The organism is Lysinibacillus sp. ACHW1.5 (genome assembly GCF_022014815.1).
GTDB lineage: Bacteria > Bacillota > Bacilli > Bacillales_A > Planococcaceae > Lysinibacillus > Lysinibacillus capsici.
On record NZ_CP091777.1, the window covers coordinates 1,498,448 to 1,613,790 of the forward strand.

Below are 115,343 nucleotides of genomic sequence, written 5' to 3' on the forward strand. Positions count from 1 at the left end.
TAATCAGTGTGGCGACCTGGATTGTTGTGAAAAGGCAAAAAAACATTACGTAATGAACCGTTTTCCTGAGACATCCTTAAAAAAGGACATTTGGATGGACTATGGTTATCATCACTTAAGAAGTACTGCTTCCATTCATAACTATCTTCTTGCCCATACCATTTCAAATCTGGATGTCCTGGGACTGTGTCGTAGTCTGCAATCCGCTGACGAATGAGCTTTTTGATTTTTCGCCCAAAGGCTGTGGTGTCGTTTATATCATCGAATATCCAACGGGGTTGAATGGCCATTAATAAAGTGGAAAAATGACGACTTTTTCGCAATTTATGGGCTGGTGTTGCACAAGAGATAAAATAGGGTTCACCATGAAAGCAAAACTCCCATTCATGCTGAGTAGGCTCCATTGGTATTCCTTCAGGCCAATTCATCTCATCCAAATTGGTTAAATTATTTAATATGGACCAAAATAACTGCTGATAATCTGCTACCTCAAAGCTATCTTGCATATCGTGAGGGGTATGAAAGAACACAGTAAGAGTTGTATACTTCCCGAAAGTTCGTGATGCTTTCGTATAGTCCTTTAAGCATTGTGCTAACATTTTAATCGATTGCTCTTCCCGTGGATCCCCGACAAAACTATAGCGCAAATGGTTTGATAAAAAGCCCATTCTTGCTGGTATACACGGAAACGTATTTGCTTCATCCGCAATCGTGGCAGCAAAATCTGTATAGGCTGACCGTTGCCATAATGGAAGTGTATCAAACTGTTCTTCAATCCACTCCCGATCAAACACTACTACTTCCACTTGAGACTCCTCCTTCTACTCACCTTTATACTATTAAAGAAAAGACAAAGTGGTTACGAATCTGTGGTGCGTGACACTAAAGATTTTTAATGATTCAAGTCAAATTACGGCTAACCTTTTTGCGTGTAAGATGAATCATTCCATAAAGAAGAATGAGCAGTTTTGATTTAGAAGTGATCACTTCGAGCAAGGAGATGAGCAATTTGAAGTAAAAGAGAGCGCTTCGAACCAGGGAAAGAGCGGCTTTGCATGAAAAGAGAGTGCTTCAAGCCAATAAAAGAGCGGCTTTGAATCAGAAGCGAGCACTTTAAACCAAAGAAAGAGCGGTAGCGATTGAAAAGTGATCACTTAGAGCAAAGGAAAGAGCGGTTTTGAACAAAAAATAATCACTTCGAGCAAAGAAAAGATCGGTTTTGAAAAAAATGATCACTTCAAACCAAAGCAAGAGCAATTTCAGTCAAAAAAGATCTCGCCTCCTGCTTCTCCAATAGTAGCGATCACCACACCCGAAAAGCAGCATGGTCTTAGCCGTTTTGCTGTAAAACCTTTTCCTCTAAAATGGTTAGAGCATGTTGGATGTCCTTTAGATCATCCTGGGTTGCGTGTTGAATAAGCTGTAAAAAGCGTTCTTCGATACAGGCAAATGCCTCCTCCATCATTTTTTCACCCTCTTTGGATAAACGGACATACTGTTTTCTGCGGTCGACTGTGTCGTTAAATTTTTCGATTAGCTGCCGTTCCTGCAATTTCCGAAGTTCACGGCTTGTGTTGGGTAAGGACATATGCTGACATTCACTGATTTCGGTTGGTGTGACAGGTTGGCTTACTTTAATATATTCAAGAATTTTATATTGTAGCGGTGTGATATTCGCAGCGGTAACATTTTGTGTGAGATCATGTGTCACTTGATGGATTGTGGCTGTAAAAGCTACAAACTGATGAAATAAAGCGCTTTTATTCAATGGGATCACCTCTTACTGTCAAGATAACAAATAACTTGTCCTAAAACAATTATCATTTGACAACTAAAATGAACTGAACTATTATTTTATTATCAAATGATAAGTAATGAGGAGGCGCACAATGAAAACGTTAATTGTTTATACATATCCCAACCATAAAAGTTTAAATTATGCTTTTTTACAAGAAGTGATAAAGGGGTGTCGAGAGAATCCTACCATCGAGGAGATTCAGATACTAGATTTATATGAAGAAGAGTTCGATCCACGCTTAATTTTCCATGAACATAAACGACGTCGTGATATGTATCGGGATCCGAAAATGGAAAAATACCGCCAACAGCTCTCTTGGGCAGATCAAATTGTATTTGTTTATCCGATCTGGTGGGGGAGACCTCCAGCCATGCTGTTAGGATATATCGACCAATTATTTGCAGCAAATTTTGCTTATCGAGATACAAAGGGGTTATTTCCAGAGGGTCTTTTAAAAGGGAAATCTGTAGTCTGTGTGTCCACGATGAAGGGGCCAACCAATTATCCATTTTTATGGTTGAACAATGCACATAAAATTTTAATGAAAAGGGCGTTGTTTAAATTTGTTGGAATGAAAAAAGTGAAGTTTTTTGAGTTTGGTAATATGGAAAGTAAAAAGGGGAAGCAACAGCAGAAACTAAATAAAGTATATCGATACTTTAGTAAAGTAGCATACTAGAAAAAATAACTCATGCAGACGGGGTTAGTCGTTTGCATGAGTTGGCGTACTGTCGATGGGGACAGTAATCAAAAATCTTGTATATTCTGCTATTTTGCTTTCTACAGCAATGGTTCCATGATGCATCTCAATTATTTTTTTGACAATGGCTAGCCCTAATCCGCTACCGCCATCACCAGCAGTTCGCGATTGATCGGCCTTATAAAATCTTTCAAAAACATGCTTTTGTTGTTCTTCGGTTAAGCCAATACCAGTATCTTGGACCATCACGGTTATCGTGTCGAACTGCTTTTTCATAGATAATGAGATGGTTCCATTGGTAGGTGTAAACTTAATACTGTTTGTCAGTAAATTCATCCAGACTTGATTCATCAAATCCTCATCTGCAGTGATGCTCAGGTTATCAAGATCGAGATCAAAGTCAATCTGTTTGGCTAACCAATTCGGTTCTAGTGCCAGCACAACATTGCGTAGTTGTTTATCGAGTCGATAAGTTATAGGCTCAAATGGATGATGCTGCGATTCTAAGGAAGTTAGCTTGAGTAAATTGTCGCTAATTTTTGATAAACGATTACTTTCTAATTCAATTATAGCTAAATAATGCTGACGTTTTTCTTCAGGTAGGTTAATATTTTTCAAAGCCTTGGCAAAGCCATTAATAGACGTTAAAGGTGATTGAATTTCATGGGAGACATTGGAAATGAACTCCTGACGCATTCTTTCCAGTTCACCTAGCTCAACAGCCATATGATTAATACCATGAATCAATTGCCCAAATTGATCCTCCTCATCTGCTCTCAAATCCAGCTGAACATCAAAATCACCTTTTGCCATGCGGCTTAATGCATCTACAATCGTATCCCAATAGTTACGTTGTCGATTTAGTCCGATTAAAAAGATAATGGCAGCTGAACAGGCAAAAAGTGCAAACACCCCAATCACTGTTGCTAGTTGTAGCCAAAATCCATGAGGCTCAGTTCCTAACCGTCCAAACAGCCATGAAGTTACATGATAGGAGATAAAAGCGAAAACGGTGTTTGCAATCAGAAACAGGCAAAAGACCATCGCTAATCTTAACAAGAATCTTCGTTTTCTCATGTGCCTAGTTCCAAGCGGTAACCAAGGCCCCGAATGGTGCGAATGACAAAGCCACTCGTCTCCTGTGGAAAGCGTTCTCGTATTCTTTTGATATGGACATCAACTGTTCGTTCATCTCCCTCATAGTCGTAGCCCCAGATTTCTTCGATTAATTGTTCACGGGAAAAGGTTTTACCAATATAGCTTGCAAGTGTAAATAATAGCTCGAACTCCTTCAAACGAAGTAGAATCGTCTCGCCGTTCATTTCCACTTCATGTGTATGGCGATTTAATTTGACATGACCAGCCTCTACAACTTGAGAAAGAGAAATACGATATCTTTTTAAAATAGACTTAACTCGTACGATTAGCTCTGCAGGCTCGAATGGCTTCACTAGGTAATCATCTGTCCCTAAATGAAAGCCCTTGATTTTTTGAGAGGTTTCTCCTTTAGCTGTTAGCATAAGGATTGGTAGATCTATATTGAATGAACGTATTTCCTCACATAATGCCCAGCCATCCATGTTGGGCATCATAATATCCATCACGACCATATCGACTTTTTCATTGTCTAATTTAGACAATGCGTCTATTCCATCGATAGCCTCTATCACTTCTAAGCCCTCGTTTTGCAGAAACACTTTTACCAATTCGCGAATATGTGCATCATCATCCACGACTAATAGTTTTGTCATCTCAACAAACCCCTTTATTCAACATCTTTAATGCGTAATTGCTGCATGGCAAACTCACGATACATAGCATGTGTTTCAAAGAGTGTTTCGTGTGTACCACAGCCTGTAATATGCCCTTTCTCCATAAACAATATTTGATCGGCATCTACCACTGTCGATAAACGGTGCGCAATGACTAGTGTTGTGCGTCCTTGCATTAAGTTGTCTAATGCTTTTTGTACATAAATTTCTGATTTACTATCTAAGCTTGATGTTGCCTCATCCAGCATTAATATTTGCGGATTACGTAAGAGCGCTCTTGCGATAGAGATACGCTGACGTTGTCCTCCTGAAAGCTTGATGCCTCGTTCTCCAACTTCAGTATCGAACTTGTCTGGAAGCTCGTTAATAAATTGATCTGCATAGGCCATTTTAGCCACTTTTTCTAGCTCATCATCTTGTACTTCACGATCTATACCATAGCAAATGTTTTCTCGAATTGTGCCTGAGAGCAGGGCACTTTCCTGCGCTACATAGCCGATTTGACTGCGCCAAGAGTGGAGTGAGAAAGTTTCGATTGGTATATCTCCTAGTGTGATACTGCCGTTCGTTGGCTGATAATATCGTTCTAGCAGTGAAAATGTGGTTGTTTTACCACCACCACTTGGTCCAACGATGGCTGTTACTTTGCCTGGCTCAATTGTGAAATTAATATTGGATAAAATGGGCTCCTCACCATAAGAAAAATCAACATTTTTAACATAAATGGGTTGATCTACTTTTTCTACTGTTAAGCCTTCATCAATATGTTCTTCCTCATATTCAAGCAATGCACTAATTCGTTCTGTAGCACCCATGGCTTTTTGGAGCTGGGTAAAGAACATCGTTAATTGCGTCATTGGCATAATGATTTGGATTAAATATAAAATAAATGCCACCATATCGCCAGCCGTCAGCTCTCCAGAGGAAACACGGACACCACCATAGCCGATAATAGCTACAAGCACAGACATCAGAACGAATGAAATCAGCGGGGAGATCAGCGCATGGATTTTTGCTTCTTTTAAGCCGAATGTAAAGAGATTCGTAATGCCCTTTTTTCCACGCTCATATTCAATTTGCTCAGCGTTTGAAGCCTTGACTAGGCGTGTTTCAGGTAATACTTGATTTAATACTGACGTAAATTTCGCTGTTTCATCTTGCATCCCTTTTGAAATCACAAACATGCGTCGCCCTAGCAACATTAAGATCACCATTGCCAGTGGTACGGCGATCAGCATGACTAATGTCATTTTCCAATCTAAAAATAGAAGAATGATAATAGAACCTATTATGGAGATAACGCCAGATAAACAGTTTGCTAAATGCTCTGTTATCAGCTCTTTCACAACCGCCGTGTCATTCGTAACACGGCTCAATGTTTCACCAGTATCATGTTCATCATAATAGGGGATTGGTAAATGCAATAGCTTTCTCCATAGCTGGTCACGTAATTTTGCCACAACATGATGTCCAACTCGATTTAAATAATAGATGGATAATCCACTGGCAATAGCCTGTGCGATAAAGGCAATACCTAGTACAATAATTTGCCAATAATTAAGCGATTCTAACGAAAAGCCATCCACTAATTGTTTTGTAAATAATGGAACAATAAACCCTACACCTGTCGTTGCTAAACTCATCACTAAAGCGATGACAAGTAGCCATATCGGTGGTTCGGCACGTTTTACTAACTGTATAAAACGGCGCCAATCTTTTTGTTTAGACATATCATTTGATGTTTCTTGCAAAGAAATAAGCCTCCTTCATTGTCTGAAAACAATGTATTTCGTTTCTATGGCTTTACTATAGCATGCGTTTATGAACTGAATATGAAATGAATGGTCATCAAAAAAGGTGATGCGATCACCACCTTTTGATACTAGTCTGCAAATTCATCGTGGTATAAAGACTTACCAAGCAAGCGATAGATTCTTAAGGCTAGCTGGATTTGTAACAGCTCCTCATAGCTTTTTAAATCGGTTTTTAAAATTTCTTTAATCTTTTCAATCCGATAAATTAACGTATTGCGATGGATAAACATTTCCTTGGCTGTTTCACTTAGATTCATATGATTAATAAAGTAATTTTCTAATGTAAGTAGATAGCTTGTCCCATGTAATAGATCATGCTCAAAGACAGAACCCAAGCTTTCTAAGAAAAAGTCCTTTAGCTGCACTTCATTAATATTCGAATCTAAAAAATGATAAATGGAGTGATCTGCATAATGAGCCACTGCCCCACGCTCTTCGAAGCGGTGCATAAGACGGAGAGCTTCATGTGCCTCTGCAAAGCTTTTATGGACAAAACGTATATGTTTATATTCTTTGCCAATTCCCATTAAGAAAGAGCTTTGCGTATGTTGCTGTACTAATAATTGGAGAATGTTTTCTGCGTATTGCTTTGTTTCATTGATCGTGAAATCTTGTTTGTTGTCTTGCTGTCCAACTAATATAATGATTTGATTGTTGCGATAAAGGCATGTAATTTCCCCATTAATTGTGCTAGAGTGCTCATAAATTAAATTCATACATTTTTTTGCAATATTATCGGTTTCGTATTTTCTAGAAATTAAATCATGCTGATTTTGCAAATTTTCATGGCTAATAGAGATGACGATGCAATAATATTTATGGTTGATCTTTAAGCCGTGGAGATCGCATAGTGTTTGTAGCGTTTCAAGCGAAGTGATTTTTCCAGTCAATAAATCATCAAAAAACTCTTGTTTAATCTTTAGACGTACACCCTCAATTTCCTTCTGTTTTATCCTTTCTAGTGCCACAATCGTGGAGGCTTGCTCTAAAACGATGAAATCAAACTCATTCAGATCCCGTACAGTTTGCCAAATGACAATATAGCCATAAATATAGTTGGCTACTGCAACAGGAAGAATTCTACATTTTACGGCTAGATCTTCTAATTGATAGATTCGTGTAATGGATTTTTGCATTTCATTGAGATCATTCGGAATGGTATTTATAAAATCCTTTGAAAATGTTGGACGATTCTTCTTTAAATTAATGCCATAGGCAAGGGGTACAGGATTCGTATCAAGATCTGTATAATGCAGTAAATTCCAGTCATTATCTAAAAAAATAATCGGGTTATTAATTGTTTCAGCTAACTTAGAGGAAATAGATTCGATGCCTCCTCCTTCAAGCGCCACCTTAAATAGCGTATTGTGCATGTCCAAAGATTTTCTATTTAATAGATCATAACGGCCAGATGCCTTTTCATTGATAATCGAGATGACCTTGGAAAGGGTGTAATTATAAGGTAACTCTAATAACGGCAATCCATGCTGATTGGCAATATCGATCATGTTTTGAGGCGTCTTTTGTAAATAGCGTCTCATTTTAATAACAAGGCCTGCACAATTGATTTTAGAGATTTCTTGGATAATTTTATTTTGTAAGGCTTCGTCATCTTGGAAGATGTAACCAGTCGTTAACAGTAATTCATTCGGTGTCAGCCAATCAAATGCATCGGGATTTTCGATAATGTTCACAAGTGCAATTTCATTGTGAATTCCTTGCTCTCCAGCAACAATTTTAATTCCTTCAAGTGCCTTTATCTCTAATATATCTTTAATTGTTAGCAAATGATTTCACTCCTTCGCCATAATCTTATCACAAAACATTGTACATATTGCCTAAATGATCTACATTCTTTTTGGTTTTGCTAAACAATGATATCTACGGCATAAGAGAATAAAATAAAGCTTGTAAGACGGAAATGTGAAAGTAGTAACATTCTCGCGGTTTATTTCTTTTTAGTTGAAATGAACAATAGGTCAGAGAAATGGAGGAATGAAATTGGTAGATATGAATGTGGTCTCAGAATTTTTAACTGCAGCTGAAGCAGGTGATAATAACGCTCTGAAAGGTTATTTACAACAAGGTGTGGATATTAATTCTCAAAATAAGCGCAAACGTACAGCAATTTTACTTGCTGCGATGAATGATCAATTAGAAACAGTAAAATTTTTAATTCAGGAAGGGGCAGATATTGACCTTCAAGATCAAATTTGTTTAAACCCATTTTTGTATGGATGTATAAATGGAAAGTTAGAGCTTGTGAAAATAATGCTACAAGCAAACACAGATTTAGAGCGTTTAACACGCTTTGGCGGTGTAGGGATTCATCCAGCAAGTGAGAAGGGCTTTGTTGAGGTAGTTCGTGAACTTGTAACGACTACAGACATCAATGTCAACCATACAAATATTTGTGGATGGACACCATTGATTGAAGCCATTCTTCTCAATGATGGGGGAGAAAAGCAACAAGAAATAGTTCGTCTATTAGTAGAACATGGAGCAGATACACAATTAGTGGATCAATATGGTGTGACACCATTAACAATGGCTAAAGAAAAAGGATTTACTGAAATTGAAAAAATTCTACTAGAAGCAGGAGCGAAATAGTAGTACTCCTACGACATAAAGAGGGTGTACATATGATACATGCCAAATTGGGTGATGATTATTTCCTGCAGCAAATAGTGGAGACGTTTACGGGAACGGTTCACAGCGTGTTTAAACATGCCTTAAATATACGGAGTGATGGTAATGATGAAATTTTTACACTTGCTACGAAGGCAATGGATCGGGCACCCAATACACTTGTCATTGATCTTGATACATTGGATCACCTGGGCATTCAGCAACATGACAGGGTATCGGTTCGCCATAATCAACTATTAATAGAAGAAAAATTAATAATAGCGATCCCTACCGCCTCTCGTTGGCAATGTCAGCTACCTATTTATCCAGCAAATTGTACAAGCTTAAAAATGAATATGATTCGTGTTAAACAATTCATTGATTTACATGGGAAAGGCGGCGGCATAAAACGTAATGATTCTCCCGTCAGTGAATTTGAAGCAGAGACATCTAGATTATTACAGCAGCGCACAACTTTACTTTATGAGGAAATATTGAATCAACGTTTGGATCGTTTTCAGGCATATGCAGCTGATTTAGTAGGCTTGGGGCCAGGGCTAACACCATCAGGGGATGATTTTTTAGTAGGCTTATTTGCTATCATTCACTTACAAAATAGCCCGTGTTCTATGTATAAACCTTTGTGTGAAAGCGTCATCAAAGTGATTCAGCCTTTGACCAATGAGATTAGCTTTACAACATTGAAGAAGGCAGCATATGGACAAGTAAGGGAGTCCATCTGTTCATTCATACACGCCATTTTATATGGCACAGAAGTGGAATCCATTGAGGCTCTGAGAAAGGTGCTTGCTATTGGCTCCTCCTCAGGAACAGATATTGCCTTAGGGCTGATAAGTGGCTTAGAAGCCAATATAAAATTAGGAGGATAATGATGAGTATTAAAGTCGTAATTAAGCGCAACACATATTTTGATTCAGTGTCATTGATGTCACTATCTACAAAAGCGAATCAAATTGAAGGCGTCGAGCAAGCAATTATTGGTATGGGTACGGAGATGAACAAAGGAGTCATTCGTAACGTTGGTTTGATGACGCCAGAAGTGGAGGAGGCAACAGCAGGGGACTTAATGATTATTGTTAAAACTGCTAATGCGGATCAAACAGAAAGCGCTTACCTAGCAGTGGAAGAATTACTAACAAATAAAGATAAAGCACAAGCAAAAAGTGATATTAAATATGCAACGATTGATTCAGCTGCACAAGGAATTCCTGATGCAAACTTTGCGGTCATTTCTGTCAATGGGGCATTTGCCGTTCGCGAAGCACGCAAAGCACTTGAAAATGATCTACACGTGATGCTGTTCAGTGATAATGTAAGCGTTGAAGATGAAGTAGAATTAAAAACTTTAGCACATGAAAAAGGTCTATTAATGATGGGGCCAGACTGTGGTACGGCCATTATTGGTAATACAGGTCTTTGCTTTGCCAACGCTGTGAGAAAAGGCAATATCGGTATCATAGCAGCATCTGGTACAGGTAGCCAAGAGGTAAGTGTTCGTATTCATGACTTCGGTGGTGGAATCACACAACTGATCGGTACTGGCGGAAGAGATTTAAGTAAAGAAGTAGGCGGCATTATGATGCTTGATGGCATTAAAGCACTAGATGCGGATGAAGCGACAAAAGTGATCGTTCTAGTGTCGAAGCCACCTGAAGCAAGTGTTGAGAAAAAGGTGCTCGCACAAATCAAAGAATGCAGCAAACCAGTAGTGGTTTACTTTATCGGTGGTAATGAAGAGGCGGTAGTGGCAGCTGGTGGACAATTTGCTAAAACATCGAAAGAAGCAGCATTAAAGGCAGTCTTACTAGCAGGTATTGATGAAGCAGGCATTAACAAACGTGCACTTAACATTCCATTAGTTGAAGAGGTCCGTGCAAAATTAGCACCAGAACAAAAATACATTCGTGGGTTATTCTGTGGCGGTACGCTTTGTGATGAATCTATGTATCTAGCGATGGAAAAATTCGATAAGGTTTACAGTAACATCCAGAAAAATCCTGATTTCTTATTGAAAGATATCAATGTGAGTCAGGAACATACATTCATTGACTTCGGTGATGATGATTTTACAAATGGTAAACCACATCCAATGATCGATCCGTCTTCTCGCATTGAGCGCTTCTTACAAGAAGCAAAAGATCCGACAGTTGGTGTCATTGTGATGGACTTCGTATTAGGCTTTGGCTCTCATGAAGACCCAGTAGGTGTTATGCTTCCAGCCATCATTGAAGCTAAACAATTTGCTGAAAAAGAAGGTAGACATTTAGAGATCATTGGGTATGTCCTTGGAACAGACTTAGATACGCCAAACATAGATGAGCAAGTGAAAAAATTAATTGATGCAGGTGTTACACATGCAAGCAGTAGTACAAATGCAGGATTACTTGCTAGAGAAATGGTGTTGAAAGGAGAAAATCATGAGTAAGATTAATGAACTTTTTACAAGTAAAATTAACGTCATTAACGTAGGTATTGAACTTTTTAAGGATGATATATTAGCACAAAATGCAAGTGCTACACACCTAGAGTGGTCACCACCAGGTGGAGGTAAGCCAGAAATTATTGCAGCACTAAACAAAATCGATAAAGCAGAACTTGCTGAAAAAATCGAAGCAGCAAATCGTCTTGCAGTGGAAAAAATTGTGAACTCTCAACCCGTGCTGATTGGTTTCGATCAAGCCATCAATGTTGTGCCTGGCATGACGAAAAAAACAATTTTACACGCAGGACCACCCATTACGTGGGAAAACATGAATGGCCCAATGCAAGGCGCTGTTATGGGTGCACTTGTATTCGAAGGATTAGCAAAAGACTTAGAAGAAGCAGCAGTGGTAGCGGCTTCAGGAGAAATCACATTCTCACCTTGTCATGAGCATAATGCCGTTGGTTCAATGGCTGGGGTAACATCTGCTTCGATGTTTATGCACATCGTTGAAAATAAAACGTATGGCAATATCGCCTATACAAATTTAAGTGAGCAAATGGCAAAAATCTTGCGTATGGGTGCCAACGATGACAGCGTTGTCGAGCGATTAATATGGATGCGTGATGTGTTAGGACCAATTTTACGTGATGCAATGAAATTAAATAAAGACGGCATCGATCTACGATTAATGCTTGCACAAGCGCTCCACATGGGTGACGAATGTCATAACCGTAATAATGCAGGTACAAGCTTATTAATTCAAGCATTGACACCATATATCTTAGAAACAGATTATCCTGTTGAACAGAAGCGAGCAGTATTTGATTTCGTGGCAAGTAGTGATTATTTTTCAGGTCCTACATGGATGGCATGCTGTAAATGTGCATTAGATGCTGCACATGGAATCGAATATAGTACTGTCGTGACAACAATGGCACGTAACGGTGTAGAATTTGGTGTTCGTATTAGTGGCATGCCAGGTAATACATGGTTTACTGGCCCAGCACAAAAAGTAATCGGACCGATGTTTGCTGGCTACAAACCAGAGGATTCAGGTCTTGATATAGGGGATAGTGCTATTACAGAAACTTACGGTATTGGTGGTTTCGCAATGGCTACTGCACCAGCAATCGTTGCTTTAGTAGGTGGAACAGTGGATGAAGCAATTGGTTATTCTCGTAAAATGAAAGAAATTACGACGACAGAAAACCAAAATATTACCATTCCATTATTAAACTTCATGGGAATTCCTACTGGTATTGATATTCGCAAAGTCATCCAATCAGGTATTCTTCCAATTATTAATACAGCTATCGCACATAAAGAGGCTGGAATCGGTATGATTGGTGCTGGTATCACAAATCCTCCAATGGAAGCTTTTGAAAAAGCATTAATTACAATTAGTGAGAAGTGGGCTTAAGCCCACTTCCTATAAGTAGGAGGAGCTTTCTATGGAACACGCAAAAATTGAACAGTCCAATCAAGATTATAGAGCACTTGGCTATTCGGAAGAACTTTTACCAAAAGGTCCTCAGGAAAGAGACTGGGGAATCTTTAACTACATTACCGTGTGGATGGGCGCAGTTCACAATATTATGTCTTATATGACGGTTGCAGGGTTTTTTGTCTTAGGATTATCAGTTAATCAAGTTTTCTTAGCCATTATGCTTTCAGCAGTAATCGTCTCAGCAGGCTATTGCTTAAATGGATATTCCGCCTCTAAATATGGCATTCCGTTTGCCATATTACTAAGAGATTCATTTGGAGTAAAAGGCTCTATTATTCCAGCGTTATGTCGAGGGTTGATTGCTGGGGTTGTATTCTTTGGTACGACGACCGTTGTGGGCGCTCAATCCCTTAATGTATTATTTGCAAGATTCATTCCGAACTATATGTCTATTGGTGGAGACTTCACTATTTTTGGCTTAGATGTTCCGACTATGATTTCTTATATTATTTTATGGGTAATTACAGTTTTACTTTTTTTAGGTGGCATGGATATGCTAACGGTCTTCGGTAAATACTCATCACCGATTGTTTATATTTTCATTATTGGCGCAGCGATTTGGGCAATTAATATTGCTGGAGGAATTGGACCAATTTTAGCATATAAGCCTTCTACAACGATGGAAAGTCCATTGGTCTTTATTGCATGTGTTAGCGCATTGGTGTCTAACTGGGCTGGTCCAATTGTAAATATAGCAGATTTTACGCATAGAGCTAAATCGCCAAAAGCAATGATCTATGGCTTATCCATCGGTATGATCGGCTCATATCTATTATTTGCGATTACTTGTATTAGTTTAATAGCAGGGACAGAAATTGCTTTTGGGCAACCAATTTTTAATATTGTAGATGCTATTGATAAAATTCAAAATCCCTTTTCAGTAATTGTATTAATTTTAGCTTTAAATGTAGGCGCAACAGCTTTTGTAGTTTTTGGTAATTTATTACCATCTGGATTACAAATGACAACTTTATTCCCTAAAGTATTTACGGTCAAAACAGCAGGTATTTTAACAGCGATTATTGGCACAGTCATTTTGCCTTGGAAATTAGTATCGAGTACAGAAACGTTATTTTTCTTTTATAGTTTTATAGGCTCTATGTTTGGACCGATTGCAGGTATTATGTTGTCTAGCTTCTTTATCGAGCGTAAAAGACGTTTAGATTTATCTATGATGTATGTGGAAGAAGGTCATAATGGAGCTTATAAATCTGGCTATAACATCGTAGCATGTATCGTTCTATTAATAAGCTTCCTCTTACCAATGTCAGGTGCTTTCCTGAAAAGTGTGCCGTTTTTAGTACAGCTAAATAACTTTGCTTTCTTTAGCGGACTGATCGTGTCATTCATTTTATATACGCTGTTATATAAATTTAATCAGCAAAATGTTCAAAATAGTGTAGAAAAAGAAGTAGGGGTGTAGTTGTGAATAAATTAGTAATTGTAGCAATCGGCGGTAACTCGTTGGTAAAAGATAGTGGAAGTGAATCTATTCAAAGTCAGCAAGAGGCAGTTGCTCAAACTGTCGAGCATATCGCGGATATGATTCAGGAAGGTTATAAAGTGGTTGTCACACACGGCAATGGTCCACAAGTTGGTTTCACTTTACAAAGAAGTGAAATTGCTAATGAAGTATCAGGCATGCCAGCAATTCCGTTAGTAAACTGTGTGGCTGACACACAAGGTGGAATTGGCTATTTAATTCAACAAGCATTAATTAACGAACTGACTAAACGTCAAATTAATAAAAAGGTAGTCAGTGTGATTACACAAGTTGAAATCAATGAACATGATCCCAACTTTATTAACCCTACAAAGCCAGTTGGTTCATTCTTTACAAAGGAGCAAGCGGAGGCGATGCTAGTAGAGCATCCAGATTGGAAAATGGTAGAGGATTCTGGCCGTGGCTACCGTCGCGTTGTGCCTTCACCAAAACCAATCGATATCGTTGAAAAAGAGGCGATTAAATCATTAATTGATAATGATTATGTCGTGATCGCTGTAGGCGGTGGTGGAATTCCAGTCGTGAAAAAAGAAAACAATGTCTATGAGGGTGTAGATGCAGTCATTGACAAAGACTTTGCAACAAGTCTATTAGCGGCACAAGTAAATGCGGATTCATTAATTATTACAACGGGTGTTCCGCGTGTGTTTATTAACTTTGGAAAACCTGAACAACAAGCACTTGAAGAAATTACTGTTGAGGAAACAAAGCAGCATGTTCAAGATAATCAGTTCCCGCCAGGAAGTATGCTACCAAAAATCGAAGCAAGCTTAAGCTTCTTAGAAAATGGTGGTCATCGAGTAATTATTACAAACCCTGAAAGTCTGAAAGAAGCGATCAATAATCAGGCTGGTACTCATATTATTAACTAGGAGGAAACACGGTATGGATTATATTCAACTAGCTGTTGACAAAACAAAAGAAGGCATCGATCAAAATATTGGTGGACCATTTGGTGCAACCATTGTAAGAGGTGATGAAATCATCGCTGTTGTTGGCAATACAATGATGCGTGATACAGACATCACTGCACATGCAGAAATAGTAGCCATTCGTGAAGCCTCTAAAAAGCTTGGCACAATGGATTTATCCGATTGTGTCATCTACGCTACTTGCGAACCATGTCCAATGTGTGTGGGCGCTATTATTTGGTCGGGTATTAAAGAAGTTCATTATTGTAATACAGCAGAAGATGCTCATGTACATGGCTTCTCTGATATGCATCTACGTGATTACTTAACGGGTAAAGATAAGAGTGTCCTGAACATGCAAAAAATTGAAACGACTGAAGAATGTGATGCATTGTTCCATCATTTCAATGACAAAATGGCTAATAGTAAATAGATTAGAGCAGTCATATACTGCTTAAGTCTTTCCAGTGAATTAGAGTAGGGATCTCGTTATGGAGAATCCCTTTTCTAATTTTCAACCAAAAAGGTGTAAAATAGATACTATGACAAGCGTACATTTGGTCTGATTTTCATCTTCGTAATTCTTCAAAAGGAGCTGTTTACATGATCTATAAAGAACGTTATCAACAATTACTAGATAAAATGAATCAATATAATTCAGGCGAAAAAGGGATTACGAGAGTTGCCTATACGAATGAAGAACAGGCTTGTTTACATGCCTTTATTCGTTTATGTAAAGATGAAAATCTTCAAATTCATATTGACCATTGTGGAAATCTTATTGCTCGAAGAGAAGGCAGTGTGCCAGGATTGCAGCCTGTTGTCATGGGATCTCATTTAGATACTGTCTATCAAGGCGGTAAATATGATGGCGTTGTAGGGGTAACCGCTGCCCTTGAGGTCATCAAGCGATTAAACGAGCGATCTATTGTGACAGAGCATCCAATTGAAATTATCGCCTTTGCCTGTGAGGAGTCTTCAAGATTTGGTGTGTCAACAGTAGGCAGTAAAGCAATGGCAGGATTAATTGATAAAGAAAAATATCGCCATTTAGTCGATCGAGATGGTATGACGATGGAGCAGGCTTTTGCTCATTGTGGACTTGATTTTAGTAGTGTTGATCAAGCGACAAGAGTAGAGGAAGGATTCCATGCCTTTTTCGAATTGCATATTGAACAGGGACCACTGCTAATTAACTATGAAAAGAAAATTGGTATTGTCACAGGGGTAGCAGCACCAGTTCGCTTATTAATGAAGTTAAATGGAAAAGCGTCCCATTCAGGCACGACTCCAATGAATATGAGAAAGGACGCTCTTTTAGGAGCATCCGAATTGGCATTAGAATTAGAAAAAGCGGCAATAGCAGAGCAGGAGTTTGGCACTGTGGCAACTGTTGGAATACTAGAGGTTGTGGCAGGCTCGATGAACGTAGTTCCAGGTGAAGTGGAGTTAACTGTAGATATCCGATCATCCTCTGTGGAATCGAGAGAACGTGTGCTTCAGCATTTTTATACGGTTATTGCAAACGTTCAACAAAAGAGGCAGCTTGCGATTGCATACAATGTCATTAGCTCAGAGGATCCTGTCCTGCTTTCTCCAAAGCTAATGCAAGATTTAGAAACAATTTGTGTAGAGAAGAAACTATCCTATCAATATATGCAAAGTGGAGCAGGTCACGATTCTATGAATATGACAAGGCTCGGACCAGTTGGCCTTATTTTTATTCCTTCGGTGGATGGTTTAAGTCACCATCCAGATGAACATACGGAGCTTGAAGATATATTAATAGGAATCGATGTTTTAGAGGCAGTTGTGCTAAGATATGCTTCAGTCAGCTAATTAGCAATCATCAGTTGAAGACGCTACATGTATGGCCAGTGTCATCCCGTGAAGGCAATACAACAAATGCACAAAATCGATTCCATCATTAAAAGACGACCTTCCTTGTTAGAAAGTCGTCTTTTTCATGTGAATATGATGCATTTGCGGTTGCTTTTGGTTTCCAATTTTTAGTTGAATCAGAATCATCACAAGGACGATGATGATCATGCCAATAATAGCAGTTGTAAAATTGCCTGTGAAATCTCGAACAAGACCGACAAAGAAGGGGCCCAATGCAGCAAATACAAAGCCAACTGATTGTGTCATAGCAGCTAAGAAGCTAGCCTCGTGAATATCTTTGGCCTCATCAATTGGTAATGTTAGCCCTAATGAGAAAAGCCCACCTGCACCAAGGCCAATCAGAATACTGCTCAGCCAAGGATTATAAGAAAACAGTAGCATCAATAAACCAATTAATTCTAATGATGAACTACCTACTAGCCATACGGCTCGATGCTGAAAACGGTTATTTAATATAGGCACTAAAAATGTAGCTGGCATTTGGGCAATTGTTAATAGTGTCAGCATCATTCCAGCGTCGTGTTTGCTATAGCCTAAATTTTCTGCGATGGGAGGTAACCAAGCCATGATGGTATAAAACATGAAGGCCATTAACCCAAAAAAGCCTGTTAAAAGCCAAGCCTTTTGATTCATTAACATTTGCTTCACACTGTTGCTCTTACTAGGTAAATCTGTGACTGAAGCAGTAACTGCTTTTTGTTCGATTGGCTTCCACCAAAAGAATAAAGCGAGTAAAGCAAGAATAGCCCAGGAGGCAGAAGAAACTTGCCATGAATGAAAAAAATTGCTTAATGGAATAGAAAGCCCAGAGCCAAGTGCAGCTCCTACTACAAGTGCTAGCGAGTAAATCCCAACTACACGGGAAGGGTTCGCAAATTTCTCCTTAATATAGCCCGATAACAGTGGTCCTACGATGGCAATGCCAATGCCTGATAACAAGGCTGTTACTAGCATGATCCAGGCAGTATTAGCAAAATATCTGGTAGCTGTTGCTAATCCAATAAGAATAAGAGCGTAAGCGATAGTTCGCTCGATGCTCCAACGATTAGCTAGTTTGATTGCGAAAGGTGCAAATAAGCCCATACATAGCACAGCTAAAGAAGTTAGCAAACTAGCAGTAGCTGCGCTCATATGTAAAGTCTGGCGAATAGTTCCTAATAAGGGGGACACCGAAGTAATGACAGGCCGTAAATTAAAAGAAGCTAAAATAATGGCAATAATTGGTACAATTTTGTGTTTTATATTCATTGTCTTTCCTCTCCGTCCTATCAAATAAATAGTAAGCCTAAATTGAAGTCTATCTGAATTAGAATGATTGAACAATACTATTATTACTATTACAATGATAGTTAGAAACTATGATAGGGCGTGATCTATGTGGAAATACGGCATCTGCATTATTTTATGGCAGTCTATGAGGAGCTACATTTTACAAAAGCTGCTGAGAAACTTGGCATCTCTCAGCCAACGTTAAGCCAGCAAATACGTGTGCTGGAGGATGAGCTAGGAATGCCATTGTTCGATCGTATTGGCAAAAAAATTGTTGTGACTGAGGCAGGCTCTCTTTTGTTTAGCTATACAACAGAGGTATTTAATACATTACAAAATGTCAAAGATTCGATTAAAGATTTACAGGGGCTACAAGGGGGACAAATAAGTATTGGCATCATGCCATCTGATCTTGATTATCGGATTACACAGCTTGTTATTGATTTCCATCAAAAATTTCCAAAGGTAAAATTAAAGATACTTGCTTCCATCGATATTATGCGGCAGGTTCTCGAAAATGAAGTGGATATCGGTATTGGGACGAATGTAGAATCAGATGATCGATTGGTCATTATTCCTTTATGTAGAGAGGAATATGTACTGACCGTTTCAAAGGAGCATCCATTGGCACAGCAAACAGTGATCCCAATTGCTGAATTAGAGGGCCTTCCTATGGTGATGTATCCTGGAGGTTTTCTTGGTAGAGAGATAGTAGAAGAGGCTGTAAAAAAGCATGGTTTTCACATTCATTCTATTCTTGAAACAAGCTCTGTCACGTCCATTATGAATCTCGTTCGAGCCAATATTGGTGTAACGGTGCAACCCTATCCTTTGCTCCAACAAATGAATGATCCTAGTTTGTGTAGTATACGAATTTCAAATGGTGCTCCAAGCCGAAGCCTATCCATTATTTTCCGTGTAGATCGCTATGTTAGTCAGGCAACTACTGCTATGATTGAGCAAATTAAACATTACTTTAAAAGTAAATAGGGTTAACAAAAAGGAAGATATAAAAATATGTTCCTTTTTTTGGGGAGTTCACATATACTATTTATAAACCGACAGTCAGTCTAAATTGTAGGGCAAGTCCTAGAAGCTTGTAAAGCCTCAACTTGTGCCTACAATTTTTTACCATATTAAATGACCGACTGTCGGTCTAAGAATAGTGAGGGGTGTTTTTTATATGAAAATGCTAGTCAAAGAAAAAGGCTTTTCGAAAGATTTTATCATTATGGTAGCTGGGCAGATTATTTCTATTTTAGGCTCTGCACTATTAAGATTTGCTCTTTCACTTTTTGTTTTAGATGTAACAGGACGGGCAGATCTTTTTGCTGTACTTTTTGCTATTTCAAGCCTACCTGTTTTACTTACACCATTTGGTGGCGCAATAGCAGATCGTTTTAATCGGCGAAATTTAATGGTCCTATTTGATTTTGTCAATAGTGGCATTGTATTGATGTTTTTTATTGTATTACTAACAGATAATCATTCTGTGCTATGGATTGGGTTGGTTATGGTGCTTCTTTCATTCATTAGTGCCATGTACACGCCAGCTGTAATGGCTAGTATTCCGCTATTGGTTAGCGAACAAAAGCTTGAGCAGGCTAATGGGGTCGTCAATGGGGTCCAGGCATTAGCGGGGGTGACAGCACCTGTGCTAGGGGGGATACTATATGGAATGCTCGGCCTCAAACTTCTCGTCATAGTAAGTGGCTTATTATTTTTCTTTACGGCTATTATAGAAATGTTTATGACAATCCCATTTGTAAAACGTAGCTATGATGGTCATTTGATGCCGACCTTAATCAAAGACATGAAAGAAGGTTTTACTTATGTGGTGAAGCAAACTTTTATTTTAAAATGTACGCTACTTGCTGCTTTATTGAATTTACTATTGACTCCACTTTTTATCGTTGGTGTGCCTATTATTCTTCGTGTCACGATGAACAGTAGTGATACATGGTATGGAATAGGAATGGGGATTATTGATTTTGCGACGATTTTAGGCGCGTTAACGATGGGGTACTTTGCAAAAAAGCTGCGTATTCACACACTCTATATTTGGGTATTGATGTCAGCCTTTTTGGTAATTCCCATGGCTATGTCTGTGCTCCCTCGCGCCCTTCAAATTGGCTATTATCCCTCGTATAGCTTATTTATTGGTTGTGCTCTTATCATTGCGATGATGATGACGATCATCTCCATTTACGTAATGACCCTTGTGCAAAAAGAAACACCAAATGAACAATTAGGGAAGGTTATGGCAATTATGATGGCAGTATCACAGTGTATGGCACCACTTGGGCAGATGGGGTATGGGTTGCTATTTGAGTTCTTTCAAGCCAACATCTATATACCAGTCTTTATAATCTCTGTATGTGTATTATTATTAGCTTTCGTAACGAAAAGAATATGGCAATTGGAGGTCAAATAAATTGCTAGAACAAAGAAAACCACCTTTTCATTGGTAGTTTTCTTTGTAAAGCGATACTTAGCTAAAATCTTCGGATTCTTTGACGAGGCCTATGCCTGCTCGTAGGAGTATTGGTAGGAAGGGGTGGAAACAGTAGCGTTGGCATATGTTGTGTATTATCTCCTATATGAATAGTAATGGATTCTTCTTCTTGAGGTGAGACTACCTTTTCTTCCTCAAGTTGTGAGTGTTCTACCTCATTGAATAGTGGTGCTGAAGATTCACTATGATGGGTAGTACTTGTAGGATTTGTAGGATTTGTGGGAGCTGTTGATTCTTGATGTGTTCCAGGATGTTCTACTGCTGCATGAGGCTGCTGAACAGCATGGACGTCTTTCATAACGAGAATGGGTCGCATCATATCATGATCCTCATGCTCAAGGAAATGACAATGCCACATATAATTCCCGACATGATCTTTCCAATGCATAATAATTTTTGTTACCTTTCCAGCGTCAGCCTTCACCGTGTCTTTCCAACCTCGCTCATAGTCTCTTGGTTCTTCAGGCGGCCCTGTAAATTGTACGATGCCTTCATTTTGATAGATTTCTAAATCAAACGGCCTTCGTTCCAGAATTTTAAATTGAATGAGGTGCAGGTGAATAGGATGGATAAAGGGTGTAGCATTAATAAAGCTCCAGATTTCCACACTATCTAAAGAAGGTTTTTCAGTTGCTGGATCATGGTACATACGATCATTTAACAGCAACATAGGTCGACCAAACTCATCTGTAGTCGCCGTCAATGGTAGTTGTCTTTCAATATGTGCATGGTGTGGATGTAAATCCATAGAAACGGCAAGTCTTTCTGGAATCTCACTTGTATCTTCACATTTCAAAGGTAAAGTTACTCGAAACTGCATAATCACGTTTGTGTGTTCATCACTGAAATCGGTATCAGTATTAAGTAAGGTAATCTCCTGTCCAGCACAGCTTGAAAAATCGATAATGACATCCGTGCGTTCAGCTGGCAGCAACTCGACAGATTGGATAAGTTGTGGTGCTGATAAGAAACCGCCATCTGTACCAATTTGAAACATTGGTTGATCATTGGAAAGACTGATGACATAGCCTCGTCGATTAGAGCCATTTAGTAAACGAAATCTATATTTACGTGGCTCAACATCTAAAAAAGGCCATAGTTTTCCGTTAACCACTATCGTATTGCCAACAAAGCCTGGTGTGATAGAGGGATGAACAGGCACGGGAAAGGGTGGTTCGTCAGGATAAAACAATGAGCCATCCTCATTAAACGTTTTATCTTGAATTAAAATCGGATATTCATAGTCTCCACAGGGTAAATTAGAGCGTTCCTCAAGGGCATCCCTCAGTAAATAAAAGCCTGCTAATCCTGCATATACATTTAAACGCGTTAAAGCCATGGCATGGTCATGATACCACATGGTAGTGCCAGGTTGATGATTCGTATATTCATGTATTTCCTTATTAAATTTTGGACCAGTATGCCGATAGTCTCTTGTGTACCATGCTTCAGGATGGCCATCACTCTGCCAATCCACATTGGCACCATGTAAGTGCGTAACTGTTCTTACTTCTTGTGAATCGTTTGCAGCATGAAGCGTAAAATCTACTGGTAAAAAGTGCTGTAAGGGCAGCTGGTTTTTGTATTTCACATAGATAGTTTTATCTTTAGAAGCTTCTATGGTTGGCCCTGGGTAAAGCCCATTGTAGCCCCAAATTAATGAGTTTGGAAAATGCTTATGAAAACGATGCTGGCCCTCCATCATGACCAATTCGTAATAATCATTCTTCTGTTGCCCTCTGCTGTATTTTGGTTTAGCAATCATTGGTTTTGGAAGTTCATCTACAAATTTTGGAATCGTTGCTGGATCAGAAGGGTTAATTTGCATACTCACAACATCACGTCCCTTTTCAATACTAAAAAAGCTAATTAACTCATCATATGGGTAAAAACAACAGGTAACGAGGACAAAAATGGAGAAAAATGTGTAAAGACATAAAAAATTACCTACATATTATGATGGGATAAGATGATTCACTTTCAAGCAAACAGATGTAAGATTTTAAAACAATCATCACAAAAGATTTTTGCGTTGTAGGTAATAGTTGGTATCATACGAAAAAGGCGGACGAAGTGAATACATATGTCTTATAATTGAGAAAGCACAAAGTAAACTGGATGATATGGGGTATGGAGAAGTGGTGAAACGGTGGAATTAACATTAGAAGAATTAAATAAAACGATAATGGAGATGCGCACAAAGGGGTATTTAACGAAAGCACTAAAGCTTGCTGATCAAGGTCTTTTAGTCGCATTAGAGAGCAATAACTATCCATATGTCATGGATTTGTACTATCAAAAAATATTAGTTCATCATTCTTTAGGTGACACATTAAGCATGGTTAATCTTATTCATGATTATGAGGCCATTTGTCAAAATTATGGTACGACAAAAGATTTAATGCATTATCATTTAGTAATGTCATTAATCTATGATTTAGTTGGCATCCGTGAAAAAACGGTGGAGATGACGAAAAAATCTATCGCCTATGCACAGGAGCTACAAGATCCTGTCATGCTTGTTCGCTGTCATAATAATCTGTGCTATTTAGAGGTAGAGAAGGGCTGTACAAAGGAAGCACTTCAAGCAGGGCTATTAGCTAGGGAATATAATAAATCTCTTGCTAGAACAATGCCTGATCTAGCAAAATTACATGATATTCGTATTAATAATAATTTAGCAGATGTATATATTTTAGAAGGGGATTTTAAAGAGGGGAAGGCATTGCTGGACAGTACGTTATCCTCTACTATTATTCATCATCATAAACGAGAAAAAGTAGCGGCATTGTTTGGCTACGGTTTTTTATTTGAAAAACAGCAAAAGCTTGAAGAAGCTGTATTTTATTATAAACAAGCCATAGATCTTGCCCGATCTTATGGAGATAAGCCAATTACAAAAAAAGTGATGCGCTTACTGTTAAATGTATTGTATCAATTGGATTGGCGAGATGAAATTTTTGATGTACAGCGTGAATATATTGATCTCTCGGAAAAAATGAGTGTTGCAAATTTATTACAACAAGTAATGAACTTGGAATTTAAGCGTCAAAAGGAAAAGCTTGAGAAAAAAGCACATTATGATCCATTAACAGGCGTTTTAAATCGACATTTTTTAGACTATGAGCTACAGGAATGGCTCAATGCAGCCGAAATAACGCAATCCTATGTATGTATTACGGTTTTGGATGTCGATTATTTTAAACTATTTAACGACACGCATGGTCATTTATTTGGAGATATGATTTTACAGCTTTTAGCTAACAGCTTGAAGGATTTTTTACAGGATGAAGATGTAGAAATTATTCGTTATGGCGGAGATGAATTCATCCTTTGTTTTAGGCATTCTCAGAAGGACTATATCAAAACATTGGTCCATAACACACATGCCTATTTGCTCTCACTAAAGCTCGAACAGGAACAGCAAAGTTATCCCTTAAGGGTCAGTATGGGTGCTTGTGTGAATAATCAGAAAAACTATCAATACAAGGAGCTATTTGAGCAAGCAGATAGCTGTTTATACCAAGCAAAGGCGAATGGCCGTGCGAGCTGTGTGCTATACGAATTATCATAATGACAGGTTCCTATTTACATAGTTAAATAGGAATTTTTCTTGTGATAGGACCATGTTTTTTATGCCCAAAACGAGGCTTCTATGAGGTGAAATGAAATTTACTGTAGTCATCATTTGAAAACGTTGTTCTAGCAACGTACAATATATGAAATTAAGAAACACGACAGCACAAAATTGTTGTATAATGTTGTGGTATGAGGAAAGAAAGCAGGTTGACAAAATGGAAAGCAAAATGAATGGTTACACAGTTGTAGACACACACATGCATCAGCTATGTGTTATGCCAAAACAGCTCGATGTGAAACATAAGGTGAATAGATGAAAAACTGGTTAATTTTCATTTCTGTCTTTATTGTTTCGTTGTCACTTGTCATTAGTATTTTAGTACTCTGGAAAGCCGAGGCTCCGTTCCGTTCAATTGAAGAGCAGGCTGAACAGTTGGCACTCGATGCCAAAGCCCTCGCAATTGTATCGGAGTCCTACACATATAATGGCAAACATTCGTATGTTACTGTGTTCGGGGTAGACGAATACGGTGATAAAAAAGCTGTCTTTGTTCCGACGAATCTAGACGAGGATTCCATTCAGGAAGTGATATTAGAAGATGGTATTACGGAAAAGCAAGCATTATCGGTTTTTAAAAATGAAGGAAATGTACAAAAAGTCCTCCACATGAAATTAGGCTATGAGGAGCCTGGCGCAGTTTGGGAAATTACATATCTGAACGACCACGACCAGCTCAACTATGTCTATATTCTGTTTAAGGATGGCGACTGGTGGAAGCGCATTACGAATTTATAAGAGGAGTAGATCCCGAATGAAAAATTTATTAGCAACACGTGTAAAAACTTTAACACCATCTTCAACATTAGCGATTACTGCAAAAGCAAAAGCATTGAAAGAGCAAGGTATTGATGTGATTGGTCTTGGAGCTGGTGAACCAGACTTTAATACACCTCAAAATATTTTAAATGCTGCCATTGACTCAATGGAAAAAGGGTATACAAAATATACACCCGCTGGCGGACTTCCAGTTCTGAAAAAAGCCATTATTGATAAGCTTCAACGCGACAATAACCTTACCTATCAGCCAAATGAAATCATTGTTGGTGTAGGGGCAAAGCATATTTTATACACGCTATTCCAAGTGATTTTAAATGAAGGCGACGAGGTTATTATTCCAATCCCTTATTGGGTGTCTTATCCAGAACAAGTGAAATTAGCTGGCGGCGTACCAGTTTATGTTGAAGGTACACGTGAACAAAGCTATAAAATTACAGCGGATCAACTGAGAGCAGCTGTGACAGACAAGACAAAAGCAGTGATTATCAATTCTCCTAGTAACCCATCAGGCATGATTTATTCTCGTGAAGAGCTAGCAGAACTTGCTGCTGTTGCAGAAGAAAAAGATATTTTAATCGTGTCAGATGAAATTTATGAGAAGCTTGTATACAATGGTATTGAGCATTTTTCAATTGCACAACTTTCTGATGCAGTGAAAGCACGTACAATCGTTGTTAATGGTGTGGCAAAATCTCACTCTATGACAGGCTGGCGTATTGGATATGCTGCAGGTGACACAGACATTATTAAAGCAATGACTGACCTTGCATCACACTCAACATCTAATGCGACAACAACAGCACAATATGCAACTGTGGAGGCGTATAATGGCTCTCAGGATGCGGTAGAGGAAATGCGTCAGGCATTTGAATCTCGTCTTGAAAAAATTTACCCACAGTTAAGTGCTATTCCTGGCTTCCATGTATTAAAGCCACAGGGTGCATTCTACCTATTACCAGACGTAGCAGAAGCTATGGCTCACACTGGCTATGATTCAGTAGATGCATTTGCTGCGGATATTTTAACAGAAGCAAACGTAGCAGTGATTCCAGGCTCTGGCTTCGGTACACCAACTACTATGCGATTATCTTATGCTACATCTTTAGACTTATTAGAAGAGGCAGTCCGTCGTATTGATACATTCGTAAAATCAAAATGGCAAGACTAATCCTTCTAGTCAACTTTGGAGGATTTCTATGAAAAAAATTATGATTAAAGATATGCCACAGCATATCGGTGAAACAGTCAAAATTGGCGCTTGGTTAGCCAATAAACGTTCAAGCGGAAAAATCGCGTTCTTACAGCTACGTGATGGCTCTGGCTTTGTACAGGGCGTTGTAGTGAAAGAAGAAGTAGGCGAAGAAATTTTTGCTACGGCAAAAGGGATGACGCAAGAAACTTCTATGTATGTGATTGGTGAGGTGAAAGCTGACGAACGCTCAAGCTTTGGCTGTGAGCTTGCTATAACTGGTATCGAGGTACTACATGCAGCAACAGATTTCCCAATCACACCAAAAGAACATGGTCCAGAATTTTTAATGGATAACCGTCATTTATGGCTGCGCTCTCGTAAACAACATGCCATTATGAAAATTCGTAATGAAATTATTCGCGCTACATACGAATTTTTCAATAACAACGGTTTTACAAAAATGGACCCACCAATTTTAACAGGTTCTGCGCCTGAAGGTACTTCAGAGCTGTTCCATACAAAATATTTCGATGAAGATGCTTATCTATCTCAATCTGGTCAGCTTTACATGGAAGCTGCTGCGATGGCTTTAGGAAAAGTATTCTCATTCGGTCCAACTTTCCGTGCTGAAAAATCTAAGACTCGTCGTCATTTAATCGAGTTTTGGATGATTGAGCCTGAAATGGCATTCGTAGAATTTGAAGAAAATTTAGAAGTACAAGAGCAATATGTAGCGCACATCGTACAATCTGTACTTGCAAACTGCAAATTAGATCTTGAGCGACTTGGCCGTGATACATCAACACTTGAAAACATTAAAGCGCCATTCCCTCGAATTTCTTATGATGATGCGATTAAGCTTTTACACGAACAAGGCTTCGACGATATTGAGTGGGGCGATGATTTTGGTGCGCCTCATGAAACAGCGATTGCGAATTCATTTGACAAACCAGTATTTATTACTTGTTACCCAGTAGGCATTAAACCGTTCTATATGCAACCACACCCAGAACGTGATGATGTTGTATTATGTGCTGATTTAATTGCACCAGAGGGTTACGGAGAAATTATTGGTGGTTCAGAGCGAATCCATGACTACGATTTATTAAAATCACGTCTGGAAGAGCATAACCTATCATTAGATGCCTATGCTTGGTATTTAGAGCTTCGCAAACATGGCTCTGTCCCACATTCAGGTTTTGGTCTAGGGTTAGAGCGAACTGTAGCATGGATTTCAGGCACAGAACATATCCGTGAAACAATTCCATTCCCACGTTTACTAAACCGCTTATATCCATAAGCTAATCAATTTAAAAGTCGCGTAGTGAACTATCTACGCGGCTTTTCTACTTACTTAAAGAAGGAGTCTGGAGAATAATGAACGTAAATAATCATCGACTCCGTACATGGACTGAGCAGAGAATGATTCCCATTCCACAGCTTTTTTTTCAGTTTTATAAGGAGTTAAACATGGAGGATGAAGAAGCACTGATTGTCATGCACTTATTGGCCTTTCATATGGAGGAGAATGACTTCCCAACACCTAATGATCTAAAAAATCGTCTCACAATGTCTGATAATGACATCACATCCCGTTTACAGCGATTAATGCAGAAGGGTTTTCTTGAAATAACACGAGATGTCGACGCGGGTGGCAAGCTATATGAAAAGTATTCCGTATACCCGCTATGGGAGCGCATTTTACAGATGATTGATATGAAAGAGCAGCAACAAACGGCAGTGACACTTCAGCAAGAAGAAGGGGAGATATTCCGTCTTTTTGAAGAGGAAATGGGGCGTCTTTTATCTCCTTTAGAACTTGAAAAAATTGGATGCTGGCTTGATGAGGACAAGCATAGTCCCGCACTCATCAAAGAGGCGCTAAAGGAGGCTGTCTTTGCTGGGAAATTGAGTATTCGCTATATTGATCGCATTTTATTAGAATGGAAAAAGAAAAATATTACGACACCACAAGCCGCACAAAAGCAAAGTGAACAGTTCCGTGAGAAACAGACATTTAACAGAGCACCAGCTCGAACAATTCAACAAGAAACGCAGTCAACGGGTAGAGTTCCTTTTTATAATTGGTTGGAAGAAAGAGAATAGGGGGCATCCAGTTTGTTAACGAAAAAACAGTGGGAGCATTGTCTAGAAGAAATGGATCGAATGTTTCCCGACGCACATTGTGAGCTCGTCCATGATAATGCTTTTGAGCTAACGATTGCCACATTATTATCTGCACAATGTACAGATGTACTAGTCAATAAAGTAACGAAAACCTTATTTCAAAAATATAAAACACCAGAAGATTATTTAGCTGTTTCTATAGAGGAATTGCAACAGGATATTCGCTCTATTGGCCTTTATCGCAATAAGGCGAAGAATATTCAGGCTCTATGTCAACGTTTACTAGATGAGTACGGTGGCGAAATCCCTGCAACACGTGAAGCATTGGTGACATTACCAGGTGTAGGACGAAAAACGGCCAATGTTGTGCTTTCAGTAGCCTTCGATATTCCAGCACTTGCAGTGGATACCCATGTGGAGCGAGTATCCAAACGCCTAGGGCTCTGTCGATGGAAAGATTCGGTGCTTGAAGTGGAAGAAACGATTATGAAGAAAACGCCAATGGACAAATGGTCAAAAACGCATCACCAATTAATTTTCTTTGGACGTTATCATTGTAAGGCCCAAAATCCTGGATGCCGTACCTGTCCTTTACTCGACGATTGTCGTGAAGGGCAAAAGCGTTTAAAGAAAGGCATGGTGAAGGAAGCATGAATAGTGAAGCCATTGCAAAAGAAAAAGTAGATGCATGGTTTGCCCAATGGACTTCACTACAAGCCGCTATCCATACAGCACATGATGCAAGAAATGGACTGGCAAAAGGGCTAATGGAAGATGCCATCGAGCTATTTGAACAACTTGTGCAAGCTGCAGGAGATGAAGTGCTACCGATTAATGGGATTGAGCGATTAGCCTTTATTAAAGCTAAGCCAGGTCAATATGCATGCTATCGTCAACTAGATGAGCTATTTAAAGAAACGAAAAAGCGCACAGCACGACTGCGGATTCAAGCTAGTAAAAGTTAGAGTGGATGGCTAGAGTATAAAAAGTGGATAGGACATGTAAAGTGAAGGATAGAACGCGAAAAGTGGCGGATAGACCTTGTAGAGTGAAGGATAGACCGTCAAAACTGACGGATAGCCTCCTCAAAGCCCTTCATCAATAAAAAAACCGAGAAGCAGTGAATGAACTGCTTCTCGGTTTTTTCTTTATTCTGAGCTTTGGTCTTCTTCATTTGGGTTGGTAGGCTCGGTAGGAGGTGTTGGCTGCTGATTTCCATCATTATTGCCATTGTTTCCACCATTGCCATTGCCATGCCCGTTATTACCATTATTATTATTGTTATTACCGTTGTCACCATTGCCATTATTGTTATTACCTTGATCATTATCCTCTTGACCAGAATCAATCGGTAAATCAATATCTGGTTCATCTGGATCTTCCGTTTCCAAATCTTCCTCAGGGGTACTTGTGATCTGGAAGGTAGTTGTCCCAGGCTCACTGCGTGTGCCATCTACAATGGCTACGACAGAGATTGTATAGTTACCATCTTCAAGTGTGTTAGCAACAGTTAGGCCTTTCGTGTCTGCTGTGCCAAGGACAACCGTTTCTCCACCTTCACGTGTGGCAGAAACTTCAAATGAAGTTGGTAATGGTTCATCGGTTTCTGGATTTAGGATGGCATCATGTTCCCAAGAAATATTGATCGACTGTGCTCCTAAATCTAAGTTTGCTGAAACATTATAAGGTGTAGATAGCTCTGGCGCCTCATAGACCTCAGAAACCTCTGTTGGTTCAGTCCCGCGAACGAATAACTCTGTTTGACGTAGTTCGCTAGGTGTATAGTCACTTGCCAATCTTAAAGGTTTAGAGCCTACTTCCACCGTTGCTTCTACAACAGTACTTGGCTTTTTGAAGCTAGCTGTCTCAACATTCGCTGAAATTTCTTGCATAATCGTCTTAAATAAGTTTTGTGGTAATCGACGTTCTTCCCACGTTGTAATTGGATCAAAGTGTTTTTCATAGCCACTCCATATAGCGATGGAATAGTTAGTTGTGTAACCAGCAAACCATGAATCTGGCACACTCGTATTCGGTAAATTATATTTATTAAAGTCTTCTGCTGAATAGTTAGTTGTACCTGTTTTACCTGCGATATCTAAGCCAGGCACATTGGCTGCAGTTCCTGAGGCATCAGGCTTATTGCCGACTACATCACGTAGCATGTCTGTTACCATGTAAGCCGTATAATCATTCATAGCCACTTTAGACTCAGGTGTATAGTTTTTAGACGTTTTACCATCTCGATAGACAATTTTTGTAATCGAATGTGGATCTGTATAGACCCCGTTATTACCGAAAGCAGCATAGGAAGCTGCCATTTGAATAGGAGAGATAGTAATAGCACCACCGCCAATTGCATCGGACTCATAGAGGTTTTCTGTTTCAATTCCTAAACGTCCAACAAATTCCTTGGCTTTTTCTGTGCCAACCTCCTGTAATGCTTTGACAGCTGGAACGTTCCGTGAAGCATATAATGCTTTACGTGCAGTCATGGCACCCATATATCTGCCATCCCAGTTTGTGATTGTTTGCTTTGTACCTGTATAGTTCATTGGTTCGTCGACAAGTGTTTGACCTGTAGACCATTTTAAATATTCAATTGCTGGCCCATAGTCAACTAACGGTTTCATTGTGGAACCTGGTTGATTATTTGTTAAGTCCTCGGCATAATTCCAGCCACGTTCTGCACCATATTTACGACCGCCACCAACGGCTTGAATGGCACCTGTTTTTGTATCAACGACCGCCACACCTGACTGAATATCTTCAGTTGGGAAATTACTATCATCATTCATCACATTTTCTACAACTTGTTGAGCATTTGGATCAAGCGTCGTATAGACTTTGATTCCTTCTGCCATTGCCGAACCGTCACCATTATTTTCTAATTCATTAATAACAATATCCAGGAAGGCATCATATTTGGAACCTGCAAATGATTGGCGTGTTGCATCATCCGCTAAACCTGATTGAACTTCTGCTTTTTTGGCTTCTTCCATTTCGGCTTTAGAAATTTTTCCGTGTTGATACATTAATCCTAAAACGGTATTACGTCGTTTTTTTGCAAGCTCAGGGTTTTTTAATGGATTATATGCATTTGGTCGTTGCACTAGCCCTGCTAATAGTGCTTCTTCATCTAAAGTTAAATCTTTTAATTCTTTACCATAGAAGTATTGTGAGGCTGTGCCGAAGCCATAGATACGACCTGACATAAGCATTTTGTTGAAGTACATTTCAAAAATTTCTTCTTTCGTATACTTACGCTCTAATTGGAAGGCAAGCCATGCTTCCTGTGCTTTACGCTTTAATTTCTTCTCGTTTTGTAAAAATGAGTTTTTGACTACTTGCTGTGTTAAAGTCGATGCACCTTGCGCACCAAAGCCATCACGGAAGTTTGCTAGGATTGCACCACCTAGGCGATAAAAATCCATACCATGATGCTCAAAAAAGCGTACATCTTCTGTAGCCAGAATAGCATTGATCATATCTTCAGGTATATCTTCATATTTTATATATTTACGGTTTTCAGCACCGATTGTTGCAAATAATTCACCGTTTTTATCGTAGAACTCTGAAGAAACAGGATCTTTCAGTAATTCTTCATCGAGCTCTGGAGCCGTGCTTGCATAGAAGGCAAATAATGCAGCTCCTCCAATTAAGCCAGCTACACCGATGGCTAAGATTGTTAAGAAAATGCGTTTAAACCATGACTTAGCGGATGAGGCTGGTTTGGTTTTTTTATTTTTATTTTTTTCAGCGAGAGCTTTTTGATGCTCTCCACGTGTTCGACGACGTTCAGTCATTCTTATTTCTCCTCACTTTCAGACCCGTAGCATTTTGCATCAATCAATTGTTGGATGATGGGTAAATAATCGATACGCGGATAATAGCTCGTAGGAATTTCATATGCCTCTTCTTCGATGATCGAAAAGGGTATCGATTTACGATTGCCATTTTCCATTGCTTGCCAGGCCTTTTGTAAAACTTTGTATGGCACAATAAAATATCGTTCAAAAGCCGAAAAACGAACGATAATAAAAGCCACACCATTTTGTTCCGTCACTTGCTGCATATGTGTCATTTGATGCTCATGAATATTTTTTAAGGGGAAACTTGTTTTGGAAGCCGTTTCCTTTGCATCAAAATCGATATAATGCCCTTTCCAAACACCATTGTAGTCGGTTGTAGAGGGTGTTCGAAAATAAGCTTCACGAATGACAGCAGCACTTCGTGAAGGGTACTCTACTTTGACGATTTGCACAGGAACAGGTTTCTTGTGAATGATAGCAAGTCGCCTTTTTATATAATAGTCGTTTGCTTCATTAATTTCATCTTCTAGCGTCTTCCCCCGATTACTAAAAGATAAATCTTTGTTTTTGCTCTTTTTTTCTGTTTTCTGTACAGAAGCATTTGGGGTATACAATTTCCCGTTTGGATAACGAATTGTCATTAAGCTCACCCTTTACCTTACTGCTTTTCTATCCCTAGTTTACCATGTTTTAATAGCTGTTCTCTACCTCCATCATTCATGAAATTGTTACTAGAATAGTAGAAAACAAATGGTAAGTATGAATAATTTGCGTCGAAAAATCGCCAGCTTTATTATTACTAGAATCGTCAAAATAACTGATAAATTTAAATAGGTCATTGGGATGAAAATATACTCACACAGTGACCTTTCATTCATGACGATTTTTTTTGTCAGAGGTTCACTATTAAAAATTTATCGAAAATCTTCTTCTTTCAGCTAACTTACGCTTATTTTGTCACGCATGAAGGTAATTCTATACATACGAGGAATACTAAAGTAAAGCAAAGGAGGCGTTATTTTGAACAAGTTAGAACAATTAGTTGCGCAGTTAGATCTGGTCAATCAATTACTTTTCACGAGAGTGTCACTGGAAAACAATGCTCATAGTTTGCATTTTTTTATGCAACTTAAAGCGGTTAGCCAGAAAGTAAGCTTAGCAGAAAAGAACTGGCAAGTAAAGAATGCTTGTTCGCCTATTAGTAGTGAAAAATCATAGACTTTGGTACACTTATCTCATAAGCAATTGAACTAACGCAATAGCATGAAGATTGATACATTATTTTCCACAAAGGTGTGGTAAATAGCTGTCATAAACAGTGATATTTCCATAGCTGACGTACTGGACAAGACATACTTTCCATGTATATGCCGTCACTCCGAAATATATTTGCTATGTGTAATTGTTGAGAGATGAGGTGCAAAATTGTTAGTTATCCAGCAAACATCCAAATTAATAGATGAATGTGATCAGTGCGTTTCACGTTTTTGGCAAATGCGTGAGGAAGATCGAACACCTGATTTTTTTCAAGAGGTAAAGCCACATGCAGATGAAATCCATCAACTTTTGAAGGAATGGCAGCAAGAAGCCAATAAATGGATTCAAAAAAATCGACCGAAATACATGCATACGCAACAAATTGCTTCAGTCGTTGAATCGATGGAGCAATTTGTTGTGCAATCTTTTTATAAAGAAACAAGTAAAAAACGCTTTTTAGATGCCATACATTCTACTTCCTATACTTTGAAAATATTTGAACGATTAGTTAAGGAGGGAGAAAAGGATGTTATCGAAGAAACGAACGATTAGTGAGCTTTTACATGAGTGGAGATATGATGAAGAACTTAAAGAGCGTATCCTGCATTGGCAAACATTAGAGGGGCGTCCAGCTAACTATGCACCATTTCCTAGGAATTTGCATCCTTCTTTAGTGAAAGCCTTACAGACAAGAGGGATTGAGCAGCTTTATACACATCAGCGAGAGGCATTTGATTTGGCACAGAGTGGTACATCTTTTACAGCGGTTACGCCAACTGCTTCAGGTAAATCCTATTGCTATCATCTGCCAGTGCTACAAAAAATAATGGAGGATAAAAATGCACGTGCCATTTATTTATTTCCAACAAAGGCACTGGCACAGGACCAGAAAAATGATTTGAATGAGCTCATTGAGCAAAGCGGTGAGGAGATTTTAAGCTATACCTATGATGGAGATACGGCTCCAGGCATTCGCCAAAAGGTTCGTAAGGCAGGGCATATCGTGATGACGAATCCTGATATGCTTCATTCGGGGATTTTGCCGCATCATACAAAATGGGTTTCACTTTTTGAGAATCTACAATATATTGTGATTGATGAATTGCATACATACAAAGGTGTGTTTGGTTCCCATGTGGCGCATGTTATTCGGAGATTAAAAAGAATTTGTGAATTTTATGGGAGTAAACCAGTGTTTATTTGTACATCGGCTACCATAAAAAATCCTAAAGAGCTTGCTGAGCTACTAACGAATGAATCACACATGCTCATTGCTGATTCGGGTGCTCCAGTTGGTAAGAAAACCTTTCTTTTTTACAATCCGCCGATTATTCATAAAACATTTGGCGTGCGTAGAAGTGCTGTATTAGAGGTAAGTGATTTAGCTAAGAGGTTGTACACGGCTGGCATTCAATCCATTATTTTTGCCAAAAGTAGGGTACGAGTAGAAATGATTGTAACCTATTTAAAGGAACTTACACGTAATAAGCTGCTCGATGAATCTGTACGTGGCTATCGAGGTGGGTATCTGCCATCAGAACGACGTGTCATCGAAAAAGGCTTACGTGATGGGACAATCCAAACAGTAGTTAGCACCAATGCATTAGAATTAGGTGTCGATATTGGTCAATTACAAGCATGTATTATGACAGGTTACCCAGGAAATATTGCGAGTGCTTGGCAGCAAGCAGGACGTGCAGGGAGACGTCAGGATGAGGCATTGATTATTTATGTTGCGCAATCTTCCGCATTGGACCAGTATGTAGTCAATCATCCACTATTTTTACTAGGCAGTACCCCAGAGGAAGCACGTATTTATCCAGAAAATATGCTGATTTTAATGGATCATTTGAAATGTGCTGCCTTCGAGCTACCTTTTTCAACAGGCGATACGTATGGAGAATATGACATACAAGAATTGCTGGAGTATTTAGCAGAAGAAGGGGTAGTTTTTAAAACGAGTGATAAATGGCATTGGATGAGTGATCGTTTCCCGGCGCATGATATTAGCTTACGTTCAGCGTCACAAGAAAATGTAGTCATTATTGATCTTACCATTCCTGCACAGACAAAGGTGATTGGTGAAATGGATCGTCATAGTGCCATGACACTCTTGCATGAAGAAGCCATTTACTTGCACCAAGGCATTCAGTTCCAAGTAGAGAAGCTTGACTGGGAGGAAAAGAAAGCCTACGTACGTGAAGTAGATGTTGATTACTATACAGATGCCAATCTAGCAGTTGAAATGAAAGTTTTAGAGGAAGATCGTAACCGTTCATACGCAGGTGGTACAATCTGCTTTGGCGATGTTGGCTTAGTTGCACAAGCGACGATTTTCAAGAAAATACGCTTTGGCACACATGACAATATTGGCTCAGGACCTATACATTTACCACCTGATGAAATGCATACAAGTGCTTCGTGGCTATCGTTTACAGCACCAGATAAATGGACAGAGGAAGAGCTAACAGATGCTATGACTGGGGTAGCCTACGCGATGAATGCCTTCATTCCTTTGTTTATTCAATGTGATAGTAGTGATGTGGCCGTTGTACCACAGGTGAAGGCCACACATAATGAGCGGCCAACGTTTTTTGTCTATGATAAGTATCCAGGTGGCATCGGCTTAAGTGAAAAGGTATATGAACTATGGGAAGAGCTAATCATGAAAACATATGAGCATGTTACAAATTGTGCATGCGAATCGGGCTGTCCTTCCTGTATTGGGGCACAAGAATCATTGCTTCAAACAAAAGGAAAGGTAGCTAAATTACTGCAACAATTAATGGCATAGTAAACTGAGGGTGAGGAACGTCAATTTGTTCTTTCACCCTCTTTGTTTGTATTCAAGGTAAGTCAATTTTCAACGAAGAATATTTTGAATGAGGTTAACAATCATGTTACTCTTTCAAGAGAGATGTCTTATACAATAAGCAGAAAATGAGTGAAATTCATGTCTTACGAAAATAAAATATTACAAATGAAAAAAATGCTGGGAAAAAAACCGATGTCCGCTAAAAAAGTTGAAGAATCAGCGTTCCAAAAGCCTGCTAGGCCAAGCTATACAGAGCAATGGAAACAGGCGGGACTAACGGTTGTGGAAAATGATTACGGTATCGTATTTAAGCGTCAAGTAAGCTATCCGTTTAGCTATCAGCATGGACATTATCAACTACAATCGTTCTTTGAAGCCCTGAAAAAATGGCAAGATGCTGAGTTTGATCATCCTTATGCGCTCGATATGGAAGAGTCCGTCTTATTTTTTGACACGGAAACAACAGGTTTAAAGGGTGTTGGGACCCATATTTTTTTGCTTGGATTTTTAGAGGTAGCTGAAGAATCCTTTATCCTCACACAATATATTATGGCAGATCCTGCACATGAAGCAGCCTTCTTATTTGAATCCAAGCTTTGGCAAAAGTCAGCTACTGTGATTACCTATAATGGGAAAAGCTTTGATTGGCCACAGCTTGAAACACGATGGACATTGCATCAAAAAACCTTACCAAAATTACGCTCTCAGCGACAGATCGATTTGTTGCATAGTTCGAAGCGTTTATGGAAAAATGATATGGAGCGCTTAAAATTAAAATCTGTCGAGGAAGAAAAGCTTGGTTTTTCGCGTAAAGGGGATATTCCAGGCCATCTCGCACCTATTATTTATTTGGATGCAGTAAAAAGTGGCATTCCAGATGCTCTTATAAAGGTTTTGCATCATAATGAGTGGGATTTACTATCACTTATCACACTGTATAGTCATTCTACGTATTTATTGTTCGAGCAGGACCATGAAGAATCGGCAAAAACTTTCACCAACATTGGGAAATGGTATGGTGATTTAAGAGAAAGCACACAAAGTGTGAGGATTTTAGAAAAGGTGACATCAAAATTTGATGCGCTAGAAGCGGGCAATGCTCAATATTATTTAGCTTTACAGCACAAGAAGAATAAACGCTATAGTGAAGCTATTGACTCATTCGTGGCCTCCCTTCATTTTGTTGAAGCAAGAACAAAGTTACATGCCCTTGAGCAGCTAGCCATACTTTATGAGCACCAAATGAAGGATTATGAGCAGGCCCTTTATTATACGCAAGAAGGCATACGTCTCATTCGAAATAATGGGCAATGGAGAGCAGAACAAAAACAAAAATGGGAAATTTCTTGGGAAAAGAGACTACACAGATTAGGAAATAAGAAATAAATTCGTGGGTAAGCGCGTGAAACGACAAGTTTAGCCTTACAATTAGTATTTTCAGACGATATAATGTGATGAAGTATGCTATAATGTATTCGTGTATGTAGTGTGAGGAAGGGCGATGTGAATGGACATTAAATTAACGTCAAAAATGATCCTTGAAAAGGAATTTAAAAAGAACTTTAAAGGCTACAATGTAGAAGAAGTAGATTCTTTTCTTGATGAAATTATTCAAGACTATGAAACGTTTGAAAAAGTGGTGGCCCAACTACGTGAAGAAAATAGACAGTTAAAAGAAGAAATTGAAAGCACACCTAAGAGACAACCTGTTGCTTCAGCGGCAGCTGGTACAACGAATTTTGATATTTTAAAACGTCTTTCTAATTTAGAAAAACATGTATTTGGTAGCAAGCTGTACGAATAAATTTAGTCAATTATATTGTATTTAACATAAAACTCTAGTATAATCTTTCGTATCATCACGAAATTCTGGTAATCGCTGCGGCGCTAGACGTCGTAGAGGAAAGTCCATGCTCGCACGGTTCTGAGATGACCGTAGTGTTCGTGCTTACTGAAAAAATAAGGTAAGGCAGCTATTAAGGCTGACGGCGGAAGGAAAACCTAAGTCCTCTGGATATGGTTGACACTTCCTGAAAGTGCCACAGTGACGAAGCTTGCTTGGAAACTTGCAAGGTGGAACGAGGTAAACCCCACGAGTGAGAAACCCAAATTATGGTAGGGGCACTCTCTAGAAGGAATTGAACGGATAGAGGGACAGAGTTTGCTCTGTAGATAGATGATTACCACCTGATCGTACGAGGCGCAAGCTGTTTGAGTACTCGGGAACAAAACATGGCTTATGGAATTTTTTGATGCTTATCTACGAAATAACAAGCGCTCTCCAATTCGGTGGAGAGCTTTTATTTTGAATTCATGAGGAAAAAGTAACCTTGTTAATCAAGTCTTGGTATGCGCTATACGTTTGAGAAGTATCGCTACCGCTTCTAAGTCACAACATCTGAAAACGGTTATCGCATCAATGTGATGTATTGATCTTGACTGCTCACATATTTTGTATTGTAAGCAAACGCCAGGTATAGCAACTACCTCTTTAAGTGGTTTATTTGTTTAAGATGTATGGGGTTACCTGCTTATCAAGAGAATGCCTTCGGCGATTGTCATAGATTTACTTGAGGCGCTTTTCGAGCAAATTCGAAAAATCTGGACGCATTCATTGCACAAAAGAGAAGCGTCAGTGACAATTACACCGAGCGTAATAATTACATAGTGGTTGGCCTGACGTAAATGCCCTTCTGAGAGGGAGTATAGAGAGATAGGATGGAGCGGAAACATGAACGGAGTAAACAATTGGGAAAGTACGGATAAACTGAAACTGATATCTAAATATCCGACTACCTTAATACTTAAAATCTTCGAAAATGTATCTGAAGGTATCATGATTACTGATAAATACAAAAAAATAGTAATGGTTAATCCTGCCTTTGAATTTGTGACAGGCTATACATGTGATGATGTGGTTGGAAAAACGCCAGCCGTTTTACAATCTGGTGTACATGAATTGCCGTTCTATTTAGAGATGTGGGAGCAGATACGACAAGAAGGCATTTGGCAAGGTGAGATATGGAACCGTCGTAAAACTGGAGACGTATATCCTGAATGGTTAACAATTGTTTGTGTAACCAACGATGAGGGTGAGGTTACAAATTACTGTGGTATTTTCACAGATTTGTCTGAAAGAAAAATAGTAGAAAATGAATTAGAAAAGCGTTTGCTCACGGATTCATTAACAGATGTATCCAATCGTTTTGCCTATATCGAAAGAATGGATAATCTCTTGGAATCAACTTCTGCTATTTCTCATTCAGTGCAGCATGCGATCTATTTCTTAGATTTGGATCGGTTTAAGCAAATTAATGATACATTAGGCCATGCTGTTGGAGATTCAATTTTAATAGAAGTAGCAAATCGACTAAAAAAATTACTGAAAAATAAAGATATTATTGCAAGATATGGCGGAGATGAATTCGTCATTACATTAACCAATGTGAAAAATGTGAAAGAGGCTGCAAAATTTGCTGAACAAATTATTAGTAGTATTGAACAGCCAATGATGATAAATGATCAGGAAGTTTTTATTTCTACAAGTATTGGTATTAGCGTTTATCCAGTTGATAGTAAAAACACAGAAGAACTGATCAATTGTGCAGATAGAGCGATGACTTATTCAAAAAAGAATGAATTAAACGGCTATTCCTTCTATTTTGATGAACTGCAAACCGACGCACAACGAGTGCTATTGCTAGATTCTGAGTTAAGAAGAGCAATAGAAAACCGTGAATTTGAGCTACATTTTCAGCCAAAGATTTCTATGGAAAATGAGCAGATTCAAGGTTTAGAAGCACTAGTCCGCTGGAATAGCGAGAGGCTAGGCTTTGTTTCGCCTGCTGAGTTTATCACTTATGCGGAGGATACAGGTCTAATCATCCCATTAAGTGAGCTCATTATCGAAAAAGCATGTGAGGCAGTCATTCAAATGCGACAATTTGGTTGGAAAACACCTGTCGCCATTAATATCTCGAGCATTCACTTTAAACAGCAGAATTTTTTGGAGTCGATACAAACAATATTAGAGCGCTATAATATGCCAGCTAACAATTTTGAAATAGAAGTGACAGAGCGAACGGTGATGAACAGTGCCAATGAGACAGTTAGTAAATTGGTTCGTTTAAAACAATTAGGCTTTAAAATCTCAATCGATGATTTTGGGACTGGCTATTCATCCTTAAGCTATTTAGTTCGCTTCCCATTAGATTGTTTAAAAATTGATCGTAGCTTTATCCAGCATATTGGATCACTCGATGAAAAACAGGCAGTAGTAGATGCGATTATTCAAATGTCCCATCGCTTAAAAATGAAAGTTGTTGCTGAAGGTGTAGAACAAGCACAACAAGTGGATATACTACGTAAAATGAACTGTGATATTATCCAAGGCTATTATTACAGCAAACCACTCCCGTTAAACGAATTGATGGAGTTTATGGAGTATTGGGAAATTGAGCATCAAGGAAGGAAATAATCTATGGCAAACTATCAATTAGTAGCTACGTCAGCAATGGGCTTAGAAGCTATTGTGGCACAAGAAGTAAAAGCACTTGGCTATGAAACAACCGTTGACAATGGCAAAGTATATTTTGAAGGCGATGAAACGGCGATTGCGCGTACCAATTTATGGCTACGTGTAGCGGATCGTGTAAAGATTGTCGTTGGACAATTCCCAGCAAAATCGTTTGAACAATTATTTGAAAGTGTGAAGGCACTCCCTTGGGAGAAGTATTTACCAGTGGACGCTGCTTTTCCTGTTTCAGGCAAGTCCGTAAAATCGAAATTATTTAGTGTACCAGATTGTCAAGCCATTACCAAAAAAGCAATCGTTGAGCGAATGAAACAGCATTATAAACGACTTGGCTTTTTAGATGAATCTGGAGCGACTTACAAAATTGAGGTTTCAATTTTAAAAGATGTGGCGACACTAACAATTGATACATCTGGTGCTGGCCTACATAAGCGTGGCTATCGTCAGGCACAAGGTGAGGCACCATTAAAAGAAACATTAGCAGCTGCACTTGTACAAATTTCAAAATGGAATCCAAATCGTCCGTTTGTTGACCCATTCTGTGGCTCTGGTACTATTGCATTGGAAGCGGCGATGTTTGGACAAAATATAGCTCCAGGCTATAACCGTGAATTTATTTCTGAGGAATGGCCATGGATGAAAGCTGCCATCTGGGATACGGTTCGTGATGAAGCAGATAGTTTAGCGAACTATGATCAGCCTTTAGAAATTATTGGTTCCGATATTGATCACCGTATGGTCAGCATTGCGCAAGAAAACGCAATGGAAGCAGGCTTTGGAGAGTTAATCACGTTTAAGCAAATGCAAGCACGTGATTTTACAACACAGTTAACGGATGGTGTCATGATTGGGAACCCGCCGTACGGAGAGCGTATTGGTGATGTGGAAGTCGTGGAACAGGTGATTCGCGATGTTGGGAAGGTCATGAAAAACTATCCAACTTGGTCTGTATATATGCTATCCTCCATGAAGAATTTTGAAGAATTATATGGACGCCAAGCGACGAAAAAACGTAAATTATTTAATGGTTTTATTGAAACAAATTATTATCAGTTCTGGGGTCAAAAGTCTAAAAGAGATTAACGAATAGTAACGGAAGATAAGATTTTTTCTTATCTTCCGTTTCGTCGCGTATAATAGCACCAGATAGTTAGAGGGGGAACATTAATTGCGTAAATCTTTACCGTTTGCATTATCAAAGGACCGTTCATTTTTCGATTCATTAGGTGACTGGATGGGCGATGTTCTTTATGATGAATTACCAGAAAAGGGCTTTGAATGCCGTGATGAGCAAATCTTTATGGCTTATCAAATAGAACAAGCACTAAAAGAAAAAAATGTTCTCTTTGCAGAGGCAGGAGTGGGAACTGGCAAAACGATCGCTTATTTGCTTCCAGCTATTTCCTATGCACGTTACACAGGGAAACCTGCGTTGATTGCTTGTGCAGATGAAACATTAATCGACCAACTTGTAAAAGAGGGGGGCGATATTTATAAACTCCAAAAAACGTTAGGACTTGATATTGATGTTCGACTTGCAAAATCGAGAGATCAGTATTTATGCTTAAAACGCTTTGAGGAAGCAGAGAAAGTGGAGTCGGATGAATGGATTGATGATATTTCCTTTTCTATCCCTGATGGTGTTTATGCACAAGGTTCGATGATTGCTGTTCATCCATATGGGGAACGCAGTGATTATCCAACAGTCAGTGATGAGGATTGGCAAAAGGTTAATTACAATTCGATTATGCAATGTTCGGTTTGTGACCTTCGTAATCGCTGTGGGCAAACATTGCATCGCTCTCATTATCGAAAATCAACCGATCTTGTTATTTGTTCACAAGATTTTCTAATGGAGCATTTGGCTACAAAGGAATCTCGTGAGCGTGAAGGTCAGCTAGCATTACTGCCTGAGGTATCAATGATGGTGCTGGATGAAGGACATTTATTGGAGTATGCTGCGCAAAAAGCGATGACCTATAAAGTACAGGCGACGACTATCGTGCAATTATTGGAGCGCTTGATGGTAGATGGTGTACGCGAGCGCACACTGTATGCAATGGAGAAATTACAGGATGATCATGAACTATTTTTTGATCAGCTTCGTGATGATATCGTTGCTTCTAATGAAGATCGCAAACGCATAAACAAATCAAAAACATTGCTTGCTTATGGGAAGCAGTTAATAGATGATGTAGAAACATTGATGGAAGAATTCGTTTTTGAATCAGAAATGTACATGATTCCTGAATATGAGCTAAATATGGCGGAAGAATATTTAGAACAATATGAGGCTTCGTTGCGTATTTTCATCGCACAGGGCGATGCAGTAGATTGGTTAGAGGAAACAGATGGTGAAGAAACGCTCGTCATTATGCCTCGTTTAATCACAGAAGTTTTAGCAGAAAAATTATTCTCTAAAAAGCTTCCAATCGTCTTTTCTTCTGCCACTCTATCGGTCAATAAAGACTTTTCTTATATTGCCTATAGTTTGGGAATTCGAGATTACCAATCATTTTCTGTGCCTTCCCCATTCGACTATGATGAGGTTATGAAAATCTATTTACATGAGCTTACACAACGAGACAAAACAGCGCGTGTTCAGCAGTTGCTGCGAGATGGCGAGCAAACGTTGATTTTATTTAAATCGAAGCAAGCTATGCTAAATTTCAAGGCAGAATTACCACTAATGGAACGTATGTATGTAGCATTTGAAGGAGATCGAGAGCTATCAGCCATTGTTCGAGACTTCCAGCAAGGAACAGTTAAAACATTATGTTCATATCATTTATGGGAGGGGTTAGATTTACCTGAGGAAGCATTAACGCGTGTGATTATTTATGATTTACCGTTTCCTCCACAGGACCCATTATTTGATGCGAAACGTACATTTGCTGAAAACCCATTTGAGGAAGTGGAACTACCTTTCATGCAATTACGCTTGCAGCAAGGGATGGGGCGCTTAATTCGTACATCGAATGACCATGGTGATATTCACATTTTATTAAATGAAGATGAACAAAAGCAGCGTGCAGCCTTTGAAAATATTGTAGCAGTTGTACCAGAAATAAAATAGAAAGAAGGCGAGTTTACCAAAAAGGTAAGCTCGTTTTTTGTTATACCGAAATAACATTATGTGTGTAGTTAAATTATGGATCTTTAAAAAACTGTTGAATATTTCTCTTTTAAGCTATATAGTTCTTTGTAATGCAACGAAATCTTGTGAAAGAATATATTTTTTATATTGAAAATAATTTCACAAAAGGTTTATAATAATGACAAAGATTTTTAAGAGTAGTCAAATTGCTTGCTGACTATTCCTTGATAGGGGGCTTAAACCTGTCGAACATTCAATCATTGTGTAGAAAATATACAAATCTATCGGCAACGGATATTGACAAGTTAATAGAAATAGAGGCTACGCTAACGTATTATGCTGAGTTGACTGATTGTTACATGTTCATAGATTGCTTGTTGGAGAATTTACCACATGCAATTGTTGTGGCAGAGGCATTCCCAAAGAAAGAGATTGGTTTATACGAAAAATCAGTTATCGGAAAATTCGTATTTGAAAGTTTTGAACCAGCTGTATTTGCTGCGTTTAAACATAAAGAAAAATCATCCATTTCCAGAGCAATTACGCAGGAAGGCATAACGGTGGAGCAGAATGTCATTCCCATTTTTAATGAGCAGCAGCAAGTAATTGCTGTGTTGATTCAGGAAAAAATGGTGAAGATGCAAACGACACCGAAGGATGATTTTCAGAATATGCCCTTTGCATTAATTGAGCATATTGTTGAACCAAATTCTCAACCAATCCCAGTTGTTTCTGATTTACTCGTAGAGTCGATTATTCTCACAAATCACGAAAATAAAGTGATCTATAGTAATCCAGCAGGCTATCATTTTATTTCGGAGTTATCTGGATTAGAAAATTTTGACAATATAGCGTTGGATAAAATCTTACCTTTTTTACAGGAGGTCTATGATAAAGGCGACGATGTCTTTTTCCTAGAAATTACGATTGATCGTAAGTCCTTTATTGTGAAAAAGATTCCTATTCGCAGTCATAACGAGAAAGTCACACTACTCATTATTCATGATCTAACAGAGCTTAAGCTGAAAGAAAATGAGCTAATGATGAAAACATTTGCGATACGAGAAATTCACCATCGCGTGAAAAACAATCTTCAGACAGTGACAAGCCTATTACGTTTGCAAATGCGCAATGATCTGTCTGCTTCAAATGCAAGTGCGTTTCAAGAGGCATTAAATCGAATCTATAGTATTTCATCAGTGTATGAGCTGATTTTAGAAAATGAAGATAACGCTGAAGAAAGAGTAGACGTTATTGCATTAGCTAAAAAAATTGGTCATAAAATGATTGGTACGTCTAATACAGCAACTATTCAACTAGCCTTTCATCATGAAAATTTGCAGCTGTTCTGTCATTCAAAAAAGGCAGTCTCTTTAGCACTCATTATTTGTGAGCTACTGCAAAATGCATTAAAGTATGCGTTTATCGGACGTGATGAAGGAGTTATCGATATTCAATTCATTCAGGAAGATTCTACAATTTCGCTTCATATTTCTGACAACGGCGTTGGAATGCAAGAGGTGAAGGCATCTTTTGGTATGGAGATTATCACAAGGCTTGTAGAATATGATTTAGCTGGCTCATTTTCAATTATCCCTAGTAATGAAGGTACACATACTCAAATTCAGTTCCCTGTAAGTGAGGAGGTATTTATCGTAAATGACTAGGAAAGTTATGATTGTCGAAGATGAATCACTGATTGCAATTGATTTGAAGTTTATGTTAGAAGATAACGGCTACGAAGTTGTAGCTCAAGCGAACAATGGGGAAACAGCCATTGAATTAGCCTTTTTACATAAACCACAGTTAATCTTAATGGACATTAAAATGCCTAAATTAGACGGTTTAAAGGCAAGTAAAATTATTGAACAACAGCTTGGTATACCTGTTCTTTTCATCTCGGCATATAGTGAAAAGGAATTGTTGCTATACATGAAGCAGGATAATATATTAGGATATGTAATGAAACCGTTTTCTGAAAAAAATGTGTTGCCTGTGCTTGAGGTTGCTTTTCATCAAATTGATAAATTCAACCGTCTCAATGGGGAGATCTTACATAAGCAAACACAATTAGATAAGCGAAAAGTCATTGAACGAGCGAAGGGCTTGCTGATGCAGGCTGAAAATATAAGCGAGGACGAGGCTTACCGTAAGATTCGCAATGAAAGCATGCAAACACAACAGGAAATGGTGCATATTGCACAGCAAATTATTAACAACTTACAAGTCAATAGTTGAAGCAAAGGCGCTTTAAAGAGATTTCTTCTTTAAAGTGCCTTTTTTTATATAAATTTATAAATAAAAAAGGGGTGATGAGTAAGATGGCAATGATAGGAACGATTATCGTTTATATTATTATGATTTGTGCTGTTTTAGGGGCAATCGGCGCTATCCGAGATGCTGAGTATGGAATTGGGAAAGAATTTATGAATGGGATCCATACGGTTGGTCATATTTTTGTCCCAGCAGCAGGGATCATGGCAGCTATACCTTACTTAACATGGTTTATTAGTCATTTTATTAGTCCGATTTTTGAGTTAATTGGTGCAGATCCTGCGATTGCAGCGACGACGATTTTAGCTTCGGACATGGGTGGTTACCAATTAGCCAATGCGTTAAAGGAGTCTTATGAGGGATGGGTAATGGCTCTTGTTGTTGGTTTTATGTCAGGTGCTACTATCGTATTCTCGATTCCAATGGGCCTTGCGATGTTGGATAAGCGTGATCATAAATACATGGCGCTAGGTATTATGGCTGGCGTTTTAACAATTCCGATTGGTGCATTTATTTCTTCGATCATGATTGTACTATTCAACACAGAAGTACGTGAAGTCATTAGTACAACAGAGGCTCCTACATATGTATTTGCCATTTCTGTTTTACAAATATTAATTAACTTACTACCTTTATTCATTTTCGTTATCTTAATCGCACTAGGCTTAAAGCTTATTCCAAACGGCATGATTACTGGCTTCATGGTATTCGGTCGTGTAATGGATGCGGGAATTAAACTAGTGTTAGTGTTCTCTATTGTTGAGATTTTTACAGGTATTTTTACAAAGATTTTTGGCGCGTGGGGCTTCGATCCAATCATGGCTGATGAAATCGATCAGTTCCGAGCATTAGAAACAGCCGGTTATATCGGGATTATGCTAGCGGGTGCCTTCCCAATGGTGTATCTAATCCGAAAGTATGCTTCCAAGCCACTTGAAGCAGCTGGTAAAAAATTAGGCTTATCCTCTGTAGGAAGTGCTGGGATTTTAGCAACGATTGCGAATATTTTAGCGATGTTTACACTAATTCGCCATATGCCACCAAAAGACAAAGTAATTAACATTGCATTTGGTGTATGTTCCGCCTTTTTATTAGGTGATCACTTATCATTCACGGCGAACTTCCAGCCAACCATTATTTTACCTGTTATTGCAGGGAAGTTTTTAGCGGGAGTTATTGCGATAATTTTAGCCTATAAGCTTTCAGTACCAACTGCATTAAGGTTGGAAATTGAAGATCGCAAGGCTGGCATTATCAAAGAAGGCGAGTATTTAACAGATCAACAATCTTAATTGATTAAAAAGTGAGGTGATGACGTGTGAGTGAAGAGAAAAAACGATTTATTCAGGAGTTTGTGCCGGGTAAACAGCTAACATTGAGTCACCTTATTGCCAATCCTGATCCAGAAATGTTTCAAAAGCTAGGTATCCAAGAAGCAGGTGCCCTTGGCATTATGACTTGTACGCCAAGTGAAACGGTAATTATTGCAGGAGACTTAGCAACAAAGGCTGCCAATGTCAAACTAGGATTTTTAGATCGTTTTACAGGTAGTCTCGTTATTGTTGGTAGTGTGTCAGAGGTAGAAATGGCGATGTTAGAAATCAATCGTTTTTTATCCGAGGTATTAGGTTATACACCATCAAAAATAACAAAATCATAGGATGTGTCATATGAAAAATCGAGTAATGATAATAGGCGGTGTGCAAGCAGGAAAGTCAACATTGATGAATACATTGTTGGGCAAAGAAAGCAGTGCCAACAAAACACAAGCACTCGTTTATGATGACTGGATTGTTGATACACCAGGTGAATATGTTGAAAATCCAATGTATTACAGAAATATTATGGCAACATCTTTGGAAGTAACACATGTGATTTACTTGCAGGATGCCACATCAGCTAGGAGTGTATTCCCTCCGCAATTCAGCTTAGGGATTCCCAAAATACAAATAGGGGTTATCACAAAGATTGATGCCCCTGATGCAGATGTAGAAAGGGCTACCGCCTTATTAAAAAATGTTATGACGCAGGGCCCTATCGTGAAAACCTCTTCATGGCAAAAGCTTGGCATTGAATGGATTGAACCATTGATTCAACTCAAGACAAATGAAGAAATTCGACAATTTGTTAAGGAAAGCGATAGTCCGTATCTCATGTATTGCTCACAGTAGCGAGAGGGAGGTGTAGGGTGAAAACTGAAAAAATATTTAGTGCAGGCATTGATATTGGGACAAGTACCACAAAAATGGTTGTCAGTAGTTTTCTGTTAAAGAATGTGGCTGGCGTAACACATGTGCCAAGGATTGAAATTATTGAGAAAACGGTGTTACATCAAAGTCCAATTATTAGAACCCCTTTTATCAATAAAGACATCATTGATATGAAAAAGATAGAGGAATTTATTTCTCAACAGTATCAATTGGCACAAATTGCTCCATCTGATATTGCAACTGGGGCCATCATCATTACTGGTGAATCAGCCACGAAGGAAAATGCAAGTGAGGTTGTCCATACCATTGCAGATGGCGCAGGTCATTTTTTAGTTGCTACCGCAGGTCCTGATTTAGAGGGCATCATTGCTGCCAAAGGGGCAGGTACTTTACAGCAATCAAAGAATTCTTCCAAAGTCATCGCCAATATCGATATTGGTGGAGGGACAGCGAATATTGCTGTTATGCAATTTGGAGAGGTTATTGGTACATGTACCTTACATGTTGGTGGTAGATTGATTGAGTTTAAGGATGGCAAGATTCAATCAATTTCTCCGCCACTCATGCGATTGATGGAACGATGGACTAATCCGTTAGCGGTCGGTGATGCGGCTGAAGATATTCGAGTGACACATTGTATTGAAGAAATGGTGCAAACGCTTGCCATGATTCTTCATGGGCAATGCAGAGATGAAAAGCATCCATTATTACTAGGGCATTTACCAAACTGGCATAAACCTGTGGATGCCATCGTTTTTACGGGTGGTGTGGCCTCTTGTATTTATGAAAATGAATGTACTCAGCGTCAATATGATGATATTGGTGAAAAATTAGCGAAAATGCTAATTCAGCATGAACAGCTACAATCATTTTTATGGTTACGACCAGAGGAAACAGCACGTGCAACAGTGACTGGTGCTGGTACACAAACCACTGAAATCAGTGGGGCAACCATTCAGGTGGATGCACAGGTGTTACCACTAAAAAATGTACCTGTCTTCAATTGTCATATAGATCCTTTAACAGACTTTAACTCGACGGTGAAGACAGCAGTAGAGAGAGCAAATGATCTATTTTCTATACAGGACAATCGTTCGCCATTTGCCCTCTATTTTAGTGAATTGCCATATTTAAGCTTTCAGGATGTACATGCATTGTGTCAGGCCATTTTGCTACATTTGGCGACAAGATGCTCTAAGGACATACCAATTATCATAGTCATTCAATCAGATTATGCAAAGATTATTGGACAGACCATACAAGCCATAAATGCGACAGTACCAATTATTTGCATCGATCAAATTAAAGTGGAAACGGGCGATTACATCGACATTGGAGAGGTTCTGCCATCTGGCGTCGTTCCTGTTGTGGTGAAGACCCTTGCCTTCCATTCAAAGTAAGGAGGATGAATATGAACTTATCGGTGATATTTGGTGGAGAAAAATATAATTTTAAATCATTAAAAGATGTTATGGCTAAGGCCAATGAAGAAAAATCAGGCGATCAGCTAGCAGGTATTGCCGCTGAGACGGTTCAACAACGGATCGCAGCAAAGGCAGTATTAAGTGAGCTTTTAGTTAAAGATATCCGCGAAAACCCATTAGTGCCACAAGAAAATGATGAGGTTTCACGCATTATTGAGGGCGATATTAATGAGCAAATATATGGAGAAATCAAAAACTGGAGCATCGAGCAGCTGCGTGAATACATTTTATCAAATGACACGGGTGATCGTGAATTAAAGCGTTTAAGTAAAGGGATGAATTCCGAGATTATTGCCGCTGTTACAAAACTAATGTCCAATTTAGATCTTGTACATGCAGCCAATAAAGTTGAAATACTTTCAACGTGTAATATTACGATTGGTCAAAAAGGGACGCTGTCATCTCGTCTACAGCCAAATCATCCGACAGATAATATTGATGGCATCATTGCTTCTCTAAAAGAAGGACTGTCCTATGGTATTGGGGATGCTGTTATCGGCATTAATCCTGTAGATGATTCAGTTGAAAGTGTCAAAAAAGTGCTTACAGCTACAAAGGAATTCATCAATGATTGGTCCATTCCTACGCAAAACTGTGTATTAGCTCATATTACAACACAGATGAAGGCAATTAAACAAGGCGCCCCAGCAGATATGATTTTCCAAAGTATCGCAGGGACAGAAATTGCTAACCGTTCGTTCGGTATTTCTGCTGATTTAATACGAGAAGCAGAGGAGCTCATTAAAAAACAAGGAACAGGTACTGGTCCAAATTTATTCTACTTTGAAACAGGTCAAGGCTCAGAGCTATCGGCAGAGGCACATATGGGCATTGACCAAGTAACACTGGAATCGCGCAATTATGGATTTGCTAGACATTTTAATCCTTATATTGTGAACACAGTAGTTGGCTTTATTGGCCCAGAGTATTTATACAACAATAAACAAGTAATTCGAGCAGGTCTCGAGGATCATTTCATGGGCAAAATGCATGGTATTCCTATGGGGGTAGATATTTGCTATACCAACCATATTAAGGCAGACCAAAATGATGTAGAAGATTTAAGTGTATTGCTGACAGCTGCTGGTGTTAACTTTATTATTGCTGCGCCAATGGGCGATGATGTGATGCTCAACTATCAATCGATGAGCTTCCATGATGTGGCTACATTACTCCAAACATTTGGTAAAAAACCAGCACCAGAGTATTTAGCATGGTTAGAGAAAATGGGCATTTATGAAAATGGTCGACTGTCAGCAAGAGCTGGCGATTTATCCATTTTTGAAAGGTAGGTGAGTCAAGTGAATGATCAATTAGTTTCTATGATTACAAAGCTTGTCATGGAGAAGATGGAGAAAAGTACAGGTAGCCAAACACCTGAAATAGCAGCTACTCCAACAGAACAACCACTTATTAAATTTTATGATACAGTAGAAAATCGTTCTTCAGGAACAACAGAAACTATAGCAGCATCACAGGAGCCATTAATTCAGCTGTATCAGCATGGAGCTCCACAGCAAGTAACGACGGTTACTTCTGCTACTTTCGAACAACCAGTAAATGCCGCTGTGCCGATCAAGCCCTTTCAGTTTGAGGCAGAATCGTTAACTGAAAGTGTACAGGCTGCTAAGAAACATACACCTGCTCGTATTGGTGTAGGAAGAGCAGGGACAAGACCGAAAACGAAAACCTGGTTAAAATTCCGACTCGATCATGCTGCTGCGGTAGATGCTGTATATGGCGAAGTGACAGAAGATCTTTTACAAAAGCTTGATGTCTTTCAGGTCACAACGAAAGTCACAGATAAAGAGGAATACATTACAAGACCTGACTTAGGGCGTCGTTTATCAGAAGAATCAAAGGCATTGATTCAGCAAAAATGTAAACCACAGCCAAAGGTACAGATTATTATCTCGAATGGCTTGAGTGCAAGTGCGATTGAGGAGAATGTTCAAGATGTTTACTTAGCCCTTCAGCAAAGTCTTAGCAATTTAAATATTGACATGGGTACTACGTTCTATATCGATAAAGGGCGTGTTGCTTTAATGGATGAGATTGGTGAGCTGCTACAGGCAGAGGTTATTGTTTATCTAATTGGTGAGCGTCCGGGGCTCGTATCGGCAGAATCGATGAGTGCATATTTATGCTACAAGCCAAGAATTGGGACAGTGGAAGCGGAACGTATGGTAATTTCAAATATCCATAAGGGTGGTATCCCACCATTAGAAGCGGGCGCTTATCTTGGCACAGTCGTAGAAAAAATCCTGCGTTATCAGGCAAGTGGCGTAGAGCTTGTCGCAAAAGAAGGTTAGGAGGCTGAAATATGTATCCTCAAAAAATTATGGCGCAAATCTTGGCGATGCAAACCATTCCAAGAGTCAACAGTGAACTAGCAGAGCAGTTAGATTTAAAGCCACATCATCATAGCATTGGGCTTGTCACACTGACAATCGACGATGTTGGCTATGTTGCCTTAGATGAGGCGACGAAAAAGGCAGATGTCGATGTTGTTTATGCAAAAAGCTTTTATGCTGGAGCGGCACATGCATCTGGTCCATTGTCAGGTGAAGTGATTGGCATTATTGCTGGAAGCTCACCTGATGAAATTCGTAGTGGTCTTGATGCCATTCAACAAAAAATTGAATTTGATACGTATTTTGAAGCCATTAATAATAATGACAATCATGCCTTGTTTGCCCATACCGTGGCAAGCTGTGGGACGTATCTTGCAGAGCTTGCAGATGTAAAGGTTGGCACCCCACTTGCTTATTTAATTGCTCCGCCGCTTGAAGCGGTTGTTGGATTAGATGCAGCATTAAAGGCTGCAGATGTTGAGCTAAAGGTTTTCTTTGGTCCTCCATCTGAAACTAACTTTGGGGGCGGCTTATTAACTGGCAGCCAATCTTCATGCGAGGCTGCGGCACATGCATTCAGAGAAGCTATTGAAAATATAGCTAGAAACCCAGTGATCTAGAAAGGAGGCGGCTTTATGGCCACATTAGACAAAGACTTATTAGCGATTCAGGAAATGAGAGATGCCGTTAAACATGCTAATACAGCACAGGCTGCCTATATGCAATTTTCTCAGCAACAAGTAGACAATATTGTAAAGGCTGTCGCGGATGCTGCCTTTAAGGAAGCAGAGCGTTTAGCAAAAATGGCTGTGCAAGAAACAGGAATGGGTATTCCTAACCATAAAAAGATGAAAAATGAAGTAGCTTCACGAGATGTCTATGAAGATATTAAAGAATTAAAAACAGTTGGTATTGTGGGCTATGATCGGATGAAAAAAGTAGCTGAAATTGCAAGTCCTTTCGGTGTCATAGCTGGTATCGTGCCAACAACAAATCCAACCTCTACAGCGATCTTTAAGACACTTATTTCTTTAAAAACGAGAAATGGTTTAGTGCTTAGTCCACACCCATATGCAGTGAAATGTACAAAAGAGGCCTTAGATATTTGTCGAGTAGCTGCTGAAAAAGCAGGTGCGCCAGAAGGATTACTACAATGTTTAACAATGTCCTCCATGGAGGCAACACAGCAGCTAATGAAGCACCCAAATATCCATTTAATTTTAGCTACGGGTGGTGGTGCATTGGTCAAGGCGGCCTATAGCTCTGGCAAACCTGCCTATGGGGTTGGGCCAGGAAATGTACCAGCTTATATTGAAAAATCGGCTAATATTCAAAAGTCTGTACGTCAATTGGTGCAAAGTAAATCGTTCGATAATGGCACAATCTGTGCAACAGAGCAAGCCATTATTGTGGATAAGGTGATCGCAGAGCAAGTGCAAACAGAATTAAAGAAAAATGGTGCCTATCTATTAAATGCCGAAGAAAAAGCTAAAATGGAAAAACTGATCTCACCAGTTCCTGGGAAAGTCAATCCCCAGATTGTCGGTAAATCAGCTACTTGCCTAGCAGATTCTGTCGGTATAACGGTACCAGACGATACAAAAGTTCTTGTGGGCTTCGAAACAATGATTGGTAAAAATATTCCGTTTTCTCTTGAAAAACTATCACCAATCTTTGCGCTTTATGTTGTTGAAAACAGTACAGAAGCCAAGCAGGTGATGATTGACCTGCTCAATATTGGAGGACGCGGACATACATGCTCAATTCACACTGAAAATGCAGCATTAGCAGAGCAATTTTCTGTCGAATTACCAGTATCACGAATTGTGGTTAATACATTATCCTCAATTGGTGCAGTAGGTGGCACAACGGGCTTAGCCCCATCCTTTACATTAGGCTGTGGGACATTTGGCGGCAATATTACGTCAGACAACATTACAGCAAGACATTTATTAAATATCAAACGTATGGCGTATGGCATTAAAGATGTCGAAGTGCCAAAACCAGAATTCGAAGTACAGTCCGTTGTTGAATCGGTAGTTTCACAAGAACCTACCCTTGATACAACGATGGTTCAACAAATTGTCGATCAAGTATTAAAACAAATCACATTACAAAATAAATAAATTATTTGGAGGAATGACAAATGAGTACAGCATTAGGAATGGTAGAAACAAAAGGTTTAGTAGGAGCAATTGAAGCAGCAGACGCAATGGTAAAGGCAGCAAGCGTTAATTTAGTAGGCAAAGTACATGTAGGTGGCGGGATCGTAACAGTTCTTGTACGTGGTGATGTAGGTGCAGTAAAAGCAGCAACAGATGCAGGGGCAGCAGCAGCACAACGTGTAGGAGAGCTATTATCTGTCCATGTAATTCCACGTCCACACCACGAATTAGAAATGATTTTACCAAAAGCAGAAGCATAATTTCATGTTCTTTCAAACGCTATAGATGGAAAAATAACTACCATTTATAGAAGAGAGCTGGATCTAACTCTAGAACAGCTCTCACCTTGTCCTGATAAAATAATCAACAAAATAAAGAGGTGGCTAACATGACAACAGCAATAAAAACTTTTCCAGTGGCCATTTCGGCTCGTCATATCCATCTAAGTGAAGCGGATTTACAAGCACTTTTTGGTCCAAATGCAACCCTAACGAAAGATTTCGACTTATCACAGCCAGGGCAATTTGCTGCAAAAGAGCGCGTCTCTATTGAGGGACCTAAAGGCGTTATTCATAATGTCCGTGTCCTTGGACCTGTAAGACCAGCAACCCAAGTAGAGGTAAGCCGCACTGATGCCATGAAGCTAGGAGTGACACCACCTTTACGTCAATCAGGTGATATTGACAATTCTGCGGGTATTAAAATACTTTCGCAAGACAAAGAAATAGAGATTCAGCAGGGAGTCATCATTGCGCAAGCGCATATTCATATGACTGAGGAAGATGCCAAAGCATTGGAAGTACGCAATAATGAATTAGTTTCAGTAGAAGTTGTAAGTGATCGACCTGTCACTTTCCGAGGTGTCGTTGTCCGTGTTTCCAATGATTTTAGTCTGGAAATGCACATTGATACGGATGAAGCAAATGCTGGTTTTATCGAACAGCAGGCACAGGGTAAATTAATAAAAGTATCATCGTAAGGAGGAGGCAAGATGCAAGAAAATTTAGTGCAAAAAATTGTGGAAGAAGTTCTGCAACAAGTCTTAAAAAATCAATCTTCCCCTCCACATGACGGTAAAATTCCGATTGGTGTATCTGCCCGTCATGTCCATCTTGCACAAGCAGAAGTTGAACAGCTCTTTGGTGAAAATTATCAGCTCACACCGAAATTTGAGCTTTCACAGCCAGGACAATTCGCTGCGGAGGAAACTGTAGTAATTGCAGGTCCAAAAGGGTCAATTGAACGCGTGCGTATTCTTGGCCCCGCTCGTTCCTTATCGCAAGTGGAAGTAAGCTGGACAGATGCTATGAAATTGGGTCTGAAGCCACCATTAAGAATATCTGGTGATATTCAAGGTTCCAGTCCTGTTACATTGATTGGTCCAAAGGGGAGTGTTGTGTTAAATGAAGGACTCATTATTGCACAGGCACATATTCATATGTCCCCAGCGGATAGTGCAAGATTCCAAGTCGTAGATGGGCAATCCGTCCAAATTAAGGTAGAAGGTATTCGCCCGATTATTTTATCGAATGTGGTTATCCGTGTTTCAGAGCGTTATCGCTTAGAAATGCATATTGATACAGATGAAGCAAATGCAGGGTTAATTCAGCAAGGAACGCTTGCAGAAATCGTGCATCATCAAGTAAGTGAACCTATGATCACTGTGAAAGAGCAGTCGCCAGTCGTACAGAAAGTAGAGCAACCATCCGTCTATCATTATGACAAAAAGCTACTTTCACAAATAGAAGTGCTCGATATCGATGCACAAGAAATTGTCGTTCCAAAGAAAACCATTGTGACAGCATTGGCTTATGATAAGCTACGAGAGTTAAATAAAACATTAACGATTCGTTCAGAGTAGTAAGACAATCTGTGTCGCATAAAGAGGGTGAAGTTCATGCAAATGGGAAGAGTGATAGGCAGTGTATGGGCAACACGCAAGGAAGAGGGACTGAATGGTTTAAAGCTACTAATCATTCAACCCATTGATTCCAATCAACAGCCGATTCGCACAGAAATGGTTGCAGCTGATCGTATAGGAGCGGGTATTGGTGATGATGTCCTGATTACAAGTGGTGGGTCATCTCGCTATATTATGAAAGATAATCCGTTACCGATTGATGCAGTTGTCATTGGTATTATTGATTCTACAGAAGTAATGAGAGGTGAGGACAATGAGTAGCGCAATTGGAATGATCGAAACAAAAGGATTAGTTGGTTCTTATGAAGCCGCTGATGCGATGATTAAAGCGTCCGATGTCACAATCGTCAAACAAGAATTTGTGGATGGTGGCATCGTGACGATTGTCGTGAAGGGTGACGTAGGTTCTGTACAAGCTGCAGTAGAGGCTGGAAAAGCAGCAGCTATGCGTGTTGGTGAATTATTAGGCGCTCACGTCATTCCGAGACCTGATGAAGATGTCTTTAAAATGATTAAAGGACCAGAGGCACCAAAGAAAAAGGCTGTCTCTGCACCAGCAGCAACCCGTGCTAAAAAAACAACAGAAACAACATTGGCGACAGATAATCGAGGTGAGGCATAATGGCATTTCGTAAAAATAAAATCGCTGTTATTGGAGCAGGCCACACTGGTTCCACACTGAGTTTATTTTTAGCACAGAAAGAATTAGGCGATGTTGTGCTTGTTGATATTCCAGAAGCCGAGAACCCGACAAAAGGGAAAGCTTTGGATTTGCTACAAACAGGCCCCATCGAAAAATTCAATGTGTCCATTAAAGGCACGAGTCAATATGAAGATATCGCTGGCGCGGATATTGTTGTCATTACAGCAGGTATTCCACGTAAACCAGGAATGAGTCGGGATGACTTAGTCACAACAAATGCTAAAATTATTCAACAGGTTTCAAGACAAATTAAACACTATGCTCCAAATAGTATTGTTGTTGTGTTGAGTAATCCTGTTGATGCCATGACGTATGTGTGTCATAAGGAAACAGGCTTTGCCAAAAATCGTATCATCGGTCAATCTGGTGTGTTAGATACAGCTCGCTTCAACACGTTTGTGGCGCAGGAGCTTCACATTGCACCAGAGGATGTATCAGGCTTCGTCCTAGGAGGACATGGCGATGAGATGGTTCCATTAATCCGTTATTCCTATGCAGGCGGCATTCCATTAGAGAAACTAATTCCTCAGGAACGACTACAGCAAATCGTGGAGCGTACGCGTAAAGGCGGCGGTGAAATTGTTGGCTTACTAGGTAATGGTAGTGCCTACTATGCACCAGCCGCAGCGTGTGCCCAAATGGTTGAAATTATTATCAAAGATCAACGAAAAATTATCCCTTCTATTGCCTTATTAGAAGGAGAATATGGGTACCACGATCTCTTTTTAGGGGTACCAACTATTTTAGGTGGCAATGGCATCGAATCTGTCATCGAATTGCACCTAACAAATGAAGAACAAACAGCCCTTCAGCACTCTGCAGAGGCTGTGAAACAGGTAATTGCTATTTGCCAAAACATTGAATAGAGTAAACAGACTCTATTTTTCAATGGATCGAAAGGATCCCCAACTTTCTTTCCAATAAAACTTCATGATAGCTCAAAAAATGTTTGATTGGAAACCGAACATGACTTGAAGGCTAGTATAAATCCCCAATTATATAGAAAGCTCTCCTCTAGTTATGGGAGCAGAAACTGTAGCAGACTCTGTAAAGTTTGCTGCAGTTTTTTTATTCACAACTTATATCATAAAAAAAATTATCGCCTCTACTATAATGAAATTAGGAGGGATGTGGATGAACAACATTGTACAGGAGATGATTGATTGGATTGAGCTTCATCTATTAGAAGGATTTTCATTAGAGCAATTAGGAAAGGATATAGTTATTCTCCTTATTACTGTTCTTTTAAATTCCATCAGACGACAGGGATGACGATTAAAAAATATAGATCACTACGTAAAATTTATCTTTCTACTATTGCATTAAAAGATCCCCAAAAGAAAATAATCGACATCGCCTTTCACTACGGCTTTTCATCGCAGGAATCCTTTTCTAGAGCTTTTAAAAGGTATTTTGGTATAAGTCCGAATGATTACAGAAAGTCTCCTCAACCTTTACAAACCTTTGTAAAGTTGAGATTACAGGATGATGGAGGATGGTTGACGATGGATATTTCTCAGAAATTAAAAATTGAAGCATTACAAGAGAAGATGAATGTGCAATACGATCAAGAGCTATTGAATGTATTAAATGGTCAAATGATGTATGAGGAGTTCGCAAAACAACAATTAATGGGCAACAGTGATTACGTTCCTTTCAATGAAGCGATGTGTACGAATCCAACGATTAGTCCGATTTTCAGTGAAGAATTTAATAAACTGCGTGCTATAGGGCATGAGGTGTCTTTACAGCAATATGAGCAGGTGACATTGAAACCGTTGAAGCCATTGTTAACAAATGACTATAAATGTATTGTTTTATGGTTTGGAGATGATATGTATTGTCAGATGAATTTATTGACCGTCCTTGCTTTCCTAGAGCAACAAAGGTATCAAGGCAAAGTCTATTATTATATGGTCAAGGAAATGACCTATGATGTGGAAGAAACAGAGATAGAACTTGGACCGTATGGGGAGGTCTATCAAGAGGTCTTAATGCACCATCGTCTCCCCAAGACAACGCTTATACCTGTCATGTATCAGGGCATTCAATTATTTTTCAGCTATTTAATTGAAGAGAATGAGATCACTACGTATATAAAAAAACACCTCAATCTATCTCAAAATGACCTGTTAAAGCAATTGTTTTCCCTATTTCCACACTATGGATTCGGGGATAGACAATACATCAAAATAATAGAGAAGATAAAAAAGGAATATTCTGAATAATTATCCTAGAAAGTCCGCAATATACAAAATTTTCGAAAATATGATAAACTTATAACGTGAAAAGGAGGATGAATGCATGACTGTTCAACAATTTACAGACTATGTGAAGAAAATGCAGCATTATGAGGAAGCGCTCAATGTGATTTATTGGGATATGCGGACGGGTGCACCGAAAAAGGGGTTAGCACAACGTTCTGAGGTAATTGGTACATTATCAGCCTCCTTATTTGATATGCAGACGAGTGAAGAACTAGGAGAGCTTCTAGCAGCATTAGAGGCACAAAAAGCTGATCTTGACTATGTAACACTACGTTTAGTAGAAGAAGTAAGAAAGAATTACGATCAAAATAAAAAAATCCCTGCGAATGAATATAAAGAATTCGTCATTCTTCAATCGAAGGCAGAAACGGCTTGGGAAGAAGCGAAGGCGACGAATAATTTTGCTCTATTCCTACCATACCTAGAAGAAATCATACAATGGCAGAAAAAATTCATTCAATATTGGGGCATTAAAAATGGATCTCCATACAACACATTACTAGATTTATACGAGCCAGATATGACAACAGATGTCGTAGATCAAGTATTTGGTGAATTACGAGAGTCTATTGTGACGCTTGTTCAAAAAATTGCTCATTCATCGAATAAACCCGATACTACCATGTTATTTAAGCATTTCCCGCGTGAGGCACAGCGTGAATTATCGTTAGAATTGCTTGCTCAGCTCGGCTATGACTTCGATGCTGGTCGCTTGGATGAAAGTGTCCATCCATTCATGATTGGCTTAAACTATGGTGATGCGCGTATTACGACGAAATATGATGAAAATGATTTCCGTTCAGCTATTTTTGGCACAATTCATGAGTGCGGTCATGCGATGTATGAGCAAAATATTGATGAGAAGCTTGCAGGACTGCCATTAGCGACTGGTACATCGATGGGGATTCATGAATCACAATCATTATTTTATGAAAACTTTGTCGGCAGAAATGAAAAGTTCTGGGAGCATAACTACGGACGTCTTCAGCATTTCTCACCTGCACAGTTTGGAGATGTGGCATTAGCTGATTTCTTACGTGCTATTAATATGGTTGAACCATCTTTCATTCGTATTGAAGCGGACGAACTAACATATCCACTACATATCATGATTCGCTATGAAATTGAACGTGACTTATTCAATGGGGATTTACAAGCGAAAGATCTGCCGCAAGTATGGAATGATAAATATGAGGAGTATTTAGGCATTCGCCCTGAGACTGATGCACAAGGTGTTCTACAAGATATGCATTGGTCAGGTGGTATGTTTGGCTATTTCCCATCTTATGCATTGGGGATGATTTATGCAGCACAGTGGAAGCATGCGATGGACAAGGATATTCCAAACTTTGATGAGCTACTAGAAAAGGGAGAGCTACTGCCAATTCGAGAGTGGCTAACTGATAAAGTTCATCAGTATGGAGCATTGAAAAAGCCATTTGAATTGCTGAAAGAAGCGACAGGGGAAGGCTTAAATGCTAAGTATTTAGCAGACTATTTACAAGAAAAATATACAAAACTATATCAGCTATAGAAAAACAAGCGATTTCTCTAACATGAGAAATCGCTTGTTGCTTTGAAAATATTCTTACCAAAGCTTAAAGCCTTTGAGCCCGCTGGTGAATTTGAAATAATTTCGAAGATTGGAATGGTGTAAGCGAATATAATAAGGCTACTAAAATTACAAGTCAAGATTTAAAGTAAGCTACATTTCATGTTACATCAATATTTTTTATATAATGTGCAACATTATAAAGCGTCATTTTTAAAGTGAACCATTGTGTTAAACAATCTGGCCAGATTGTTGAGTAAATATTTACTTGTGTAGCTTATGTATGATGAACCGTATATAGTTTTTACTTTTTTGACCAATCAAAAATTTAGGGGTGATTATGATGACACTTAAATGGTTGTGGATATTGGTTATTGCATTTTGCGTACTAGAATGGATTTCAATTCCATTCATAAGTGCATTTACAGGAAAATTATATCAAGTAGTTGATGGTGTATTAATAATTACATTTATTATTTATCCATTATTTTTCTTGACTACTATTTTATTATTACAAAAGGGGAATAGAAAAATTGGTGCAGTCATTTTGCTTATTCCACTAATTGTGTATGCCCCCGTGTTAATAAGTCTTCAAACGTTGGTTAAATAATGTATTACTAATTGAGTTAACGAGGTGCTTTGTAAAACAAGAGTTTCAAAAATTATCGAACTTTAGAAATTTAATCGATGCCATTCAATAAGAACAAGCTTTGATTATAAAGTGAAAAAAGCGATTTCTCGTTACAGAGAAATCGCTTTTTTATAGGAAGATGCGTTTGGATGCTTACCACAATTGATAGCCTTTAGAGCCGGCTGGTGAGTTTGAAATAATATCGATAATTGGTACTGTGTAAGCGAATAAAATTAAGGCTACTAAAATAACAAGCCAGATTTTAAAGTTTTCTAAAATAGCTGGTGTTGGACCGCTAAGCTCATGTACATCACCTACAGGGAATTCTTCGTCACCTTTAGGTGCGAACCAAGCTAATTTCACGACGATATAAATGATCACTAGGATGGCGATAAAGAGGATTGTTCCACCCACAGCTTGCGCGATTTGATAAGGAATCCAATCATAAGCCTGCTGAGCGCCACCATATTCGGAGTAATCTGAACGACGAGGTGCGCCGAACAGACCAGCAATATGCATTGCAGAAGACATAATCGTCATACCAGTAGCCCATAAGATACCAGCGAAATTACTAAGATTATTTAAAGACTTCGAAAGTGTACGACCTGTTAAATGTGGAATTAACCAGAACGCCGCACCGAAGTAAGTTAACACAACAGCTGTTGCAATCGTTAAATGGAAATGCCCTGTAACCCAAATGGTATTATGAATTAATTGGTTCATTTGATAAGAGGCATTGACAATACCGCCAGCACCACCTGGAATAAATGACACCATACCGATAAATGGTACGAAGAAACGAGCATCCTTCCAAGGTAATTTTTTAAACCAACCAAATAGTCCTTTGCCACCTAATTCACGTCCACGTAACTCGAACATTGCAAACATCGAGAAGGCTGTCATGAGAGAAGGCACGATTACAGCAAATGTTAAAACAACTTGAATGAACTTCCATGTACCATCAATACCAGGCTCTGTTAACTGATGGTGAATCCCAACAGGAATAGAGAAGAGTAAGAACAGCATAAACGAAAGTCTTGCTAAAGAATCGGAGAAAATTTTTCCGCCAATTACTTTTGGAATAATCACGTACCAAACCATATAGGCAGGTAATAACCAGAAGTATACAAGTGCATGACCAAAATACCAGAAAAGGGTACGTGATAATGCCACATCGACACGTTCAATTAAACCTAAGGACCATGGTAACAATTGAATTAAAACTGAAGCTGCAACACCAAGCGTTGCCACGAACCACATTAAATTATTAACAACTACCATAAATGATAGTAACGGGCTGCGTTGTCCACTCGCTTTATTTTCTTTGCGCCATTGGACATAGCGTAAAATTTGACCTGCTCCACCAACCCAAGAACCAACTACGACTAATGTAAGACCTAAATAGAAAATCCAATGTGCCTTTAATGGTGCATAGAATGTATAAAGAACAGTTGCTTTATTCAATAACACCATCGTTGCGGCAGCAGCTGTACCGATCGTCATTAACCAGAAACCAATCCAGCCAAGTCTTCTCTGAGTATCAGTGAATGTACCAGATGTTCGACTTACACTTGCAATTTGGAAGCCGTAAATAAAGAATGTAGTTAATATAAGACCGAGTAATACACCATGAACTGTTAATACTTGATAATAACCAATGCCTGCTGGTAAAGTAAATTGACCAGAACGTACAAAAACCTGTAATAAACCTGCAAGACCACCTAATAACAATGCGATAAATGCCACGTAAATGTGTGCCATTGCTAGCTTTGCATCTCGACGATCCACTTTTGTCATTGAATTAGTGTGACTCATTTGAATCCACCACCTTTAGCATAGAGTGCATCATCGTATGTCCTGTACCACAATACTCATTACATACGATTAAAAACTCGCCGACCTTATTGACTTCTGTTACATATTCCGAAATATAGCCAGGCTCAAGCATCATATTGATATTCGTACCTGCAACCTCAAAACCATGCATAACATCCTCGCTTGTCGCGATAAATTTCACTTTTGCACCAAGTGGAACCTCAATTTGTGGAGGATTATAATTGAATGCAGAAGCAACTACTACCACTTCGTAATCCCAATCTTTACCTTCAACCTTATGGACACCTGGATTATCAAAAGGCGCTGTCTCTTTCACTTTCTCGTAATCTAGTGTTTTTTTACCATTGTTTGGATGGGAGCCTTGATGAAATGCTCCGATACCGAGAATGATCAGGAATGCCACTAAAGTGGTAACTCCAAACACAAGCCAGTATTTTTCATACTTATGTATGTGCATATGTTTCTGTCCCTTCTTCGTAGATTAAAACCGTCCAATGAACAAATCGAAGCAGTACACCCATAGTAAAATGATGATAATACCTACTCCAAAAACTGCATAGAGTGAACCTTTTAAATTTTCATCTGACTTCTTTTTATTTGCCATTTTTGCTCCTCCTACGCTTTTTATTGTTGTGTTTCTTACTGTCATCATATAAAAATCCCCTACATTTTGATGTGAAAAAAATCACACTTCTAGGGGAATTATGTGAAAAAAGTGTGAAGAATTTAAGAGAGAAAAAAAACAAGCCATCTCAAAAGTCATTGAGATGGCTTGTTTAATGATTATAATAAACTTTTTTTAATAAAAATAGTAGATTTTAAGGAAGGAGAACAGTCCTTCTTATTCCTTTTGAGCGAACGGCAAATCTTACAAATAAATGCTGAATGTCTTGCATATAATGTCTTATTTGTAACAGACTAAAACCTACTAAGCGCTATTCCGCTTCTTCTTCAATTGTTAATAGAACTGTTAGGGCACCGACGCTTGGGACCGAAACTGGGAGTGCAAATGCCTTTTCAAAGCCATATAATTTTGTATTGCCCACCATCACCGTTGGCGGAGTGATATCAATTTCTAAGCTTTCTTGCCCAACAGCTGTACATAAATTTCCTGCAATCATGTTACCAAATTCCCCTGTAAAAGATTCTAGCATTTCTCCTTCAAGCGGCATACCAAACATGGTACTACCGATCCCGCTGAACACTTCGGGAGAGGAGTCAATGATGACGCGTCCCTTTAAATCTCCGATTAAGCCAATTAATACGCCCATTTGTTGCTGTTGAAAGGGTTCAGAAATAATACTAGGCGACTTTACTTCTATATCCATAGGAAGAATGGTTTTTAAAGCGTGAATTGTCCCGTTTAAAATAGTTTGAAAGTACTTCGAATTACTCATCATTACCGCATCCTTTTTCCGACTTTTCTACATCTTACCATGTAAAAAGGGTAAGATGAAAGTATGTCTTGACGAATTCACATGAAATTTATAATATATTAATGAGAATGATTTTCAAATTCAATGTAAACGTCTGAAAACTTAACGAAAAATAACTAAGAAGGAGCGGTTCGCAATGACTTTCGTATTAATTGGAGCAGCTGTAGTGATCTATATTGGAGTTGGAAAATACGTCATGAACCAGGCAACTGCACATTTGAAATAAGAGCTAATACTTGATAAACATGTTTAGGCATGGTCCGAATATTCGGACCATGTTTTTTTGTATTTCTAGGAATGCAGCGCTAGATTAAATATTCTTTCAGAATAATTTAATTAAGAGGAATTTTTATTTTTTTCTGAAAACTATTGAAATAACTAAGTTTCTTCTGTTAAGATTTTAAAAAATGGAATCGCGTTTCATATTTTGGAACGGAGGGGGAAATGAGTTTGAATATTTTAGAAGTAAGCGATTTGAAAATAGGTATTCAACAAAATAAAAAAGATATTGCCATTGTGAATGGAGTATCATTTCAACTTGAAAAAGGAAAAACTTTGGGGATTGTAGGGGAATCAGGGTGTGGAAAAAGCATGACATCACTTTCACTTATGGGATTGTTACCTGCTGGGGTTAACTGGCAAGGTGGAGAAGTTTACATAGATCAAAAACAAATTAATAAAAAATCGAATAAGGAATGGCGAAAGATTCGTGGGAAAAAAATTTCTATGATTTTTCAAGAACCAATGAGTTCGCTCAATCCAGTATATAAGGTTGGTTCACAAATTATGGAAATGATTCATAGTCATGAAAAAATTTCAAGGAAAGAAGCTCATGAACGTGCCGTTGATATGCTTCGTCTCGTAGGTATTCCTCGACCAGATAAAGTAGTAAATGAATATCCTCATCAATTATCAGGAGGAATGCGACAAAGGGTTATGATCGCCATGGCATTGGCTTGTGGACCAGAAATATTAATTGCAGATGAGCCTACTACAGCATTAGATGTGACAATCCAGGCTCAGATTTTAGATTTAATGAGAGACATACAAGAAAAATTAGATATGTCCATCATTTTAATTACCCATGATCTTGGTGTAGTAGCAGAAATATGTGAGAAAGTAATTGTGATGTATGCTGGTGAAATTGTTGAAGAGGCAACAGTGCTAGATTTGTTTAATTATCCGCTGCATCCATATACAAAGGGGTTATTAAATTCATTGCCTGACATTGAATCAGAACAAGAGTACCTTCCATCAATTGAAGGGGTGGTGCCATCACCATCCGATATGCCTTCAGGTTGTAGATTTTTCGATCGCTGCGAATTTGCAACAGATCAATGTAAAAAGAAGCCTGATCTATATACAACCTCTATGGGTACCAAAGTTAGATGTTGGCTGTACGAAGAGAACGAAGTAGGAGGGGGAATTGTTAATGGGCAGTCCATTGTTAGAAGTTAAACATTTAAAGAAATATTTTTCAGTTAAAGGATCACGTTCAGGTCATTTAAAAGCAGTAGATGATGTTTCATTTTTTGTAAATGAGGGTGAGGTTTTAGGAATTGTCGGAGAGTCTGGGTGCGGGAAGTCCACTATGGGTAAAACATTAATTCAACTTCTAACACCTACTGAGGGTGAAATTTTACTGAATGGAGAAAATATTGCCACTCTTAGCCCAAAAGAGGTACGTCAAAAGCGCCGTGATATGCAAATCATCTTTCAAGATCCTTTTTCTTCCCTTAATCCTCGTATGAAGGTGTTTAAAATAATCGAAGAACCTTTGGTGAATTTTGGAATAGGTACAAAGGAAGAGAGAAAACAACGCGTTTATGAAGTAGCCAAACAGGTTGGACTTACACAAAAGCAGTTAGAACGTTTTCCACATGAATTTTCGGGTGGTCAAAGACAACGGATTGGAATTGCTAGAGCATTAGTGTCCAATCCAAAATTGATTGTTGCAGATGAACCAGTATCTGCTCTGGATGTTTCCATTCAATCTCAAGTATTAAATATTATGAAAGATTTAAAAAAGGAAATGAACCTTACCTACATTTTCATATCACATGATTTAAGTGTAGTGCATCATTTTTGTGACCGCATAGGGGTAATGTACTTAGGTAAGTTAGTGGAAATGGCAGATAAACACGAATTATTTAATAATCCTAAACATCCATACACAAAAGCTTTACTATCGGCATTACCAAAATCTCATCCTTCAAAAATAAAGGAGCGAATTGTGCTAAGTGGAGATGTTCCCAATCCTGCTAATCCACCATCGGGCTGTACATTCCATACACGATGCCCAAACTGCATGGAAATATGTAAAGTGACACCTCCAAAATTAAAAAAAATTGGCGATAAGCATGAAGTTTCCTGTTTACTTTATGAAGAGCAAATGGAGCGATTAACATGAGCAAAACATTGGAAAAAGGTATTAATATTTTAACGTTATTTACTGAAGAAAAACCTTCTTGGCGGTTAGACGAGCTAGCGATCGAAACAGATATTCCTAAACCGACTTTACATAGGTTTTTAAAAACATTTACAGATTTAGGCGTATTAAAACGTCCTTACGTTCAAAGCGGTGGACAGTTAGTATTGAGTGATCATTATCTACTTGGGAATAAACTCATTGAATTAGGTGCAATTGCTGCAAATTCAATTGAAATTCGTTCTTTGGCTATACCATATATGAAGATGTTGCAACAGAAGTTTGACTTGGCTGTTCAACTAAGCATACTGGATGAAACAGATGGTCTTTATATCGAAAAAATCGAAAGTTTAAAACCAGTTTTATTATATACACGGGTGGGGAGAAGAGCACCTCTTTATGCAGGCGCTTGTTCACGAATACTTTTATCCTTTCAATCAGAAGAAAAAATTAGTGAGGTACTTCAAAAAACTCGTAAAAAATATGCTAGTGGAACACCTGTTACTGATGAAGAGATATTCGAACTAATTGAATTTGGAAAAAAAAATGGCTATGCCTACAGCGTGTCAGAATTGGAAGAAGGCACTGTATCAATAGCCGTACCGATTTTCAATAGCGAACGCAAAGTAGAATACTCGATTAGTATAGCGGGCATAGAGACACTCATACCAAAAGAAAAAATAAATGCATTTTTAGAAGGTCTGTGGGAAACGGCAGCTTCAATATCTGCTGAACTAGGTTATTCGATGCCATATCCTTATGGCGTATAGATAGCACAAATACAAAAGGGGATGAACAATGTATGAAGAAACAAAAATGGATTGCGCTATTACTTGTTTGTATGATGGTTGTTTTAACAGCATGTAGTGGCGGTACATCATCAAAAGACGAAAGTAAAAATAGTAGCAAATCATCTGGTGATAATCCAGCAGCAACACGTGGAAATGAATTAGTTATTCGTGTGGCAGGAGACCCACAAAACTGGGACCCAATTGATACATTTTTACTTGCTTGGAGTACAGTAGCAACATCGATATTTGAAGGATTAGTAAGTCGTTCTTTAGATTTAGAAATTCAACCAGGGTTAGCGGAATCATGGGAATATATAGATGATAAAACGATTGTGTTTAAATTACGACAAGGTGTTACCTTCCATAATGGCGAACCGTTTAATGCGGAAGCAGTTAAATTTACATTTGATCGTCTACTAGGAGAAGAAGGTCAACAAGGACCGCAATATTCAAACTATACGTCGATTGACAATGTTGAAGTGACAGGTGACTATGAAGTCACTATGCACCTAAATGCCATTGACCCAGTATTATTGACTAAACTTTCAGGATATGGTGCTGTCATCGTACCACCTAAATATATCCAAGAACAGGGTGCAGAGAATTTTGACATGAAGCCGGTTGGTACGGGTCCATTTAAAATGACTGATTATCAACGTGATAAACAAGTAGTTATTGAGCGATATGAAGATTATTGGAATAAAGATGCTATTAAACTAGATAAAGTAACATTTAAAGTGATTCCAGAAACAGCGACGGCACTGGCAGAATTACAAACAGGAAATATTGATATTATGACACGTTTAGAGGTTTCGCAAGCGGCAACAGCAGAAGGAACTGATTTCATTGAATTAAAGGATGTGTCCACTCCTACAGCGTATTCAATTCGTTTTGATACAGCACAAAAGCCTGTAGATGATGTACGTGTTCGTCAAGCGATTAACTATGCCATTGATAAGGAAACAATAGTGAAAGAAATTTTAGGTGGCTATGGCAACCTCATTAGTTCGTTCCAAAGTAATCTATCTTTTGGCTATAACAAAGATTTAGAGCCATATCCATATGATCCAGAAAAAGCAAAAAAATTACTTGCCGAAGCTAAGGTTCCTGAAGGTACTACTCTTGAATTCTTTATTCCAGGTACGGATGGAACTTTTAAAGAAATAGCCCAAGCAGTAGCATTTTATTTACAAGAAGTGGGATTAAAAGTTTCTATTAATAGTGTGGAAAATACTACATTCCAATCAGAGTTAATACCACAAGGGAAAGCTGGTCAAATGTATAAAAATGGCTGGGGTGGTTGGACTTTAGATTTTGATAATACAGCTTATTTAATGTATCACGAAGGGGAATTCTGGAATCCATCCTATAAAAATGAAAAAGTTGAACAATTATTAACGGCAGAGCGAGCAACGATTAATAATGAGGAGCGTCAAAAAATCTTTAAAGAGCTGACAGAAGTGTTATATGAAGATGCTACAGAAGTTAATTTATATTCTGAGGTTGAAATATACGCAGTGAATAAACGAATAAAAGATTTCCAACCACCTCATGATGGCCGCTTTAGATTTGAAGGTGTCACTGTCGAGTAAGTAAAAAATTATGAGATAGTATGCTTGTCATACTATCTCTTTCATTTCAAATTAGGAGGATGGAATTATGCTTTCCTATATACTACGACGTATATCGCATACAGTGTTGGTGATAATAGCTGTCTCATTAATTATTTTTTTCGCCATTCGTTTAACGGGGGATCCCGTAAGCATCATGTTCGGTGCTGGGGAACCTTCACAACAAGCAGTAGAGGAACTGACAGCAAAGTTGGGTTTAGATAAACCTATTTGGGAGCAATATATTATATTCATGAAAGATTTAGTAACGCTTGATTTTGGTACATCGTATCGTTCGAATAGTCCTGTTTTGGAAATGTTGTTAGAACGAGCATGGCCAACACTAGCACTTGCTTTAGGGGGGATGACTGTAGCATTGTTAATCGCTATTCCTATCGGTATCCTATCTGCAGTTTATAAAGGCAAGTCCATTGATATTTTTGGTCGTATTTTTTCTTTATTAGGTATCTCTTTCCCTAATTTTTGGTTAGCGTTTATGCTAATCTTGATCTTTGCTGTTCAGTTAAAATGGTTACCTGTATCGGGCTTTGATGGGTTTAGCTCATTGATCCTTCCATCCATTGCATTGGGTCTGATTTTATCTGGTATTTTAGTTCGATTAATTCGTACCTCTATGCTTGAAGTGCTTAAAATGCAATATGTGACAACTGCTCGAGCAAAAGGAATTAGAGAATGGCTTGTCATTATTCGACATGCCTTTCGCAATGCCTTATTGCCAACTGTGACGTTTGTTGGGTTACAGTTCGGTGGACTCTTAGGGGGGGCTGTTATTGTAGAGCAAGTATTTTCTTGGCCAGGAATCGGAAGATTAATTGTTGATTCTATTAATCAACGAGATTATCCAGTCGTACAGGGTGGGGTAATTCTCCTAGCTCTTATCATGATTGCTGTCAATCTAATTGTTGATTTATGTTATTCATTAATTAACCCAAAAATACGCACTGGAAGAGGTGACAATTAATGACACAGATAATGGAAGCAGAAACAGTCGAAATAAAAAAGGTTAGTAGAATAATAAGTATTTTAAAGTTTATTAAAAATAATCCAACTGGGATAATCGGTCTATTATTAGTTGTCACGACTATTCTATGTGCGATATTTGCCCCTTATATTGCTCCACATGATCCAGGAGCAGCTAGCTTAGGACATCGTCTAGATTTGCCTAAATGGTTAGATGATACTGGTAAATCACAATATTTACTGGGGGGAGACCAAGTGGGACGGGATTTACTCAGTAGGATTATATATGGTGCTCGTATTTCCCTTTTGGTAGGTATTTGTGGTGTGCTCATTTCGTTAGTCCTTGGAACATTTCTTGGAATTGTGTCAGGGTATTTTGGGAAATGGATGGACGATTTAATTATGAGGTTAGCTGAAGTTCAATTAGGTCTGCCATTTATTTTACTAGCAATTGTCATTATGAGTGTATTTGGAACAGGGATTGAAAAAATCATTATTATTCTTGGACTTACATATTGGGTTAGTTTTGCTAGGCTAATTCGAGGGGAGATTTTAGCTCTAAAGGAACAAGAATATATACAGGCTGCAAAGGCAATCGGAGGCACACATTTTAAAATTATCCTTAAGCACATTTTACCAAATGTTGCTTCTTCGATTTTAGTGTTAGCAACGATGTGTATCGCAGAGTTTATTTTATTAGAGGCTTCACTAACATTTTTAGGGTTAGGTGTTGAACCGACAGTACCTTCGTGGGGCGGAATGTTAGCAGACAGTCGGAATTATATGACGTCAGCTTGGTGGATTTCCGTATTTCCAGGTATTGCAATTATGTTAACTGTACTAGGCTTTAATTTACTAGGAGATTGGCTACGAGATCGCTTAGATCCAAATATGAAAGTTTAGGTGATAGTGTGAACTCTAAAATATTTTCAATTTTATTTAATAAGAATGAAACCATAAAAAAGCCTTCTTTATTTATAAACTTACCTAAAAATCTTGTTCCAATCGGATTGATTAATTTTTGTGCGAGGTTAGGCTTAGAGTCAAATGAAATAGATTTTGATTTATTTCAAGCGTCTAATCAGCAGTACTCAATGGAATTTTTACAACATAGTAGTACATTTATTTCACAGAATGGGTCTATCTTTACACTCTATTATGAGACTGAGTCTTCGCTGTCAACGTTGTTAAGTACGATAGCAAGTGAAGGAGTGGCCGAAACCCATACGGATATTCCATCCTCTTATTATGAAAGTTTAAGTCATCTGTGGTCAGCCTATGGAACTGGTGAGAAGGACGAGGCACATCCACAACAGCATTTAAGTGTGAAAATTAATTTACAACAAGAAATAATGTCAAACGCCATTATAAAAGAAGTTTGCTATCTTGCATTACGTTTAGGACTGTATGCTACCTCTGTTTCTTTACCAGTTGTTACAGAAGAACATCGACATTTCACGATTGATATCAAGCAAGGAACTGCAAATTTAATGGAGTTAAGTTCTAGAAACGTTATTCAAATTTGTGGTACAAAAGATTGCTTACCGACTGTCCTACATTCCATAGCAAAAGAAAAGCATGTGTCTGAAGGTGGCTTATTTGGTGTTTGGGAGCTAAACGAAAAACAAGTGAATATAGCAGATTTATTGTATGAAACAACATGGGAAGATGAATCGGAAGCATCGTATATTTTAAATGCTTTGCAAGATGAACCAAATAAAATGCTTGATGCTGAAATCTATCTTACAGCTTCTAAAAAAAATCGAGATGAATATAGTGTAGATTTGTATAAGAAATTTTCAAATTTAAAAACAATTACAGTTCGCTCTGCATTTAAAACAGGGTTATACTGGATATTAGAGGAAGTACTTCCATCTATTTCGGGTCATTTTGAACAAGTAAAAATAATATGTAAAGATGGGGTTAATAAAAATGGGTTAGAACAACATAATCGCTGGATTATGGAACTTTACCCTGTGGATGAATTGATTGAAATGCAATATGGTATACCGAAAGAACATGTACAATTTGAGCTTTCAAGCACACAGCAGCACATCTATAGTGTCTATGTTGATGATCTATTAATTGCTGAATTAAATCCGCTGATTAGTGAATTGGATTATGTTGATGGTCAGAGAAAAGTCTATCCAACTACAGCTGGATATAGGTTATTTGAAGATGGAAAACTGGTTCAAGAAAATGCAATATTGTCAGATCGCGAGCGTTTCTATAAAACGTATATCAATGAGTTACTTCCTCAGATAGTAGGAAAATTAAATATTGATGTAACAAATCGTGATCAAGGACAATTGTTCCCTTTATTTGATCGCATCGAAATTGACTTTACTTCATCTGGAATTGAAGAAGAACTAAACGTGAAGCAAGAAGCAAACTCGTCCTTTGAAGCGTTATACGAAGACCTTTATTTTAACACGCTTGATTATTTTAATGAGCTCGGTCGCCGATTAGTTAATCAACCTTATCAAGCTCCTGGTGGTATTATTCCCTTTATTCATATAGAGGAAAATATTTATAAGCCTATTAAAAGTGTAATACGCGCATACAAATGGCATGAAAAAACCAATTTAGTTCCAGTTACAAAAAGAATTTTATTTAACCAAGAGGGGCAATTTGAAACAGTAGAAATGTATTTAGGTAATTATCTGAAAGTAATGGAAATGAATGATAATTTAAAATACAATATTAAAAATGTTTATCAACTATCCACTCGGTATCAAAATTATTCTGAGGTCAAACTAAATTATGGGGATATATCTTACAAAGGGAATGTCATTCCATTTTTTGAAGTAACTGAGCCTATTACTAGTGACTTTTATTCAGGACTTAAAAAATCGGATGAAAAGCATACGATTGTCTTTGAAGCTGGCCATCATCCAAACGAAGTATCTAGTACACCTGCAATATTAGAGCTTATGGAAGATATTATTTGTCACCATCCTGAAATCTTAAAAAAGATTAATATAATCATTATTCCGCTATCAAATCCAGATGGTTATGAAATAATGGAGAGCTTGACAAAAGAACATCCAAAATGGAAACATCATGCTGCAAGATTTAATGCGGTAGGTTTAGAGTTTGCCTATGTCAAATTCCAAGAAAGTGTATTTGGTGAAGCAAATGTTTTACCACTCATCTTAAAAAAATGGGCACCTGATATAGTGATTGATGATCATGGTATCCCTGCTCGTGAATGGGTTCAACCATTCGCAGGATATGCATGTCCACCTATTTTCCCTGTTTCTTACACGCTTCCAAGTGCCAAGATCTACGGAATTGGTCGTTATGCGGATTATGATACGAGGGAAGTCCAGGCTACAAATCTAGAACAAGTAGCTGAAAAAGTGAATATGATTTTTGAGGGTACAATATTTGCCCAAGAAAATACTTATTGGCGTGAACGCTACTATAAATATGGCACAAAGTGGGATCCGCAAAAGTACCCCATTGAAGAAATGGGAAATATAAATTTTTATCGAAGTATGGAAGTTACGCCAACATACGCATCTGTAAGTATATTACGCTACCCGCAGTGGGTGGCTTTAGATATCATTTCTGAAGTGTCTGATGAAATTGTTTACGATGAAGAATTAACTTCTTGTATTGAAGCACATAAATTATTTAATCAAGCTATTATTGAAGCAGCACTTTCTACTAAAGTAACTAAAATTAAACAATTTGGACGCTACTTTAAAAAACGTCCGATAGAAATCAGGTGACAAATATGACAAAAATATTAGTAACAGGGTTTGAGCCATTTCTTGATTATAAAATAAATCCAACAATGCAAATTGTGGAAGCATTAAATGGAAAGAAGATAGATCGCTATGATATCGTCGGACGAATTCTATCTGTAGATTTTCAGCAATCAGCGGAGCAATTAAAACAACATATAGAAGAAGTGAAACCACAAATCATCATTTCATTAGGGTTAGCAGGAGGTCGTTTTAAAGTAACACCAGAGCGCATTGCCATTAATGTGAAGGACGGAGAGCCTGATAATAATGGCTATACACCAGTTGATGAGCGTATCTATGAGGAGGGGGCAGATGCTTATCTAACAAACTTACCGATTCGCAGTATGGTAAATCGTTTGCAGGCTGAAGGATATCCAGCGGAAATCTCCAATACAGCGGGTACATACTTGTGTAATAACATTATGTATGAGGGGCTTGCTTATGCACAGCAACATAAAGGGGTTCGTGCAGGCTTTATTCATATTCCAGCATCATTTGAGCTGGCCATCCAACATGGCAAAATTCCCGGCTGGAGTATTAGAGATTTAGTAGCTGCGGTACAGCTTTGTATTGAGGAGACGGCACGTGCAACCAATCATTGATTTTCCGCATTCAATGTGGATTAGTCAACATACTATTCGTTTTGCATTCAAAGAGGAAATCTCCCACTCAAACTTTCATGCGGTCCAAACGTTTAATCGTTTTCTGAAACTGCAGCTACGACATAACCTAGTTGAAAGTGTTGCAAGCTACCATACAGTAACAGCTTATATTAAACAAAAAATAGATGTTGAACATTTAGAAATGCAGTGGCTTGAGATGCAAGCCTCCACAACAATTGATAAAGGAACGAATCGATTTTTAAAAATACCCGTCTGCTATGATGAGGAATTTGCCTTAGATTCAAAGCGCGTCATGAAATTCACAGGTTTACCTTTTGAGGACATTAAAACATTGCATATGTCCAAAAGCTATTATGTGTATTTAATCGGCTTTTTACCTGGCTTTCCTTACTTAGGCGAGCTTGATTCTAAATTATTTGTGCCACGCTTACAGAAACCAAGGGCATCTGTATCGGCAAGCTCTGTTGGGGTTGGGGGTGGACAAACAGGAATCTATCCTGTCGATTCACCTGGTGGCTGGAATATTATAGGGAAAACACCTTTGGATTTATTTGATGTTCATGGCAAAGAGCCATTTTTATTTGAACTTGGTGATGAAGTTCAGTTTTATGAAATAACCAAACAGCAATTTTGGGAAATGAAAAGCAAAGGAGTGTAGCGTTTGAAGCCACTTCTGATCGTAACAAAACAAGGGGTTTATGGTAGCTTACAAGACAAAGGAAGGTACGGCTATCGGGCATTTGGTATTCCGTTATCTGGTCCAATGGATCATCGATCGTTTAATGCAGCTCAAAGAATCTTACATCATCACCATGATCAAACGTCTTTTGAAATGTTTGTTGGTGGTTTTGAATTTGAGGCGCTTGCTGATGGTGTCTATGTATTAACAGGGGGGCATAGTACATGCTTGGTTAATCATGTACCAATCGAAATGTGGAAAACATTCCATTTAACGAGGGGAGATAGATTATCTATCAAGGGTGTCCATCAAGGCTCTATTGTTTACTTAACTCCATTAGGAGGTTTTCATACAACCGATGAGCTTGGTAGCCAATCTTGCCTCCCCCTTGGCAATTTGGGAACACGGATTACAAAAGGAAGTATTTTGTATGGGCAGGTATCATCGTCTTTAAAATATAATAGAGGGCTATATCCATCCTATCGTCCACATTTTGACAGCTCTATTACGGTTCGATTGTTTAAAGGACCACACTTTCATTTATTTACAAAAAAGAGTCAGCAACAATTTTTACAAAATCCTTTTCAATTTATCGGCGGCAATCGTATGGGCTACTACATAAAAGGACCTGCCTTACAACTTCAGGAAATGAAGGATATTCTGTCAGAAGCTACACAGTTCGGAACAATCCAAGTGCCGCAAAGTGGTGATCCCATTATCCTAATGGCTGATGCTCAAACAGTAGGAGGCTATCCTATTATTGCAACAGTTCATGAAGAAGATTTACATAAAGTAGCGCAAATGCGTATGTTTAACACAATTCACTTTGTACTGGAGGAAACATGATGTCAATTGATATCAATTGTGATCTAGGTGAAAGCTTAGATGCTTTTATCACGGGTAAGGATGAAGAATTATTAGACTATGTAACTTCCATCAACATTGCATGCGGCTATCATGCGGGTCATCATTCAATTATGCATCAAATTGTACGCAGCGCCATTCGTAAAAACGTTCACATTGGTGCGCATCCAGGCTATCCAGATCGAGAGGGGTTTGGTCGCCGTAACATGGAATGTAGCCCAGGTGAAATTTACGATATGATGGTTTATCAAATTGGTGCCTTACAAGCATTTGTGCAGATTGAAAATGGTACGCTTCATCATGTTAAACCACATGGCGCACTTTATAATCAATGCGCGAACGACCGTGAAAAAGCGTTGGCTGTAGTCCATGCAGTGTATGATTTTAATCCACACCTTATTTTATATGCCTTATCTGGTAGCCTCATCGTAGAGATTGCTAGAGACATAGGGCTTCAAGTATATGAGGAGGTTTTTTCGGATCGACGCTATAACGATAATGGCACATTAGTGAACAGACAGGAACCAAATGCCTTAATACAATCGGAAGAAGAAATGCTAGTGCATGTAAAAGGTATTTTGACTGCTAATGAAGTGTTGTCGGTCGAGTCCCAAAAAATTAAAGTTGCGGTGCAAACCTTATGTATTCACGGAGATGGCCCACGTGCGATAGATTACGCCAAAAAAATTGCAGGTCTCAGAAAGCAATTACAATAAAATGGATGCCCTAAACAAGGCATCCATTTTATTTAGATTGTTGTCACTAGCTCCACAGCTTCGAGCACAATTGGCGTACCAGCAGAAAGTGTACCTGTGACAGTATTAAACGTTATTTCAGTTGTAGAAACTGTATAGGCACCACCCTCCTGAAGAACACCATTGATATATAAGTTATAGTAACCATTTGCGACTTCTGGGAATGCTGTTGCGGCTGTACCGCTATCATTTAAAAACGTTGTTGCAGCGACTGTTGTGCCATCTGCAATGACAAGGGGTGCAGCTAAGACGTTAAAAAACCTTGTAGAACTACCTGTTACATTGACGTGAATATTAATAATGGAAAGTGCCACCCAATTCACCTCCTTTCATTTCCTTTATTTCGTTGTAAAGCCTAGCGATTCAATAATAATGGGTGTTCCTCTATACAATGTCGCATTATAAGGTACGATTGTCAGGGAGGCTGGCGTTACCGAATAAATACCGCCTTCCTGCATTACTGCATTAATATAAAGGTTAACGTAACCATTAGGTGAAAAAATTGTAAACTCAGTAACAGAATTTGCTTCATCATTCCAAAAGAGATTGGCTGGAAGAGTTGCCCCATTCGATAGATCAAGATCAGCTGTAACGATATAAAAATATCGCTGGATCGTTGGTATAATCATACCTTCAGGGACTACTTCAGGAGGAACCATGGGTATTCCGTTTGTTGCTTTTATACGGGGCCAGATAAATCGATCCTCACAGTTACATGAACAATATTTTTCAATGATTTGATGAGACTTAGGATTTATCATATGGCATCACACTCCCTTCATAAAAAATATAACTTTGCCCCGAATATGCTTACTATAAAATATGAAGTAAATATAAAAAGAACTAGTTGACCATCTATCATTTGGCATAGATTTTTTGTATAAACATGTTTTTGTAAGGATGGAAACGTTGGCATATATGCTTTAAATTAGTGTTATACTTTGCTAGTTGAATAAGGTAGAATACTAATTATGAATAATTAATGAAAAAGGGGTTACTGGTTTCATGAAAGATTTTGAACAACAATTGGAGGGGCTATTAAAGCAAGCCTCTTTGCAATACATAATTTATCAGCATAATGGTGATACAGAGCGTATGGATAAAACATCACTTTTTGCTCGAAAAATTCAGCAAAAAGAGTATGTGATTGGCTTTGCAGGCCATTTCTCTGCAGGGAAGTCCAGTATGATTAATGCGCTGTCTGGTGAAAATCTACTGGCATCTAGTCCAATTCCAACAAGTGCGAACATCGTCAAAGTTCATAAATCAGAGGAAGACTATGCAATTGTTTATATGCACAATGAAAAGCCCGTAAAATTTGAGGCTGGCTATGATTTTAAAACAGTAAAAGAGCTAAGTAAAAATGGGGATTTAGTGTCACAGATTGAGATTGGACACAGTGCCTCTACATTACCACTAGGTGTTACTGTAATGGATACGCCAGGGGTAGACTCCACAGATGATGCACACCGCATGTCAACGGAATCAGCATTACATATTGCCGATATCGTATTTTATACAATGGACTACAACCATGTGCAGTCGGAATTAAATTTCCAATTCACAAAGCAATTAATGAAATATAATCCAAATGTTTATTTAATTGTCAATATGATTGATAAGCATAAGGATAATGAATTGAGCTTTGAAGAATTTAAAGCAACTGTTCATCAGTCCTTTGCAGCATGGGGTGTTGTACCGAAGGGTGTTTTCTTTACATCATTAAGAGAGCCAGAGCATCCACATAATGATTTTGAGGCAGTAAAGAAAATCGTGATGGACAGTATGAATGACTGGCAGGAGCAGCTTGTCCAAACAGCTACGAATACATTGCGTTTATTGCAAAGCGAGCATGACAATTATTTAATGGAAGAAAGACAGGATCGTTTAGCCATTGATGAAGAAATTTTAAGTGCGGATGACTGGGCACACCATCAAGATATATTAGAGCAATACAATAAATTAAATCGTCAGGTTGAATTATTTTCAGTAGAAGCTTGGAACGAAACGTTTGAGGAGCAACGTAAGGAGTTGCTCGCGAATGCTGCAATTATGCCAGCTGATTTACGCGATCACTTACGCCTTTATTTAGAAAGCATGCAGGAAGGCTTTAAAGTTGGAGGGCTCTTTACTGCAAAGAAAAAAACAGAGGAAGAGCGAAACAGACGTAAAGAAAATGCGTATAGTGCCTATCAAAATGTGGTCCATGCACAAATCACGGGGCATTTAAAAGGTCTTATGAAAAAGGTATTGAAGGACGTTGGTGCATTAAATGAGGAACGTGCCGCTGCTATTGATGCCTATGAATTTGACTTACCTTTTTCATTGATTGAGCAGCAAGTTCAAACAGGCGCTATTTTAACAGGTGATGCTGTGTTAAACTTCGCTAACCGTATCGCAGAAGCAACAAAGCGCTACTTTATTCAGGAGACAGATAGTTGGAAAAATGCGCAAGCGACAACTCTTGAAGCTGTAGCAACAGAAACTGCCGCACCATCAAAATTAAAAATGGCGGGTATGCAGGACAAAGTAGATGCCATTAATGCGGTCCTTGAAATTGAAGGCTATCAGCAATATAGTGCAAGCACTATGCATCAAGCGAGCAATGAAATTCGTAAAGTTGCCAATCAACAGCTTACAAATTGGGAACAATCATTTAAGCAAGATTTAGCAGAAATTCGTCTATTTGACGAGTCCATGCTGCAGCCAAAAGAGCAAATCATCCAACAAGAGGAAGCTCAGCAAGCTACTACTGCAACGATTCTACCAATCGATGGTGTGATTAACCGTGCACTTCATACTGCTAATGCAGTCAAAGAGGTGCAAGGCTTTGCCGAAGTAGCCCAATACCTTGAAAATAAAGTAGAACGACTACAGAAAAAAGATTTTACCATTGCATTGTTTGGCGCATTTAGTGCTGGTAAATCTTCCTTTTCAAACGCTTTAATGGGAGCCAAGGTGTTACCTGTTTCACCAAATCCAACAACTGCGGCCATCAATAAAATTCGTCCAGTTACACCTGAGCACCCACATGAAACAGCTGATGTACAGCTTAAAACTGCGGAACAAATGCTAGAGGATATTCAAGGCTCCTATGCGGCGATTGGTTTGTCTGTATCGACATTGGAGGAAGCCTATAATCGTGCTGATGAAGGGCTTGGAGTTCAGTTAACGGACGAACGCTTAAATGTTCATAAATCATTTATTCGTGCCTATAAAGAAGGCTACCCAACCTTTAAGTCTGAATTTGGTTCTATCCTCCGCGTAGACCGTGAGGAGTTTGAAAAATTTGTAGCACAAGAAAATAAATCTTGCTTTGTTGACAATATCGACTTCTATTATGATAGTCCATTAACACGTATGGGCGTGACACTTGTTGACACGCCAGGAGCGGACTCTATTAATGCCCGCCATACAGGTGTAGCATTTGAATATATTCGTAATGCTGATGCCATCCTATTTATTACGTACTATAACCATGCCTTTGCCAAAGCTGACCGCGAGTTTTTAATTCAGCTTGGTCGTGTGAAGGATGCATTTGAGCTTGATAAAATGTTCTTTATTGTCAATGCAATTGATTTGGCAACAACGGATGAAGAACAGGAAGATGTAAAAGGCTATGTACGCTCAGAGTTACAACGCTTTGGCATTCGCTTCCCAAGACTATATGGGGTATCTAGTCTTTTAGCGTTGAAGGAAAAGGTAGAAGGTGCGGATTTAACATCAGGGATGCCACCGTTTGAAAGCGACTTCCATACATTCTTAAATGATGAATTGAGTGCATTAGCCGTTCAAGCTCTTGCAGAGGAAGTTGATAAAACAGAGCAACGTTTGGCGGATTTAATTGCCCAAACAGAGGAAAACTTAAAACGTAAAGATGAGCGACTAGAGGAATTAACAACACTTGAACAACATATTCAATCGAAGTACAGTGTACTGAATACGAGCATGTTAGAGAGTGAAACAAAGCAGGAGCTTGATGAGCTACTCTATTATGTTCTTCAGCGTGTTTATTATCGTTACCCTGAGTTCTTTAAGGAAGGCTACAATCCTTCTACCTTTGCTGCAATGCCAGCGCAACAAGCATTGGAGCATGCATTAAAAGAAGTGATGCAAAGCTTGCGTTTTGATTTTACTCAAGAAATGCGTGTAACAAACTTCCGTTTATCGCAGTTCATTAGCAAAAAGATGCAACAACGTTTTAAAGATGAAGTACGCGAATTGAAAGAGTTAAATCGAAGCTTCTCATTCCTAGCCTTTGAATCTTCTGAGCCAAATTTATTGGATTTTGAAGGACCGTTTGCAGATATTTCCAAATATGCTAGCGTAAAATCTCATTTCCGCAATCAAAAAGCTTTCTTTGAAAAGAATGAAAAAGTGAAGCTGAGTGAGGCACTAGAAGCTATCACAAAACCAGATGCACAAGATTATTTAGATGCACAGAAAGTTTCCCTCATGACATGGGCGATTACGTTTATAGCAGAGGAAGCCGAAAAATTACGTTACTATATTTATCATCAAGCGCTTGAACAAATTGACACAGAAAGATTAGCCTTACAAGAAGAGAGCCGTTTAGCTTCTTGGAAAGCGATTTACGCACAATTACAATACGCATGAGGTGATTCTAATGGGAAAAGTATTCAAATCAGTGGATGAAATTCAGTTTGATGGCGTCCGTTTTATCGATGCTCGTTTCGATCTTCAGGACAAAGAGGCTGGCAAAAAAGCATTCGAGGAAGGTCATGCTACTGGTGCTATCTATATTGATTTAGAACAGCAGTTATCGGATATGGACAGCAAAGAAGGTCGTCATCCAATGCCAAGCAAAGAAAAATTGGCATCCGTTTTTCAAGAACTAGGATTACGGTATGAAGATCAGATTGTAGTTTATGACCAAGGAGCAGCTCCATTTGCCCCACGCGCCTGGTGGATGCTAACATATGCTGGTTTCCCAAATGTAGTGATTGTCAACGGAGGTGCCCCTGCCCTAGAGGCAAAAATTCCTTTTACCAAGGATATTATTAAATATCCTCCAACTATCATTGAGTTTGATTGGAAAGATGAGCTTTATGCACCACGCCAAGCCGTAAAAGCCATTGTAGATGGAGAGGTAAAAGCTACTTTACTCGATGCGCGCGCTGCTGAAAGGTATCGAGGAGAAGTAGAGCCTTTGGATAAAGTAGCAGGTCATATCCCAACTGCGAAAAACTTTGACTGGGAGCAATTGAAGTCAAATGGTCAACTAAAGGCAAACGATGCATTACGTCAAAAAGTTGCAGCTGATGAACCGGTTGTGGTTTACTGTGGCAGCGGCGTAACCGCCTCTCCACTTTATGCTGTGTTAGCAGATGAAGGCTATGACAACATCCAATTATATGTAGGTAGCTTCAGTGATTGGATTACAGAATATGACGTGGAAAAAGGCACAAACGAATAAAAAGAAACGCTCACTTCGGTGGGCGTTTTTTTATAGTGCGGTGGATAGAGCGTAAAGTAGAGGTTAGAATTTAATGTAGCGGATAACCTGTTCAAAGTGGCGGATAAGAAAGAAAAAGTGGAGGATAGAACGTTCAAAGTGACGGATAGAATTTAATGTAGCGGATAACCTGTTCAAAGTGGCGGATAAGAAAGAAAAAGTGGAGGATAGAACGTTCAAAGTGACGGATAAAATTTAATGTAGCGGATAACCTGTTCAAAGTGACGGATAAAAATGAAAAAGTGAAGGATAGCCCTTTTAAAGTAGGGGATAGAATTTTATACTTGATCAAAAAATCCATCAAAGTGGAGAGAGCATAGCATGCTCAGGTAGTAATACATAAAATGAGGAAATTTCTGTTTTGCAAAGCTAAATTGCATAGTTTAAAAGTCTAATAGATAAAGGGGGGTGAGCGGGTGGTGGCTCAGGTATTGCAGCTTAAATTAGGGACGACGAAAATCATGTTGTATCGTGCATTAAAAAAATTAAAGCAGGCACTGGAACAGGAGGGGCAAGGGTGAACGATCTAAAAAAGCAGATGGATCAAATAGACATTCCAGAATCGTTACATCAGCGTAGTCTACAAGGTATTGAACAAGCAACAAAAGAGCAGCATAAGCCTTTGCACTGGGTATCTAAAGTCTTGACTGTTGCTGTAGCACTTGCAACGGGTGGATTTGTGGCATTCATGGTAGGGAAGCAACACTTTGATAATGATCGGGCTAGTGTGTTAATGTCACAATTAGATCATTTATCTTCGCCAATGTACTGGATTTTGGCTATTTTGTGCGTATGCATCATACTATACATCTCTAGGAAAAAGCTTAAAGTTGGCGCTGACCAGAAAAAGACGATTGGTGTTGCCGTAGTTTTAATTTTACTGATCGGTAACAGTACGATTTTTTTACAACATCAATTCATAAAACCGATAGTGGTACCTACTGTAATTGAAGTTACAGATAGCTTACAGAATGCTTTAGAGATACGCTATATTACAAACAAAGATGACCATCGATATGTGAAATATTTGCAGGCAGAAGATGTGCAATTACCAATAGTATATGATCAAACAGAGCAAGCAAATCTAGTCAATGGCTTTTATTATCCATTGGATACTTCTCAAGATTTACGCTATCAAAATATTCGTTTAGCTTTTTTTCAGCTTGATTTAAACACGATGAAAAAAGTGATGGCAAGTAAAACTATTTATCTTGTATTAAATGACGAGGTGAAATTACCTGCCCCAATTCATTTTACGAGGGAAACCTTCATTGATGAAAATCAGATCATGAATAATAGCTATAGTCAGTCACAAAATGATTCGGAACAAATCATATCATTTACCCTTCAGCAGGATGCAGTTTTTGATGCATTTTATGTTCCAGCTACATTAGAGGATAAAATACTGTTGAAAGAATGGCGATTAAACGATCAGCGCTACACAGCAAGTGATTTTCCTTTTTCAGTGACGAAAGGTCAACGCTTGGAGCTGACTATTCAATTGAAGGAAGCCCCCTTAGATATCAATACGTCCATAGGCTTTAGTGGCCCCGATGGTTATTTAACTAAAAGAGTATATTCGCAAGCGTATTTTACGTCGAATTTGGTGAAAAAGGTGCGTGAAAACAATGAGTGAATCTAAACAACAGGTAAAACTTTTACAATGGTTTGCAGTGGCGCTCTTCTTTCAATTTATCTATTTAAATGTTTTTAAATACGCTAATCTTCTACAAGATATCCTTGTTTATGGGGCCTATTTAAAAAGTCTTTCGTTCTATAAAGAAAAAACACCTATCAGCAAATATATGGCTTGCGCTATGATTCTTGCCTTGATGAGTACTTTCTTTTCTTCACATCTTCTCTTCTATTGGAGTACGGTTTTAATTCAAGGAATTAAATTGCTGATCATAATGGAATTTGGAAAAATTTTATTAAGCATTGAACAAAAACACGATATACAGGGTTCCACTACAAGAGTGATGAAAAAATATATAGCGATTGCCTTTGCTGTCATTATAAGTTGGACGCTGTTAATGAATGTTACAAGTGATTGGCAGATGGGATTATTGTTCCTAGGCGCATTGCTTTTATTGGCAGTAAATATACGGTTATTTGTTCATGTGTTAGCACTTCGAAAACATGTAAAAAATAAATCCTTTGTTGTTACCTACTTACAAAAATGACTCACCATTCATTTTATGCTACACTTTTTGTACAAGGGGCAAAGGGGGAGCAGGATGTTTAAACGGGAGAAAAGTATCGAGATTCAGCAGCATCGCGGTGTACAATGTGCGCATGGGAAAGTTGCGGTGCAGGGGATTGGTATGAGTGTGTACAGCTTTTTTGTGGATGGGTTACTGATTGATACGGGTTCCTACTCACTGTCGCAGGAATTTCAATCCTTTTTTAAGGATATACCGATAGAGCAATTGGCATTAACACATTCACATGAGGATCATGCAGGAAATGCAGCGTGGATTCAACACCATAAGAATGTACCTATTTATATTCATCGTGATTCAGTCGATCTTTGTGCTGAGGATGGAGACTATCCATTCTATCGTCAGGCATTGTGGGGGGAACGACCAGCATTTGTTGCCCAACCATTAGGTCAAACATTACAAACGAATGCAGCAACGTGGGATGTTATTGAAACACCTGGGCATACTACAGATCATCTCTCTTTTTACAATCGGGAAACAGGCGCTATGTTTACAGGTGATTTGTTTATCCAACCCAAGACAAAGGTTGTGCTTGATGAAGAAAATATTGTCCATACCTTGGCGTCTTTGAGGAAAATAGTAAACTATGATTTCGATGTCGTCTATTGCTGTCATGCAGGCTTTATAGAGGATGGGCGAACGAAAATACAAGAAAAAATTGCTTATTTGGAAAACATGCAAGGAAAAGTGAAACAATTATTTATGCAAGGTTATTCTGTTGAAGAAATCACCAAAACAATTTTTCCTCGTGACTATCCGATTACAAAAGTTTCGGGAGAGCAATGGTCTTCCAAGCATATCATCACGGCCTTTATGAATCATTTTACCGAAGAGTCCTTTATATAGGGCTCTTTTTTTGCTTGTTAAGATTTTCACAAATACTTTGATCTATATAATAAAAAACTTTGTGAAAAAATGTGAATAAATTGTGACGAAGTCAATGAAGACAATGGATACGCTTACAAAAGTTTGTGAAAAAATTCTCATTTACATAAGAAAAATACTATGTGAAAAGTTGAACAGGCTAAATGGCTCTATGTGTACACTTTTTAATGTGTCAACAATCACATTAATTATCTTAAAAAAATTGTTTGTGAAATGTTTAATTTGACAGAAAAATGTAATGAAAGTCATTAAACCTTGAATTTTTGAAGTTTAAAATAAATTGACAGAAAATTCGTTGACTATATTTTCACAAAGTATTATGATTCTGAAATATAATAAAAAACCAAAGGGAAAAGGATGGGATGGAATGGACGTAATGAAAAAGGCATTAGAAATGCATGCACACTATAGTGGGAAATTAGAGGTGAGCTCAAAGGTACCTGTACAAGATTCCTATGATCTTAGCTTGGCTTATTCACCGGGGGTAGCAGCGCCATGTGTGGAGATTGAAAAAAATCCTTCGCTTGTGTACGACTATACAATGAAGGGTAATATGGTAGCAGTTGTGTCGGATGGGACAGCAGTTTTAGGATTAGGAGATATTGGTCCGAAAGCGGCATTACCTGTAATGGAAGGGAAGGCGATTTTACTAAAGCGTTTTGCCAATGTTGATGCTTTTCCAATATGCTTAGATACAAAAAATACGGATGAAATCGTCAGCATTGTGAAGGCGCTTGCCCCGACATTTGGTGCGGTAAACTTAGAGGATATTTCAGCACCAAGATGCTTTGAAATTGAAGATCGCCTACGTCAAGAATGTGATATTCCAGTTTTTCATGATGATCAACATGGAACAGCGATTGTTGTAGGAGCAGCGATGATTAATGCCAATCGTATTGTGAAAAAGGATGTTGCAACGATGAAAGTTGTGATTAACGGTGCTGGTGCTGCAGGCATTGCAATCTTGCGTATACTTGTACAAATGGGCTATAAGAATATTTATATGTGCGATACAAAAGGTATTATTTATGAGGGTCGTACAGAGGGGATGAACCCGATTAAAGAAGCGGTTGCTCATTTGACGAATCCAGAGAAGCAACATGGTACACTAGAGGATGCACTAACAGGTGCAGATGTCTTTATTGGCGTTTCTGTAGCTAATCTATTGACAGAGGCACATATTGCGTCCATGAATGAAAATCCAGTTGTCTTTGCCTTAGCCAATCCAAATCCAGAGATCACGTATGAAAATGCCAAAGCATGGGGTGTACGTGTTATGGGAACGGGCCGTTCAGATTATCCAAATCAAATTAATAATGTTCTCGCATTCCCTGGTATTTTCCGGGGAGCTTTAGATGTGCGTGCTACGGATATTAATGAGTCGATGAAGCTAGCTGCTGTAGAAGCCATTGCCTCCCTTGTAAGTGATAAGGAACTAAAGGAAGAATATATTGTTCCTAAGTCGTTAGACGAACGCGTAGTGGCCATCGTCTCACGCGCAGTAAGTGGGGCAGCTGTAGAATCTGGCGTATCTGAGCTATTCCAGCAAAGTACCGCACTATCTGTCTAATAAAATAAAACAAGCAGATAGAAAAAAGTTACAGGCTTTTTCTCTATCTGCTTTTTTAGCTGTGTCGAGTTAACAAAGGCTTTATCTCAAGTTTTTAGACCATGCCAACACCAATAATTCCAATGAGTATGACAAAGAAAAGAACAAATAATACGATGAAGATAATAATGGCTGGAATAAAGATGGTGAAGAAAGCCATCCAGTTCGAAATTTGGTGTGCTTCAGCGACTACACCTACAGAAATAACAAATGACCAAATCGTCACAATGATGCTTACTAAAATAGTTGGCCAAAAAATCCACGGTAATGAACCCATAAAATTAGGATCCAATAATGAATCGGGTGAAGTCATTAACCAAATAATATAAAGTGGAACCAGCACAATATATGGGATTGCTGTTAAGCTTAACCCCTTAAATAAGTCCGAGTAAGTCCCAGTACCTTTAAATAATTTCCCGAATAGCCATGAGATGAGTGCAGAAATAGCTGTGCCGATCACACCTGCGATCGGAGCAAAAATGACACATAATAGGACTAAAAGCCATGGAGAAAAATCAGGAAGAAATTCTGAATCAATTAATCCAGACATAAGGGAGCCAATATAACCAATAGACAAAACCAAAATTGCAAAGCCGATAGATTTTTCATTAATCATATAACGAGTTGTTTGCTTTGGATGCATCCAAACCGATAAAAATGGATTTAGTTTTGACCTTTCTTCTTTCGATGTCTCATTCAAATTTTCCATCAAACTACCTCCAAAATAATAGAATAATTGCTTGTTACATATAGTTAATATACGAGTGAAGTAAAGAAAAGTTTCATGGAAAATAAAAATAAGCCCACACATAAAAAAAGAGTCGTAAATGCCGACTCTTTTAAGGTTGTTTCTATTATTCAGCTAACATAATTTTCTCAAGTTCTAATGGTTCAATATATTGCTCACCTTTGTAAGCACGCATATTACCGCCTGAAATTTCATCGATTAATAAAATTTCATTCGTTTTCGCATCGCGGCCGAATTCTAATTTAATGTCATAAAGCGTTAAGCCTTTTTTAGCAAGCTCTCCCGCTACAAATTTGGAGATTTCAATTGTACGTTGTTTCAAAATGGCGTATTCTTCATGAGTTAACAGGTTTAACATCGCTAAAGCATCTTCGGAAATCGGAGGATCTAAACGATCATCATCTTTGATTGTCACTTCTACAAAAGAGTCTAAATCTTGTCCTTCTTTTACATAGGCACCATAGCGGCGCAGGAATGAACCAACGGCCTTAAAGCGGCAAATCACTTCTAAGCCATTACCGAAAACAGTTGCTGGTTTTACTGTCATTGTTGCATCTTCGAAGTTAGCATCAACGAAATGAGTAGGAACTCCTTGTTCGTTTAATTTTGAATAAAAATAAGAAGTTAAACGTAAACCAGCCAAGCCAGCCCCATCAATTGTTAAACCAACAGTATTTGCACCTGGATCAAACACGCCGTTTTCTCCTGTAACATCGTCTTTAAATTTTAATAAATAATGACCATCTTCTAATTTGAACACATTTTTTGTTTTACCTGTATACAATAATTCCACAAAAAACCCTCCAATATTTTTCATAGTACTCTAAAATTATAACACGAATGTTCTAAATATTTAACGCTAAAAATGTTCGTTTAAAACGTTTATTTTTAGGTTTTATAACGGGATTTTAAATAAAAAATAAGGTGATAACGAATGTTCGTTACCACCTTGGTTGAAATTAAGAATATTCCGAAATCAAATCCTAGGAAACATTGAAAATAGAATGTTATTAATAAACGCCTTCAGTAAGCATTCCATCTGCTACTTTGATAAAGCCAGCAATGTTTGCACCAACTACTAGGTTACCTGGGAAGCCATATTTTTCTGCTGCTGCTTTGCTGTCTGTATAAATATTTTTCATAATTTGATGAAGTTTCGCATCTACTTCTTCAAATGACCAAAATACGCGGCTAGAGTCTTGTGCCATTTCAAGAGCAGATACCGCAACTCCACCAGCATTCGCTGCTTTTGCAGGACCAAATAATACGCCTGCCTCTAGGAATTCATTGATTGCTTCAAGATCTGATGGCATATTAGCACCTTCACCGATGGCTTTCACACCATTCGAAATTAATGTACGAGCTGACTCACCGTTAATTTCATTTTGCGTAGCACATGGTAGAGCAATATCACAAGGAATCGTCCAAATTCCTGTACAACCTTCTGTAAAAGTAGCATTTGGTCGATAATTAACGTAAGTTGAGATACGGTCACCTTTTACTTCTTTAATTTCTTTAATGGCATCTAAATCTAAGCCCTCTGGGTCGTAGATATAGCCTGAAGAGTCTGAGCAAGCAACCACTTTAGCCCCATACTGTTGCGCTTTTTCAATCGCATACGTAGATACATTACCAGATCCAGAAACAACGACTGTTTTTCCTTCGAATGAGTCATTTGCATCCTTCAGCATTTCGTTCACAAAGTAAACAGTACCGTAACCAGTTGCTTCTTTACGTGCTAAAGAGCCACCATAGCCTGGAGTCTTACCAGTTAATACACCTGATTCATTTGCTTTTGTTAAACGCTTATATTGGCCCCATAAATAACCTACTTCACGAGCACCTACGCCAATATCACCAGCAGGAACATCGACATCTGGACCAATATGACGGTATAATTCAGTCATGAATGCTTGGCAGAAACGCATAATTTCTGAATCTGATTTACCTTTTGGATCGAAGTTTGAACCACCTTTACCACCACCGATAGGTTGCCCTGTTAAAGCGTTTTTAAAGATTTGCTCAAAGCCTAGGAACTTAATGATGGATTCGTTTACAGAAGGGTGGAAGCGAAGACCGCCTTTATATGGGCCCATGACATTGCTATATTGTACACGATAGCCACGATTCACTTGGACTTGATTGTTATCATCTTGCCATGCTACACGGAAAGAAATAATACGATCTGGCTCCACAATACGGGATAAAATATTGGCCTTAATATATTCAGGATGTTGTGCGAATACAGGTACTAATGAGATGAAAATTTCTTCAGCTGCTTGTAAAAATTCCGCTTGATGACTATTCTGTTGTTTAAGTTGCTCAAATACGCCATCTACGTATTCTTTTGCTAATTGTTCATTGCTAACAGTTGTAATTGTCATAAATAAAACCCCCATTTAGTTGATAGGTGTATCGTATATCTATTTTTCAAACTATTCAATAAAATACTTTTAAAGTTTGTGAAAAATTGAGCAAGAGAGGTTGTTTTAAAATTATATTGAAATAATTTAGTTCTAAGTGATTCATCTAATTACGAGAAAGGAATGATGCTTTATTGTGAAGGTTCTTATAGACGCTGATGCCTGTCCAGTAGTGGATTTAGCGCTATCTATATCATCTGAGTTTGAGATAGAAACTATCTTGTTTTGCGATACATCGCATCGTGTTGAACGTAATAATGTAATAACAATTATTGTACCTAAAGGTCCAGATTCGGTTGATTTTACGCTAGTGAACGCGCTTTCAAAACACGATATTGTTATTACACAGGATTATGGATTAGCAGCCATGGTTTTAGCGCGAGGGGGGTATCCGATTGATCAAAATGGACGAGAAATGTCTAATGAAAACATCGAACGTTTGCTCGATATGCGGCATGTTGGTCAAAAAATTAGAAGGGCAGGTGGGCGAACAAAGGGACCTAAAAAAAGAACACAAGAAAACAATATTTCGTTTGAAATGAAATTTCGACAAATTTGTGAACGAGCGATTTTAGCCTATAAACTGGAGGAATCTACAGGTGAAAAATGAACATAAACACGAACTATTCGAACAATATCCGCAGTTGAACGAACTAGCAAAAAAGGTTACTGTATTGTGGGAAAATACAAATTGGATGAAAAATCCTGAAACAACGCTCTTTACTATGGCTGAAGTGGATGATGCAGAAGCAACATTACAACGTTTCTCTTCTTATTTAAAAGTAGCATTTCCAGAGCTTCTAGAAAGTGATGGTTTAATTGAATCAACGATCAAGGAAATTCCTGCAATGAAAAGTGCTATTGAACAAGCATATGGTGTGGCGATTCCTGGCCAATTGCTTTTAAAATGTGATCATGCATTACCGATCTCTGGCTCGATCAAAGCACGTGGAGGAATTTATGAGGTATTAAAACATGCAGAAAGACTAGCTTTGGCAAGTGGAAGACTTAAAGAAGTGGATGATTATGCAATTTTAGCAACAGAGGAATTTCAGTCGCTCTTCCAACAATATACGATTGCAGTAGGCTCTACGGGGAATTTAGGATTAAGTATCGGCATTATGGGCAAGAAGCTCGGCTTTAATGTCGTTGTACATATGTCGAGTGATGCAAAGGAGTGGAAAAAAGCCTTACTGCGTGAAAAGGGTGCGACAGTGATTGAATATGAGGCTGATTACAGTGTAGCTGTTGAGCAGGGGAGACAGGAAGCTGAGCAAGATCCAAAATGTCATTTTATTGATGATGAAAATTCAAAGGATTTATTTGCTGGCTATGCCGTAGCTGCCAAGCGTTTGAAGGAACAGCTAGAAAGGACGAATATTTTAGTGGATGAAGCACATCCATTGTTCGTCTATTTACCATGTGGCGTAGGTGGAGGACCCGGTGGTGTTGCCTATGGATTAAAAGAAATTTACGGTGAGCATGTGCATATTTTCTTTGCAGAACCTGTCGCTTCTCCTTGTATGACGATCGGGCTGATGACAGGCTTACATGACGCAATTAGTGTAGAAGATATTGGTCTTGACAATCGAACAGAAGCGGATGGGTTAGCCGTTGGTCGCGCCTCCAAATTTGTAGGAAAAGTGATGGAGACGTATATAAGTGGTTGCTATACAGTATCAGATGAAGAGCTGTTTACATCTCTAGGATTAGCGATGGAAAGTGAAGGTTTATTTTTAGAGCCATCTGCACACGCAGGAATGTATGGAGCCATTCGTTTATTACAACAAGGTCAATCCTATCTAGAAAAGAACGCATTAGTAAACCATCTACCACAAGCCACACATCTTGTATGGGCAACTGGCGGTAGTATGGTCCCACCTACAATGCGAGCTGCTTATTTAGCAAAGGTCAAGGAATTTAATTAAAGATGATGTGAGCTATGTTTGGATGGAAGCTTGACCTCTATTAGTTATTTCCCGTTCAAGCATGGGGGAAGGCATTCGAATAGTGAGATGCCCCGCTCCAATAGGAGTCCAAAGCGCTCGTAAAATGTGTGGACCCGCTCAACCAGGAGTTTAAAGCGCTAACAAAGTGAAGAAACCCGCACAGATTGCATCCACAAACGATCAAACGCAACTTCAAGTTTAGTAGAACAAATTAAAAAACAGGTGGAGTCATTTTTCTCCACCTGTTTTTGCTGTTTAACGTTGTAGTGCTTTACGTTGTGCGGCTAAGTATACTTCTTGTGCGGCAAGGATGCCTGCTCCTGGTTCGAAATCATAGGAGAAGTCTTGTAGGGCAGCCTCAAGTAGGGAAACGGCTTGTAAAATGTCACTTGGGAAACAATAGCCCATATGACCGAATCTAAAAATTTTACCCTGTAGATGACCTAGACCGCCTGCGAAATCTAAATGATAGTGTTGCTTAAGGTGCGTCAAAAATTCACCAAGATCAATTCCTTGAGGTGTTTTAATTGCTGTAATAGTTGGAGAAGCGTATTGATCTTCAGTTAATAGCTCCATGTGTAATGCTTTCATTGCATTTCGCACCATGTTTTTCATGAGGTCATGGCGGGCAACTGTTTGCGTAAAGCCACCTTCCTGTTCGATTAACTTACACACCTCATGCAGTCCATAAATCAGTGTAATAGCAGGTGTATTAGGAGTCATGCCCTTTTCCGCCCAGCTACGATAGCTTTGAAGATTTAAGTAATAAGCAGGTGTTTGATTTTCTTCAATGACTTCCCAAGCTCTTTCGCTTACGCTGATAAGAGAGAGTCCAGGTGGGAGCATCATGGCTTTTTGAGAGCCTGTCACCAGAATATCAATGCCCCAAGCATCCATTTCAGCAGGAGCGCCACCAATACAGCTTACACCATCAACGATAACGAGGGCATCTGTTTCTTCACGGATCACCTGGGCTAGTTCAGCAACAGGGTTTAAAATACCTGTGGATGTTTCATTGTACGTCACAAAAACGGCTTTAATAGTTTGTAATGGCTGTAAAAATGCTCGAAGCTCTTCGGCTGTACAAGCCTGTCCCCATTCTTTTTCGAGCTTATGTACATGGAAGCCATATTGCTCACAGATTGAAACGAAATAGTCGCCAAAAGCTCCAACTGTGATGACGACAACCTCTTCACCAGCAGATACAGTATTAACAGCTGCAGCCTCAAGCGCGGCTGTCCCACCCGAAGGTAAAAGTAAGATGTCCTGTGTCGTACCGAAAACAGGCTTTACTAATTCAATTGTTTCTCGGTATAATTCTACAAATTCCTGACTACGATGACTAAAAATATCCTGATTCATCGCAAGTTGTACCTTTTTTGGAATCGGTGTTGGCCCTGGATGTCTTAAAATATTTTCATACATATTCATTTATCCCCTTTGCTAGAAATTCAAAATTTTCTAACTATAATAATAGCATATTTATGGTGCTAGCTAACTACTTTTTTGAAAAATGATGGAAGAGATTGTCATTGTGGTACAATTTTTAAAAAGGAGGCAGTGCGAATGGAAACATCCATGCATTATCCATTTATCTATTTCTTCTACGACACAAACCAGGTGCTAGTATATAGAATTCAAGCGTTAGAGTATATCACAATAGCAGAGGTGATGAGAGAGGGGGAATGGCAGGGGTATGAGCTTGAGCCATCTGAATCTTTTACAGCATTTCATCATGAACAAAGCACACCTCAGCAGGGATGGTCTTTCTTTATGGGGCAGGAAGAGCTCTATCAGTTGGTAGAAATTATTAATGATTATATTCAACAGGTCATAACCACTACTTCAGCACAAATAGTACATATTGTTTGCTCGGAATCTGCAGCAGGCTCCTTACGAGCGACACTTGCTCCACCGAAATATGTGATCGGGTTTCCAGAGGATTTGTCGATTGGACCATTGTGGAAACTCGATGAAAAAAGAGGACAGGCATTCCGTGATGAGTGGCTAAGAGAAAATATTAATGATGGAATGGATGATTTTATAAATCGAAATAAATTAATGAACACAATCAGAGAGATACAGGATATTCCAAGCAACCTGCTGATTTACATTTGGTGTGGGTACAATGCAGAAGAACAGTGTGGTCTTAGATTCCTACTCTATTTATTACGTAATAAAACCAATGAAGTTGTTCTTATCAACACAGGTGAACAGCGGGCTATCAACCATCAATGGAACATGGAAATGTATGATATAAAGCGAATGTCCGCAAAGGAGCGTCTAATTTTTCAGCAACAGTGGGAAAGTTTAGCACAGACAAAGGATGTTTGTCGACTATGGCTACATCGACAAATTCAAGCAGTCCAAGAGAATTATTATGATAATTTGATTATGTCAACGATTGAACAACTTCATAAGGAGCAAGGGGGTACTGATTTTATACAAACAGGTGAATTCATCTCAGAGCTATTAACAAGAATGGATGCCCCACCAAATATCTTCTTTTTAGAATATAGAATTCGCTATTTAATATATAGCGGGGTTTTTGAATTAAAGGGAATTCCTAAATCCATGCACCATTACTCTGTGAAATTACGTAAAAAACCTCTTTAGCCTAAGGGCATAAAGAGGTTTTAAACAATTAAGCAACGAAAGGTCTGTTCATACGCATTAAGCCGTAGATGGCAAAGAACAATCCACCTGTTATTACCATTAAGATTGTGTATAATACTGCCTTACCTGTTTCGCCACACCAGCGGTAGAATAGGCGATACGTGAAATACAGTGTAAAGCCTGCCGCTCCTAAAGAAGCCAGAATACCGATAAATGGAATAAACGAAACAATGATCAAGCCTGCATAAATAAGGGTATTTTTTAAAGCTGTTGCACGTATTGTTTCTCGAGTATCCCCACCAGCTGTCAGCAGGAAGAGACTATATACATTAATAATGGGAATCCAAGCAATATAGGCTACATCTCCAAAACCATTTGTTTTAGATGTCATAAAATAAATAAGTGCACTAATAATGTAGGCAATTAAACCAATAGCAAGAGCGGCTAGTATAAAGATAAAAAATAAACCACCCATGGCTGCATCTAAATCTGAGTAATAATAAGAATCATTATAGTCATAATTCATCAGAAAAACCTCCCTTCATATGAAAATACCTCCTAATCATAACAATCCTCAAATGTTAAAGCTACAACAATTTAGATGTAATATTTAGTAAAAATCGCACAAATGTACTAGAATGAAGTGGATTATTTAAGGCTTTAATGATGATTTTTTGAGTGCCTTATGATAAAAATGCAAAAAATATCCTTGGAAACATTATTATGCTAGTTTTTGAGAATCATTTTCCGTTTTATTAATTTCAAAAATTACGTACAAAAACATTACTATCCTATGATGGTAGATGCACAAGAAATGCCACAAAAAATAAAAATAGCCATCTTAACTACATTGTAAGATGACTATTTTCACGTGTATTAAATGAATTTGGCGATGTGCTCAAGTTCAATGCGGGAAGAATTGTAAGCAGGTGCGGCTGCCTTACCAATGGCAATTAAAATAACTGGGACGATATGGTCAGCTAATTCAAAGCGTTGAGCAAAGGCTTCTTTATTAAATCCACCCATTGGCACTGTATCATAGCCCATGTCTTTAGCTAGTAGCATGATTTGCATGGAAATTAGACCAGCATCAAATGTAACGATATTTTTTAACACTTCTTGGGGAAGTTGAGAATATAGATTGATTGAGTTGTTAATCATTAAATCTTTTGTTGCCTCATTGATATAGCCAAGATTGAAGTTCTTTGTATAGATAGCCTCGGCATTTTCGTACATCTTTGTATCACCTAAAACGGCAATAATTGCTGAGGAAGTTTCTACTTGTTCTTGGTTATTGGCAATAGCACGTAGCTCTTTTTTGACCGCTTCATCCTGAATTACTAAAAAGCGCCAAGGCTGTAGGTTACTAGACGATGGAGCAGACGTCGCTTCTACAAGTAATTCTTCTAATTGTTGCTGCGGGATTTTAAAGTTTTCATCGTATTTACGAACGGATTTACGCTCGTGCATAACTTTAGTTAAAGAACTTTTTGTCACTGTCATTATTTTGTCTCCTTCTTGGTATGATGCGTTTTTTACTATACGATAAATGAATTCATTTTCCAAGTAAATTGCTCGAATTAAAGAGTCTCGAATATAGGATTTAAAAGTTACAAAAAAAACATATTTTTGTAGGTATAATCCATTTATACTAGAGATGGAATAGAGCAATAATAATAGATATGGAGTGAAGGTGAATGAAAAAGCTATTAGGAAATTTAAATATTATGGCAAAAATCGCAATGCTTATTCCTGTCATCACTGTTTTTTTAGGTGGTATGACCTTCCTTAACTATTTGAACGTATCCAATGAACTTGAAAGCTCTATTGAAAATGAAATGTCTATACTCGCGGATGATGTTGCAGGTTCCGTTGAGGGCAAATTGCATGCACACATTCAGCTCATAAATAGTGCAAAGACAACAATAGAATCGGCTGACAGTATGATGACCAGAGAGCAATTTATTCGCTACGTACAGCAGCTATTGCCTTTCAATAAGGAAACGTATGGTATGGGATTATGGCTAGAGGAGGGTGTGGCAAAGGGAGAAATTTTCGGGCCTTATGCCTATAAGGAAGAAGAAAAAATTGTCTCTACGGATGCTTATGAAGATCCTGCCTATCATTTTCACGAGCAAGAATGGTATCGCAATAGTATCCAATCTAATAAGGTAGTTCATACTGCACCTTATTTTGATGAAGCTCTGGGGGAAATGTTTATCTCATTTGGTACACAAATTGTCAAAGATTCTAAGCCCATTGGCATTATTACAGGGGATTATGTATTAGATTCAATTCAATCCATTGTTTCTGACGTGAAAATTCGAGAGAGTGGTTATGCATTTATAATTGATGATAGTGGCAAAATTTTAACGCACCCTGATGTAAATAAAGTGAATAAAGAAACGATCCAGCAGTTGTTGAACATGCCTGTGGAGCAGATTTCTGATCAAAAAAAGTTAATACATACAAGCAGTCAGGGTAGTGATTTTACCTTACAATTTATGCAAATACAAGATATGCCATGGAAGTTAGTGTTACTGGTTCCGACAACGGAGCTTTATGGCGAAATACAGGCCATGCTTCAACAGCAAATCGTGATGAGTGTCGTTCTAATTTTACTTATCGCAATTAGTATTTATTTCCTTGCTCGTTATATCCGTGGGGAAGTGAAAACGATGAATACTCATTTAGGCTATCTTGCTACGGGTGATTTAACGCAACAAATGGCCATTCATACAAAGGATGAATTTGGTGAAATGGCGCAATATTATAATGACTCTGTGGAAGCATTAGGTTCGATGATGCACCGCATTGTAGCTGAAACTGACACAGTTGCTTCTACTGCAGAGGAATTAACGGCAAGTGTGCAAGAGGTCAATAAAACTGTCACAGAAGTTGCGATTTCTATGCAAGAGGTGGCAGAAAATACGAGTTCACAACAACAGGTGAGTGGGGCGTTAGAGGGTGTAACAACACAACTAGGTGGGAATATGAAGACCGCCATGGACGATTTACATGAAGCAGTCCAACAATCACAAAAAACCTCTGAACTCGCTACTGGCGGATCACAAAAAATACATGGTTTCGTAAATGATATTGTCCACCTACATGCACAGGTTGACAGTAGTGCCAATCTGGTGAATGGCTTGAAGGAGCATTCGATTCAAATCGAGCAGATGAGTCAGCTCATTTCGGCTATTACCGACCAAACTAATTTACTATCTCTTAATGCTGCCATTGAGGCAGCACGAGCAGGGGAAGCAGGGAAAGGCTTTGCCGTTGTTGCAGGAGAGGTGAAAGCACTAGCTGAACAAACTAGCCGTGCTTCGTTAGATATTGCAAAGGTTGTGCAGACGATTCAGGAACAAATGAATGATGCAGTAGAGATGATGGAGCAAAGTCGAAAAATAGCTCATCAAGGCATTGGCTCTGTTCAACAAGCAGGCATGACCTTCGATACAATTGCCAGTGCAACTGAAGGTCTCCAAAACACCATGCAAAAGACAAGCAAAACGACATCTGATGCTTTTGAAAAGTTGCAGGCAGTAACCGAAAAAGTACAGGCAATTAGCAAACAGGCACTTGCAACAAATGATCATACATTAAATGTATCGGCCATCACGGAGGAGCAGGCATCGACAATGAATGAGATGTCTGTAGCCTCAGAGCAATTAGCGCAACTTGCTCAAAATCTGCAAGAAGAAGCAACTAAATTCACGATTTAGTGCTAAGGTGTACATCTAGATTTAGGTGTACACCTTTTTAAGATCTAAATGAAAAAGCTTCCCATTTTACATTTTTCTTAGGTGCAGCCGATTTGAAATGCTTGATCATTTTTTCTGGTCCACATATATAAATACTAGTTTGTGGAGAAACGGATAACTCATTAACAGAGAGTCTATTGCGCTGTGTTGTATCAATAAATGTGACAGTAAAATGGTCATTTGCTTGTGCATAATCCTCTAAAAAATCTTTGTAGATGACATTGTCTTGCCCGTGAAAAGAATAATATAAGTCAATTTTCTTATCAGGCTGCGTGTGTAAATAGGCAAGAAATGGGGTGATGCCCATACCACCTGCAATCCATAGCTGCTGTGCATTCCCGTTGCCGAAGTCAAAATGACCATAGGGGCCATCTACAGCAACCTCTGTATGAACCTGAATAAGGTTGTAGACCTGTTTGGTATGATCTCCAATAGCTTTCATTGTAAGATTGATTTGTTGTCCACACCCTCCAGAAATAGAGAAGGGATGCGGTGCTTTTTCGATACCCTCTTGAAAGACTTTCAGAAAGAGAAATTGTCCTGGTCGATAATCCAGCTGTTTTGTAAGCTTCAACTTAATTTCCAATATCTCAGGAGTCAGCCTTTGAATGGATGAAATCTGACCTTTATAGGGAAAGAACATATCCTGATACATTGTCAGCATATAAAGGGCTGACATAAATCCAATCGTAGTTGTTAATGCTGTAAAAATCCCTAAAGCTGAGGGTTGTAATAAATCATAGTGGCTAGAAAAATAAGCATGATAAATACCCAGTGTATAGGGCACAAGTAATAATCGATGAAGCCAGCGCCAATGCTCGTACTTCAGGAATTTTGCAATAAAGGCAAGAATGATTAGGAAGATAAAGCCGTATTGAGCAAGCTCGCCAAGATCTTTTGCGAATTCGTTGAGTGGTGTTTGTTGTGTTAGCTCTTCATCAGGAATCATTTTTTGTAATTGCCCGTGAATAAGAATCAATACAAGTGAAAGGATTGCTAGTAATTTATGATAAAAATAGACATGCGCTAGACCACTAAACCAACGCTCCAACTTTTTTATTCTTGTAGCTAATAAGAATACAAGAAATAAACAAGTTATGGCTAAGCCTCCAATGACATGACTTAGTGTGTTTAACGGATGGATCGGTGCCATGGGTTTGCTAAAATACCAAAGCAAAGCACTACCACACAAAATGATGAAAATAAAAAGTATTCCTTTATAGGCTCTCATATTTAACCTCCATCCCTATGTTTATCCATAATTTAACTAGCTATACAATCAGATAGGAAAAAAGTTTCGAGCGTACGTTCGGAATGTACGTTCCCTTTTGTGTCGAATTATGTTACATTAAGAAGGAAAAATAAGAGAAAAGGAGTGGAAGTAATTTATGCAAGGGAATACCCATATCGTAGGGGGCATTACAGCAAGTCTTGCCTTTGCACAGTTTTCAAATGATAACCCACTTGTCTTAGTTGGTGCAGGGGTTATTGGTGCGTTACTTCCAGATATTTGTCATAGAGGTAGTAAAATAGGTCGAACATTTCCCCTCATCGCGAAGCTAGTAAATACAGTATTTGGACATCGTTCCTTTACACATAGTTTGTTGTTTTTAATAAGCATGATGGTGTTATTACATATGTTGATTCCTTATCGAGCGATATCTATTGGAATAATTATCGGGATGGCTAGTCATATCATACTTGATATGTGTACAAAAAAAGGGGTTAAACTATTTTTCCCTGCGACTGTCTCCATTCGTTTTCCGCTGACAACGAAAACTGGTAGCAAGGTAGAAGGTGTCGTACTGATGTTGTTATCGATGCTATCCATCTATTTGAGCTATGAATTAATTGTAAGATTTATTGATGCGATATAAATAAGATAAGCCCCAGTAATCGTTTACTGGGGCTTTTGATGTTAGTCTGCCTGTACCTCTTCAACAGTTTGCTCTACCTCGGCACGAGTCATTTTTTCTCGCCCTTCTTGCATTGCCTTTAGTGTTTTGTGGGCTAAGGCAAGTGGTAGGCGACAGAACAGCAGAATAGTACGTTTGTTGATATCCTTCATATATAAATCTGCTTTGGCTAAATTTTCTTCTGCATACGCAAATAAATCCTCGCGTGTCCATCCCTCTGGTACGAAACTTACACCACGTTCATCTAAATCCTCATGCTGATTACGTAAAATGTTGACAGCCTGCAATCCACGGCCATAGCCTATTGCTAGCTCGCGATCCGTTTGAACGCCTGCACCCCATGCCCAAAGCTCAGACAGCATCGTCCCTACAAGCCCAGCCACGTAGTATGTATAATCGTCTAAATCCTCACGTGTGCGGACCTGCCAATTCGCCTTTGCCCATTTTGCCATCCCAAAAGCCATTTCACTTGTGGAAGCCTGTACAATTTTTCTGGATTCCTCAGGGCAAAATGTCAGCCAATCTGCTAAACGAAGGGATACTTCAGGTAATAGCTCTGCATAAGGTGCAAGTAATGACTGATAGGCTTCGTTATTGAAATTGTCCTTTAGTAATTCACTCGTAGCTGACAGTAAATCAAATTTTACATCATTAGAAAGTTCTTCATGGTCTTCAATTTCATCAATGGCACGCATTGCTAAATAGGCTGCAGCTACTGATATCTTTAAATCATTTTTTAAAAATGTAATAGGTATATAAAACGTGCGGCTTGTATCTTTCAAAACCTGCATCGCTTCTTTGTAAAGTCTTTTTTGCTCGTTCACTTGTATTCCTCCGTTCAAATGGTTCCACATCTATAGTATATCGTATCGTAAAAATAGGGAAAGATAAAACAGATTGTTCATATTTAGAGAGATATTCTTTGAAAACGTTTACTAAAAGTGATATAGTTTAATAGTAAACTATTTAAACCTATACTTTCATTGTGGACGAAAGTATAAGTTAAACCACATTTCAGAAGAGAGGAAGTTTAGAAAAATGGGACGTTTAGATAATAAAATTGCGATGATTACTGGTGGCGCATCTGGTATGGGTGCAGCAATGGCGAAATTGTTTGCACAAGAGGGTGCTACGGTAATTGCAGCTGATATTAATGAAGATAACCTAGCAAAAATTTCGGAGCTTGATCATGTAGAGGGGATGAAATTAGATGTTTCCTCTGACGAAAACTGGGCAGAAGTGACGAAAGCCATTGTGGAGAAATATGGTCGCATTGATATTTTAATTAACAATGCTGGTATATCATCCGAAAAAGGACCAGATCAAATTACACAAGCGGATTGGTCAATCATGCATAATATCAATGCTTTTGGACCTTTCTTGGGCATTAAACATGTCTCTAACTATATGAAAGAAGCTGGAAAAGGCTCTATCGTTAATACATCCTCTTACACAGCGATTATTGGTGCAGGCTTTAATGCCTATACAGCTTCTAAAGGCTCTTTACGTGCGATTGCTCGTGCAGCGGCATCTGAGCTTGGTGCTTTCAATGTTCGTGTTAATACAGTATTCCCTGGTGTCATTGAAACACCAATGACTGCTAAATTATCAGAAGCAAAAGAAGCAATGGATATGTTAGTAAGAACAACACCAATGGGCCGCCTTGGTCAACCAGAAGAAGTAGCGAATGCTATTTTATTTTTAGCATCTGATGAAGCTTCTTACATTACAGGTGCTGAGCTTGTCATTGATGGTGGCTATTCAGCACGCTAATTAATCGTTTTAGGAAAGTGAAAGTGCCTGCTCAAGCAGTGCATTTTCACTTTTTTTTTGCATTTTTTTAAGGTGAAATAGTGGAACGTCCAATTTGGACACTCCCATCATTATTTCACGAGCCATCCCAAACGCCTTGCATTTTATTTAGGAATACAATTTTCCCAATATGATAGGCATCGTGCATAGTTAAACTCCTCCTTTCATGCACTAGTAAGCGTTCTCCTGGAATCTGCCTATATAAATCTTCGTTAAATTTCAAAAACAGCATTATACTTTAACAAAGCTTTATTTTTTTAGTAGAATGATGATAAAGCTTTAGATATGCAATAGAACATTCAGCTACCCAATAGAAAAAATTTGATATTTTCCATGATTTTTTCATGAAAGTTTACGAAGTTATTGCACAATCATTTCAACAGCGTTAAAGTTTAGAAAGGGCGAAAATGTCATTATACAATTTGGGGGATTGTACGGAGCGTTTTGCTTTTGTACAAACAAATTAATTGGTCAGGATTTTGGCACACAAAACTCCTTGCAAAATCCTTCGTACCAAAGAGGGCATGTACTTTAAAAGTTGCCTTAATCATCGCGTAAACTGCAAATATGACAAAGTTGCGTAATAAAAACAAAGGAGAATTGTATGCCAAAGGCTATAGGTATTGATGCAGGCGGCACATTGACAAAGGTTGCATATTTAGATCAACACAATGAACTTGTTTTAACAACCTTTCCGTCTAATGATTTACAGTCTGTAAAAAAATGGATTATTGATCATCCAGATATTGAGGATATTGGTGTTACGGGGGGACGTACAGAGCAATTACTTGATGTCATTAAAACAATGAAATCGATTCATTATATAGTGGAATTTGAAGCAACATTAAAGGGTGTCCGATTTTTATTAAATAAAGAAGGCTACTTTTTTGAGCGTAGCATGATTACCAATATTGGGACAGGCACTTCCATTCATTACATGGAGGGCAATACCCATATTCGCGTTGGCGGGACAGGCGTTGGTGGTGGGACATTAATTGGATTGTCAGCGCTTACAACAGGGATTACAGATTACAATGAGATACGAGAAATGGCTGACAATGGTCATCGAGAGAGCATTGATTTATTAGTTAAGGACATTTATCAGGGAATGGATACACCTATTGATGGTCATTTAACTGCAAGTAATTTTGGGAAAGTGGGCATTACACGGTCCATGAAACATCCAGCAGAGGATATTATAGCGACGGTTCAGGGTCTAGTAGGCGAAGTAATTACAACACTTAGCATTCAATATGCGGAAGAAAAAAAGGCACAGCATATTGTTTATATTGGATCAACTCTTAGTAATAATGCTCATCTTGCCCGTGTGATTGCAAATTATACACGCACAAAGAAGCACACACCCGTTTTTATTAACGATCATGGTTTTTCAGGTGCTGTTGGAGCATTGCTGAACATTACAGAATATACAATTGTCTAAGGATAATGAACATGACTAATGCACATTAGTCATGTTCATTTTTTTACAATTTGCGAAGAAACTGATCTACATAGTAACGCCTCTATTTGAACAAATTATGTACAGGAGGTGATGTTACGTGGGTAAACGTAATAATCGAAATAACAGTAAAACCATGAATATGCGAACACATAATCCTTTTGGGACATACAAAAGCAAGGATCTTGATCGAAGTAATAGCAATAATAACAATCCGAATGACAACTTAAATGAAGAATTCGCAGCAGAATTTGATGCGAAAGCTAAAAATAAAAACAATAAAACGAATCATGATAAAAACCAGCAGTCCAATAAAACGAAATAGTGGAGGTACAAATCATGGCAAAAAAGAGAAAAACAAGCTTTAAAAAGAAAAAGAAGGAAGATACACATAAAAAGAATGATCGTGAGGAGTACTCAGCAGAGTTTAACCAGGTCATTCATAATAATCCTCAACAGCCAAAGCAATAAAGACAAGCTGCTCCAAAGCTTTTTGGAGCGCTTATTTTTTTAAAGGAGTGATTCGAGTGAGGAAGTTGTATTTATTTGGGGTTGTGCTTGTTTGTCTTACTGTGTTCATACAAACAGCAATGGTCGCAAATGCACAACAAGAAACACCCGCCTATGCCAAATGGGGACAACTGGCCATCAAAGAGGTAAAGGCAAAATATCCTTCAGCCAAAATTATCGATTATTTGCATGAGGGTAAAGAAGTACATGGGGCGTCAACAATCGAAAAGTTTAAGCTTTGGCTCAAGCAACCCGATAAGGAATTTGGTGTCTATGTAAGAATTAGTTATCAAAGTGCCACACAAAAGGTAGAAAAAATTGAATTACAAGAAAGCACGTCATGAAAAAAAGGATGCCCAGAAAAGGCATCCTCATTCATTTAACCTTCAAGCTTTTGAATAAATGCACGCATCAAGCCTGGTAAATCAGGCCATGCATGTCCACTTACTAAATTGCCATCTGTATGAAGATTGGCATCAATATAAGTAGCGCCAGCCACTTGCACCTCTGGCTTGCAAGCAATATAGGCTGTCAGCTCACGTCCTTTTAGCACTTCAGGAATCGTTGCGAAAATTTGTGCTGCGTGGCAAACGGCTGCAATCGGTTTATTCGTTTCAAAAAAGTGAGATACGAGTGGTGGTACATGCTCATTTAAACGAATGTATTCTGGCGCACGACCACCAGGAATAATCAATCCATCAAAATGGGTTGGATCAACATCAGCAAAAGAAGCATGTGCCTCTAAACCATAGGCAGGTCGCTCGATGTATGTATCGACGCCATCTACAAAATCGTGTAGTACAGTTTGTAATTTCTTAGCTGACGGTGCTGCGATTGTGACATCATAGCCTGCCTCAAGACAACGATAATAAGGATAAAAAATCTCTAAAGCCTCTACTGCATCTCCTGCAAGTATTAAAACTTTTTTCCCCATGATTCCATCTCCTTTACATTGAAAGTTTATTAACTTTTATTCGACACATGCAAAAAATTTCCTGCTGCTGGTCAAGCCATCTTGCCAAATTACTTCCTTTACAAAGAAAAAAATGAAGCGTATAGTATTTATTTAGCTAGGTAAATAATTTTAGGAGGTAGATAGTGATGAATCCAATTTTCCATGCTTTATTCCAAAAAAATCGCTATTTAACTAATTGCTTAAATGAAGTGCTGAAGCAGCATCATTTATATAGTTCTCAGTGGACCATTTTATATTGCTTACATAAAAATGGACCGATGACATTGACGCAAATTTGGAAATATTTAAATGTGGAAGCGCCAAGTATCACCAGGGCGATTACAAGGCTTGAGGCATTGGGCTGGGTACAACGATTAGATGGTGAGGATAAACGAGAAAAGATAGTGACTTTATCCACACAAGCAGAGGAGCGCCTACCAGCCATTACAGCGACTATTCGAGCGTTTGAGGAGGAAATGGTAGGTTCTTTAACTGCTGAAGAACAAGAGCAATTTCTGAAGCTATTGGAAAAAATGAAAGGTTGATGGACATGCAGCAAGAAGAGAATACACAAATATGGACGAAGCGTTTCATTAGTCTATTTTTAACGAATATCTCAGTTTTTTTTGTATTTTATGGACTTGTAACGACTTTGCCGCTTTATGCAATAGGGGAGCTACATCAGACAGATAAAGAGGCAGGGCTTCTGTTGTCTGGCTTTTTATTGTCAGCTATCATTGTACGCCCGTTTTCAGGAAAACTGTTGGATGTATTTGGTAAGAAAAAACTGTTAGTCCTCTCAATCGGGGGCTATTTTATATGTACCGTCTTATATTTATTTATTCATCCATTCGGCCTTTTACTTGGTCTACGTTTTATACAAGGGATTTTCTTTAGTATTATTACAACAGCTGCAGGATCTTTAGCAGCTGATATCGTTCCAGCTAAACGAAAAGGAGCAGGCCTTGGCTATTTCACGATGTCTACAAATCTAGCTGTCGTTATTGGTCCATTTATCGGACTATTATTAATACAATATAGTACCTTTAACGTATTGTTCATCGTTATGAGTATCTGTATTCTAGCAGGAGGAATTCTAGCGTTAACGGTCAATACTGATGATTTACCGAAACCTGCACATGAAGGAAAACTAACCTTTAAATTTGATGATTTGTTTGAGCGAAAAGCGTTACCTGTTGCTGCGATTGCTAGTTTAGTAGCCTTTTCGTATGCCAGTGTTTTATCCTTTTTATCGGTCTATGCACAGCAAAAGGATTTAATGGCTGTGGCCAGTCTTTTTTATGCGGTGTTTGCTGCATCCATGTTAATTACGCGTCCGTACACAGGTAAACTGTATGATACGAAGGGACCACAATTTGTTATTATTCCCGGCATTATCTCCTTCGCCATCGGGCTCGTTATGCTTGCTTTTGTAGAGGGGCCCGTATTATTTTTGAGTGCTGCTATTTTTGTAGGTTTCGGCTATGGTGCTGTGACGACAAGCTTGCAAGCATTAGCCGTTCAATCCACAGCCATCCAGCGAAGTGGCTATGCTACAGCAACCTATTTTACGATGTTTGACCTTGGAATCGCACTAGGTTCTTATATTTTAGGAATGGTAGCCGTGCAGGCAGGCTATGCTTCAGTCTACTTGTCAGGTGCAGGCTTACTAGGGGTTGTCTTTATTATTTATCTATTACGACTTGCAAAGATGAAACCGAAAAAAGTAGTGAATATATAGTAAAACAGTTGGGTCTGTCCCAACTGTTTTTAGGATTATAGGCAATCAGGTAGTGTGGCTGTTTTTGACCAAAATATGGTATAATAAGAGAGTAACTAGATAGAGGTTTCATGGGCGGTTGGCACAATTTTAACCTATCTCATTCAACTTATGGAAGAGAAAGGAGTTGATGCCTTTGACTATTTTTGAAGCAATAATGGTTGCGATAAGTCTTTCAACACTTATTGTTTCTGTCCTTGCATTGTCATTTACTTTTACACAAAAAAAGTAAACCGCCCCTGCCTCGCCAGCATGTGAGATGGTTTACTTTTATCACTTTGCAAATCGCCTTTGAAGCGATTCGTCTTGTTACTAGGACCATTGGTGTTCCAGCACCAATGGTCTTATTTACTTATATACATCTTCACTAAGGATTATAACATGGATAAACAGTTTTTTTCAAATAATGTAAATTTAATTGTCATGGACTACAATGATTTTTAGGGAATCAGTCGGTAGAGTAAAAGAATAAAAAAGGTATGAAAATATATAGAACATAAATGGCTTGAGTTGGTAAAACAACTACAATCAATTGCATAGGCAGGACTAACTTATTCGAAGGATATTTATGACTTGGAAAGGTTTGAATCATTAAGAGAAATAAGCGTTGCTATTATAGCCCACCATACAGAGAGCGATAAGACAGTTATACGTGATTTATTTGCTCATGAGACGGGTTATGCACCCCAAAATAGATATTCGGTCGATGGTTTTTAGGGACAATAAAATAGGAATGGTTAAAGAAAAAATGGATGGTGATGGTCATTACCAGGTGGCTGGGGCGACATCGGCCTTACACCTAGTGAAGTAGCCATCAAAGAAGCGAAAGAAGAATCAGGATTTGATGTAAAAGCAATCAAACTCATAAGTGTATTAGATAAGAAGTGCCACCCTCATCCACCATCTCTCTACCATGTCTATAAAATGTTTATCCAATGTGAAATCATTGAAGGACGGGCAGAAGAAAGCATGGAAACTAACGCTGTTGCGTTCTTTGCTGAAAATGAACTACCCTCTCTATCAATGGCTAGAAATACCGAATCACAAGTAAAATTAGCTTTTTGTCATTTAAATAATCTACATTTACCTACCTATTTTGATGGATATCTCAAGCTGAATAATATGAATTGTCTATTTGACGATTAAAGGAGAGCCGCTCAAACCAGCTCTCCATTTTTTATTGTATTCGTCGATTTTTTCGAATTTGTATTTGACATAAAGTGTGCATAAAGGAAAACACTAAGAAAATCTTAAGAATTGATGTCTGAGTTTGTTAAGATTTAATTAGTATTATATCCTTATACGAATCCTATAGGGGTGATTGACATGAACCTAAAGCGGTGGAGGAGTGAATGTAGTTGAACATTTTGATTTGTGATGATGATAAAGAAATTGTTAGGGCGATTAGCATTTATTTAGAAAATGAGGGCTATCAAGTATTCAAAGCTTACAATGGGATAGAGGCAATCGATCTTATTCGAGATCACATTATTCATCTTATTATTATGGACATTATGATGCCCAAAATGGATGGGATTACGGCGACGATGAAGATTCGGCAAGATAATATGATTCCATTAATTATGCTTTCTGCTAAATCAGAGGATTATGATAAAATACTGGGATTAAATATCGGAGCGGATGATTATATGGCCAAGCCGTTTAACCCATTAGAACTTGTGGCTAGAGTGAAATCGCAGCTCAGAAGGTATACGACCTTTGGAAGTCTTGAGAGGAGTAGTGCTGTATTTCAAACGGGTGGTCTTGTGATTGATGATGAACAGAAAATCATTACTGTTGATAAACAAGAGGTTCATTTGACACCAGTGCAATATAAAATCTTAAAGCTTCTCACAGCCAATGCTGGAAGAGTATTCACGATTGAAGAAATTTATGAAAAGGTATGGAATGTCAGGGCTATTAATCCTGAAAATACGGTTTCGGTTCATATTCGAAAGATTCGAGAAAAAATTGAAATTAATCCAAAAGAGCCGAAGTATTTAAAAGTTGTATGGGGAGTTGGGTATAAGGTTGAGAAAGTTGAGAAGTATTAGTCATGCACTTATTACGAAAGTAGTTGTGTTTCTAATTGCTGTCGCTTGTTTAACTGGTATAGCGAGAGTAATGTTTAACATGGAATTTAATGAGATTCATCTTAGTAGTATAAATCAAGATAACTATTTTGAAAGCCGAGCATTCGCTGATGAAAGTTACAGCATTATTGCTCCTTTAGCGCAATTAATTGGAAAATACAAAAGTGAAGAATATATTTTAAGTGGTAAGACACTAACAGGGGAGGATAGTAGAAGAATCGAAGAGGAATTATATTATGATTTCCGCAATTCTTACAGATATAATCCTAATTTGAGTGAAGAGGAAAATAAGCACATCTATCAAGAAAAATATGCAAAAGACATTGCTAGAACAAAAGAAGAAAGTATGACAGAACAGGTAAGAAATTTTTATCAATTGCGTAGTACGCTCGAAGCCTATGAAGGAATTGTGTTTTATGCGAGTGACGGTGAACATAAGTTCTCCAATAGTGATCTCACAAAGAAAGAGCAATTTGAATCCTTTGATGCCTATATGTTATTTGAAGATTATCAACAAAAGCTTTACCCAAATGAAGTGAAAGAAAGTCAATACTTGGATTACTTTACACACGAAGTTAACATGTTGAACCCACAAACAGATGTTATTTATGTGGCCTTTAAAGATTCTTACCTACAGCAAAAAATATCGGAATGGGAAAAAGATAAAGCGGCTGCCCAAGGTTTTCTGAATGAATGGATAGTATTTCTAGCGGGGTTTATTTTAAGTTTTGTGTATTTAATCATAGTTATTGGAAGAACGCCATTGGATAAAGAAGAAATTCATTTCCATGTCATAGATAAACTTTATAATGACCTTAATATTGTGCTTATCGGTTGCTTAACAGCGATGTGGATTGCCATGATTGTTGAAGTCTTCCGTGATATGTACATGTTCTTCACCGTGCCTATATTTATCATTGGCTTACTATTGATTTTATCACTCGTAAAGCATATTAAAAACAGAACGTTATTTCAGCATACACTCCTCTATCAACTTTTCAAAAAGCTATTTATTTTGCTGAAACATGTTTTTGACAGTGGCAGTACAGGCGTCAAAATTGTGCTGCTAATTATTGGCTATCCATTAGTAGTGGCGGCTACGTTTTTCATGTTTCCTATTACGATGGGGATTGCTGCCTGGTTGGCAATGAGAAAGGTGAAGTCGTTTAACCGCATTAAAGAGGGCGTAGAGCAAATTAAAAATGGAGATCTTCATCATCGAATTGAAGTTGACGGAAAAGGGGAGTTTAATCAACTTGCAGAAAATATTAACCGTATTACTGATGGGTTAAAAAAGGCAGTGGATAGTGAAATCAAGAGTGAGCGTTTAAAAACAGAACTTATTACGAATGTTTCGCATGATATTAGAACGCCTTTAACGTCAATTATTACGTATGTTGATTTATTGAAATTAGAAAACGATCCTAAAATGATTGAAGAATATGTAGATGTGTTAGATCAAAAATCGAAAAGACTCAAGCTTTTAACGGATGATTTATTTGAAGCGGCTAAAGCATCAAGTGGTAGTATACCTGTTCAGTTAGAACGGATTGATATCGTCTCATTACTAACGCAAGGAATTGGAGAAATGGATGAAAAAATTGAAGCCTCGTCATTAGATTTTAAGTTAGCCCATCCAACAGAAAAAGTGTATGTGAAGGCTGATGGTAAACTCCTATGGCGTTCCATCGAAAACTTATTCTCGAATATTTTTAAATACGCACTGCCTACATCAAGGGTATATATTGGTGTTGAAGATGTAGGGAATGAAATACTTGTGACATTTAAAAATATTTCAGCATATGAATTAAATATTTCAGTTGATGAGTTAATGGAACGCTTTAAACGAGGTGACGAATCAAGATCAAGTCAAGGTAGCGGATTAGGGTTGTCGATTGCTGAAAGCCTTATTCACATCCAGAATGGCAAATTCTTAGTTCAAGTAGATGGTGATTTATTTAAGGTCATGATTTATCTACCTAAATTTCCAAATGAATAATGTAATAAAGGAATAGGATACATGCGAGTCCTATTCCTTTTGTGTACGTAAAGAAGATAAAAAAAGAGAGCGGCATAAGCCAACTCTCCCTTAACTTAGTTAAAATTCTTTTGTAAAAATGCCTTTGTACGGTCGTTTTGAGGGTTTGTAAAGAAGTTGTCTGGATGATCGGATTCGATAATTTGACCACCATCCATAAAGACGACCTTATTTGCTACCTCTCGTGCAAAGCCCATTTCGTGTGTTACCACAATCATCGTCATCTGATCCTCTGCTAGGCTTTTCATAACCTTTAATACTTCGCCTGTCAGCTCAGGATCTAAGGCAGAGGTAGGCTCATCAAATAATAAAATTTGAGGATTCATCATAAGGGCACGTGCAATTGCTACCCGCTGTTTTTGACCACCAGAAAGATTGGCTGGATAAGCCTTGGCCTTGTCGGCAAGACCAATTTTTTGTAGTAAATCTTGACAGCGTTTTGTAATAGCTTCTGTCGATTCTGTTTTTAATAAGCTCGGTGCCATTTCAAGGTTTTGCTGAACGGTTAAATGGGGGAACAGGTTAAAGTGTTGAAAGACCATCCCCATTTTAGCTGTGATTGCTTTGATGTCTTGTGGCTTTGTATATCGACCATCTTGCACTAAATAATCGCCATCTACTACAATACTGCCACCATCGATTTCTTCTAAATGTATTAAGCTTCGAAGCATTGTACTTTTCCCAGATCCAGAGGGACCGATAACTGCAATGACATCATTCTTCTCTACTGAAAATGTAATTTGTTTCAGAACCTCCACCTGATCGAAAGATTTCTTCAAATTTGTTACTTCCATTAATGCCATATGTGTCACCTCTATTCGAATTTAAAGCGTTTTTCTAGCCATTTAAAGAACACCGTCAAGACAAGGGTCATGACTAAGTAAATTGCACCAGCAATAAAGAACGGTGTAATTGTGAAGTCCCGATTGACAGCTGTTTGCGCAAAATGTAGTAATTCGGGAACAGCAACTGCATAAAGTAGGGCTGTATCCTTAATTAGTGTAACGGATTCATTTGATAATGCGGGTAAGGCGACACGAAACATTTGTGGCAAAATAACACGTGTCGTCGTTTGCCATTTGGATAAGCCGAGTACCTGGGCTGCCTCATATTGTCCTTTATCGATGGCAAGAAGACCACCACGGAATATTTCTGCAAAGTAGGCAGCATAATTTAAAATAAAGCCAAGACAAGCGGCCACAAAACGATCCAATACTAAATATTCACCGATTACTGGCAGCATAGGTAAACCAAAGCAAATTAATAATAATTGTAGTAATAGTGGTGTACCACGCATGATATAAATATACGTATGTGCAAGCCAAGCGAGTGGTTTTATCCGACTTTTTACGGCGAGTGTTAGTAAAAAGCCAAATGGAATCGATACCAGAATGGCAATGAAGAACAGTAAAACTGTCATTTTTGCCCCTTCTAGCATCGGTAATATCATAGTTTGCCAGTAATCCGCCATAACGATGTCCCTCCAAAAAGAGTAAGAGTTCCGCTAAGGAAACTCTTACAGTTGATGTATCCTGTCATTATTTTAATACTTTATCTTCACCGAACCATTTTGTTGAAATGTCAGCCGCAGTACCGTCTTCATTCATTTTGTCTAATGCGGCTTGTAGTTTTTCTAATAAGGCTTCATTTCCTGGTTTCACACCAATACCGTATTGCTCAGGTGCGAGTGATTCCTCTAATAATTTGAATGTGTCAGGCTCTTGTGTCATGTAATATTCTGCAACTACAGCATCAATTACCACAGCATCAACACGGCCTGTTTTTAAGTCTGATAATGCTAAAACATTATCCGCAAATTCTGTAATTTTTTTCACTTCTTTGTGAATTGGGTTACCGTTTAATGCATCTGCTGCAGAAGAAAGGGATTGAATACCTACTTCTTGTCCAGCTAAATCACTTAGCTTCGTAATCTTTGAATCTGCCTTTGTTATCACAACTTGAGAGTTTTCGAGATAAGGCTTTGTAAATAAAACCTTTTCCTTACGTTCATCTGTAATGGTATAACCGTTCCATATTAAATCAATACGTCCACTTAATAATTCAGCCTCTTTTGTTTTCCAATCGATTGGCTGGAATTCTGCTTCAACGCCCATATGCTCTGCTGCAGCGCGAGCTAAATCAATATCGAATCCAACGATGTCGTTTTTATCATCGCGGAAGCCCATTGGTGCAAATTTATCGTCAATTCCGATAATAATTTTTTCTTGATCTGCTGCTGTTTCGTCTTTTTCTGCTGTCTTTTCTTTTGAAGTCCCGCATGCTGCTAAAACGATGACAGCTGTCAGCATCATAAATAAAGTCAATACACGTTTCATTTTAGTTTCCCCCTATAATCTAACGCTTTCGTTTGCTAAACTACTAATGTGTTAAAGGATAACATCGTACTCTAGCAATGTCAATATCGTTTTGGATTAATCAGAAAATGAGCGGCGTTTTCTAGCATTTTTTGAATTTCATAAAATAATAAAATTTGGGGATAGTAAGTAACTAAAGAATAGGGAAAAGAAAAAGGGACTGCTCCTATTGAACAGTCCTGTGAAATGAGGCTAGCCATTTTTACTTTGGATTGCTTTTCGTGCCAAGGCATCGGCCGCTTTGTTTTGTGAGTCGGGCACCCATTTGATAAAGAATAAATCAAAGCTAGTAGCAAGCGCTAAAGCTTTTTCTAAATAAGGTTTAAATTCCTCATTTTTCACATATTCTTTTTCCATAGAAGCAACAACGATTTTGGAATCTGAACGCACCGAGACAAGAGGGGAGCCTAGCTTTTGTGCTTCTTCAAGACCACGAACCAATGCCGAAAATTCAGCAATATGGTTGTTTGTTTCCCCAATATACTCGCTAATTTGGATCTGGTGACCTTCACCTTTAATAAATATTCCTATACCACTTGGCCCAGGATTTCCTGCACTGGCAGCATCTATATAAACCTCTAACATATCATCCCTACTTTGTGATTTGACTTCTCTATAATTGTACAACAAGGCTATGGGCAAAGCATCCTTGTGGGGCAAATCGTGTTTAAAAAAATACGTAGGAAGTAAACAAAATAGTTGCTTGTTGAAATTGAACGCTTCATAATAGTAGGAAGTGAATTTTGGACGTGAAAGGAGCGAGAGTTCAACATGGATAAAGTGACGGTTATGAAGGATATTGATGAACTGCATGATACGTATTGTTCGGATTGCTTAGTGATTAAGCAATTACGTAAAGAACGTGGTAAACCAGGGGCTCATCGTTTCTGCATTGAAGCCTGTTCAGTTGGAGAAAAGCTACAGTTCCTAGGGGAAGAACTTTTAAAAGTTTATAGCAAATAAACACATGAGAAAAAGCTACATGTATTAGCAAAACGCTAGTACATGTAGCTTCTTTAATTGCCAAGATTATTTCGTTTCAGCATAGCTGCTTAGATCTTGGTAATACTTTGTAAGAGAGGAAGCCGAAATATCAAATGTCGCAGCGATTTCTTTTACCGTCATAGAAAGGGACTCAAACAGCTCCTTTTCCTGACCGTAACGAATAGCACCAGCTGCAATGGCCGCTTCTTTACGCGCAGTCGGTTGACCTTCAATTAAATAGTCTTCTAAAAGCTCAAGCATCGGTGCAGTTTCACGCTCATTTTGCTCTAGGAAGTCTTTTACTTGTGTCAGGACATTGCTCTCAAAGTTTGAGAATTCCTCACCTTTATAGCCATTTGATACTAATAACTCCCAAAATGCTAGGTGCTC

General features: G+C 38.4%; 107 protein-coding genes, 1 other RNA gene and 2 pseudogenes (3 of these 110 only partly in view). 80 read left to right on the forward strand and 30 right to left on the reverse strand.

The genetic code is table 11. The features are described from left to right. A protein-coding gene (locus L6W14_RS07100) for an amino acid permease (RefSeq protein WP_131519715.1) crosses the window boundary here: on the forward strand, nt 1-53 show its end. Its footprint begins 1,261 nt before the window's first position; only the last 53 of its 1,314 coding nucleotides appear in the window; its start codon lies beyond the left edge, outside the window; it ends in the stop codon at nt 51-53. On the opposite strand, the gene L6W14_RS07105 is transcribed toward L6W14_RS07100, so the two are convergent. After that, a protein-coding gene (locus tag L6W14_RS07105; RefSeq protein ID WP_131519716.1) for a YqcI/YcgG family protein crosses the window boundary here: on the reverse strand, nt 1-806 show its 5' portion. Its footprint begins 1 nt before the window's first position; 806 of the gene's 807 nt are visible here — the first part of the coding sequence; the start codon lies at nt 804-806; the stop codon is cut by the window's left edge — 2 of its three bases fall inside, at nt 1-2. The genes L6W14_RS07100 and L6W14_RS07105 overlap by 54 nt on opposite strands. A 524-nt stretch (nt 807-1,330) precedes the next feature. Then, nucleotides 1,331-1,768 (reverse strand): MarR family winged helix-turn-helix transcriptional regulator, encoded by a 438-nt coding sequence (locus L6W14_RS07110; RefSeq protein ID WP_131519717.1) that lies wholly within the window; start codon nt 1,766-1,768, stop codon nt 1,331-1,333. 121 nt (nt 1,769-1,889) lie between these two features. Here L6W14_RS07110 and L6W14_RS07115 point away from each other — a divergent pair, with 121 nt between their 5' ends. Then, nucleotides 1,890-2,477 carry an NAD(P)H-dependent oxidoreductase gene (locus tag L6W14_RS07115; RefSeq protein ID WP_054550751.1) on the forward strand — a complete coding sequence of 196 codons (588 nt, stop codon included), beginning with the start codon at nt 1,890-1,892 and terminating at the stop codon, nt 2,475-2,477. Nucleotides 2,478-2,501: 24 nt separating this feature from the next. Here L6W14_RS07115 and L6W14_RS07120 read toward each other — a convergent pair whose 3' ends face one another. The 4 genes from L6W14_RS07120 to L6W14_RS07135 form a co-directional block, all read right to left on the reverse strand. Then, nucleotides 2,502-3,575, reverse strand: coding sequence for a sensor histidine kinase (locus L6W14_RS07120; RefSeq protein ID WP_237900143.1), 1,074 nt, complete (start codon nt 3,573-3,575; stop codon nt 2,502-2,504). Further along, nucleotides 3,572-4,249, reverse strand: a complete 678-nt coding sequence (locus L6W14_RS07125; RefSeq protein WP_237900145.1) for a response regulator transcription factor — start codon at nt 4,247-4,249, stop codon at nt 3,572-3,574. Before L6W14_RS07125 ends, L6W14_RS07120 begins: the two co-directional genes overlap by 4 nt. Before the next feature lie 14 nt (nt 4,250-4,263). Next, nucleotides 4,264-6,021, reverse strand: a complete 1,758-nt coding sequence (locus L6W14_RS07130) for an ABC transporter ATP-binding protein (protein ID WP_237900148.1) — start codon at nt 6,019-6,021, stop codon at nt 4,264-4,266. Between the two features lie 131 nt (nt 6,022-6,152). After that, nucleotides 6,153-7,871, reverse strand: coding sequence for a PucR family transcriptional regulator (locus L6W14_RS07135; RefSeq protein ID WP_131519720.1), 1,719 nt, complete (start codon nt 7,869-7,871; stop codon nt 6,153-6,155). A 214-nt stretch (nt 7,872-8,085) separates the two neighbouring features. On the opposite strand from L6W14_RS07135, the gene L6W14_RS07140 reads away from it, so the two are divergent. From L6W14_RS07140 to L6W14_RS07175, 8 genes are all read left to right on the forward strand, one after another. Continuing rightward, nucleotides 8,086-8,694 carry an ankyrin repeat domain-containing protein gene (locus L6W14_RS07140; RefSeq protein WP_081011059.1) on the forward strand — a complete coding sequence of 203 codons (609 nt, stop codon included), beginning with the start codon at nt 8,086-8,088 and terminating at the stop codon, nt 8,692-8,694. Nucleotides 8,695-8,726: 32 nt separating this feature from the next. Further along, complete coding sequence (locus tag L6W14_RS07145; RefSeq protein ID WP_237900150.1) at nt 8,727-9,602, forward strand: oxamate carbamoyltransferase subunit AllH family protein; 876 nt, start codon at nt 8,727-8,729, stop codon at nt 9,600-9,602. 2 nt (nt 9,603-9,604) lie between these two features. Continuing rightward, entirely contained in the window at nt 9,605-11,158 is a 1,554-nt protein-coding gene (gene fdrA / locus L6W14_RS07150; protein ID WP_237900152.1) for an acyl-CoA synthetase FdrA, read from the forward strand. Then, complete coding sequence (locus tag L6W14_RS07155; protein ID WP_131519723.1) at nt 11,151-12,578, forward strand: YlbE family protein; 1,428 nt, start codon at nt 11,151-11,153, stop codon at nt 12,576-12,578. Before fdrA ends, L6W14_RS07155 begins: the two co-directional genes overlap by 8 nt. Nucleotides 12,579-12,609: 31 nt before the next feature. Next, nucleotides 12,610-14,088 (forward strand): cytosine permease, encoded by a 1,479-nt coding sequence (locus L6W14_RS07160; RefSeq protein ID WP_131519724.1) that lies wholly within the window; start codon nt 12,610-12,612, stop codon nt 14,086-14,088. 2 nt (nt 14,089-14,090) lie between these two features. Next, nucleotides 14,091-15,041, forward strand: coding sequence for a carbamate kinase (gene arcC, locus L6W14_RS07165; RefSeq protein WP_048389956.1), 951 nt, complete (start codon nt 14,091-14,093; stop codon nt 15,039-15,041). 13 nt (nt 15,042-15,054) lie between these two features. Continuing rightward, on the forward strand, nt 15,055-15,513 hold the full coding sequence (locus L6W14_RS07170; protein WP_054550759.1) for a nucleoside deaminase: 459 nt from the start codon (nt 15,055-15,057) through the stop codon (nt 15,511-15,513). Nucleotides 15,514-15,683: 170 nt separating this feature from the next. Beyond that, complete coding sequence (locus tag L6W14_RS07175; RefSeq protein WP_131519725.1) at nt 15,684-16,919, forward strand: Zn-dependent hydrolase; 1,236 nt, start codon at nt 15,684-15,686, stop codon at nt 16,917-16,919. A gap of 108 nt (nt 16,920-17,027) precedes the next feature. Here the strand turns inward: L6W14_RS07175 and L6W14_RS07180 are convergent, their stop codons facing one another. Further along, nucleotides 17,028-18,230, reverse strand: a complete 1,203-nt coding sequence (locus tag L6W14_RS07180) for an MFS transporter (protein WP_237900154.1) — start codon at nt 18,228-18,230, stop codon at nt 17,028-17,030. Nucleotides 18,231-18,359: 129 nt separating this feature from the next. Between L6W14_RS07180 and L6W14_RS07185 the strand changes: the two genes are divergently transcribed. Together L6W14_RS07185 and L6W14_RS07190 are read left to right on the forward strand one after the other, a co-directional pair. Further along, complete coding sequence (locus L6W14_RS07185; protein WP_131519727.1) at nt 18,360-19,241, forward strand: LysR family transcriptional regulator; 882 nt, start codon at nt 18,360-18,362, stop codon at nt 19,239-19,241. Between the two features lie 193 nt (nt 19,242-19,434). Beyond that, the gene (locus tag L6W14_RS07190) at nt 19,435-20,685 is read left to right on the forward strand and encodes an MFS transporter (RefSeq protein WP_131519728.1); all 1,251 of its coding nucleotides are present in this window, start codon (nt 19,435-19,437) and stop codon (nt 20,683-20,685) included. A gap of 61 nt (nt 20,686-20,746) precedes the next feature. On the opposite strand, the gene L6W14_RS07195 is transcribed toward L6W14_RS07190, so the two are convergent. Continuing rightward, entirely contained in the window at nt 20,747-22,600 is a 1,854-nt protein-coding gene (locus tag L6W14_RS07195; RefSeq protein WP_371824163.1) for a multicopper oxidase family protein, read from the reverse strand. Nucleotides 22,601-22,915: 315 nt separating this feature from the next. Here L6W14_RS07195 and L6W14_RS07200 point away from each other — a divergent pair, with 315 nt between their 5' ends. The 7 genes from L6W14_RS07200 (at nt 22,916) to L6W14_RS07230 (ending at nt 29,467) form a co-directional block, all read left to right on the forward strand. After that, nucleotides 22,916-24,340, forward strand: coding sequence for a tetratricopeptide repeat-containing diguanylate cyclase (locus L6W14_RS07200; RefSeq protein ID WP_131519729.1), 1,425 nt, complete (start codon nt 22,916-22,918; stop codon nt 24,338-24,340). Between the two features lie 318 nt (nt 24,341-24,658). Continuing rightward, nucleotides 24,659-25,141 carry a cell wall elongation regulator TseB-like domain-containing protein gene (locus L6W14_RS07205; RefSeq protein WP_048389969.1) on the forward strand — a complete coding sequence of 161 codons (483 nt, stop codon included), beginning with the start codon at nt 24,659-24,661 and terminating at the stop codon, nt 25,139-25,141. Nucleotides 25,142-25,157: 16 nt separating this feature from the next. After that, nucleotides 25,158-26,351, forward strand: coding sequence for a pyridoxal phosphate-dependent aminotransferase (locus L6W14_RS07210; protein ID WP_048389971.1), 1,194 nt, complete (start codon nt 25,158-25,160; stop codon nt 26,349-26,351). A 28-nt stretch (nt 26,352-26,379) separates the two neighbouring features. After that, entirely contained in the window at nt 26,380-27,675 is a 1,296-nt protein-coding gene (gene asnS, locus L6W14_RS07215; RefSeq protein WP_237900156.1) for an asparagine--tRNA ligase, read from the forward strand. Nucleotides 27,676-27,752: 77 nt separating this feature from the next. After that, nucleotides 27,753-28,481 (forward strand): DnaD domain-containing protein, encoded by a 729-nt coding sequence (locus tag L6W14_RS07220; RefSeq protein WP_237900158.1) that lies wholly within the window; start codon nt 27,753-27,755, stop codon nt 28,479-28,481. A 12-nt stretch (nt 28,482-28,493) separates the two neighbouring features. Beyond that, nucleotides 28,494-29,156 (forward strand): endonuclease III, encoded by a 663-nt coding sequence (nth, locus tag L6W14_RS07225; protein WP_237900160.1) that lies wholly within the window; start codon nt 28,494-28,496, stop codon nt 29,154-29,156. Further along, on the forward strand, nt 29,153-29,467 hold the full coding sequence (locus L6W14_RS07230) for a YpoC family protein (RefSeq protein ID WP_112117716.1): 315 nt from the start codon (nt 29,153-29,155) through the stop codon (nt 29,465-29,467). The genes nth and L6W14_RS07230 overlap by 4 nt, the downstream gene beginning before the upstream one ends. Nucleotides 29,468-29,650: 183 nt before the next feature. Here L6W14_RS07230 and L6W14_RS07235 read toward each other — a convergent pair whose 3' ends face one another. Further along, nucleotides 29,651-32,308, reverse strand: coding sequence for a penicillin-binding protein 1A (locus tag L6W14_RS07235; RefSeq protein ID WP_237900163.1), 2,658 nt, complete (start codon nt 32,306-32,308; stop codon nt 29,651-29,653). A gap of 2 nt (nt 32,309-32,310) precedes the next feature. Beyond that, entirely contained in the window at nt 32,311-32,955 is a 645-nt protein-coding gene (recU, locus tag L6W14_RS07240; RefSeq protein ID WP_004225567.1) for a Holliday junction resolvase RecU, read from the reverse strand. Nucleotides 32,956-33,334: 379 nt separating this feature from the next. Here recU and L6W14_RS07245 point away from each other — a divergent pair, with 379 nt between their 5' ends. The 28 genes and pseudogenes from L6W14_RS07245 (at nt 33,335) to L6W14_RS07380 (ending at nt 61,557) form a co-directional block, all read left to right on the forward strand. Then, nucleotides 33,335-33,532: a hypothetical protein gene (locus tag L6W14_RS07245; RefSeq protein ID WP_004225568.1), complete on the forward strand. Its 198-nt coding sequence runs from the start codon at nt 33,335-33,337 to the stop codon at nt 33,530-33,532. A gap of 207 nt (nt 33,533-33,739) precedes the next feature. Further along, nucleotides 33,740-34,123, forward strand: coding sequence for a YppE family protein (locus tag L6W14_RS07250; protein ID WP_237900165.1), 384 nt, complete (start codon nt 33,740-33,742; stop codon nt 34,121-34,123). Next, nucleotides 34,098-36,365, forward strand: a complete 2,268-nt coding sequence (locus tag L6W14_RS07255; protein WP_066037669.1) for a DEAD/DEAH box helicase — start codon at nt 34,098-34,100, stop codon at nt 36,363-36,365. Before L6W14_RS07250 ends, L6W14_RS07255 begins: the two co-directional genes overlap by 26 nt. Nucleotides 36,366-36,524: 159 nt before the next feature. Then, nucleotides 36,525-37,772, forward strand: a complete 1,248-nt coding sequence (locus tag L6W14_RS07260; RefSeq protein ID WP_237900167.1) for a ribonuclease H-like domain-containing protein — start codon at nt 36,525-36,527, stop codon at nt 37,770-37,772. A 121-nt stretch (nt 37,773-37,893) separates the two neighbouring features. Next, nucleotides 37,894-38,190, forward strand: coding sequence for a cell division regulator GpsB (gene gpsB / locus L6W14_RS07265; protein ID WP_004269307.1), 297 nt, complete (start codon nt 37,894-37,896; stop codon nt 38,188-38,190). 60 nt (nt 38,191-38,250) lie between these two features. After that, an RNA gene (gene rnpB / locus L6W14_RS07270) (RNase P RNA component class B) lies at nt 38,251-38,631 on the forward strand. Nucleotides 38,632-39,117: 486 nt separating this feature from the next. Continuing rightward, nucleotides 39,118-40,863, forward strand: coding sequence for a GGDEF domain-containing phosphodiesterase (locus tag L6W14_RS07275; protein ID WP_237900169.1), 1,746 nt, complete (start codon nt 39,118-39,120; stop codon nt 40,861-40,863). A 3-nt stretch (nt 40,864-40,866) separates the two neighbouring features. Beyond that, nucleotides 40,867-42,003, forward strand: coding sequence for a THUMP domain-containing class I SAM-dependent RNA methyltransferase (locus L6W14_RS07280; protein WP_048389991.1), 1,137 nt, complete (start codon nt 40,867-40,869; stop codon nt 42,001-42,003). An 85-nt stretch (nt 42,004-42,088) separates the two neighbouring features. Beyond that, the gene (locus L6W14_RS07285; RefSeq protein ID WP_237900171.1) at nt 42,089-43,996 is read left to right on the forward strand and encodes an ATP-dependent DNA helicase; all 1,908 of its coding nucleotides are present in this window, start codon (nt 42,089-42,091) and stop codon (nt 43,994-43,996) included. Between the two features lie 227 nt (nt 43,997-44,223). Beyond that, entirely contained in the window at nt 44,224-45,684 is a 1,461-nt protein-coding gene (locus tag L6W14_RS07290) for a sensor histidine kinase (RefSeq protein ID WP_026023345.1), read from the forward strand. Next, nucleotides 45,677-46,255, forward strand: coding sequence for an ANTAR domain-containing response regulator (locus tag L6W14_RS07295; RefSeq protein WP_004269312.1), 579 nt, complete (start codon nt 45,677-45,679; stop codon nt 46,253-46,255). Before L6W14_RS07290 ends, L6W14_RS07295 begins: the two co-directional genes overlap by 8 nt. Nucleotides 46,256-46,338: 83 nt before the next feature. After that, nucleotides 46,339-47,583: an ethanolamine utilization protein EutH gene (gene eutH / locus L6W14_RS07300; protein ID WP_048389995.1), complete on the forward strand. Its 1,245-nt coding sequence runs from the start codon at nt 46,339-46,341 to the stop codon at nt 47,581-47,583. A gap of 26 nt (nt 47,584-47,609) precedes the next feature. Further along, the gene (gene eutS, locus L6W14_RS07305; protein WP_004269314.1) at nt 47,610-47,951 is read left to right on the forward strand and encodes an ethanolamine utilization microcompartment protein EutS; all 342 of its coding nucleotides are present in this window, start codon (nt 47,610-47,612) and stop codon (nt 47,949-47,951) included. Nucleotides 47,952-47,961: 10 nt separating this feature from the next. Further along, on the forward strand, nt 47,962-48,462 hold the full coding sequence (locus L6W14_RS07310; RefSeq protein ID WP_237900173.1) for a EutP/PduV family microcompartment system protein: 501 nt from the start codon (nt 47,962-47,964) through the stop codon (nt 48,460-48,462). 17 nt (nt 48,463-48,479) lie between these two features. After that, a complete protein-coding gene (locus L6W14_RS07315) occupies nt 48,480-49,901 on the forward strand; it encodes an ethanolamine ammonia-lyase reactivating factor EutA (protein ID WP_237900174.1) in 1,422 nt (473 codons plus the stop codon). Between the two features lie 11 nt (nt 49,902-49,912). Next, entirely contained in the window at nt 49,913-51,277 is a 1,365-nt protein-coding gene (locus tag L6W14_RS07320) for an ethanolamine ammonia-lyase subunit EutB (RefSeq protein ID WP_004269317.1), read from the forward strand. A 9-nt stretch (nt 51,278-51,286) separates the two neighbouring features. Continuing rightward, the gene (eutC, locus tag L6W14_RS07325) at nt 51,287-52,297 is read left to right on the forward strand and encodes an ethanolamine ammonia-lyase subunit EutC (protein ID WP_237900176.1); all 1,011 of its coding nucleotides are present in this window, start codon (nt 51,287-51,289) and stop codon (nt 52,295-52,297) included. A gap of 11 nt (nt 52,298-52,308) precedes the next feature. Beyond that, nucleotides 52,309-52,959 (forward strand): ethanolamine utilization microcompartment protein EutL, encoded by a 651-nt coding sequence (gene eutL, locus L6W14_RS07330; RefSeq protein ID WP_036077522.1) that lies wholly within the window; start codon nt 52,309-52,311, stop codon nt 52,957-52,959. Nucleotides 52,960-52,974: 15 nt separating this feature from the next. Next, nucleotides 52,975-54,465 (forward strand): aldehyde dehydrogenase family protein, encoded by a 1,491-nt coding sequence (locus L6W14_RS07335; protein WP_009370494.1) that lies wholly within the window; start codon nt 52,975-52,977, stop codon nt 54,463-54,465. 20 nt (nt 54,466-54,485) lie between these two features. Continuing rightward, nucleotides 54,486-54,764, forward strand: a complete 279-nt coding sequence (locus tag L6W14_RS07340; RefSeq protein ID WP_004269321.1) for a BMC domain-containing protein — start codon at nt 54,486-54,488, stop codon at nt 54,762-54,764. Between the two features lie 128 nt (nt 54,765-54,892). Beyond that, nucleotides 54,893-55,483 carry a phosphate propanoyltransferase gene (locus L6W14_RS07345; protein ID WP_237900178.1) on the forward strand — a complete coding sequence of 197 codons (591 nt, stop codon included), beginning with the start codon at nt 54,893-54,895 and terminating at the stop codon, nt 55,481-55,483. A 12-nt stretch (nt 55,484-55,495) separates the two neighbouring features. Next, the gene (locus L6W14_RS07350) at nt 55,496-56,365 is read left to right on the forward strand and encodes a phosphate propanoyltransferase (RefSeq protein ID WP_009370493.1); all 870 of its coding nucleotides are present in this window, start codon (nt 55,496-55,498) and stop codon (nt 56,363-56,365) included. Nucleotides 56,366-56,401: 36 nt separating this feature from the next. Next, the gene (locus L6W14_RS07355) at nt 56,402-56,686 is read left to right on the forward strand and encodes a EutN/CcmL family microcompartment protein (RefSeq protein WP_004269324.1); all 285 of its coding nucleotides are present in this window, start codon (nt 56,402-56,404) and stop codon (nt 56,684-56,686) included. After that, nucleotides 56,679-57,047: a BMC domain-containing protein gene (locus L6W14_RS07360; RefSeq protein WP_048390006.1), complete on the forward strand. Its 369-nt coding sequence runs from the start codon at nt 56,679-56,681 to the stop codon at nt 57,045-57,047. Before L6W14_RS07355 ends, L6W14_RS07360 begins: the two co-directional genes overlap by 8 nt. Further along, nucleotides 57,047-57,994 carry a malate dehydrogenase gene (gene mdh, locus L6W14_RS07365; RefSeq protein WP_016991928.1) on the forward strand — a complete coding sequence of 316 codons (948 nt, stop codon included), beginning with the start codon at nt 57,047-57,049 and terminating at the stop codon, nt 57,992-57,994. The genes L6W14_RS07360 and mdh overlap by 1 nt, the downstream gene beginning before the upstream one ends. Before the next feature lie 268 nt (nt 57,995-58,262). Further along, nucleotides 58,263-59,356 (forward strand): annotated as a pseudogene (locus L6W14_RS07370) (helix-turn-helix domain-containing protein). Nucleotides 59,357-59,432: 76 nt separating this feature from the next. Then, the gene (locus L6W14_RS07375) at nt 59,433-60,929 is read left to right on the forward strand and encodes a carboxypeptidase M32 (RefSeq protein WP_237900180.1); all 1,497 of its coding nucleotides are present in this window, start codon (nt 59,433-59,435) and stop codon (nt 60,927-60,929) included. A gap of 361 nt (nt 60,930-61,290) precedes the next feature. Next, nucleotides 61,291-61,557, forward strand: coding sequence for a hypothetical protein (locus tag L6W14_RS07380; protein ID WP_066037679.1), 267 nt, complete (start codon nt 61,291-61,293; stop codon nt 61,555-61,557). Nucleotides 61,558-61,731: 174 nt separating this feature from the next. Here the strand turns inward: L6W14_RS07380 and L6W14_RS07385 are convergent, their stop codons facing one another. From L6W14_RS07385 to L6W14_RS07395, 4 genes are all read right to left on the reverse strand, one after another. Then, the gene (locus L6W14_RS07385) at nt 61,732-63,393 is read right to left on the reverse strand and encodes a b(o/a)3-type cytochrome-c oxidase subunit 1 (protein WP_066037680.1); all 1,662 of its coding nucleotides are present in this window, start codon (nt 63,391-63,393) and stop codon (nt 61,732-61,734) included. Further along, complete coding sequence (locus L6W14_RS07390; RefSeq protein ID WP_004269330.1) at nt 63,380-63,871, reverse strand: cupredoxin domain-containing protein; 492 nt, start codon at nt 63,869-63,871, stop codon at nt 63,380-63,382. The genes L6W14_RS07385 and L6W14_RS07390 overlap by 14 nt, the downstream gene beginning before the upstream one ends. Before the next feature lie 24 nt (nt 63,872-63,895). Further along, nucleotides 63,896-64,018: a hypothetical protein gene (locus tag L6W14_RS23015; protein ID WP_009370491.1), complete on the reverse strand. Its 123-nt coding sequence runs from the start codon at nt 64,016-64,018 to the stop codon at nt 63,896-63,898. Nucleotides 64,019-64,349: 331 nt separating this feature from the next. Beyond that, nucleotides 64,350-64,811 carry a chemotaxis protein CheX gene (locus L6W14_RS07395; RefSeq protein WP_004269332.1) on the reverse strand — a complete coding sequence of 154 codons (462 nt, stop codon included), beginning with the start codon at nt 64,809-64,811 and terminating at the stop codon, nt 64,350-64,352. 483 nt (nt 64,812-65,294) lie between these two features. Between L6W14_RS07395 and L6W14_RS07400 the strand changes: the two genes are divergently transcribed. From L6W14_RS07400 to L6W14_RS07450, 11 genes are all read left to right on the forward strand, one after another. Then, the gene (locus tag L6W14_RS07400) at nt 65,295-66,308 is read left to right on the forward strand and encodes an ABC transporter ATP-binding protein (protein WP_175400757.1); all 1,014 of its coding nucleotides are present in this window, start codon (nt 65,295-65,297) and stop codon (nt 66,306-66,308) included. After that, on the forward strand, nt 66,283-67,260 hold the full coding sequence (locus L6W14_RS07405; protein ID WP_066037682.1) for an ABC transporter ATP-binding protein: 978 nt from the start codon (nt 66,283-66,285) through the stop codon (nt 67,258-67,260). Before L6W14_RS07400 ends, L6W14_RS07405 begins: the two co-directional genes overlap by 26 nt. Continuing rightward, nucleotides 67,257-68,048: an IclR family transcriptional regulator gene (locus L6W14_RS07410; RefSeq protein ID WP_066037683.1), complete on the forward strand. Its 792-nt coding sequence runs from the start codon at nt 67,257-67,259 to the stop codon at nt 68,046-68,048. Before L6W14_RS07405 ends, L6W14_RS07410 begins: the two co-directional genes overlap by 4 nt. A gap of 32 nt (nt 68,049-68,080) precedes the next feature. Further along, nucleotides 68,081-69,661 (forward strand): ABC transporter substrate-binding protein, encoded by a 1,581-nt coding sequence (locus L6W14_RS07415; RefSeq protein ID WP_066037684.1) that lies wholly within the window; start codon nt 68,081-68,083, stop codon nt 69,659-69,661. A gap of 67 nt (nt 69,662-69,728) precedes the next feature. After that, on the forward strand, nt 69,729-70,661 hold the full coding sequence (gene nikB / locus L6W14_RS07420; RefSeq protein WP_066037685.1) for a nickel ABC transporter permease: 933 nt from the start codon (nt 69,729-69,731) through the stop codon (nt 70,659-70,661). Continuing rightward, complete coding sequence (locus L6W14_RS07425) at nt 70,661-71,563, forward strand: ABC transporter permease (protein WP_016991918.1); 903 nt, start codon at nt 70,661-70,663, stop codon at nt 71,561-71,563. Before nikB ends, L6W14_RS07425 begins: the two co-directional genes overlap by 1 nt. Before the next feature lie 191 nt (nt 71,564-71,754). Further along, nucleotides 71,755-74,397, forward strand: a complete 2,643-nt coding sequence (locus L6W14_RS07430) for a M14 family metallopeptidase (protein ID WP_237900182.1) — start codon at nt 71,755-71,757, stop codon at nt 74,395-74,397. A 5-nt stretch (nt 74,398-74,402) separates the two neighbouring features. Beyond that, complete coding sequence (gene pcp / locus L6W14_RS07435; protein ID WP_131519742.1) at nt 74,403-75,017, forward strand: pyroglutamyl-peptidase I; 615 nt, start codon at nt 74,403-74,405, stop codon at nt 75,015-75,017. Beyond that, nucleotides 75,001-75,696 (forward strand): 5-oxoprolinase subunit PxpB, encoded by a 696-nt coding sequence (gene pxpB / locus L6W14_RS07440; protein ID WP_131519743.1) that lies wholly within the window; start codon nt 75,001-75,003, stop codon nt 75,694-75,696. The genes pcp and pxpB overlap by 17 nt, the downstream gene beginning before the upstream one ends. 3 nt (nt 75,697-75,699) lie before the next feature. After that, complete coding sequence (locus tag L6W14_RS07445) at nt 75,700-76,563, forward strand: 5-oxoprolinase subunit C family protein (RefSeq protein ID WP_066037688.1); 864 nt, start codon at nt 75,700-75,702, stop codon at nt 76,561-76,563. Further along, nucleotides 76,563-77,297 carry a 5-oxoprolinase subunit PxpA gene (locus tag L6W14_RS07450; protein WP_131519744.1) on the forward strand — a complete coding sequence of 245 codons (735 nt, stop codon included), beginning with the start codon at nt 76,563-76,565 and terminating at the stop codon, nt 77,295-77,297. The genes L6W14_RS07445 and L6W14_RS07450 overlap by 1 nt, the downstream gene beginning before the upstream one ends. Nucleotides 77,298-77,329: 32 nt before the next feature. Here L6W14_RS07450 and L6W14_RS07455 read toward each other — a convergent pair whose 3' ends face one another. Next, nucleotides 77,330-77,650, reverse strand: a complete 321-nt coding sequence (locus L6W14_RS07455) for a DUF4183 domain-containing protein (protein ID WP_048390025.1) — start codon at nt 77,648-77,650, stop codon at nt 77,330-77,332. Nucleotides 77,651-77,674: 24 nt separating this feature from the next. After that, a complete protein-coding gene (locus L6W14_RS07460) occupies nt 77,675-78,097 on the reverse strand; it encodes a DUF4183 domain-containing protein (protein WP_066037690.1) in 423 nt (140 codons plus the stop codon). A gap of 244 nt (nt 78,098-78,341) precedes the next feature. Between L6W14_RS07460 and L6W14_RS07465 the strand changes: the two genes are divergently transcribed. The 6 genes from L6W14_RS07465 (at nt 78,342) to L6W14_RS07490 (ending at nt 87,489) form a co-directional block, all read left to right on the forward strand. Beyond that, nucleotides 78,342-81,953 (forward strand): dynamin family protein, encoded by a 3,612-nt coding sequence (locus L6W14_RS07465; protein WP_131519745.1) that lies wholly within the window; start codon nt 78,342-78,344, stop codon nt 81,951-81,953. A gap of 10 nt (nt 81,954-81,963) precedes the next feature. After that, the gene (locus L6W14_RS07470) at nt 81,964-82,773 is read left to right on the forward strand and encodes a sulfurtransferase (protein WP_131519746.1); all 810 of its coding nucleotides are present in this window, start codon (nt 81,964-81,966) and stop codon (nt 82,771-82,773) included. Between the two features lie 556 nt (nt 82,774-83,329). Beyond that, on the forward strand, nt 83,330-84,448 hold the full coding sequence (locus L6W14_RS07475; protein ID WP_237900184.1) for a hypothetical protein: 1,119 nt from the start codon (nt 83,330-83,332) through the stop codon (nt 84,446-84,448). After that, complete coding sequence (locus L6W14_RS07480; protein WP_131519747.1) at nt 84,441-84,995, forward strand: hypothetical protein; 555 nt, start codon at nt 84,441-84,443, stop codon at nt 84,993-84,995. Before L6W14_RS07475 ends, L6W14_RS07480 begins: the two co-directional genes overlap by 8 nt. A 54-nt stretch (nt 84,996-85,049) precedes the next feature. After that, a complete protein-coding gene (locus L6W14_RS07485) occupies nt 85,050-85,880 on the forward strand; it encodes an MBL fold metallo-hydrolase (protein WP_131519748.1) in 831 nt (276 codons plus the stop codon). Nucleotides 85,881-86,286: 406 nt separating this feature from the next. Further along, nucleotides 86,287-87,489, forward strand: coding sequence for an NAD(P)-dependent malic enzyme (locus L6W14_RS07490; RefSeq protein WP_004269353.1), 1,203 nt, complete (start codon nt 86,287-86,289; stop codon nt 87,487-87,489). A gap of 94 nt (nt 87,490-87,583) precedes the next feature. Here L6W14_RS07490 and L6W14_RS07495 read toward each other — a convergent pair whose 3' ends face one another. From L6W14_RS07495 to gdhA, 3 genes are all read right to left on the reverse strand, one after another. Then, complete coding sequence (locus L6W14_RS07495; RefSeq protein ID WP_016995151.1) at nt 87,584-88,237, reverse strand: Yip1 family protein; 654 nt, start codon at nt 88,235-88,237, stop codon at nt 87,584-87,586. 145 nt (nt 88,238-88,382) lie between these two features. Further along, nucleotides 88,383-89,069, reverse strand: a complete 687-nt coding sequence (locus tag L6W14_RS07500; RefSeq protein WP_131519749.1) for a phosphoribosylaminoimidazolesuccinocarboxamide synthase — start codon at nt 89,067-89,069, stop codon at nt 88,383-88,385. A gap of 217 nt (nt 89,070-89,286) precedes the next feature. Beyond that, nucleotides 89,287-90,660, reverse strand: coding sequence for an NADP-specific glutamate dehydrogenase (gdhA, locus tag L6W14_RS07505; RefSeq protein WP_004269356.1), 1,374 nt, complete (start codon nt 90,658-90,660; stop codon nt 89,287-89,289). A gap of 175 nt (nt 90,661-90,835) precedes the next feature. Here gdhA and L6W14_RS07510 point away from each other — a divergent pair, with 175 nt between their 5' ends. Beyond that, complete coding sequence (locus L6W14_RS07510) at nt 90,836-91,309, forward strand: YaiI/YqxD family protein (protein WP_237900186.1); 474 nt, start codon at nt 90,836-90,838, stop codon at nt 91,307-91,309. Beyond that, complete coding sequence (locus L6W14_RS07515; protein ID WP_237900188.1) at nt 91,299-92,627, forward strand: D-serine ammonia-lyase; 1,329 nt, start codon at nt 91,299-91,301, stop codon at nt 92,625-92,627. Before L6W14_RS07510 ends, L6W14_RS07515 begins: the two co-directional genes overlap by 11 nt. Nucleotides 92,628-92,903: 276 nt before the next feature. Here L6W14_RS07515 and L6W14_RS07520 read toward each other — a convergent pair whose 3' ends face one another. Next, nucleotides 92,904-94,073, reverse strand: a complete 1,170-nt coding sequence (locus L6W14_RS07520; RefSeq protein WP_131519752.1) for a pyridoxal-phosphate-dependent aminotransferase family protein — start codon at nt 94,071-94,073, stop codon at nt 92,904-92,906. 141 nt (nt 94,074-94,214) lie between these two features. On the opposite strand from L6W14_RS07520, the gene L6W14_RS07525 reads away from it, so the two are divergent. Then, complete coding sequence (locus tag L6W14_RS07525; protein ID WP_131519753.1) at nt 94,215-95,264, forward strand: DUF1835 domain-containing protein; 1,050 nt, start codon at nt 94,215-94,217, stop codon at nt 95,262-95,264. 28 nt (nt 95,265-95,292) lie between these two features. On the opposite strand, the gene L6W14_RS07530 is transcribed toward L6W14_RS07525, so the two are convergent. Together L6W14_RS07530 and L6W14_RS07535 are read right to left on the reverse strand one after the other, a co-directional pair. After that, the gene (locus L6W14_RS07530; protein ID WP_004269361.1) at nt 95,293-95,790 is read right to left on the reverse strand and encodes a hypothetical protein; all 498 of its coding nucleotides are present in this window, start codon (nt 95,788-95,790) and stop codon (nt 95,293-95,295) included. Between the two features lie 350 nt (nt 95,791-96,140). After that, on the reverse strand, nt 96,141-96,767 hold the full coding sequence (locus L6W14_RS07535) for a nitroreductase family protein (protein WP_237900190.1): 627 nt from the start codon (nt 96,765-96,767) through the stop codon (nt 96,141-96,143). Between the two features lie 194 nt (nt 96,768-96,961). Between L6W14_RS07535 and L6W14_RS07540 the strand changes: the two genes are divergently transcribed. After that, a complete protein-coding gene (locus L6W14_RS07540) occupies nt 96,962-98,992 on the forward strand; it encodes a methyl-accepting chemotaxis protein (protein WP_237900193.1) in 2,031 nt (676 codons plus the stop codon). Between the two features lie 37 nt (nt 98,993-99,029). Here L6W14_RS07540 and L6W14_RS07545 read toward each other — a convergent pair whose 3' ends face one another. Beyond that, nucleotides 99,030-100,262 (reverse strand): ferredoxin reductase family protein, encoded by a 1,233-nt coding sequence (locus tag L6W14_RS07545; RefSeq protein WP_237900195.1) that lies wholly within the window; start codon nt 100,260-100,262, stop codon nt 99,030-99,032. A gap of 157 nt (nt 100,263-100,419) precedes the next feature. On the opposite strand from L6W14_RS07545, the gene L6W14_RS07550 reads away from it, so the two are divergent. Next, a complete protein-coding gene (locus tag L6W14_RS07550) occupies nt 100,420-100,908 on the forward strand; it encodes a metal-dependent hydrolase (protein WP_131519757.1) in 489 nt (162 codons plus the stop codon). Between the two features lie 41 nt (nt 100,909-100,949). Here the strand turns inward: L6W14_RS07550 and L6W14_RS07555 are convergent, their stop codons facing one another. Continuing rightward, entirely contained in the window at nt 100,950-101,771 is an 822-nt protein-coding gene (locus L6W14_RS07555; RefSeq protein ID WP_082148098.1) for a squalene/phytoene synthase family protein, read from the reverse strand. A 214-nt stretch (nt 101,772-101,985) separates the two neighbouring features. Here L6W14_RS07555 and L6W14_RS07560 point away from each other — a divergent pair, with 214 nt between their 5' ends. The 5 genes from L6W14_RS07560 (at nt 101,986) to L6W14_RS07575 (ending at nt 105,072) form a co-directional block, all read left to right on the forward strand. Continuing rightward, a complete protein-coding gene (locus L6W14_RS07560; protein ID WP_131519758.1) occupies nt 101,986-102,720 on the forward strand; it encodes an SDR family NAD(P)-dependent oxidoreductase in 735 nt (244 codons plus the stop codon). 643 nt (nt 102,721-103,363) lie between these two features. Continuing rightward, on the forward strand, nt 103,364-104,200 hold the full coding sequence (coaW, locus tag L6W14_RS07565; protein ID WP_131519759.1) for a type II pantothenate kinase: 837 nt from the start codon (nt 103,364-103,366) through the stop codon (nt 104,198-104,200). Between the two features lie 118 nt (nt 104,201-104,318). Continuing rightward, entirely contained in the window at nt 104,319-104,543 is a 225-nt protein-coding gene (locus L6W14_RS07570) for a hypothetical protein (RefSeq protein ID WP_004269369.1), read from the forward strand. 14 nt (nt 104,544-104,557) lie between these two features. Then, a complete protein-coding gene (locus L6W14_RS23020) occupies nt 104,558-104,689 on the forward strand; it encodes a hypothetical protein (protein WP_004269370.1) in 132 nt (43 codons plus the stop codon). 56 nt (nt 104,690-104,745) lie between these two features. After that, nucleotides 104,746-105,072 (forward strand): DUF3889 domain-containing protein, encoded by a 327-nt coding sequence (locus L6W14_RS07575; protein WP_131519761.1) that lies wholly within the window; start codon nt 104,746-104,748, stop codon nt 105,070-105,072. A 35-nt stretch (nt 105,073-105,107) separates the two neighbouring features. Here the strand turns inward: L6W14_RS07575 and L6W14_RS07580 are convergent, their stop codons facing one another. Next, a complete protein-coding gene (locus tag L6W14_RS07580) occupies nt 105,108-105,662 on the reverse strand; it encodes a DJ-1/PfpI family protein (protein ID WP_131519762.1) in 555 nt (184 codons plus the stop codon). A gap of 167 nt (nt 105,663-105,829) precedes the next feature. On the opposite strand from L6W14_RS07580, the gene L6W14_RS07585 reads away from it, so the two are divergent. The 5 genes and pseudogenes from L6W14_RS07585 (at nt 105,830) to L6W14_RS07605 (ending at nt 111,555) form a co-directional block, all read left to right on the forward strand. Continuing rightward, nucleotides 105,830-106,228: a MarR family winged helix-turn-helix transcriptional regulator gene (locus tag L6W14_RS07585; RefSeq protein WP_004269373.1), complete on the forward strand. Its 399-nt coding sequence runs from the start codon at nt 105,830-105,832 to the stop codon at nt 106,226-106,228. A gap of 5 nt (nt 106,229-106,233) precedes the next feature. After that, nucleotides 106,234-107,424: an MFS transporter gene (locus tag L6W14_RS07590; protein ID WP_371824164.1), complete on the forward strand. Its 1,191-nt coding sequence runs from the start codon at nt 106,234-106,236 to the stop codon at nt 107,422-107,424. A gap of 528 nt (nt 107,425-107,952) precedes the next feature. Further along, nucleotides 107,953-108,609 (forward strand): annotated as a pseudogene (locus L6W14_RS07595) (NUDIX hydrolase). Between the two features lie 212 nt (nt 108,610-108,821). Continuing rightward, entirely contained in the window at nt 108,822-109,517 is a 696-nt protein-coding gene (locus L6W14_RS07600; RefSeq protein WP_048390068.1) for a response regulator transcription factor, read from the forward strand. Then, nucleotides 109,495-111,555, forward strand: coding sequence for a HAMP domain-containing sensor histidine kinase (locus L6W14_RS07605; protein ID WP_131519764.1), 2,061 nt, complete (start codon nt 109,495-109,497; stop codon nt 111,553-111,555). The genes L6W14_RS07600 and L6W14_RS07605 overlap by 23 nt, the downstream gene beginning before the upstream one ends. Nucleotides 111,556-111,650: 95 nt before the next feature. Here the strand turns inward: L6W14_RS07605 and L6W14_RS07610 are convergent, their stop codons facing one another. From L6W14_RS07610 to L6W14_RS07625, 4 genes are all read right to left on the reverse strand, one after another. Then, entirely contained in the window at nt 111,651-112,397 is a 747-nt protein-coding gene (locus L6W14_RS07610; RefSeq protein ID WP_048390072.1) for an amino acid ABC transporter ATP-binding protein, read from the reverse strand. A gap of 11 nt (nt 112,398-112,408) precedes the next feature. Then, on the reverse strand, nt 112,409-113,065 hold the full coding sequence (locus L6W14_RS07615) for an amino acid ABC transporter permease (protein ID WP_004269380.1): 657 nt from the start codon (nt 113,063-113,065) through the stop codon (nt 112,409-112,411). 67 nt (nt 113,066-113,132) lie between these two features. After that, a complete protein-coding gene (locus tag L6W14_RS07620; protein ID WP_054550807.1) occupies nt 113,133-113,930 on the reverse strand; it encodes an amino acid ABC transporter substrate-binding protein in 798 nt (265 codons plus the stop codon). Between the two features lie 231 nt (nt 113,931-114,161). After that, a complete protein-coding gene (locus tag L6W14_RS07625) occupies nt 114,162-114,554 on the reverse strand; it encodes a ribonuclease HI family protein (RefSeq protein ID WP_066037704.1) in 393 nt (130 codons plus the stop codon). A gap of 186 nt (nt 114,555-114,740) precedes the next feature. Here L6W14_RS07625 and L6W14_RS07630 point away from each other — a divergent pair, with 186 nt between their 5' ends. Next, on the forward strand, nt 114,741-114,932 hold the full coding sequence (locus L6W14_RS07630; RefSeq protein ID WP_004269383.1) for a zinc-finger domain-containing protein: 192 nt from the start codon (nt 114,741-114,743) through the stop codon (nt 114,930-114,932). 66 nt (nt 114,933-114,998) lie between these two features. Here L6W14_RS07630 and L6W14_RS07635 read toward each other — a convergent pair whose 3' ends face one another. Then, nucleotides 114,999-115,343 carry the 3' end of an SEC-C domain-containing protein gene (locus L6W14_RS07635; RefSeq protein WP_004269384.1) on the reverse strand. Its footprint extends 639 nt past the window's final position, so 345 of the gene's 984 nt are visible here — the last part of the coding sequence; the start codon falls outside the window, past its right edge; its stop codon occupies nt 114,999-115,001.

What these genes read in the sequence shown, in the direction of transcription:
- L6W14_RS07430 (WP_237900182.1), top strand. Translation starts at nt 71,755, where the DNA reads ATGGAATTTTTACAACATAGTAGTACATTTATTTCACAGAATGGGTCT.
- L6W14_RS07465 (WP_131519745.1), top strand. Translation starts at nt 78,342, where the DNA reads ATGAAAGATTTTGAACAACAATTGGAGGGGCTATTAAAGCAAGCCTCT.
- L6W14_RS07230 (WP_112117716.1), top strand. Translation starts at nt 29,153, where the DNA reads ATGAATAGTGAAGCCATTGCAAAAGAAAAAGTAGATGCATGGTTTGCC.
- L6W14_RS07210 (WP_048389971.1), top strand. Translation starts at nt 25,158, where the DNA reads ATGAAAAATTTATTAGCAACACGTGTAAAAACTTTAACACCATCTTCA.
- L6W14_RS07625 (WP_066037704.1), bottom strand. Translation starts at nt 114,554, where the DNA reads ATGTTAGAGGTTTATATAGATGCTGCCAGTGCAGGAAATCCTGGGCCA.
- L6W14_RS07390 (WP_004269330.1), bottom strand. Translation starts at nt 63,871, where the DNA reads ATGCACATACATAAGTATGAAAAATACTGGCTTGTGTTTGGAGTTACC.
- recU (WP_004225567.1), bottom strand. Translation starts at nt 32,955, where the DNA reads ATGACAATTCGTTATCCAAACGGGAAATTGTATACCCCAAATGCTTCT.
- L6W14_RS07400 (WP_175400757.1), top strand. Translation starts at nt 65,295, where the DNA reads ATGAGTTTGAATATTTTAGAAGTAAGCGATTTGAAAATAGGTATTCAA.
- L6W14_RS23020 (WP_004269370.1), top strand. Translation starts at nt 104,558, where the DNA reads ATGGCAAAAAAGAGAAAAACAAGCTTTAAAAAGAAAAAGAAGGAAGAT.
- L6W14_RS07375 (WP_237900180.1), top strand. Translation starts at nt 59,433, where the DNA reads ATGACTGTTCAACAATTTACAGACTATGTGAAGAAAATGCAGCATTAT.
- L6W14_RS07535 (WP_237900190.1), bottom strand. Translation starts at nt 96,767, where the DNA reads ATGACAGTGACAAAAAGTTCTTTAACTAAAGTTATGCACGAGCGTAAA.
- fdrA (WP_237900152.1), top strand. Translation starts at nt 9,605, where the DNA reads ATGAGTATTAAAGTCGTAATTAAGCGCAACACATATTTTGATTCAGTG.
- L6W14_RS07425 (WP_016991918.1), top strand. Translation starts at nt 70,661, where the DNA reads ATGACACAGATAATGGAAGCAGAAACAGTCGAAATAAAAAAGGTTAGT.
- L6W14_RS07120 (WP_237900143.1), bottom strand. Translation starts at nt 3,575, where the DNA reads ATGAGAAAACGAAGATTCTTGTTAAGATTAGCGATGGTCTTTTGCCTG.
- L6W14_RS07180 (WP_237900154.1), bottom strand. Translation starts at nt 18,230, where the DNA reads ATGAATATAAAACACAAAATTGTACCAATTATTGCCATTATTTTAGCT.
- eutL (WP_036077522.1), top strand. Translation starts at nt 52,309, where the DNA reads ATGTATCCTCAAAAAATTATGGCGCAAATCTTGGCGATGCAAACCATT.
- L6W14_RS07380 (WP_066037679.1), top strand. Translation starts at nt 61,291, where the DNA reads ATGACACTTAAATGGTTGTGGATATTGGTTATTGCATTTTGCGTACTA.
- L6W14_RS07495 (WP_016995151.1), bottom strand. Translation starts at nt 88,237, where the DNA reads ATGGAAAATTTGAATGAGACATCGAAAGAAGAAAGGTCAAAACTAAAT.
- L6W14_RS07560 (WP_131519758.1), top strand. Translation starts at nt 101,986, where the DNA reads ATGGGACGTTTAGATAATAAAATTGCGATGATTACTGGTGGCGCATCT.
- mdh (WP_016991928.1), top strand. Translation starts at nt 57,047, where the DNA reads ATGGCATTTCGTAAAAATAAAATCGCTGTTATTGGAGCAGGCCACACT.
- L6W14_RS07115 (WP_054550751.1), top strand. Translation starts at nt 1,890, where the DNA reads ATGAAAACGTTAATTGTTTATACATATCCCAACCATAAAAGTTTAAAT.
- L6W14_RS07125 (WP_237900145.1), bottom strand. Translation starts at nt 4,249, where the DNA reads ATGACAAAACTATTAGTCGTGGATGATGATGCACATATTCGCGAATTG.
- L6W14_RS07410 (WP_066037683.1), top strand. Translation starts at nt 67,257, where the DNA reads ATGAGCAAAACATTGGAAAAAGGTATTAATATTTTAACGTTATTTACT.
- L6W14_RS23015 (WP_009370491.1), bottom strand. Translation starts at nt 64,018, where the DNA reads ATGGCAAATAAAAAGAAGTCAGATGAAAATTTAAAAGGTTCACTCTAT.
- L6W14_RS07190 (WP_131519728.1), top strand. Translation starts at nt 19,435, where the DNA reads ATGAAAATGCTAGTCAAAGAAAAAGGCTTTTCGAAAGATTTTATCATT.
- L6W14_RS07395 (WP_004269332.1), bottom strand. Translation starts at nt 64,811, where the DNA reads ATGAGTAATTCGAAGTACTTTCAAACTATTTTAAACGGGACAATTCAC.
- L6W14_RS07280 (WP_048389991.1), top strand. Translation starts at nt 40,867, where the DNA reads ATGGCAAACTATCAATTAGTAGCTACGTCAGCAATGGGCTTAGAAGCT.
- L6W14_RS07480 (WP_131519747.1), top strand. Translation starts at nt 84,441, where the DNA reads ATGAGTGAATCTAAACAACAGGTAAAACTTTTACAATGGTTTGCAGTG.
- L6W14_RS07585 (WP_004269373.1), top strand. Translation starts at nt 105,830, where the DNA reads ATGAATCCAATTTTCCATGCTTTATTCCAAAAAAATCGCTATTTAACT.
- L6W14_RS07350 (WP_009370493.1), top strand. Translation starts at nt 55,496, where the DNA reads ATGCAAGAAAATTTAGTGCAAAAAATTGTGGAAGAAGTTCTGCAACAA.
- L6W14_RS07580 (WP_131519762.1), bottom strand. Translation starts at nt 105,662, where the DNA reads ATGGGGAAAAAAGTTTTAATACTTGCAGGAGATGCAGTAGAGGCTTTA.
- L6W14_RS07340 (WP_004269321.1), top strand. Translation starts at nt 54,486, where the DNA reads ATGAGTACAGCATTAGGAATGGTAGAAACAAAAGGTTTAGTAGGAGCA.
- eutH (WP_048389995.1), top strand. Translation starts at nt 46,339, where the DNA reads ATGGCAATGATAGGAACGATTATCGTTTATATTATTATGATTTGTGCT.
- L6W14_RS07385 (WP_066037680.1), bottom strand. Translation starts at nt 63,393, where the DNA reads ATGAGTCACACTAATTCAATGACAAAAGTGGATCGTCGAGATGCAAAG.
- pcp (WP_131519742.1), top strand. Translation starts at nt 74,403, where the DNA reads ATGACAAAAATATTAGTAACAGGGTTTGAGCCATTTCTTGATTATAAA.
- L6W14_RS07630 (WP_004269383.1), top strand. Translation starts at nt 114,741, where the DNA reads ATGGATAAAGTGACGGTTATGAAGGATATTGATGAACTGCATGATACG.
- L6W14_RS07415 (WP_066037684.1), top strand. Translation starts at nt 68,081, where the DNA reads ATGAAGAAACAAAAATGGATTGCGCTATTACTTGTTTGTATGATGGTT.
- L6W14_RS07525 (WP_131519753.1), top strand. Translation starts at nt 94,215, where the DNA reads ATGGAAACATCCATGCATTATCCATTTATCTATTTCTTCTACGACACA.
- L6W14_RS07545 (WP_237900195.1), bottom strand. Translation starts at nt 100,262, where the DNA reads ATGAGAGCCTATAAAGGAATACTTTTTATTTTCATCATTTTGTGTGGT.
- L6W14_RS07220 (WP_237900158.1), top strand. Translation starts at nt 27,753, where the DNA reads ATGAACGTAAATAATCATCGACTCCGTACATGGACTGAGCAGAGAATG.
- L6W14_RS07550 (WP_131519757.1), top strand. Translation starts at nt 100,420, where the DNA reads ATGCAAGGGAATACCCATATCGTAGGGGGCATTACAGCAAGTCTTGCC.
- L6W14_RS07335 (WP_009370494.1), top strand. Translation starts at nt 52,975, where the DNA reads ATGGCCACATTAGACAAAGACTTATTAGCGATTCAGGAAATGAGAGAT.
- L6W14_RS07615 (WP_004269380.1), bottom strand. Translation starts at nt 113,065, where the DNA reads ATGGCGGATTACTGGCAAACTATGATATTACCGATGCTAGAAGGGGCA.
- L6W14_RS07310 (WP_237900173.1), top strand. Translation starts at nt 47,962, where the DNA reads ATGAAAAATCGAGTAATGATAATAGGCGGTGTGCAAGCAGGAAAGTCA.
- L6W14_RS07275 (WP_237900169.1), top strand. Translation starts at nt 39,118, where the DNA reads ATGAACGGAGTAAACAATTGGGAAAGTACGGATAAACTGAAACTGATA.
- L6W14_RS07320 (WP_004269317.1), top strand. Translation starts at nt 49,913, where the DNA reads ATGAACTTATCGGTGATATTTGGTGGAGAAAAATATAATTTTAAATCA.
- L6W14_RS07460 (WP_066037690.1), bottom strand. Translation starts at nt 78,097, where the DNA reads ATGATAAATCCTAAGTCTCATCAAATCATTGAAAAATATTGTTCATGT.
- L6W14_RS07160 (WP_131519724.1), top strand. Translation starts at nt 12,610, where the DNA reads ATGGAACACGCAAAAATTGAACAGTCCAATCAAGATTATAGAGCACTT.
- L6W14_RS07155 (WP_131519723.1), top strand. Translation starts at nt 11,151, where the DNA reads ATGAGTAAGATTAATGAACTTTTTACAAGTAAAATTAACGTCATTAAC.
- L6W14_RS07295 (WP_004269312.1), top strand. Translation starts at nt 45,677, where the DNA reads ATGACTAGGAAAGTTATGATTGTCGAAGATGAATCACTGATTGCAATT.
- L6W14_RS07145 (WP_237900150.1), top strand. Translation starts at nt 8,727, where the DNA reads ATGATACATGCCAAATTGGGTGATGATTATTTCCTGCAGCAAATAGTG.
- L6W14_RS07175 (WP_131519725.1), top strand. Translation starts at nt 15,684, where the DNA reads ATGATCTATAAAGAACGTTATCAACAATTACTAGATAAAATGAATCAA.
- L6W14_RS07405 (WP_066037682.1), top strand. Translation starts at nt 66,283, where the DNA reads ATGGGCAGTCCATTGTTAGAAGTTAAACATTTAAAGAAATATTTTTCA.
- L6W14_RS07260 (WP_237900167.1), top strand. Translation starts at nt 36,525, where the DNA reads ATGTCTTACGAAAATAAAATATTACAAATGAAAAAAATGCTGGGAAAA.
- L6W14_RS07540 (WP_237900193.1), top strand. Translation starts at nt 96,962, where the DNA reads ATGAAAAAGCTATTAGGAAATTTAAATATTATGGCAAAAATCGCAATG.
- L6W14_RS07345 (WP_237900178.1), top strand. Translation starts at nt 54,893, where the DNA reads ATGACAACAGCAATAAAAACTTTTCCAGTGGCCATTTCGGCTCGTCAT.
- L6W14_RS07170 (WP_054550759.1), top strand. Translation starts at nt 15,055, where the DNA reads ATGGATTATATTCAACTAGCTGTTGACAAAACAAAAGAAGGCATCGAT.
- L6W14_RS07235 (WP_237900163.1), bottom strand. Translation starts at nt 32,308, where the DNA reads ATGACTGAACGTCGTCGAACACGTGGAGAGCATCAAAAAGCTCTCGCT.
- L6W14_RS07620 (WP_054550807.1), bottom strand. Translation starts at nt 113,930, where the DNA reads ATGAAACGTGTATTGACTTTATTTATGATGCTGACAGCTGTCATCGTT.
- L6W14_RS07520 (WP_131519752.1), bottom strand. Translation starts at nt 94,073, where the DNA reads ATGTATGAAAATATTTTAAGACATCCAGGGCCAACACCGATTCCAAAA.
- coaW (WP_131519759.1), top strand. Translation starts at nt 103,364, where the DNA reads ATGCCAAAGGCTATAGGTATTGATGCAGGCGGCACATTGACAAAGGTT.
- L6W14_RS07470 (WP_131519746.1), top strand. Translation starts at nt 81,964, where the DNA reads ATGGGAAAAGTATTCAAATCAGTGGATGAAATTCAGTTTGATGGCGTC.
- L6W14_RS07530 (WP_004269361.1), bottom strand. Translation starts at nt 95,790, where the DNA reads ATGAATTATGACTATAATGATTCTTATTATTACTCAGATTTAGATGCA.
- L6W14_RS07590 (WP_371824164.1), top strand. Translation starts at nt 106,234, where the DNA reads ATGCAGCAAGAAGAGAATACACAAATATGGACGAAGCGTTTCATTAGT.
- gdhA (WP_004269356.1), bottom strand. Translation starts at nt 90,660, where the DNA reads ATGACAATTACAACTGTTAGCAATGAACAATTAGCAAAAGAATACGTA.
- L6W14_RS07610 (WP_048390072.1), bottom strand. Translation starts at nt 112,397, where the DNA reads ATGGCATTAATGGAAGTAACAAATTTGAAGAAATCTTTCGATCAGGTG.
- L6W14_RS07450 (WP_131519744.1), top strand. Translation starts at nt 76,563, where the DNA reads ATGTCAATTGATATCAATTGTGATCTAGGTGAAAGCTTAGATGCTTTT.
- gpsB (WP_004269307.1), top strand. Translation starts at nt 37,894, where the DNA reads ATGGACATTAAATTAACGTCAAAAATGATCCTTGAAAAGGAATTTAAA.
- L6W14_RS07205 (WP_048389969.1), top strand. Translation starts at nt 24,659, where the DNA reads ATGAAAAACTGGTTAATTTTCATTTCTGTCTTTATTGTTTCGTTGTCA.
- L6W14_RS07255 (WP_066037669.1), top strand. Translation starts at nt 34,098, where the DNA reads ATGTTATCGAAGAAACGAACGATTAGTGAGCTTTTACATGAGTGGAGA.
- L6W14_RS07490 (WP_004269353.1), top strand. Translation starts at nt 86,287, where the DNA reads ATGGACGTAATGAAAAAGGCATTAGAAATGCATGCACACTATAGTGGG.
- nikB (WP_066037685.1), top strand. Translation starts at nt 69,729, where the DNA reads ATGCTTTCCTATATACTACGACGTATATCGCATACAGTGTTGGTGATA.
- L6W14_RS07485 (WP_131519748.1), top strand. Translation starts at nt 85,050, where the DNA reads ATGTTTAAACGGGAGAAAAGTATCGAGATTCAGCAGCATCGCGGTGTA.
- L6W14_RS07355 (WP_004269324.1), top strand. Translation starts at nt 56,402, where the DNA reads ATGCAAATGGGAAGAGTGATAGGCAGTGTATGGGCAACACGCAAGGAA.
- L6W14_RS07360 (WP_048390006.1), top strand. Translation starts at nt 56,679, where the DNA reads ATGAGTAGCGCAATTGGAATGATCGAAACAAAAGGATTAGTTGGTTCT.
- asnS (WP_237900156.1), top strand. Translation starts at nt 26,380, where the DNA reads ATGAAAAAAATTATGATTAAAGATATGCCACAGCATATCGGTGAAACA.